General features: G+C 71.0%; 111 protein-coding genes, 1 tRNA gene and 1 pseudogene (2 of these 113 running past the window's edge). 72 read left to right on the forward strand and 41 right to left on the reverse strand.

From position 1 onward, the window contains the following. The 6 genes from clpB to TBIS_RS18930 all read right to left on the reverse strand — a co-directional run. Positions 1-2,223, reverse strand: the 5' portion of a protein-coding gene (clpB, locus tag TBIS_RS01230; protein ID WP_013130508.1) for an ATP-dependent chaperone ClpB. It extends 363 nt beyond the left edge of the window; only the first 2,223 of its 2,586 coding nucleotides appear in the window; the start codon lies at positions 2,221-2,223; the stop codon falls past the left edge of the window. 27 nt (positions 2,224-2,250) lie between these two features. Then, entirely contained in the window at positions 2,251-2,598 is a 348-nt protein-coding gene (locus TBIS_RS01235; protein WP_013130509.1) for a heat shock protein transcriptional repressor HspR, read from the reverse strand. Between the two features lie 4 nt (positions 2,599-2,602). Next, positions 2,603-3,754, reverse strand: a complete 1,152-nt coding sequence (gene dnaJ / locus TBIS_RS01240) for a molecular chaperone DnaJ (protein ID WP_013130510.1) — start codon at positions 3,752-3,754, stop codon at positions 2,603-2,605. A gap of 78 nt (positions 3,755-3,832) precedes the next feature. Next, positions 3,833-4,555, reverse strand: coding sequence for a nucleotide exchange factor GrpE (gene grpE, locus TBIS_RS01245; RefSeq protein WP_013130511.1), 723 nt, complete (start codon positions 4,553-4,555; stop codon positions 3,833-3,835). After that, entirely contained in the window at positions 4,552-6,417 is a 1,866-nt protein-coding gene (dnaK, locus tag TBIS_RS01250; RefSeq protein WP_013130512.1) for a molecular chaperone DnaK, read from the reverse strand. The genes grpE and dnaK overlap by 4 nt, the downstream gene beginning before the upstream one ends. Positions 6,418-6,817: 400 nt before the next feature. Then, positions 6,818-7,270, reverse strand: coding sequence for a hypothetical protein (locus TBIS_RS18930; protein WP_013130513.1), 453 nt, complete (start codon positions 7,268-7,270; stop codon positions 6,818-6,820). A 454-nt stretch (positions 7,271-7,724) separates the two neighbouring features. Here TBIS_RS18930 and proC point away from each other — a divergent pair, with 454 nt between their 5' ends. From proC to TBIS_RS01285, 7 genes are all read left to right on the forward strand, one after another. Beyond that, positions 7,725-8,519: a pyrroline-5-carboxylate reductase gene (gene proC / locus TBIS_RS01260; protein WP_013130514.1), complete on the forward strand. Its 795-nt coding sequence runs from the start codon at positions 7,725-7,727 to the stop codon at positions 8,517-8,519. 374 nt (positions 8,520-8,893) lie between these two features. After that, positions 8,894-10,057, forward strand: a complete 1,164-nt coding sequence (locus tag TBIS_RS01265; RefSeq protein WP_013130515.1) for an acetoin utilization protein AcuC — start codon at positions 8,894-8,896, stop codon at positions 10,055-10,057. Positions 10,058-10,530: 473 nt separating this feature from the next. Beyond that, positions 10,531-10,734, forward strand: coding sequence for a helix-turn-helix domain-containing protein (locus TBIS_RS01270; RefSeq protein ID WP_013130516.1), 204 nt, complete (start codon positions 10,531-10,533; stop codon positions 10,732-10,734). A gap of 167 nt (positions 10,735-10,901) precedes the next feature. Next, the gene (locus TBIS_RS18435; protein WP_083785191.1) at positions 10,902-11,003 is read left to right on the forward strand and encodes a 30S ribosomal protein bS22; all 102 of its coding nucleotides are present in this window, start codon (positions 10,902-10,904) and stop codon (positions 11,001-11,003) included. A gap of 63 nt (positions 11,004-11,066) precedes the next feature. Next, a complete protein-coding gene (locus TBIS_RS01275; protein WP_013130517.1) occupies positions 11,067-12,080 on the forward strand; it encodes an NAD-dependent epimerase/dehydratase family protein in 1,014 nt (337 codons plus the stop codon). Positions 12,081-12,085: 5 nt separating this feature from the next. Next, positions 12,086-13,015, forward strand: coding sequence for a lysophospholipid acyltransferase family protein (locus tag TBIS_RS01280; protein WP_013130518.1), 930 nt, complete (start codon positions 12,086-12,088; stop codon positions 13,013-13,015). 128 nt (positions 13,016-13,143) lie between these two features. Continuing rightward, positions 13,144-14,163 (forward strand): alpha/beta fold hydrolase, encoded by a 1,020-nt coding sequence (locus TBIS_RS01285; RefSeq protein ID WP_241019813.1) that lies wholly within the window; start codon positions 13,144-13,146, stop codon positions 14,161-14,163. A gap of 15 nt (positions 14,164-14,178) precedes the next feature. On the opposite strand, the gene TBIS_RS01290 is transcribed toward TBIS_RS01285, so the two are convergent. From TBIS_RS01290 to TBIS_RS01300, 3 genes are all read right to left on the reverse strand, one after another. After that, positions 14,179-15,039 (reverse strand): HAD family hydrolase, encoded by an 861-nt coding sequence (locus tag TBIS_RS01290; protein ID WP_013130520.1) that lies wholly within the window; start codon positions 15,037-15,039, stop codon positions 14,179-14,181. A gap of 54 nt (positions 15,040-15,093) precedes the next feature. After that, positions 15,094-15,816, reverse strand: a complete 723-nt coding sequence (locus TBIS_RS18000) for a DUF5667 domain-containing protein (protein ID WP_013130521.1) — start codon at positions 15,814-15,816, stop codon at positions 15,094-15,096. A 149-nt stretch (positions 15,817-15,965) separates the two neighbouring features. Continuing rightward, entirely contained in the window at positions 15,966-16,628 is a 663-nt protein-coding gene (locus tag TBIS_RS01300; RefSeq protein WP_041431091.1) for a sigma-70 family RNA polymerase sigma factor, read from the reverse strand. 163 nt (positions 16,629-16,791) lie between these two features. Between TBIS_RS01300 and TBIS_RS01305 the strand changes: the two genes are divergently transcribed. Further along, positions 16,792-18,249: a putative quinol monooxygenase gene (locus TBIS_RS01305; RefSeq protein WP_013130522.1), complete on the forward strand. Its 1,458-nt coding sequence runs from the start codon at positions 16,792-16,794 to the stop codon at positions 18,247-18,249. Between the two features lie 452 nt (positions 18,250-18,701). Here TBIS_RS01305 and TBIS_RS01310 read toward each other — a convergent pair whose 3' ends face one another. Next, positions 18,702-18,986, reverse strand: a complete 285-nt coding sequence (locus TBIS_RS01310) for a glutaredoxin family protein (RefSeq protein WP_013130523.1) — start codon at positions 18,984-18,986, stop codon at positions 18,702-18,704. A gap of 175 nt (positions 18,987-19,161) precedes the next feature. Between TBIS_RS01310 and TBIS_RS01315 the strand changes: the two genes are divergently transcribed. From TBIS_RS01315 to ccsA, 13 genes are all read left to right on the forward strand, one after another. Further along, on the forward strand, positions 19,162-19,890 hold the full coding sequence (locus TBIS_RS01315; RefSeq protein ID WP_013130524.1) for a redox-sensing transcriptional repressor Rex: 729 nt from the start codon (positions 19,162-19,164) through the stop codon (positions 19,888-19,890). Then, positions 19,887-21,194: a glutamyl-tRNA reductase gene (locus tag TBIS_RS01320; RefSeq protein WP_013130525.1), complete on the forward strand. Its 1,308-nt coding sequence runs from the start codon at positions 19,887-19,889 to the stop codon at positions 21,192-21,194. Before TBIS_RS01315 ends, TBIS_RS01320 begins: the two co-directional genes overlap by 4 nt. Beyond that, entirely contained in the window at positions 21,191-22,102 is a 912-nt protein-coding gene (hemC, locus tag TBIS_RS01325) for a hydroxymethylbilane synthase (RefSeq protein WP_013130526.1), read from the forward strand. Before TBIS_RS01320 ends, hemC begins: the two co-directional genes overlap by 4 nt. Then, a complete protein-coding gene (locus TBIS_RS01330) occupies positions 22,099-23,679 on the forward strand; it encodes a bifunctional uroporphyrinogen-III C-methyltransferase/uroporphyrinogen-III synthase (protein ID WP_013130527.1) in 1,581 nt (526 codons plus the stop codon). Before hemC ends, TBIS_RS01330 begins: the two co-directional genes overlap by 4 nt. A gap of 112 nt (positions 23,680-23,791) precedes the next feature. Then, a complete protein-coding gene (gene hemB, locus TBIS_RS01335) occupies positions 23,792-24,778 on the forward strand; it encodes a porphobilinogen synthase (RefSeq protein ID WP_013130528.1) in 987 nt (328 codons plus the stop codon). A 149-nt stretch (positions 24,779-24,927) separates the two neighbouring features. After that, positions 24,928-25,572, forward strand: coding sequence for a bifunctional DNA primase/polymerase (locus tag TBIS_RS01340; RefSeq protein ID WP_013130529.1), 645 nt, complete (start codon positions 24,928-24,930; stop codon positions 25,570-25,572). Between the two features lie 91 nt (positions 25,573-25,663). Continuing rightward, a complete protein-coding gene (gene hemL, locus TBIS_RS01345) occupies positions 25,664-26,962 on the forward strand; it encodes a glutamate-1-semialdehyde 2,1-aminomutase (protein ID WP_013130530.1) in 1,299 nt (432 codons plus the stop codon). A gap of 343 nt (positions 26,963-27,305) precedes the next feature. Beyond that, positions 27,306-28,208, forward strand: coding sequence for a LysR family transcriptional regulator (locus tag TBIS_RS01350; protein WP_013130531.1), 903 nt, complete (start codon positions 27,306-27,308; stop codon positions 28,206-28,208). Positions 28,209-28,221: 13 nt separating this feature from the next. Continuing rightward, a complete protein-coding gene (locus TBIS_RS01355; protein WP_050760391.1) occupies positions 28,222-28,878 on the forward strand; it encodes a histidine phosphatase family protein in 657 nt (218 codons plus the stop codon). A gap of 294 nt (positions 28,879-29,172) precedes the next feature. Beyond that, a complete protein-coding gene (locus TBIS_RS01360) occupies positions 29,173-29,739 on the forward strand; it encodes a TlpA family protein disulfide reductase (protein ID WP_013130533.1) in 567 nt (188 codons plus the stop codon). Further along, on the forward strand, positions 29,732-30,463 hold the full coding sequence (locus tag TBIS_RS01365; protein WP_013130534.1) for a cytochrome c biogenesis CcdA family protein: 732 nt from the start codon (positions 29,732-29,734) through the stop codon (positions 30,461-30,463). The genes TBIS_RS01360 and TBIS_RS01365 overlap by 8 nt, the downstream gene beginning before the upstream one ends. Then, positions 30,463-32,079, forward strand: coding sequence for a cytochrome c biogenesis protein ResB (gene resB / locus TBIS_RS01370; RefSeq protein WP_013130535.1), 1,617 nt, complete (start codon positions 30,463-30,465; stop codon positions 32,077-32,079). The genes TBIS_RS01365 and resB overlap by 1 nt, the downstream gene beginning before the upstream one ends. Beyond that, positions 32,076-33,047: a cytochrome c biogenesis protein CcsA gene (ccsA, locus tag TBIS_RS01375; RefSeq protein WP_013130536.1), complete on the forward strand. Its 972-nt coding sequence runs from the start codon at positions 32,076-32,078 to the stop codon at positions 33,045-33,047. The genes resB and ccsA overlap by 4 nt, the downstream gene beginning before the upstream one ends. Positions 33,048-33,633: 586 nt before the next feature. Here ccsA and TBIS_RS01380 read toward each other — a convergent pair. Next, positions 33,634-33,942: a PLDc N-terminal domain-containing protein gene (locus TBIS_RS01380; protein WP_041431095.1), complete on the reverse strand. Its 309-nt coding sequence runs from the start codon at positions 33,940-33,942 to the stop codon at positions 33,634-33,636. A 188-nt stretch (positions 33,943-34,130) separates the two neighbouring features. Here TBIS_RS01380 and TBIS_RS01385 point away from each other — a divergent pair, with 188 nt between their 5' ends. After that, entirely contained in the window at positions 34,131-35,021 is an 891-nt protein-coding gene (locus tag TBIS_RS01385) for a hypothetical protein (RefSeq protein WP_083785192.1), read from the forward strand. A 9-nt stretch (positions 35,022-35,030) separates the two neighbouring features. Beyond that, a complete protein-coding gene (locus tag TBIS_RS01390; RefSeq protein ID WP_013130539.1) occupies positions 35,031-35,267 on the forward strand; it encodes a hypothetical protein in 237 nt (78 codons plus the stop codon). 227 nt (positions 35,268-35,494) lie between these two features. Here the strand turns inward: TBIS_RS01390 and TBIS_RS18440 are convergent, their stop codons facing one another. After that, on the reverse strand, positions 35,495-35,716 hold the full coding sequence (locus TBIS_RS18440) for a BldC family transcriptional regulator (protein WP_013130540.1): 222 nt from the start codon (positions 35,714-35,716) through the stop codon (positions 35,495-35,497). A 259-nt stretch (positions 35,717-35,975) separates the two neighbouring features. Here TBIS_RS18440 and TBIS_RS01400 point away from each other — a divergent pair, with 259 nt between their 5' ends. The 19 genes from TBIS_RS01400 to TBIS_RS01490 all read left to right on the forward strand — a co-directional run bounded on the left by TBIS_RS01400 (position 35,976) and on the right by TBIS_RS01490 (position 56,994). Beyond that, on the forward strand, positions 35,976-36,182 hold the full coding sequence (locus tag TBIS_RS01400; protein WP_013130541.1) for a DUF4229 domain-containing protein: 207 nt from the start codon (positions 35,976-35,978) through the stop codon (positions 36,180-36,182). 398 nt (positions 36,183-36,580) lie between these two features. Then, positions 36,581-37,336 carry a demethylmenaquinone methyltransferase gene (locus TBIS_RS01405; RefSeq protein WP_013130542.1) on the forward strand — a complete coding sequence of 252 codons (756 nt, stop codon included), beginning with the start codon at positions 36,581-36,583 and terminating at the stop codon, positions 37,334-37,336. A gap of 115 nt (positions 37,337-37,451) precedes the next feature. After that, complete coding sequence (locus TBIS_RS01410; RefSeq protein WP_013130543.1) at positions 37,452-38,726, forward strand: geranylgeranyl reductase family protein; 1,275 nt, start codon at positions 37,452-37,454, stop codon at positions 38,724-38,726. Positions 38,727-38,826: 100 nt separating this feature from the next. Further along, complete coding sequence (locus TBIS_RS01415; protein WP_013130545.1) at positions 38,827-39,189, forward strand: NADH-quinone oxidoreductase subunit A; 363 nt, start codon at positions 38,827-38,829, stop codon at positions 39,187-39,189. 3 nt (positions 39,190-39,192) lie between these two features. After that, entirely contained in the window at positions 39,193-39,744 is a 552-nt protein-coding gene (locus TBIS_RS01420; protein ID WP_013130546.1) for a NuoB/complex I 20 kDa subunit family protein, read from the forward strand. Further along, on the forward strand, positions 39,741-40,430 hold the full coding sequence (locus TBIS_RS01425) for an NADH-quinone oxidoreductase subunit C (RefSeq protein WP_013130547.1): 690 nt from the start codon (positions 39,741-39,743) through the stop codon (positions 40,428-40,430). Before TBIS_RS01420 ends, TBIS_RS01425 begins: the two co-directional genes overlap by 4 nt. A 5-nt stretch (positions 40,431-40,435) precedes the next feature. After that, positions 40,436-41,743 (forward strand): NADH-quinone oxidoreductase subunit D, encoded by a 1,308-nt coding sequence (locus TBIS_RS01430; protein WP_050760605.1) that lies wholly within the window; start codon positions 40,436-40,438, stop codon positions 41,741-41,743. Further along, positions 41,740-42,435: an NADH-quinone oxidoreductase subunit NuoE gene (nuoE, locus tag TBIS_RS01435; protein ID WP_013130549.1), complete on the forward strand. Its 696-nt coding sequence runs from the start codon at positions 41,740-41,742 to the stop codon at positions 42,433-42,435. The genes TBIS_RS01430 and nuoE overlap by 4 nt, the downstream gene beginning before the upstream one ends. Next, complete coding sequence (nuoF, locus tag TBIS_RS01440; protein ID WP_013130550.1) at positions 42,432-43,718, forward strand: NADH-quinone oxidoreductase subunit NuoF; 1,287 nt, start codon at positions 42,432-42,434, stop codon at positions 43,716-43,718. The genes nuoE and nuoF overlap by 4 nt, the downstream gene beginning before the upstream one ends. Further along, positions 43,715-46,120: an NADH-quinone oxidoreductase subunit G gene (locus tag TBIS_RS01445; protein WP_013130551.1), complete on the forward strand. Its 2,406-nt coding sequence runs from the start codon at positions 43,715-43,717 to the stop codon at positions 46,118-46,120. The genes nuoF and TBIS_RS01445 overlap by 4 nt, the downstream gene beginning before the upstream one ends. Continuing rightward, a complete protein-coding gene (gene nuoH, locus TBIS_RS01450) occupies positions 46,117-47,475 on the forward strand; it encodes an NADH-quinone oxidoreductase subunit NuoH (RefSeq protein ID WP_013130552.1) in 1,359 nt (452 codons plus the stop codon). Before TBIS_RS01445 ends, nuoH (TBIS_RS01450) begins: the two co-directional genes overlap by 4 nt. Beyond that, positions 47,462-47,977 carry an NADH-quinone oxidoreductase subunit NuoI gene (nuoI, locus tag TBIS_RS01455; protein ID WP_013130553.1) on the forward strand — a complete coding sequence of 172 codons (516 nt, stop codon included), beginning with the start codon at positions 47,462-47,464 and terminating at the stop codon, positions 47,975-47,977. Before nuoH (TBIS_RS01450) ends, nuoI begins: the two co-directional genes overlap by 14 nt. Beyond that, entirely contained in the window at positions 47,970-48,860 is an 891-nt protein-coding gene (locus tag TBIS_RS01460) for an NADH-quinone oxidoreductase subunit J (RefSeq protein ID WP_013130554.1), read from the forward strand. Before nuoI ends, TBIS_RS01460 begins: the two co-directional genes overlap by 8 nt. Beyond that, positions 48,857-49,153 carry an NADH-quinone oxidoreductase subunit NuoK gene (gene nuoK, locus TBIS_RS01465; protein ID WP_013130555.1) on the forward strand — a complete coding sequence of 99 codons (297 nt, stop codon included), beginning with the start codon at positions 48,857-48,859 and terminating at the stop codon, positions 49,151-49,153. The genes TBIS_RS01460 and nuoK (TBIS_RS01465) overlap by 4 nt, the downstream gene beginning before the upstream one ends. Before the next feature lie 96 nt (positions 49,154-49,249). After that, positions 49,250-51,091 carry an NADH-quinone oxidoreductase subunit L gene (gene nuoL / locus TBIS_RS01470; protein ID WP_041431850.1) on the forward strand — a complete coding sequence of 614 codons (1,842 nt, stop codon included), beginning with the start codon at positions 49,250-49,252 and terminating at the stop codon, positions 51,089-51,091. Continuing rightward, positions 51,091-52,599, forward strand: coding sequence for an NADH-quinone oxidoreductase subunit M (locus tag TBIS_RS01475; RefSeq protein ID WP_013130557.1), 1,509 nt, complete (start codon positions 51,091-51,093; stop codon positions 52,597-52,599). Before nuoL ends, TBIS_RS01475 begins: the two co-directional genes overlap by 1 nt. Next, the gene (nuoN, locus tag TBIS_RS01480) at positions 52,596-54,146 is read left to right on the forward strand and encodes an NADH-quinone oxidoreductase subunit NuoN (protein WP_013130558.1); all 1,551 of its coding nucleotides are present in this window, start codon (positions 52,596-52,598) and stop codon (positions 54,144-54,146) included. Before TBIS_RS01475 ends, nuoN begins: the two co-directional genes overlap by 4 nt. A gap of 12 nt (positions 54,147-54,158) precedes the next feature. Continuing rightward, positions 54,159-55,154, forward strand: coding sequence for a polyprenyl synthetase family protein (locus tag TBIS_RS01485; protein WP_013130559.1), 996 nt, complete (start codon positions 54,159-54,161; stop codon positions 55,152-55,154). Positions 55,155-55,287: 133 nt separating this feature from the next. After that, the gene (locus TBIS_RS01490) at positions 55,288-56,994 is read left to right on the forward strand and encodes a tachylectin-related carbohydrate-binding protein (protein WP_050760395.1); all 1,707 of its coding nucleotides are present in this window, start codon (positions 55,288-55,290) and stop codon (positions 56,992-56,994) included. A gap of 339 nt (positions 56,995-57,333) precedes the next feature. Here TBIS_RS01490 and rarD read toward each other — a convergent pair whose 3' ends face one another. After that, entirely contained in the window at positions 57,334-58,239 is a 906-nt protein-coding gene (rarD, locus tag TBIS_RS01495; protein ID WP_013130561.1) for an EamA family transporter RarD, read from the reverse strand. Between the two features lie 134 nt (positions 58,240-58,373). On the opposite strand from rarD, the gene msrA reads away from it, so the two are divergent. After that, positions 58,374-59,036 (forward strand): peptide-methionine (S)-S-oxide reductase MsrA, encoded by a 663-nt coding sequence (gene msrA, locus TBIS_RS01500; protein ID WP_013130562.1) that lies wholly within the window; start codon positions 58,374-58,376, stop codon positions 59,034-59,036. Positions 59,037-59,184: 148 nt separating this feature from the next. On the opposite strand, the gene TBIS_RS01505 is transcribed toward msrA, so the two are convergent. Together TBIS_RS01505 and TBIS_RS01510 are read right to left on the reverse strand one after the other, a co-directional pair. Next, positions 59,185-59,733: a PIN domain-containing protein gene (locus tag TBIS_RS01505; RefSeq protein WP_013130563.1), complete on the reverse strand. Its 549-nt coding sequence runs from the start codon at positions 59,731-59,733 to the stop codon at positions 59,185-59,187. Next, complete coding sequence (locus TBIS_RS01510) at positions 59,730-60,824, reverse strand: helix-turn-helix domain-containing protein (protein ID WP_041431851.1); 1,095 nt, start codon at positions 60,822-60,824, stop codon at positions 59,730-59,732. The genes TBIS_RS01505 and TBIS_RS01510 overlap by 4 nt, the downstream gene beginning before the upstream one ends. 472 nt (positions 60,825-61,296) lie before the next feature. On the opposite strand from TBIS_RS01510, the gene TBIS_RS19665 reads away from it, so the two are divergent. Together TBIS_RS19665 and TBIS_RS01520 are read left to right on the forward strand one after the other, a co-directional pair. Next, positions 61,297-61,797: a hypothetical protein gene (locus TBIS_RS19665; protein WP_013130565.1), complete on the forward strand. Its 501-nt coding sequence runs from the start codon at positions 61,297-61,299 to the stop codon at positions 61,795-61,797. A 56-nt stretch (positions 61,798-61,853) separates the two neighbouring features. Further along, positions 61,854-62,249, forward strand: a complete 396-nt coding sequence (locus TBIS_RS01520) for a hypothetical protein (protein WP_013130566.1) — start codon at positions 61,854-61,856, stop codon at positions 62,247-62,249. 30 nt (positions 62,250-62,279) lie between these two features. Here the strand turns inward: TBIS_RS01520 and TBIS_RS01525 are convergent, their stop codons facing one another. Beyond that, entirely contained in the window at positions 62,280-62,633 is a 354-nt protein-coding gene (locus TBIS_RS01525) for a DUF742 domain-containing protein (RefSeq protein WP_013130567.1), read from the reverse strand. Beyond that, on the reverse strand, positions 62,630-64,723 hold the full coding sequence (locus TBIS_RS01530; RefSeq protein ID WP_013130568.1) for a sensor histidine kinase: 2,094 nt from the start codon (positions 64,721-64,723) through the stop codon (positions 62,630-62,632). The genes TBIS_RS01525 and TBIS_RS01530 overlap by 4 nt, the downstream gene beginning before the upstream one ends. 138 nt (positions 64,724-64,861) lie before the next feature. Between TBIS_RS01530 and TBIS_RS01535 the strand changes: the two genes are divergently transcribed. Beyond that, complete coding sequence (locus tag TBIS_RS01535; RefSeq protein ID WP_013130569.1) at positions 64,862-65,911, forward strand: EamA family transporter; 1,050 nt, start codon at positions 64,862-64,864, stop codon at positions 65,909-65,911. Positions 65,912-66,078: 167 nt separating this feature from the next. On the opposite strand, the gene TBIS_RS01540 is transcribed toward TBIS_RS01535, so the two are convergent. Genes TBIS_RS01540 through TBIS_RS01560 form a run of 5 tightly spaced genes read right to left on the reverse strand, consistent with a single transcriptional unit; the run spans position 66,079 to position 71,148 of the window. Then, positions 66,079-66,729 (reverse strand): ABC transporter ATP-binding protein, encoded by a 651-nt coding sequence (locus tag TBIS_RS01540; RefSeq protein ID WP_013130570.1) that lies wholly within the window; start codon positions 66,727-66,729, stop codon positions 66,079-66,081. Further along, on the reverse strand, positions 66,722-67,702 hold the full coding sequence (locus TBIS_RS01545) for an ABC transporter ATP-binding protein (RefSeq protein WP_013130571.1): 981 nt from the start codon (positions 67,700-67,702) through the stop codon (positions 66,722-66,724). The genes TBIS_RS01540 and TBIS_RS01545 overlap by 8 nt, the downstream gene beginning before the upstream one ends. Before the next feature lie 34 nt (positions 67,703-67,736). Beyond that, positions 67,737-68,633: an ABC transporter permease gene (locus tag TBIS_RS01550; protein WP_013130572.1), complete on the reverse strand. Its 897-nt coding sequence runs from the start codon at positions 68,631-68,633 to the stop codon at positions 67,737-67,739. Then, entirely contained in the window at positions 68,633-69,622 is a 990-nt protein-coding gene (locus TBIS_RS01555) for an ABC transporter permease (protein WP_013130573.1), read from the reverse strand. Before TBIS_RS01555 ends, TBIS_RS01550 begins: the two co-directional genes overlap by 1 nt. Continuing rightward, the gene (locus tag TBIS_RS01560) at positions 69,619-71,148 is read right to left on the reverse strand and encodes an ABC transporter substrate-binding protein (RefSeq protein WP_013130574.1); all 1,530 of its coding nucleotides are present in this window, start codon (positions 71,146-71,148) and stop codon (positions 69,619-69,621) included. The genes TBIS_RS01555 and TBIS_RS01560 overlap by 4 nt, the downstream gene beginning before the upstream one ends. Positions 71,149-71,392: 244 nt before the next feature. Here TBIS_RS01560 and TBIS_RS01565 point away from each other — a divergent pair, with 244 nt between their 5' ends. Together TBIS_RS01565 and TBIS_RS01570 are read left to right on the forward strand one after the other, a co-directional pair. After that, the gene (locus TBIS_RS01565; protein ID WP_013130575.1) at positions 71,393-72,001 is read left to right on the forward strand and encodes a GntR family transcriptional regulator; all 609 of its coding nucleotides are present in this window, start codon (positions 71,393-71,395) and stop codon (positions 71,999-72,001) included. Between the two features lie 44 nt (positions 72,002-72,045). Next, positions 72,046-72,414 (forward strand): hypothetical protein, encoded by a 369-nt coding sequence (locus tag TBIS_RS01570; protein WP_041431857.1) that lies wholly within the window; start codon positions 72,046-72,048, stop codon positions 72,412-72,414. A gap of 351 nt (positions 72,415-72,765) precedes the next feature. Here TBIS_RS01570 and TBIS_RS01575 read toward each other — a convergent pair whose 3' ends face one another. From TBIS_RS01575 to TBIS_RS20185, 3 genes are all read right to left on the reverse strand, one after another. Next, positions 72,766-73,827: a 2-oxoacid:ferredoxin oxidoreductase subunit beta gene (locus TBIS_RS01575; RefSeq protein ID WP_013130577.1), complete on the reverse strand. Its 1,062-nt coding sequence runs from the start codon at positions 73,825-73,827 to the stop codon at positions 72,766-72,768. Next, positions 73,817-75,661: a 2-oxoacid:acceptor oxidoreductase subunit alpha gene (locus TBIS_RS01580; protein ID WP_013130578.1), complete on the reverse strand. Its 1,845-nt coding sequence runs from the start codon at positions 75,659-75,661 to the stop codon at positions 73,817-73,819. The genes TBIS_RS01575 and TBIS_RS01580 overlap by 11 nt, the downstream gene beginning before the upstream one ends. Positions 75,662-75,848: 187 nt before the next feature. Further along, positions 75,849-75,926 carry a putative leader peptide gene (locus tag TBIS_RS20185; protein WP_353388553.1) on the reverse strand — a complete coding sequence of 26 codons (78 nt, stop codon included), beginning with the start codon at positions 75,924-75,926 and terminating at the stop codon, positions 75,849-75,851. Positions 75,927-76,046: 120 nt separating this feature from the next. Here TBIS_RS20185 and TBIS_RS01585 point away from each other — a divergent pair, with 120 nt between their 5' ends. The 4 genes from TBIS_RS01585 to nuoH (TBIS_RS01600) are packed head-to-tail and all read left to right on the forward strand — an operon-like array spanning position 76,047 to position 78,569. Next, entirely contained in the window at positions 76,047-76,418 is a 372-nt protein-coding gene (locus TBIS_RS01585; protein WP_013130579.1) for an NADH-quinone oxidoreductase subunit A, read from the forward strand. A 51-nt stretch (positions 76,419-76,469) separates the two neighbouring features. Continuing rightward, positions 76,470-76,982, forward strand: coding sequence for an NADH-quinone oxidoreductase subunit B (locus tag TBIS_RS01590; RefSeq protein WP_013130580.1), 513 nt, complete (start codon positions 76,470-76,472; stop codon positions 76,980-76,982). Next, positions 76,979-77,623 carry an NADH-quinone oxidoreductase subunit C gene (locus tag TBIS_RS01595; RefSeq protein ID WP_013130581.1) on the forward strand — a complete coding sequence of 215 codons (645 nt, stop codon included), beginning with the start codon at positions 76,979-76,981 and terminating at the stop codon, positions 77,621-77,623. Before TBIS_RS01590 ends, TBIS_RS01595 begins: the two co-directional genes overlap by 4 nt. Continuing rightward, complete coding sequence (gene nuoH, locus TBIS_RS01600; protein ID WP_013130582.1) at positions 77,616-78,569, forward strand: NADH-quinone oxidoreductase subunit NuoH; 954 nt, start codon at positions 77,616-77,618, stop codon at positions 78,567-78,569. Before TBIS_RS01595 ends, nuoH (TBIS_RS01600) begins: the two co-directional genes overlap by 8 nt. 315 nt (positions 78,570-78,884) lie before the next feature. Here the strand turns inward: nuoH (TBIS_RS01600) and TBIS_RS18935 are convergent, their stop codons facing one another. Continuing rightward, positions 78,885-79,649, reverse strand: coding sequence for a ComEA family DNA-binding protein (locus TBIS_RS18935; protein ID WP_083785193.1), 765 nt, complete (start codon positions 79,647-79,649; stop codon positions 78,885-78,887). A 223-nt stretch (positions 79,650-79,872) separates the two neighbouring features. Between TBIS_RS18935 and TBIS_RS01610 the strand changes: the two genes are divergently transcribed. The 7 genes from TBIS_RS01610 to htpX all read left to right on the forward strand — a co-directional run bounded on the left by TBIS_RS01610 (position 79,873) and on the right by htpX (position 87,490). Beyond that, positions 79,873-80,574, forward strand: a complete 702-nt coding sequence (locus TBIS_RS01610; RefSeq protein ID WP_204251912.1) for a NuoI/complex I 23 kDa subunit family protein — start codon at positions 79,873-79,875, stop codon at positions 80,572-80,574. Then, positions 80,571-81,101: an NADH-quinone oxidoreductase subunit J family protein gene (locus tag TBIS_RS01615; protein ID WP_013130585.1), complete on the forward strand. Its 531-nt coding sequence runs from the start codon at positions 80,571-80,573 to the stop codon at positions 81,099-81,101. The genes TBIS_RS01610 and TBIS_RS01615 overlap by 4 nt, the downstream gene beginning before the upstream one ends. Positions 81,102-81,187: 86 nt before the next feature. Beyond that, on the forward strand, positions 81,188-81,529 hold the full coding sequence (gene nuoK / locus TBIS_RS01620) for an NADH-quinone oxidoreductase subunit NuoK (RefSeq protein ID WP_013130586.1): 342 nt from the start codon (positions 81,188-81,190) through the stop codon (positions 81,527-81,529). After that, positions 81,526-83,406 (forward strand): NADH-quinone oxidoreductase subunit 5 family protein, encoded by a 1,881-nt coding sequence (locus TBIS_RS01625; RefSeq protein ID WP_013130587.1) that lies wholly within the window; start codon positions 81,526-81,528, stop codon positions 83,404-83,406. The genes nuoK (TBIS_RS01620) and TBIS_RS01625 overlap by 4 nt, the downstream gene beginning before the upstream one ends. After that, positions 83,403-85,010: a complex I subunit 4 family protein gene (locus tag TBIS_RS01630; RefSeq protein WP_013130588.1), complete on the forward strand. Its 1,608-nt coding sequence runs from the start codon at positions 83,403-83,405 to the stop codon at positions 85,008-85,010. The genes TBIS_RS01625 and TBIS_RS01630 overlap by 4 nt, the downstream gene beginning before the upstream one ends. Beyond that, positions 85,007-86,572: an NADH-quinone oxidoreductase subunit N gene (locus TBIS_RS01635; protein WP_013130589.1), complete on the forward strand. Its 1,566-nt coding sequence runs from the start codon at positions 85,007-85,009 to the stop codon at positions 86,570-86,572. Before TBIS_RS01630 ends, TBIS_RS01635 begins: the two co-directional genes overlap by 4 nt. 69 nt (positions 86,573-86,641) lie before the next feature. Then, a complete protein-coding gene (gene htpX, locus TBIS_RS01640) occupies positions 86,642-87,490 on the forward strand; it encodes a zinc metalloprotease HtpX (protein ID WP_013130590.1) in 849 nt (282 codons plus the stop codon). 343 nt (positions 87,491-87,833) lie between these two features. Here htpX and TBIS_RS01645 read toward each other — a convergent pair whose 3' ends face one another. The 6 genes from TBIS_RS01645 to TBIS_RS01670 all read right to left on the reverse strand — a co-directional run bounded on the left by TBIS_RS01645 (position 87,834) and on the right by TBIS_RS01670 (position 94,535). After that, on the reverse strand, positions 87,834-88,574 hold the full coding sequence (locus tag TBIS_RS01645) for an amino acid ABC transporter ATP-binding protein (protein WP_013130591.1): 741 nt from the start codon (positions 88,572-88,574) through the stop codon (positions 87,834-87,836). After that, on the reverse strand, positions 88,571-89,404 hold the full coding sequence (locus TBIS_RS01650) for an amino acid ABC transporter permease (RefSeq protein WP_013130592.1): 834 nt from the start codon (positions 89,402-89,404) through the stop codon (positions 88,571-88,573). The genes TBIS_RS01645 and TBIS_RS01650 overlap by 4 nt, the downstream gene beginning before the upstream one ends. After that, the gene (locus tag TBIS_RS01655; protein ID WP_013130593.1) at positions 89,401-90,249 is read right to left on the reverse strand and encodes an ABC transporter substrate-binding protein; all 849 of its coding nucleotides are present in this window, start codon (positions 90,247-90,249) and stop codon (positions 89,401-89,403) included. The genes TBIS_RS01650 and TBIS_RS01655 overlap by 4 nt, the downstream gene beginning before the upstream one ends. Positions 90,250-90,610: 361 nt before the next feature. Beyond that, positions 90,611-91,132 (reverse strand): MarR family winged helix-turn-helix transcriptional regulator, encoded by a 522-nt coding sequence (locus tag TBIS_RS01660; RefSeq protein WP_013130594.1) that lies wholly within the window; start codon positions 91,130-91,132, stop codon positions 90,611-90,613. Positions 91,133-91,344: 212 nt separating this feature from the next. After that, a complete protein-coding gene (locus TBIS_RS01665) occupies positions 91,345-93,060 on the reverse strand; it encodes an MDR family MFS transporter (RefSeq protein ID WP_013130595.1) in 1,716 nt (571 codons plus the stop codon). Positions 93,061-94,043: 983 nt separating this feature from the next. Beyond that, complete coding sequence (locus TBIS_RS01670) at positions 94,044-94,535, reverse strand: YajQ family cyclic di-GMP-binding protein (protein WP_013130596.1); 492 nt, start codon at positions 94,533-94,535, stop codon at positions 94,044-94,046. A 412-nt stretch (positions 94,536-94,947) separates the two neighbouring features. Here TBIS_RS01670 and TBIS_RS01675 point away from each other — a divergent pair. Further along, positions 94,948-95,032, forward strand: a tRNA-Tyr gene (locus TBIS_RS01675). Between the two features lie 931 nt (positions 95,033-95,963). Continuing rightward, positions 95,964-96,296, forward strand: a complete 333-nt coding sequence (cutA, locus tag TBIS_RS01680; protein WP_013130597.1) for a divalent-cation tolerance protein CutA — start codon at positions 95,964-95,966, stop codon at positions 96,294-96,296. On the opposite strand, the gene TBIS_RS01685 is transcribed toward cutA, so the two are convergent. Further along, on the reverse strand, positions 96,262-97,830 hold the full coding sequence (locus TBIS_RS01685; RefSeq protein ID WP_341849544.1) for an NsdA family TPR-like regulatory protein: 1,569 nt from the start codon (positions 97,828-97,830) through the stop codon (positions 96,262-96,264). The genes cutA and TBIS_RS01685 overlap by 35 nt on opposite strands. Before the next feature lie 224 nt (positions 97,831-98,054). Between TBIS_RS01685 and TBIS_RS01690 the strand changes: the two genes are divergently transcribed. Together TBIS_RS01690 and TBIS_RS01695 are read left to right on the forward strand one after the other, a co-directional pair. Continuing rightward, a complete protein-coding gene (locus TBIS_RS01690) occupies positions 98,055-98,396 on the forward strand; it encodes a hypothetical protein (protein WP_148231431.1) in 342 nt (113 codons plus the stop codon). Next, entirely contained in the window at positions 98,393-98,686 is a 294-nt protein-coding gene (locus TBIS_RS01695) for a hypothetical protein (protein ID WP_013130600.1), read from the forward strand. The genes TBIS_RS01690 and TBIS_RS01695 overlap by 4 nt, the downstream gene beginning before the upstream one ends. 173 nt (positions 98,687-98,859) lie before the next feature. On the opposite strand, the pseudogene TBIS_RS01700 reads toward TBIS_RS01695, so the two are convergent. The 3 genes and pseudogenes from TBIS_RS01700 to TBIS_RS01710 all read right to left on the reverse strand — a co-directional run. Next, positions 98,860-99,093, reverse strand: a pseudogene (locus TBIS_RS01700) (GntR family transcriptional regulator); the annotation flags it as partial. A gap of 91 nt (positions 99,094-99,184) precedes the next feature. Continuing rightward, complete coding sequence (locus tag TBIS_RS01705) at positions 99,185-99,529, reverse strand: hypothetical protein (RefSeq protein ID WP_013130602.1); 345 nt, start codon at positions 99,527-99,529, stop codon at positions 99,185-99,187. Beyond that, entirely contained in the window at positions 99,526-99,933 is a 408-nt protein-coding gene (locus TBIS_RS01710) for a hypothetical protein (protein ID WP_241019819.1), read from the reverse strand. Before TBIS_RS01710 ends, TBIS_RS01705 begins: the two co-directional genes overlap by 4 nt. 85 nt (positions 99,934-100,018) lie before the next feature. Between TBIS_RS01710 and TBIS_RS01715 the strand changes: the two genes are divergently transcribed. Further along, positions 100,019-101,275, forward strand: a complete 1,257-nt coding sequence (locus TBIS_RS01715; RefSeq protein WP_013130604.1) for a helix-turn-helix domain-containing protein — start codon at positions 100,019-100,021, stop codon at positions 101,273-101,275. Here TBIS_RS01715 and TBIS_RS01720 read toward each other — a convergent pair. Further along, complete coding sequence (locus TBIS_RS01720; protein ID WP_013130605.1) at positions 101,256-101,816, reverse strand: NUDIX hydrolase; 561 nt, start codon at positions 101,814-101,816, stop codon at positions 101,256-101,258. The genes TBIS_RS01715 and TBIS_RS01720 overlap by 20 nt on opposite strands. A gap of 217 nt (positions 101,817-102,033) precedes the next feature. Between TBIS_RS01720 and TBIS_RS19475 the strand changes: the two genes are divergently transcribed. The 5 genes from TBIS_RS19475 (at position 102,034) to TBIS_RS18005 (ending at position 107,034) form a co-directional block, all read left to right on the forward strand. Then, on the forward strand, positions 102,034-103,107 hold the full coding sequence (locus tag TBIS_RS19475; RefSeq protein ID WP_206771189.1) for a restriction endonuclease: 1,074 nt from the start codon (positions 102,034-102,036) through the stop codon (positions 103,105-103,107). Continuing rightward, positions 103,010-103,381, forward strand: coding sequence for a DEAD/DEAH box helicase family protein (locus TBIS_RS19995; RefSeq protein WP_280938086.1), 372 nt, complete (start codon positions 103,010-103,012; stop codon positions 103,379-103,381). The genes TBIS_RS19475 and TBIS_RS19995 overlap by 98 nt, the downstream gene beginning before the upstream one ends. Then, entirely contained in the window at positions 103,273-103,938 is a 666-nt protein-coding gene (locus tag TBIS_RS19480) for a helicase-related protein (protein WP_206771190.1), read from the forward strand. The genes TBIS_RS19995 and TBIS_RS19480 overlap by 109 nt, the downstream gene beginning before the upstream one ends. A gap of 97 nt (positions 103,939-104,035) precedes the next feature. Then, complete coding sequence (locus TBIS_RS19485) at positions 104,036-104,755, forward strand: hypothetical protein (RefSeq protein ID WP_206771191.1); 720 nt, start codon at positions 104,036-104,038, stop codon at positions 104,753-104,755. Between the two features lie 1,016 nt (positions 104,756-105,771). Further along, complete coding sequence (locus TBIS_RS18005; protein WP_050760399.1) at positions 105,772-107,034, forward strand: serine hydrolase domain-containing protein; 1,263 nt, start codon at positions 105,772-105,774, stop codon at positions 107,032-107,034. Between the two features lie 130 nt (positions 107,035-107,164). Here the strand turns inward: TBIS_RS18005 and TBIS_RS01735 are convergent, their stop codons facing one another. Next, the gene (locus TBIS_RS01735; protein WP_013130607.1) at positions 107,165-107,698 is read right to left on the reverse strand and encodes a GNAT family N-acetyltransferase; all 534 of its coding nucleotides are present in this window, start codon (positions 107,696-107,698) and stop codon (positions 107,165-107,167) included. A gap of 41 nt (positions 107,699-107,739) precedes the next feature. Further along, positions 107,740-108,123, reverse strand: coding sequence for an ArsR/SmtB family transcription factor (locus TBIS_RS01740; RefSeq protein WP_013130608.1), 384 nt, complete (start codon positions 108,121-108,123; stop codon positions 107,740-107,742). Positions 108,124-108,241: 118 nt separating this feature from the next. On the opposite strand from TBIS_RS01740, the gene TBIS_RS01745 reads away from it, so the two are divergent. Continuing rightward, positions 108,242-108,679: an ArsI/CadI family heavy metal resistance metalloenzyme gene (locus TBIS_RS01745; RefSeq protein WP_013130609.1), complete on the forward strand. Its 438-nt coding sequence runs from the start codon at positions 108,242-108,244 to the stop codon at positions 108,677-108,679. A gap of 162 nt (positions 108,680-108,841) precedes the next feature. Here TBIS_RS01745 and TBIS_RS01750 read toward each other — a convergent pair whose 3' ends face one another. Together TBIS_RS01750 and TBIS_RS20000 are read right to left on the reverse strand one after the other, a co-directional pair. Further along, a complete protein-coding gene (locus TBIS_RS01750) occupies positions 108,842-109,477 on the reverse strand; it encodes a cadmium resistance transporter (protein ID WP_013130610.1) in 636 nt (211 codons plus the stop codon). A 159-nt stretch (positions 109,478-109,636) separates the two neighbouring features. Further along, on the reverse strand, positions 109,637-109,768 hold the full coding sequence (locus tag TBIS_RS20000) for a hypothetical protein (protein WP_013130611.1): 132 nt from the start codon (positions 109,766-109,768) through the stop codon (positions 109,637-109,639). Between the two features lie 228 nt (positions 109,769-109,996). On the opposite strand from TBIS_RS20000, the gene TBIS_RS01755 reads away from it, so the two are divergent. Both TBIS_RS01755 and TBIS_RS01760 read left to right on the forward strand, forming a co-directional pair. After that, a complete protein-coding gene (locus TBIS_RS01755) occupies positions 109,997-110,833 on the forward strand; it encodes a PP2C family serine/threonine-protein phosphatase (RefSeq protein ID WP_013130612.1) in 837 nt (278 codons plus the stop codon). A gap of 374 nt (positions 110,834-111,207) precedes the next feature. Next, positions 111,208-112,860 carry the 5' portion of a glycosyl hydrolase 115 family protein gene (locus TBIS_RS01760; protein ID WP_206771192.1) on the forward strand. The gene runs 1,413 nt beyond the window's last position, so 1,653 of the gene's 3,066 nt are visible here — the first part of the coding sequence; it begins with the start codon at positions 111,208-111,210; the stop codon falls past the right edge of the window.

A 112,860-nucleotide genomic window follows, 5' to 3' on the forward strand; every position in this document is an offset into this window, starting at 1 on the left:
CACGGCCTCGTGCTTGGCCGCCTGATCCAGCTGCGGATCGACGAGGTACTGCGAGCCGAGGTTCGAGGTCAGGATCAGGATCGTGTTCCGGAAGTCGACCGTGCGGCCCTGACCGTCGGTGAGCCGGCCGTCGTCGAGGACCTGGAGCAGGATGTCGAAGACCTCCGGGTGGGCCTTCTCGATCTCGTCGAGCAGCACCACCGTGTACGGCCGGCGGCGGACGGCCTCGGTGAGCTGACCGCCCTCCTCGTACCCGACGTAGCCGGGCGGCGCACCGACCAGCCGGGCCACGGTGTGCTTCTCGCTGTACTCGCTCATGTCGATGCGCGTCATGGCGCGCTCGTCGTCGAAGAGGAACTCCGCGAGCGCCTTGGCCAGCTCGGTCTTGCCGACGCCGGTCGGGCCGAGGAACATGAACGAACCGGTCGGCCGATCGGGGTCGGAGATGCCGGCCCGGGCCCGCCGTACCGCGTCCGAGACGGCCTGGACGGCCCGGTGCTGGCCGATCAGGCGCTTGCCCAGCTCGTCCTCCATCCGGAGCAGCTTGGCGCTCTCGCCCTCCAGCAGCCGGCCGGCCGGGATGCCGGTCCACGCCGAGACCACCTCGGCGATCTCGTCCGGGCCGACCTCCTCCTTCACCATCGGCGCGGTCTCCGCCGCCTCGGCGATCTTGGAGGCCTCGCTGAGCTCCTTCTCCAGCCGCGGGATCTCGCCGTACATGAGGCGGGAGGCGGTCTCGAAGTCGCCGTCGCGCTGGGCGCGCTCGGCCGCGCTCCTGGCCTCGTCGAGCTGCTTCTTCAGCTCGCCGACCTTGTTCAGCCCGGCCTTCTCCCGCTCCCACCGGCTGATCAGCGCGTTGAGCTCCTCCTGCTTGTTGGCGAGCTCCTCGCGGAGCTTCTCGAGCCGCTCCCGGCTCGCCGCGTCGGTCTCCTTGGCGAGCGCGAGCTCCTCCATCTTGAGCCGGTCCACGCTCCGCTGGAGCTGGTCGATCTCCACCGGCCGGGAGTCGATCTCCATGCGCAGCCGGGACATCGCCTCGTCGACGAGGTCGATCGCCTTGTCGGGCAGGAACCGCGCCGTGATGTACCGGTCGGAGAGCGTGGCCGCGGCCACGAGGGCGCTGTCGGAGATCTGGACCTGGTGGTGCGCCTCGTAGCGGCCCTTGAGCCCGCGCAGGATCGCGATGGTGTCCTCGACGGACGGCTCGCCGACGTAGATCTGCTGGAACCTGCGCTCCAGGGCCGGGTCCTTCTCGATGCGCTCCCGGTACTCGTCGAGCGTGGTGGCGCCGATCATCCGCAGCTCACCGCGGGCGAGCATGGGCTTGAGCATGTTGCCGGCGTCCATCGCGCCCTCGGCCGCGCCGGCGCCGACCACCGTGTGCAGCTCGTCGATGAACGTGATGATCTGGCCGTCGCTCGCCTTGATCTCGTTGAGCACGGCCTTGAGCCGCTCCTCGAACTCGCCGCGGTACTTGGCGCCGGCGACCATCGCGCCGAGGTCGAGCGCGACCAGGCGCTTGTTCTTCAGGGTCTCCGGCACGTCCCCGGCGACGATCCGCTGGGCGAGGCCCTCGACCACGGCCGTCTTGCCGACGCCCGGCTCCCCGATCAGCACCGGGTTGTTCTTGGTGCGGCGGGAGAGCACCTGGATCACCCGGCGGATCTCGGCGTCCCGCCCGATGACCGGGTCGAGCTTGCCGGCCCGCGCCCGCTCGGTGAGGTCGACGCCGTACTTCTCCAGCGCCTGGTAGGTGTCCTCCGGGGTCTCGCTGGTGACCCGGGCGTGCCCGCGCACCTTCTCGAACGCCTCGAGCAGCGCGTCGGCCGTGGCGCCCTCCTGCCGGAGGAGCTCGGCCACCTGGCCGCCGTCCGAGGCGAGCCCGACCATGAGGTGCTCGGTCGAGACGTACTCGTCCTCGAGCCGCTTGGCCCGCTCGGCCGCGGTGTTGAGCACGGAGATGAGCTGGCGGGAGGTCGACGGAGCGCTCACCGTGGCCCCGCGCGCCTTGGGCAGCCGGCCGAGGAGCTCCTCGTTGCGGGCGCGCAGCCGCCTCCAGTCCGCGCCCACCGCCTCCAGCAGCGGCACCGCGATGCCACCCGTCTGGGCGAGCAGCGCCGCCAGCAGGTGGGCGGGCATCACCTCGGGGTTACCGTCGGCGGTGGCCCGCCGCACGGCCGCGGAGAGTGCCTCTTGGCTTTTCTGGGTGAGCTTGTATTCCATAGGGTCCGGTTCGCCTCGTTCCCGATGTCAGGCTGGTGGCAGTTCGTAGCGGACCAATGCCCGCAGCATGGCGACTTCACCCCGGAGCCGGTTGATCTCCTCACGCAGGCGCATGTTCTCCGTCTCGAGCTCGAGGATGCGCTTGATCCCGGCGAGATTGATCCCGTGCTCCTGCGAGAGCCGCTGGACCTCGCGGAGCAGCAGGATGTCCCGAGCGGAGTACAGGCGTCCGCGGCCTGCCGAGCGCCCGGGGCTGACCAGGCCCAGCCGGTCGTACTGGCGCAGGGTCTGCGGGTGCAGCCCCGCGAGCTGGGCGGCTACCGAAATGACGTAGACGGGAGTGTCATCAGTCAGCTCAAAGGGGTTCGCATCCATCGGCTCACTCGCTTCGGGCCTGCTTGATCAGCTCCTCACGGGGGTCGGGCCCCTCGGTGGCGATCCGGAACTCCTCGAGGGCCGCGCGGGCCTTGTCGTTGAGCCGCTGCGGCACCACCACCTGGATCGTGACGAGGAGGTCGCCCCTCGTGCCGTCTTTCCTCGGGACCCCACGGCCCCGGACCCGGAAGGTGCGCCCGTTCGGCGTGCACTCCGGAATGCGCAGCGTGACCGGCATGCCCTTGAGCGTCGGTACCTTGATCTCGGCGCCGAGGGCCGCCTCGGCGAACGTGACCGGTACGGTGACCGTCAGGTTCTCCCCGCTGCGGCCGAACACCGGGTGCTGTTTCACGTGAACCAGCACATACAGGTCGCCGGCGGGCCCACCGTGCTCGCCGGGCGCGCCCTTGCCCTTGATCCGGATGCGCTGGCCGTCCGCGACCCCCGCCGGGATGCGGGCGTGGATGGTGCGGGTGCTCCTGCCCCGCCCGCTGCCCTGGCAGACCACGCACGGGTCGTCGACGATGAGGCCACGCCCACGGCAGTGGCGGCACGGCTCCGAGAACGCGAAGCTGCCGAGGTTGCGGCTCGCCGTCCCGGTGCCCTCGCACATCGGGCAGACCCGCGGGGTGGTGCCCGACTTCGCTCCGGTGCCGCTGCAGGCGCTGCACGCCGACGAGCTGGTCAACCGCAGGGGGATGGTGGTCCCCTCGACCGCCTCGCTGAAGGAGAGCGTGACCTCGGTCTCGATGTCCTGGCCCCGCCGGGGCCGGGTCGTGGTGCGGGTCGAGCGGCCGAAGAGGCCGCCGAACAGGTCGCCGATGCGGTCACCGGCGACCGTCCCGGAGAACAGGTCACCGAAGTCGAAGGTGAAGCCACCGCGCTGGCCGCCCGCCCCGGCGAAACCGCCGAGCCCCGAGCCGAACAGGGAACGGGCCTCGTCGTACTCCTTCCGGCGCTTGGGGTCGGAGAGCACGTCGTAGGCCTCGGAGATCTCCTTGAACCTCTCCTCGGCCTCCTTGTTGCCCTTGTTGGCGTCGGGGTGGTACTTCCGGGCGAGCTTGCGGTACGCCTTCTTGATCTCCTCGGCCGACGCGGATTCGGGCACACCAAGGACGGCGTAGTAGTCCTTCTCCAGGTAGTCCTTGGTGCTCATCTATCGCTTCCTTCACACGACAGGGGAGGGTGGGGTGTCTCCCCCGATCTTCCCGGATCGGGGGAGACACCCCGGTGGTCAGTTCTGCTCACCCGAGGGCGCGCCGGGCTCCGTGTCCGCGGGTGAGGCCGCCGCGTCGCCGGGCTCCGCCGCGTCCGGCCGCCCGGCCTCGCCGCCCTCCGGAGCTCCGGATGGCGCCTCGGGGGCCGGCTCCGGCGGGGGCTCGGCCACCGCGACCCGGGCGGGGCGCAGGATCCGCTCGCCGTACCGGTATCCGAGCTGCAGGATCTCGACGCACGTGGGCTCGGTCACGTCCGGCGAGTAGCTGTGGGCCAGCGCCTCGTGCACGGTCGGGTCGAAGGGCTCGCCCTTCTTCCCGTACGCGCTCAGGCCCAGCTTGGTGAGGGTGGACTCCAGCAGCTCGGCCACCTTGGCGAAGCCGCCGACGAGCTCGCCGTGCTCACGCGCCCTGCCGATGTCGTCGAGCACGGGCAGGAGCTCGTAGAGCACGCCGCCGACGGCCTGCTCCCGGACCAGCGCCTTGTCCCGCTCGACTCGCTTGCGGTAGTTGCTGAACTCCGCCTGGACGCGCTGGAGGTCCGCTGTCCGCTCCGCGAGAAGATCCGCGATCTGCGCATCGGCCGGAGCCGACGCAGCCTGCGCGCCGCCGCCGGGCTGCTCGTCCTTCTTCTCCTGCCCCTGCTCCGCGGCGGTCTTCCGGGCCTGCCCGGTCTCCGGATCGATCTTCCGCTTATCGCGGATGACCGGCCCCTGCTCGGAGCCGTTCTCGCTCGAGGTCACTTGCTGCCGCCCTCCCGGTCCTCGTCCACGATCTCAGCCTCGACCACGTCCTCGTCCTTGTTCTGGGAGCCCGAGGTCTGGCCGCCCGAGGCCGCCGCGGTCTGCTCACCGGCGGACTGGGCGTTGGCGTAGATCGCCGAGCCCATCTTCTGGCTGACGGTGGCGAGCTTCTCGGCCGCGTTGCGGATGGCGGTGACGTCGCTGCCCTCCAGGGCCTTCTTCAGGTCGGAGAGCGCGGCGTTCACCTCGTTCTTGACGTCGGCCGGGACCTTGTCCTCGTTCTCCCGGAGGAACTTCTCGGTCTGGTAGGCGAGGGCGTCGGCGTTGTTGCGCGTCTCGGCCTCTTCACGCCGCTTGCGGTCCTCCTCGGCGTACTGCTCGGCCTCGCGCATCATCCGCTCGATCTCCTCCTTCGGCAGGGCGGAGCCGCCGGTGATGGTCATCGACTGCTCCTTGCCGGTGCCGAGGTCCTTGGCCGAGACGTTGACGATGCCGTTGGCGTCGATGTCGAAGGTGACCTCGATCTGCGGGATGCCGCGCGGCGCCGGCGGGATGCCGGTCAGCTCGAAGGTCGCGAGTTTCTTGTTGTAGGCCGCGATCTCGCGCTCGCCCTGGTAGACCTGGATCTGCACCGACGGCTGGTTGTCCTCGGCCGTGGTGAAGATCTCCGAGCGCTTGGTCGGGATCGTGGTGTTCCGCTCGATGATCTTGGTGAAGATGCCGCCCTTGGTCTCGATGCCGAGGCTGAGCGGCGTGACGTCGAGCAGCAGGACGTCCTTGACCTCGCCCTTGAGCACACCGGCCTGAAGCGCGGCGCCGACCGCCACGACCTCGTCCGGGTTGACGCCCTTGTTCGGCTCCTTCCCGGTCAGCTCACGGACCAGGTCGCTCACCGCGGGCATCCGGGTCGAGCCGCCGACCAGCACCACGTGGTCGATGTCGGAGACCTTGATCCCGGCGTCCTTGATCACCTGGAAGAACGGGCCCTTGCAGCGCTCGAGCAGGTCGGCGGTGAGCCGCTGGAACTCGGCGCGGGTGAGCTTCTCCTCCAGGTGCAGCGGCCCCTCGGCGGAGGCGGTGATGTAGGGCAGGTTGATCGTGGTCTCCGTCTGCCCGGACAGTTCGATCTTGGCCTTCTCGGCCGCCTCGCGGAGCCGCTGGAGGGCCATCTTGTCCTTGGACAGGTCGATGCCGTGCGCGTTCTTGAACCGGCGCACCAGCTCGTCGACGATCCGCTGGTCCCAGTCGTCGCCACCGAGGTGGTTGTCACCGCTGGTGGCCTTCACCTCGACGAAGCCGTGGCCGTCCTCCTGGCCGACGTCGAGCAGCGACACGTCGAAGGTGCCACCGCCGAGGTCGAAGACGAGGATCGTCTGGTCCTTCTCCTTGTCGAGGCCGTACGCGAGGGCCGCGGAGGTGGGCTCGTTGATGATCCGGAGCACGTTGAGCCCGGCGATCTGCCCGGCCTCCTTCGTGGCCTGCCGCTGCGCGTCGTTGAAGTAGGCGGGCACGGTGATCACCGCGTCGGTGATCTTCTCGCCCAGGTACGCCTCCGCGTCCTGCTTGAGCTTCTGCAGGATGAAGGCGCTGATCTGCTGCGGCGTGAACTTCTTGCCGTCGATGTCGATCTTCCAGTCGGTGCCCATGTGGCGCTTGACCGACCGGATGGTGCGCTCGACGTTGGTCACCGCCTGGCGCTTGGCGACCTCGCCGACGAGGATCTCTCCGTTCTTGGCGAAGGCGACCACCGACGGGGTGGTCCGGGAGCCCTGCGCGTTCGCGATGACCGTGGGCTCACCGCCCTCGAGAACCGCGACGACGGAGTTGGTCGTTCCCAGGTCGATACCTACCGCACGTCCCATGAGTCTGTCCCTGTGAAGAAAGTTGAGTCCAGCCGACTCAATATTGGCGGGCTTGAGTCTGCCATGTCAAACCAACTTGAGCCTACTCGACTCAACCCTGCCGGGCGCGCATACATTCCCGGCGATCTCGCGGATGCGCGGCCCGGCCGTGGGCTGAGGCGTCCCGGTCCTCGGGCGGGGATGCGACCGCGCCGGGGCCGTACGGGCTCCGGCGGCCGGAGCGGAGCGGCCGGCCGGCGGCCGGTGCGGGCGACCGGCCGGCAGTGATGAGAGGCGACGGCCGGCGACGGTGCGGGCGAACGGCCGGAATTGCTGACCGGCGGCAGGCCGGCGCCGGTGAAAGGCACTCGGCCGCCGTGGGGCCCGGACGGACGGGGAGCGAACGCGACGGGCGCGGGGATCACTCGCGCGCCCCGTCGGCCACCTGCCGACCGCCGAGCGGGGCGCGCAGCCTCACCTCGGTCGACTTCCGTACGGCGAGCATGATGCAGGCCGCGTCGGGTGAGCGCCGGTCGGCGCCCTCGTAGAGGGTGATGGTCACCTTGTCCCGGGACTCGGCCACCTCCACCCGGTCGAGCACATGGCACGGCTCCACGCCCGACCACCACACGACCGTGAGCGTCCGGCCGTCGGGGGACGCGGTCACCTCGGTCCAGGGGACCTTGCGGGGCGCGACCGTGTTCCCGGCCGGGGTGACCGGGGACGGGCTCGGCTCCGGAGGCGGGCTCGCCAGGGGCGAGAGGGTGTGGACCACCACGGAGTCCGGCGGCGCCGGCGAGGCCGCCGACGACCGCGCCGACGGGTCCGGCGAGCCCTGCCCGCACGCGGCCGCCAAGGAGAGCAGAGGGATCATCCAGAGCCTTCGCATACCTGTGTGACGGCTCCGGCGCCCGGGCGGTTCAGCGCGGCCCGCACTGGCTCCACGGCGGGGTGCACCCGTGCTCCGTGACGGGCGCCGTGCTCCGCGGCGGGTGCACCCGTGCTTCACGGCGGTGCGTCTTCGCTCCACGGCGCTTCGTGCTCCGCGGCGGGTGCGCGCCGCGCGGCCGCGGCGGGTCACAGTGATCCCTGCCCGCCGGGCCGGCCGGTGGCCGGCCGCGGCGAGCGGCGTTGCCGCCCGCACCGCGCCCGTGCACCCGGATCCGAAGGTGCCCGGCATGGCGGCCTCGTGTGGCCCCTCGCGCGCCCGCGGTATGGGCCCCGCGCCGCCGTACGGACGGAGTCCGATGATCGTGACCGGCCACCGGCCCGGGATCGGTAAGCTGCGGAGAGATCCCCGGAAGGACGCCCAGCGGCGAGGTAGAGCGATGATCGCGATTCTCGGGACCGGCAAGATGGGCGAGGCCCTGCTCTCCGGGCTGCTGCGCGCCGGTCGGTCGCCCGATGAGATCGTGGCGACCGCGCGCCGGCCGGAGCGGGCCGAGGCGCTGCGGAAGCGGTACGGCGTGCGGATGCTCGGCAACGCCGAGGCCGCCAGGGAGGCGGAGACCATCATCCTGGCGGTCAAGCCGCAGGACATGGACCGCCTGCTCTCCGAGATCGCCTCCTGCGACCTCGCCGACAAGCTCGTCATCTCCGTGGCCGCCGGCATCACCACGGCGTTCATCCAGGCCCGGCTGGGCGAGGTGCCCGTGGTCCGGGTCATGTCGAACACGCCGGTCCTCGTCGACGAGGCCATGAGCGTGATCTCGCCCGGCGCGCACGCCACCGAGGAGCACCTCAAGCGCACCGAGGAGCTGCTCAGCCCGGTCGGCAAGGTGGTGCGGATCCCCGAATCGCTGCAGGACGCGGCCACCGCCCTCTCCGGAAGCGGCCCGGCGTACTTCTTCTACCTGGTCGAGGCCATGGTCGACGCGGGCATCCTGCTCGGCATGCCGCGCGCCGCCGCCCTCGAGATGGTCACCCAGGCGATGGTCGGCGCGGCGATCATGCTGCGGGACTCCGGGGAGCACCCGGTCAGCCTGCGCGAGGCGGTGACCTCGCCCGGCGGCACGACGATCGCGGCCATCGCCGAGCTGGAGCGCCACCGGGTGCGGGCCGCGTTCCTCGACGCCATCGAGGCGGCCTGCAACCGCAGCCGGGAGCTCGCCTCCGGCCGCTGACCTCGGCTCACGTCCGCTCGGGCGCGCCGGGCCACCGCCCGAGCCCGCTTCCGTGCCGCGACCACCGGGCATCCGGCGGGCCGCCCACCGCCGGCGCGGGCCCCGGATGCGTGCCCGTTCACCTGCCGGTCACCCGGGCTCCGCTCGGGCGCCCGCCCGCGTGTCCCGTGACGTTCGCGCGGATCCCGTCCGCCCCTGCGCCGGTCCCGCGCGTACGGCTCTGGCCGACCTCGTGCGCAAGGCACCCCGGAGCGCCCGCCCGCGCCGGCCGTACGGCATCGGCCGGGGCGCCGGCCCGGTGGGGGAAGGCCGGCGCTTACGCGGGGATGACGGGCGGATGAATAGCCGCGGACACCGTGCGGTACGTTCGCGGCATGAGCAAGGCGGTGCGGATCGTCTGGGACGATGCCCTGACGTCCTACGACTTCGGCCCCGGGCACCCCATGGCCCCCGTGCGCGTCGCGCTGACCATGGGACTCGCCCGTGAACTGGGGCTCCTGTCCGGTGTCGACGTGGCCGGCTGCCGGCCCGCCACCGACGAGGAGCTGCTCATGGTGCACAGCCGTGACTACGTCGCCGCGGTCAAGGAGGCCTCCGCGACCGGGCGGCCGGCTCTCGCGCACGGCATCGGCACCGAGGACAACCCCGCTTTCCTCGGCGTCCACGAGGCGTCGGCGCTGATCGCGGGGGCCTCGCTCGCCGCGGCGCGGGCCGTGTGGTCGGGCGAGGCCGAGCACGCGATCAACGTGGCGGGCGGGCTGCACCACGCGATGCCGGGCATGGCGAGCGGCTTCTGCATCTACAACGACGTGGCCCTCGCGATCCAATGGCTGCTCGACCAGGGGGCCTCCCGGGTCGCCTACGTGGACGTGGACGTGCACCACGGGGACGGCGTGCAGGCGATGTTCTACGACGACCCCCGCGTGCTCACCATCAGCCTGCACGAGAGCCCGCGCACGCTCTTCCCCGGGACCGGCTACCCGCATGAGACCGGGGCGGACGGCACCGCGGTGAACGTGGCGCTGCCGATCGGCTGCGGCGACACGGGCTGGCTCCGCGCCTTCCACGCGATCGTCCCGCCCCTGCTGCGGGAGTTCCGCCCCGATGTCCTGGTGAGCCAGCACGGCTGCGACACCCACGCCCTCGATCCGCTCGCCCACCTCATGCTGAGCCTGGACGGCCAGCGGCGGACCTACGCCGCGCTGCACGAGCTCGCCCACGAGACCGCCGGCGGCCGGTGGATCGCGACCGGAGGCGGCGGGTACGAGGTCGTCCGGGTGGTCCCGCGCGCGTGGACCCACCTCATCGCCGAGGTGGCCGGCGCCTCGCTCGATCCGCTCACGCCGACCCCGGACACCTGGCGGGTCATGGTGAAGGAGCTGACCGGGGAGGTCCCGCCGCTGAACATGACCGACGGGCGGCACCCCGTGTGGCGGGACTTCGCGGACGGCTACGACCCCGCCGACCCGGTCGACCGGGCCATCATGGCCACCCGGAAGGCGGTGTTCCCGTACTACGCCCTCGATCCCATGCCCTGAGCCGCCATCGGCCCGGCGTTCCCGGATCGCGGCGCCCGGCCGCCGCACCGGCGCCGCCGGCGGCCTCGGCCCGCGCTTCGTCGCTCCTTGGTGTCCCTGTGCGCATTTCGCCGCCCGGGCGGGCGCCCCGGGCCCGGCGGCGGAGGCCGGCCGTACCCCGCGATCGCTTCGGTCCGGTCCGGAATCCGGGATTTGATCGTGTTTGCGTTGCCTGGGGCGGGAGATTGCCGAATATTTCGCGGGTCTCTGGGGACGCTGGTTAGGGAGATGTCGGTTCGCTCCGTTGAGGGAGGCGGGGTCTGATGGCCGTGGCGGCCAGGGAATTCTTTCGTTTCCCGGACAAGGTGAGCTGATCCTTGATGGAATGAGGGGTTTGCCTACTCGAAGTCCCGACTTACGCTGACGGGAGTAGACGTGCGTGAGCGATGGCACCAGTGGGGATAACCCTGAAACACGTGCGGAAGAGGCGTCCGATGGGTGCAGGCGAAAGACCTCTCAGCGAGGTGAAGTTCCTGACGGTGGCGGAGGTCGCCGCCGTCATGCGGGTGTCCAAGATGACGGTGTACCGGCTGGTGCACTCCGGTGAGCTGCCGGCCATCCGGGTCGGCCGGTCCTTCCGGGTTCCCGAGCAGGCGGTCCACGACTACTTGCGGGACGCGTTCATCGAGGCCGGATGACGTGCCCGCCGTGGCGGGCGGCCATCGTCCCGCGGGCCGATGGCCGGCGCGCCGCGCCGTGCGGACCCCCGGGTGAGCGATCTACCGTCGATCGCCGGTAGGCTGTTGGATCGGCGTGCGCTGTGCCGCCGTCTCCCGACATCCACCTCTGTTCACATGGGGGTCCTGTGGGCTCTGTCATCAAGAAGCGCCGCAAGCGCATGGCGAAGAAGAAGCACCGCAAGCTCCTCAGGAAGACTCGTATCCAGCGGCGTAACCGGGGGAAGTAGCCGGGACGGAGCGCGCGCCGGTCCCGGAGTGCCGTGCCGCACGCGCACCCCAGCGAGGTGACGATGGGCAGGACCGTGCTCGTCACCGGGGTCTCTCGCCACATCGGCGCTCGGGTGGCGAGCGCCCTCGCGGCCGATCCGGATGTGCACCGCGTGATCGGTGTGGACACGGCGCCGCCCGTCTCGAGTACCGCGCCGCCGCTCGGCCGTGTCGAGTTCGTCCGCCTCGACCTGCGCGGCCTGGACCTCGCGCAGCTCATCGCGGACAGCGACATCGACACCGTGGTGCACCTCGGCCTGCTGAGCGATCCGGCGGGCAGCCGCCCCGCGATGCGGGAGTACAACATCATCGGCACCATGCAGGTGCTCGCCGCCTGCCAGCGGTCCCGGACGGTGCGCCGGGTGGTCGTGCGTTCCACCACCGCGGTGTACGGCTCCTCGCCCGCCTCCCCGGCGGTGTGCACGGAGACCACCGAACCGGCGGACTCGCCCCATCACGGGTACGAGAGGGACGCGATCGAGGTCGAGGGCTATGCGCGGGGCTTCGCCCGGCGGCGGCCCGACGTGGCGACCACGATCCTGCGCTTCGCGCCCATGCTGGGGCCGAGGGTGGAGACGCCGCTCACCCGCTACTTCTCGCTGCCGGTGCTGCCCACCGTGCTCGGGTTCGACCCGCGGCTGCAGTTCGTCCACGAGGACGACGTGGTCGACGTGCTGTGCCGGATGGCCCGGGAGGAGCTGCGCGGCGTGTTCAACGTCGCGGGTGACGGCGTGCTGCTGCTCTCGCAGTGCGCCCGCCGGGCCGGGAAGCCGGTGCTGCCGCTGCCGTCGGCCGCGTTCCACCTGCTCGGCACGGCCGTGCGGTCCACCGGGCTGATCGACTTCTCTCCCGAGCAGATCGCCCTGCTCAGCCACGGCCGCGTGGCCGACACCACCGCGCTCGCCGCCGCCACCGGCTGGCGGCCCAAGTACGGCACCGCCGCCGCCTTCGACGACTTCATCCGGGCCCGCGGGCTCGGTAGCGACCTGCCGGCGCGGGTATTCGACCTCGCGGCCGATCTGATCCGGGGGCGGTGATCGGGATGGGGAGCGCGGAGCCGTCAGGCCCGCCCGGCACGGGCGGGGCCGGTCCGTGGCCGCCCGGGGAGGAGCGGCTCGCCGAGCTGCTCGGCTTCCTCCGGCGCAGGCTCACCGGGGAGTACGAGGTCGACGAGTTCGGCTTCGACCCCGAGTTCTCCGACTCGGTGCTCCTGCCACTGCTGCGCCCGCTCTACCGGCACTGGTTCCGGGTCGAGGTGCTGGGGGCCGAGCACGTCCCCGCGGACTCGGGCGCCCTGGTGGTGGCGAACCACGCCGGCGGCATGCTCCCCCTGGACGCGCTGATGCTGCAGGTCGCCCTGCACGACGAGGCCGGGCGGCACGTCCGGCTGCTCGGCGCCGACCTCGTCTACCGGCTTCCGCTCCTCAACCACCTGGCCCGCAAGGGCGGGCACACCCTCGCCTGCCCCGAGGACGCCGCCCGGCTGCTCGCCAAGGGGGAGCTCGTCGGGGTCTTCCCCGAGGGGTACAAGGGCATCGGCAAGCCGTTCTCCGAGCGCTACCGGCTGCAGCGGTTCGGCCGGGGCGGTTTCATCGTCACGGCGATCCGCGCCCAGGTGCCGATCATCCCCTGCGCGATCGTCGGGGCGGAGGAGATCTATCCGAAGCTAGGGGAGATCCCGGTGCTCGACCGGCTGCTCGGCCTGCCGTACGTGCCCGTCACCCCGTTCTTCCCCTGGTTCGGCCTGCTCGGGCTGGTCCCGCTCCCGTCGAAGTGGGCGATCGAGTTCGGTGAGCCGATCCGCACGGACGAGTACGACGTGGCCGACGCCGAGGACCAGTTCCTCGTCCTCGACCTGACCGACCGGGTACGCGAGACGATCCAGCATCGGCTCGAGGCGCTGCGCGCCCACCGGGGGCCGGCCTTCCGGTTCGGGCCGTTCGCCGTTGAGTTCGGCCGGTTCGGGTGCTGACCGGTCGACTTCCGGTGCTGACCGGTCCGGGACTTATTGGTCACCGAGTCTAAGAATGTGACCGACCCGTCGGTATGGTGTGCTCCGGAGAGGAGTGCATCATGGGCAAAGGGCGCAGAGCGGTACTAATGGGACTGACGGTCGGTGCCGCGGCGGGCACGCTGCGCCGGCGCGCCGCCGCCCGCCGGGCGCGGGAGCGGGAGCGGTTCTTCCGGACCACCGGCCGCAAGGTCACCGTGACCACCGATGACGGCGCGCGCATCGCCGCCGAGGTCGACGACCACCCTGCCCCCCGGGCGGCCGTGGTCTTCACGCACGGCTGGCTGATGAGCCGGCACTGCTGGCGGTACCAGCGGGACGCCCTCGCCGGCCGGGCCCTCCTGGTCAGCTACGACCATCGCGGGCACGGCGAGTCGTCGGCCGCGCCCCTCGACGCCTACACGATCGACCGGCTGGGCGACGATCTCGCCGCCGTCATCGAGGCCACGGTGCCGAGCGACCTCCCGGTGATCCTGGCCGGGCACTCCATGGGCGGGATGACCATCATGGCGCTCGCCCAGCGGCACCCCGGGCTGATCGCCTCCCGGGTCGCCGGGGTCGCCCTGCTCAGCACGTCCGCCGGGTGGAGGTCCGGCGGGCTCACCTACGGGCTGCCCGGGCCGGTGGGCCGGTTCGCCGCCCGCGCCACCCCCCGGATATTCGACGCCCTGCTCGCCCGGGCCGAGGAGATCGACCGCCGGCCTCGGCTGAAGGAGCTCGCCATGCTGCCGGTCACCCGGCTCACCGCGTTCGGCAAGAAGCCCCACCGCGCCGACGTGCGGTTCGTGAACGCCATGGCGACGGCGACCGCGACCGAGCCGATGGTGGCGTTCTTCCACCAGATCCAGGTGCACGACCGGCTGAGCGCGCTCCAGGCGCTCCAGGACGTGGAGACGCTCATCATCGTCGGGGAACGGGACCGGCTCACCCCGCCGTCCGACAGCAGGCGGATCGCCAAGGCCCTGCCCGGAGCGCGGCTGATCATCACCCCGGACGCCGGGCACATGATCGGGATCGAGCGGCCGGGCCTCGTCAACCAGGAACTGCTCGGGCTGCTCCAGCGCGCGACCGAGCGCGGCGCCGCCGGCCGCCTCGGCATCGCCTCCTGAGGGCGCCCGGCCGGGTCAGGCGGCCCGGTAGTGCCGGCGGAGCGCGATCCCGGCGGCGATCCCTCCGGCGATCGCGCCCGCCGTCGCGGCGATCGGCAGGCCGATCAACGTGATCTTGCGGCCGGTGCGGAAGTCGCTGATCTCCCAGCCGTGCTCGGCGGCGTGCTCGCGGAGCTCGCTGTCCGGGTTGATCGCGTGCGGGTGCCCGACCAGCGAGAGCATCGGCAGATCGTTCGCGGAGTCGCTGTACGCCCAGCACCGGGAGAGATCGAGCCCTTCGCGGCGGGCGAGCTCGCGGATGGCGTCGGCCTTGGCCGGGCCGTGGAGCAGGTCGCCGACGAGCCTGCCCGTGTAGACGCCGTTCTCGGTCTCGGCCACCGTGCCGAGGGCGCCGGTCAGGCCGAGGCGCTGCGCGATCACCCGGGCGAGCTCGACCGGCGTGGCCGTGACCAGCCACACCCGCCGGCCGGCGGCCAGGTGCATCCGCGCCAGGGCGAGGCTCTGCGGCCAGATGCGGTCCGCCATCTCCTCGTCGTAGATCTCCTCGCCGAGGCGCACCACGTCCTCGACCTTGAGCCCGGCGACGAACGCCAGCGCCATCTCCTTGGCCTTGGCGATGTGGTCGGCGTTCTCGCTCCCCCTGATCCGGAACCAGGCGTGGCCGATCGCGAACTTCGCCAGGTCCCGCGTGGTGAACAGACCGCGTGCGGCGAGGCCACGGGCGAAGTGGTAGATCGACGCGCCGCGCATCATCGTGTTGTCGACGTCGAAGAACGCGGCGGAGGTCGGATCCGGAGTGGCCACCGCCTCCGTGGTCTCGGCAGCCACCTCACCGGCGACTTCTGGGGAATTGCGCCGCAGCAGTAGCCGCCTCATGGCACCTCAGCTTATCCCGTGGAATGGTGCCGGGCGGTTATCCGGAGATGACATTCAAGGTCCAGAAGACGTGAACGTTTCGATGTAAATCAGATACTTACGCGCTCTCGCCTGGTTTTCCCGATCAAGCTTGGGCAGCAGCGGCTCCACCACATTGCGCTGTTCCCGGGCGAACCGCCGCACCTCGGTGCTCGCCGCGCTGCCCTTCCGGGCGACATGGGTGAGCGCCGCCCGGGTGGTCACCTCCATGTCGTCGAGCGTCTCCCCGATGAGCCGCTGGCTGTCGCGGGCCGGCGTGCGGCGCACCAGCGAGGCGGTCTCCGCGGCGCGCCGCCGGGCCACCGTCATCTCCCGCTGCGCCCGCTCGTCGTCGTCGTGGGCGAAGCTCAGCACGGTGCACTCGGCCATCCGCTTCAGCGGGTAGAGCGGCTCACCCGGGACCGAGTGGTACGTCCGCACCCCGGTGCTGAACATGAGGACGAGCAGCGCGCTGAAGACGAGCGAGGGGAGCATCCGCACGAGGACCGGCCGGCGGCGCACCGGGGGAGCGCCGGCCGGCGCCGGGGCGGCGGGCCGGGACGCCCGGGCGGCCGCCTGCTCGGCGAACCGGCGCATGAGCTCGTCGCGGAGGGCGGCGCGGAACTCCGGCCGAGGACCTTCACCGAACCACGGGCCGAGCTCGGCGATGCGCGCGGTGATCTGGCCGCTCCTGCGGCTCGCCCATCGGCCACGTCGCCGGCGCGAGAATCGCCACCAGCCCATGAACCTCCCGCCCATCGCGTGTCCGTGAAGAGGGCGCTCGACGATCCGCGTCCGGCACGGCCGGGGAACGTCGGCACCTCCCCAAACGACCCGCTGGGAATGAGGTTACGGCAGTGCGCCGGATGGTGCCCGGTGACCGCCGGGCAGGAGGGCATGATCAGATGTCAGTGCACATTGAGATCTTTGGGCAACGCCCGGGCTAGTGCCCGAATTGCTCGGAATTGCAATGCCTTGATGGCATTGCTCTTCTTGCCCATGATCTTGGCGGTCTCGGCGAGCGACATGCCGTAAACGAAGCGCAGGATCACGCACTCCTGCTGCTCGGCGCGGAGCTTCTTCACGGCCTGGATCACGTGCTCGTTGACGATGTTCGCCACGACCGCGTTCTCCGGGATCTGGGTGCTGTCCAGCGGCCGGTCGAGCACATCGGCCGTGGTCACCTCGAGACGGTTGCGCCCGGACTTGAAGTGGTCGGTGACGAGGTTGCGGGCGATCGTCACCAGCCAGGCCCCGAAGTCACGGCCCTGCCACGCGTACTCGGTGATGCCGCGCAGTGCCCGGAGGAAGGTCTCGCTGGTCAGATCCTCGGCCAGGGCGTGGCTCCCCACCCGGAAGTAGATGTAGCGGTAGACCAGGTCCACGTACCGGTCGTACAGCTGGCCGAACGCCTCGCTGTCGCCGGTCTTGGCGCGCAGCACCAGCGTCCGCAGCTGCTCGCCGTCGATATGATCATGTTCTTCCCGTGTGGACAGGCCCGCTGTTCGCGTGGACTGCGCCGCATGGGCGGCCGGTGGGGACGGCCTGGCCAACGGCCACGTGTTCGGCATCCGGTATCCCTGGGGGAAGTGGCGTCGGCGTGCCCGGAACACTTTAGAAACCATCCGGGCATAACACAATCCGTTTCGCATCGGGAAAGTCACCGGGCGTCTCCAGAGCCGCCCGGTCCCCAGCTACCGATCGCGCCGCGATGTCCGGCAGCATTGTGCCACCATGGACATCCTCGTCGCTCTCCTCGCGTTCGCCGGCGCACTGCTCGCCGGGATCACGACCGGTGTCCTCGTAGGTCGCCTCCGCGACGAGCCCAACGGCTGGCTGATCGCGTGGAGCGTCGCCACCGGAGCACTGGCTCTGTCGCTCGCGGCCATCGCCGTCGGCCACCTGACCGGGTTCGGCGCGCTGACCTTCCGCGCCTACCAGATCACCGGTTCCCTGCTCGCCCCGCTCTGGCTCGCCGCCGGGACGATCCAGCTCCTCGCCGAGCGCGCGGCGACCCGGTTCGGCGTATGGCTGGTCGGAACGGCGATCACGGTCGTCGGTGTGGTGATCACCATGGTCGACCCGATCTCCGAGTCGTTCAGCAAGCGGCTCCCCGTCGGGTCGGTGCACTGGGACATCTGGCCGGAATGGCTGCTGCGCGGGGTCCACGGCCTCGTCATCCTGACCATGCTCATCGCCCTCATCGTCGCCGTGCTGCGCTGGCGGGACGGGGACGACTACGACGCGGACAACATGAACGCGAGCGCGGTGGTCGCCCCCGCGGGCATGGCGATCGCCGGGGCGATGGAGCTCGCGCTGCCGGGGATCGTGGTCGTGGCGCTCATGGCCGGCACCGCCGGGGGTGTCTGGTACGTCGTGGCCCGCCCGCTCGCGCCGTACGAGGACGAGGAGGACGAGGACTACCTCGACGACGAGTGGGAGGACCCCCGCGAGGGCGGCCGTGCGGCGCCCGCGCCCGAGCCGGCCCGCCACCCGGCCGCCGCGGCCCCGCCGCGCCGCTCCGGGCTGGGCGACCTCGTCGCCGAGTACCGGGCCGGGGAGCAGGGCGAGGCCGCCCACCATGCCGGGCCGGGGCGGCCGGAACCGGCGGGCGACGACTTCTCCGGCCCCGCCACCGGCCAGATCATGATCGGCGACCAGATGTCGCGCTACGCCGGGATGCAGCCCCCGCCGCCGGCGCCGGTCGAGGAGGACGAGAGCATGCCGGCCACCGGCGTCGTCCTCTCCGGCGGCGAGCTGCCGATCTCCGAGGAGCTCGCCGCGGCCCTCGGGGTCGGGTTCAGCGGCGCCTCCCGGGAGGCCGGCCGGGCCGAGCAGCGGCAGAGCGGCTCGGTCAAGCCGTCGCCGGGCATCTACGGCCTGCTCACCGTCTTCACCCTCATGGACGGCTCCGGGGAGGCGTTCGACAAGCTCGCCGAGGAGACCGTCGAGGCGGTGCGGCAGCACGAGCCGGACACGCTGCTCTTCGTCTGCCACTCGGTGAAGTCCGCGCCGCTCCAGCGCATCATCTACGAGCTCTACCGGGACGAGGTCGGCTACGCCGAGCACCAGCGCCAGCCGCACATCGAGCGGTTCGTGACCGAGCGCCAGCCGCTCGTGCTGGCGGCGAACACCATCGAGCTCAAGGTCAACGCGGCGAAGGTGGTGCCGCTCCCCACCCGGTTCCGGTGAGCCCGCGCGCCCGCGGCCGAGGCCGGGCGGGTCCCCCGGGCCGGCGCGGGCTCCGGCGGCGCCCGGTGCCGGGGCCGATCCGGCCGGGACGCCGCTTCGCACCGGTGTCGCCGTACGCCGGGGTCGCGCGGCCGAGCCGCCGATCCCCGGCACGGGCCTCCGGCACCTTGCAGAGGCTCCGGCACCTGGCATGGGTCCCCGGCGCCCGGCACGGGTCTTCCGCACGCCGTGTCGCCGGTCCCGGACGGTCCCGCCACGGTCCGGTGGTCCGGGCGGTGCCGGAGAGCCGCCGGGGCAGCGGCGGTACCGGAGGTCAATGGACCCGAGGGGCCCCGCGATCCGGTGCTCCGGGCGGGGCGGCGCGGTGAGCGGCGCGCGCGAGCGGTGCCGAGGGCGATGGCCAGCGGGGCCCGCCGTGGCCGGATGAGGTCCGGGGCGGCGCCGGAGGGCGGTCAGGCCCCGGAGCCCGCGGACCCGTCGGCGGCGAGGAGCTCGGTGAGCGCGGCGCGCAGCCGCGCCTCGTCGATGCGCCAGTAGCCGTGCTGGACGCCGTCGAGGAAGACGACCGGGATCATCTCCCAGTACTCGGCCTGCTCCTCGGGGGAGAGGGTGATGTCCCGCTCCTCCCAGGGAACGCCGAACTCGGCGGCGACCTTGGCGACGACCGCGCGGGCGTCGTCGCACAGGTGGCACCCGGGCTTGCCGAGGAGCGTGATGCGATGATCGCTTGGCGCCATGAAAACCAGACTATTCCCTGGTGACCTGGGGGTTGGGCGGGCCCCGTGGTGCGGCGCACCATGGGGGTACCCCCCTGTGGGGACCGGTTCACAATGGCACTAATCTGATGAGGACGTAGCAATCACCCGGCCGGGAGCGCGCCCGGCCGTCCGTACTTTCGGGGAGCACCGCCACGTGATCCGCCGTACGCACCACGCACGTGACCGCGGCATTCCGGACGCGACCGTGGCGAGGCTGCCGCTCTACCTGCGCGCCCTCAACGCCCTGGCAGAGCGGGGCACGCTCACGGTCAGCTCCGAGGAGCTGGCGGCCGCCGCCGGGGTCAACTCGGCCAAGGTGCGCAAGGACCTCTCCCACCTCGGGTCGTACGGCACGCGGGGGGTGGGCTACGACGTCCAGTACCTGATCTATCAGATCTCCCGGGAGCTGGGGCTGACCCAGGACTGGGCCGTGGCGATCGTCGGTGTCGGTAACCTCGGGCGGGCCCTGGCCAACTACGGCGGGTTCGTCTCCCGGGGGTTCCGCATCGCCGCGCTGTTCGACGCGGACCCGGCGGTGGTGGGGGAGCGGATCGCGGGCCTGGTGGTCGAGCACGTCGACGCGCTGGAGTCGGTGATCAAGGATCGGGGGATCTCGATCGTGGTGATCGCCACTCCGGCGAGCGCGGCCCAGGACGTCTGCGACCGGGTCATCGCGGCGGGAGTGACCAGCATCCTCAACTTCGCCCCCGTGGTCCTCGCCGTGCCCCCGGAGGTCAACGTCCGAAAAGTCGATCTTTCGATTGAATTGCAGATCCTCGCGTTTCACGAGCAGCGGAAGGCTAATGGAGGGCCCATCATGGCCGATCAATGGCCGGACGAGGTCGGTCATGTTCGTGAGCGATCGATGGGAGCGGGCTCATGAGCATCCTCGTTGTCGGGCTCAGCCATCGCACCACGCCCGTCTCGCTCCTGGAGCGGGCGACGGTCAGCGGTGACGCACTGGTCAAGCTGCTCCACGACGTCCACCGGGACGAGGACGTGGCCGAGGTCCTCGTCGTCTCCACTTGCAACCGGGTCGAGGTCTACGCGCACGTCGCCCGGTTCCACGGCGGGGTGACCGCCATCACCGACGTGCTCGGCAGGCACTCCGGCCTCCCCCACGAGGTGCTCGCCCGCCACCTGTACGTGCACTACCAGGAGCGCGCCGTCCAGCACCTGTTCACGGTCGCCTGCGGCCTCGACTCGATGGTCATCGGCGAGCAGCAGATCCTGGGCCAGATCCGGTCGGCGCTCCGGCTGGCGCAGGAGGAGGGCACGGCGGGCACCGCGCTCAACGAGCTCACCCAGCACGCGCTCCGGGTGGGCAAGCGGGCGCGGACCGAGACCGCCATCGACCGGGCGGGCGCCTCCCTGGTCGGCGTGGGCCTCTCCCTCGCCGAGCAGGCGATCGGCCAGCTCCCCGGCAAGCAGGCCCTCGTGGTCGGCGCGGGTTCGATGAGCTCGCTCGCCACCGCCACCCTCGCCCGCGCCGGCGTCACCGGCATCGTCGTCGCCAACCGCACCCTGGAGCGGGCGGTACGGCTCGCCGAGTCGGTCGGCGGGCGGGCCGTCCCGCTCACGGGCGTGGCCGGGGAGATCGGCCGGGCCGACCTGGTGGTCTCCTGCGTCGGCGCCGGCACCTACTCGATCACCGAGGAGATGGTCGAGGCGGCGATGCGCGACCGCCGGTCGCCGCTGTTCGTGCTCGACCTCGCCATGCCGCGCGACGTGGACCCCGCCATCCGGCGGTTGCCCGGGGTGACGCTGGTCGACCTGGAGTCGATGCAGCAGGACGGCCTCGGCAGCGAGATCGACGGCGGCCGGGCCAAGGCGATCTGGGAGGTCAAGCAGATCATCGCCGAGGAGGTCGACGCCTACCTCGACTCCCAGCGGGCCTCGGTGGTGACGCCGACCGTGGTCGCCCTCCGGAGCAAGGCCGCCGAGGTGGTCGAGGCGGAGCTCGCCCGGCTCTGGTCCCGCATCCCCGACGCGGACACGCGCACGCGCGACGAGATCACCAACACCGTGCGGCGGGTGGTGGACAAGCTGCTCCACGCGCCGACCGTTCGGGTGAAGCAGCTCGCCACCTCTCCCGGCGGCGCCCAGTACGCGCACGCGCTGCGCGAGCTCTTCGACCTCGATCCCCAGTGCCCCGACGCGGTCACCGGGCTGGAGGTGGAGCGATGAGCGCCCCGCTGCGGCTCGGGACCCGCAAGAGCCTGATGGCGACGAGCCAGTCGCGGCGCGTCGCCGAGCGGCTCGCACAGGCCACCGGGCGCCGGTCCGAGCTCGTGGGGATCACCACGTTCGGCGACGTCTCCCGGGCCCACCTCACCCAGCTCGGCGGCACCGGCGTCTTCGTCAGCGAGCTGCGCAACGCGCTCATCGCCGGCGAGGTCGACTTCGCGGTCCACTCGCTCAAGGACCTGCCGACCAAGGGCGACGACCGGATCGTGATCGCCGCCATCCCGCCGCGCGACGACCCCCGGGACGCGTTCGTCGGCCGGGTGCCGTTCAGCGAGCTGCCGCCGGGCGCGCGGGTCGGGACCGGGTCCCCGCGGCGCATCGCGCAGCTCCGGATGCTCCGGCCGGACCTGGAATATGTCCCGATTCGCGGCAATGCCGACACTCGTCTGGGGAAGGTAACCTCAGGAGAGCTCGATGGAATCGTCCTGGCCGCCGCCGGGCTGGGCCGGATCGGCCGCGAGGAGGCGATCGCCCAGGTGTTCGAGGTGGAGCAGGTGCTGCCCGCCCCGGGACAGGGCGCGCTCGCCGTGGAATGCCGCGCCGACCGCGCCGACCTCATCGAGCTGCTGAGCGCGATCGACGACCGGGCGACGCGGGACGCGGTGACCGCGGAGCGCTCGGTGCTCGCCGCACTCGAGGCCGGATGCGCGGCACCGGTGGGCGCCCACGCCTCCGGTGACGGGAACGTTCTCAGCTTGACCGCGGCCGTCGTCTCCGTCGACGGCCGGCGATCGGTGCGCAAGTCAGTCTCCGGACCCGCGTCGGCGGCCATGGAGCTCGGCCGTGATCTCGCGGCCGCCATGCTCGCCGAGGGGGCCGGCACGTTGATGAGGGAGCAGGTCCAGTGAGCTCCGCGAACCACAGTCTGGAGGCCCAGTCCGGGTTCGTCGCCTTCGTGGGAGCCGGGCCCGGTGACGAGAACCTGCTCACGCTACGCGGCGCCGACCTGCTGCGGCGGGCCGACGTGGTCATCGCCGACCGGACGCTCCACGGCGCGATGCTGCGCCACTGCCGGGACGGCGCGAAGATCGTCGATGTGGGCGAGGACGGGTCGCCCGCGGTCGACGCGATCGAGGAGGCGAAGGCCGGGCGGACCGTGGTACGGCTCTGCCCCGGCGACCCGTCGTTCTTCTCGTCCGTGGCCGACGAGATCTCCGCGTGCGCCGACGCCGAGGTCGAGTTCGAGATCGTGCCCGGTGTCCCGCCCGCCACGGCGGTGCCGACGTACGCGGGCATCCCGCCGGCCTCCGGGGTGGCCGAGTTCCGGGTGGTGGACGCCACCAAGGTCGAGGACTGGACGCCCCACGCCTCCTGCGAGGGCACCTTAGTGATCTACCACGGGCTCGCCGAGGCGCCCGCGATCGCGAAGGCGCTGATCAGCGGGGGCAAGCCGGACTCGACCCCGGTCGCGGTGGTGCGCGAGGGCACGGTGACCGCGCAGCACACCGTGGTCTCCACGCTCGGCCGGCTCGGCCCCGACCTGAAGCGCGCGGACGTCTCCGAGCCGGCGATGATCGTCGTCGGGGACGCGGTGGGCATGCGCGACCGCATGTCCTGGTTCGAGACCAAGCCGCTCTTCGGCTGGCGGGTGCTCGTCCCCCGCACCAAGGAACAGGCCAAGGAGCTCACCGAGCAGCTCCGGGCGTACGGCGCGGTCCCGGAGGAGGTGCCGACGATCTCGGTCGAGCCGCCGCGCACCCCGCAGCAGATGGACCGGGCGATCAAGGGCCTGATCAACGGCCGTTACGAGTGGGTCGTCTTCACCAGCGTCAACGCGGTGAAGGCCCTGCGGGAGAAGTTCGAGGAGTACGGCCTCGACGCCCGCGCGTTCGCCGGCCTGAAGATCGCCGCCGTGGGCGACGCGACCGCGCGCTCCCTCATGGACTTCGGCATCCGGCCCGACCTGGTGCCGACCGGTGAGCAGTCGTCCGAGGGCCTGCTCGCGGAGTGGCCGCCGTACGACTCGCTGCTCGACCCGATCAACCGGGTGCTGCTGCCGCGGGCCGACATCGCGACCGACACGCTCATCGCCGGCCTGACCGAGCTCGGCTGGGAGTGCGACGACGTCACCGCGTACCGGACCGTGCGCGCCGCGCCCCCGCCCGCGCCCATCCGGGAGGCGATCAAGAGCGGCGGGTTCGACGCGGTGCTGTTCACCTCGTCGTCCACGGTGCGCAACCTCATCGGCATCGCCGGCAAGCCGCACAACGTCACGGTGATCGCCGTGATCGGCCCGCAGACCGCGAAGACCGCCCAGGAGTTCGGCCTCCGGGTCGACGTGATGGCCGAGAAGCCGTCGGTCTCCCTGCTCGCCGCGGCCCTGGCGGAGTACGGGGCCAAGATGCGGCAGGCGCAGCTCGCCGCCGGGGAGACGCCCCGCCGCCCGTCCCAGATGCGCAGGGGCGCCCGGCGCCGGGCGAAGTGACCGGGTGCCGCCCGCGCCGGGCGGGAACCGCGCGCCGCCCGCGCCCCGCCGGGATGAGCGGGCCGCCCCGGCGCGTTCACCCGAGCACGAGATCGTGATGAGTGGAGAGAGCATGAGCGCTCAGTTCCCGGTGGCCCGGCCGCGCCGGCTCCGCCGCACGCCGGCCCTGCGCCGGCTGGTGGCGGGGACCCGGCTGCACCCGGCCGACCTGATCCTCCCCCTCTTCGTCAAGGAGGGCATCGCCGAGCCGCAGCCGGTCGGCTCGATGCCGGGGGTCGTGCAGCACACCCGCGACTCGCTGCGCAAGGCCGTGACCGAGGCGGCCGAGGCCGGGGTCGGCGGGGTCATCCTCTTCGGCATCCCGGCGCACAAGGACGCCCGCGGTTCCGCGGCCGACGACCCGGAGGGCATCGTCCAGGTCGCGGTGCGGGACGTCGTGGCCGAGGTGGGCGACGCCCTCGTGGTGATGACCGACACCTGCCTCGACGAGTACACCGACCACGGGCACTGCGGCATCCTCACCGAGACCGGCGAGGTGGACAACGACGCCACGCTGGAGCGCTACGCCTCCGCCGCGGTCTCCCAGGCGGCCGCGGGCTCCCAGGTGATCGCGCCGAGCGGCATGATGGACGGGCAGGTCAAGGCGATCCGGGAGGCGCTCGACGCCAACGGCTTCGCCCACGTGCCGATCCTCGCCTACTCGGCCAAGTACGCCTCCGGTTTCTACGGCCCGTTCCGGGAGGCGGCCGAGTGCGCGCCGAGGTTCGGGGACCGCTCCGCCTACCAGCAGGACCCGGCCGGGCCGATCGACGAGGCGCTGCGCGAGGTCCGGCTCGACCTGGCCGAGGGCGCGGACGCCGTGATGGTCAAGCCGGCCCTGCCGTACCTCGATGTGATCCGCCGGGTGCGCGACGCGGTCGACGTGCCGGTCGCCGCGTACCAGGTGAGCGGCGAGTACGCGATGATCGAGGCCGCGGCGGCGAACGGCTGGCTCGACCGGGAGCGGATCATCATGGAGTCGCTGATCTCGATCCGCCGGGCCGGGGCCGACCTCATCCTGACCTACTGGGCGGCTGAAGTCGCGCGCCTACTATCCTGACGCTCACCCGGGAGTTCGCGCCGCCGCGGACGCGCACCGGGGCAGTGTCGGGAGCGTTTCGCCATCCTCTGCGGGGCGGCGAGAGCCGCAGCGTGCTCCCGTCGACCGCTGGGATGCGCCGAGAAGCTGCGTGCGTGGAGGAGCGCCGAATGGTGGGGGTACCCTTGGCCCGCCGGGTGAAACGGCGAGGGCATCGAAGGCCGCAGAAGATCACGGCCGTATTGGAGTACGCGCAGCTCGGGTGGGCCGCCTGTCCCGGGGCCCATCCCCGCGGTGAAGGGGGCAGGGCCTGTTCGTGTGACCGGATCGGCTGTCCCGACCCGGGAGCGCACCCGCTGTCGCCGGCCTGGCGGCTGCAGGCCACGACCGATCCGGCGCTGCTGACCCGGTGGTGGCAGCAGAACCCCGACGCGAACATCATCCTCCCCACGGGGAGGGTGTTCGACGTATTCGACGTACCGGCCTCCATGGGGTTGCCCGCGCTCGCCGCCATGGACGCCGCCCACGTGCACGGCCCGGTCGCTGAGAACGGCGACCGGGTGCTTTTTTTCGTCGCGACCCGCGGCGCGCCCGAGGACGAGGACGAGTGGTGGTCCTGCCACCTCGACGCCGACCCCGAGACCATCGAGAGCACGCCGGGGCTGCGCTGGCACTGCCGCGACAGTTACGTGCTCGCCCCGCCGTCCACCCGCGTCGACGGGGACCAGGTGCGCTGGATCCGGCCCCCCGACGGACGCCCCCTCCCCGACCCGCTGCGGGTCCTCGACCTGCTCGCCGACTTCTGCGACTCATGACCCTCGCCCGGTGACCGATGACCGGCGCCCGGTGACGCTCCGCGTGATCCCCGGTACGGCCCCCGCCCGGCCGGGCCCGTAATCTGGGGACGTGACTCGTACGCAGACCTCCGAGGCCCTGTTCGACCGCGCCAAGAAGATCGTCCCCGGCGGGGTGAACTCGCCGGTGCGGGCGTTCGGCGCCGTGGGCGGCACGCCGCGCTTCATGGCCTCCGGCGAAGGGCCCTACCTCGTCGACGTGGACGGCAACCGCTACGTGGACCTCGTGTGCTCGTGGGGTCCGCTGATCCTCGGGCACCGGCACGCGGCCGTGGTCCAGGCGGTGGAGGAGGCCCTCTCCCGCGGGCTCTCCTACGGCACGGCGACCGAGGGCGAGGTGCTGCTCGCCGAGGAGATCGTCTCCCGGATGCCGCCGGTCGAGAAGATCCGCCTGGTGAGCTCCGGCACCGAGGCCACGATGTCGGCGGTACGGCTCGCCAGGGGGTTCACCGGCCGGTCCAAGGTCATCAAGTTCGCCGGCTGCTACCACGGGCACGTGGACGCGCTGCTCGCCTCCGCCGGGTCGGGCGTCGCCACCTTCGGCCTCCCCGACTCGCCCGGCGTCACCGGGGCGGCCGCGGCCGACACCATCGTGCTGCCGTACAACTCGGTGGAGGCGGTCGAGGAGGCGTTCCGGAAGTTCGAGATCGCCTGCGTCATCACCGAGGCGTGCCCGGCCAACATGGGGGTGGTCCCGCCGGCCGAGGGGTTCAACCGGCGGCTGCGCGAGCTGTGCTCCGAGCACGGCGCCCTGCTCATCATCGACGAGGTGCTCACCGGCTTCCGGGTGACCGCCCAGGGCTGGTACGGCGTGGACCCGGTCGACGCCGACCTCATGACCTTCGGCAAGGTCATGGGCGGCGGGCTCCCCGCGGCCGCGTTCGGCGGCCGGGCCGACGTGATGGCCCACCTCGCCCCCGAGGGGCCGGTGTACCAGGCGGGCACGCTCTCGGGGAACCCGCTCGCCGTCGCCGCGGGCCTCGCCACGCTGCGCGCCTGCGACCAGGCGGTCTACGACCGCCTCGACCGGGTCGCCGAGACGATCGGCCGGGCCGCCTCCGAGGCGCTCTCCGCCGCCGGGGTGCCGCACCGGCTGCAGCGGGCCGGCAACCTCTTCTCGATCTTCTTCACCGACCGGCCGGTGGTCGACTACGAGTCGGCGCGCGCCCAGGACACCGCCGCGTACCGGGCGTTCTTCCACAGCATGCTCGACCAGGGCGTCTACCTGCCGCCCTCGGCGTTCGAGGCGTGGTTCGTGTCGGCCGCCCACGACGACGAGGCGGTGAACCGGGTGCTGGAGGCGCTCCCGGCCGCCGCCCGGGCCGCCGCGCAGGCCGCGCGGCAGGGCTGAGACCGAGCCCGGCCCGGATCCGGGTCCGCCGCCCGGCCGGCGGGAGGACGGAGGCCGGGCCCATCCCGGACCTGAGGGTTCCGTGCGCCGACGGCTCGCGGCCTGAGCCAGGACCCGGCCGGATCCGGGTCCGCCGGCGGGCCGCCGGGAGGACGGAGGCCGGGCCTGGACCTGAGCGTTCCGTGTGCCGGCGGCTCGCGGGCCGAGCCGGGGCCCGGCCCGGATTCGAGCGTTCGTGCCGCCGGCCCGAGGCGGGCCGGAGCCGTGGCATGCCCGGTCCGGGTGCTCCGTCCCGTGCCGCCCCGGCCGGGCCGTCGCCCGGGCGGGGCTCTAGCGTGTCCATATGCTGGATCTCAACCGGCTCCGGGCCCTGCACGCCGTCGCGGTCCACGGGTCGGTCGGGGCGGCGGCCGAGGCGCTCATGGTGACGCCCTCCGCGATCTCCCAGCAGCTCGCCAAGCTCGAGCGGGAGACCGGAACCGTGCTCCTCGAGCGGGACGGGCGCGGGGTGCGGCTCACCGACGCCGCCGGCCTCCTCGTCGAGCACGCCGAGCGCATCCTCGCCATGGTGGAGGCCGCGGAGGCCGAGTTCGCGGCGCTGCGCGGCAAGGTCGTCGGCACGCTCACCCTGGCGGCCTTCCCCACCGCGGCGCGGGGGATCCTGCCCCGCGCCCTGTCGATCCTCAAGCGGAACCACCCCGGCCTCGGCGTGCTGATCTACGAACGCGAGCCGGAGCGGCAGCTCCGCGAGGTGGCGCGCGGCGAGATCGACGTCGCCGTGGTCCAGGACTGGCTCACCCGGCCGATGCCGCTGCCGCACGGGCTGTCCCGGGCGGTGCTCCTCGACGACGTCGCCGACCTGGTGGTCCCGTCCGGGCACCCGCTCGCCGGCCGGCGGGCGGTGAGCCTCCACGACCTGCCGGAGGGGGACTGGATCAGCTCAGGGCCCGGCACGGTCTGCCACGACTTCCTGCTCTTCCTCCTCCGCTCCGTGGAGCGGGAGCCGCGGATCGTCTGCATGGCCGGCGAGTACCCGACCCAGCTCGCGCTCGTCGCCGCGGGCCACGGCTGCGCGCTCATCCCCCGGCTCGGCCGGGTGGCGCTGCCCGAGGGCGTCCGGGTGGTCCCCGTCGAGCCGCCCCCGACCCGCCGCGTCTACGCGGTCTGGCGCACCCGCGGCGGCCGCCGGCCCGCGATCCGGGCCGCGGTGGAGGCGCTACGCGGTGCCTGTGCCGAGGACGGGTAGGCTGTCGGGGACCATGTCAGAGCTCACCATCGTTCACCTGCTGCGCCACGGGGAGGTCCACAACCCCACAGGGGTGCTGTACGGCCGGCTGCCCGGCTTCCACCTCTCCGAGCTCGGCCGGCGCATGGCCGAGGTGGTCGCCGAGACCCTCGCCACCAGGGACATCGTGGAGATCCGCAGCTCTCCGATGGAACGGGCGGTGGAGACGGCCACGCCCACCGCGGAGCGGCTGGGGCTGAAGATTCAGATCGACGACCGGCTCACTGAGGCGTTCAACGTCTTCGAGGGGGTCCGGGTCGGCAACGGCACCGCGCTGCTGCGCGACATCCGCCGCTACCGCTACTTCCTCAACCCGTTCCGGCCCTCCTGGGGCGAGCCGTACGTCGAGGTCGTGGCCCGGATGAAGGCGGCCATCGACGAGGCGCGGGAGCGAGCGCGGGGTCATGAGGCGCTGCTCGTCAGCCACCAGCTCCCCATCTGGGTCACCCGGCTGGCGGCCGAGGGCCGGCGGCTCTGGCACGACCCCCGGCGGCGGCAGTGCGCGCTCGCCAGCCTCACCAGCTTCACCTTCGAGGGGAACCGCCTGATCAGCGTCGGCTACAGCGAGCCCGCCGGGGCGTTGCTGAAGGAGTCCGCGGCCGGGGAGGCCGGCCCCTCCGCGGGGGCGTGACGGCGCGGCCGCCCCTCCGGTGGCGCCGCCGAGGCCGGGAGCGCCCCGCCGCCATGCCCCCGCACGGAGGCCGCGAGGGCCCGACCGCCACCCCACATCGGGGCAGGCGTCCCACCGCCACCTCTCACAGCGGGGCAAGCGCCCCCACCGCCGTGCCCCGCGGCCGTGACCGCCGAAGGCCGCCGCGCCGGGCCGCCGCCGCGTCCCCGGCCGGCGCACCCGTGCGCGGAGCACACAGGCGGGATCGGTAGGCTTACAGCTCTACAGGGCGTCGTACAAGGAGATCGTCGTGCCGTGTCCGTCAAGCGCCTGACCGCGATCGTCGCTCTGGCCGCGGCCGCCCTCGCCGGATGCGCGGGAAGCGAGGCGGCCCAGCCCGGCATCGGCGAGACCCGGTTCGTGCCGGGTGACGGCCGGGTGCAGGTCTTCGACCCGGGGGAGCGGCCCAAGGCGCCGCAGATCTCGGGCCGGACCCTCGACGGTGAGACGGTCACCCTCACCCCGGGCACCGTCTACGTGCTGAACTTCTGGGCGTCCTGGTGCGCCCCGTGCCGGGCCGAGGCGCCCGTGCTCAAGGACGTGGCGGCGATCACCAAGTCCAAGGGCGTGCGGTTCATCGGGGTCAACTTCAAGGACCAGGAGGCGTCGGCCAAGGCCTACGACCGCGCCGTCGAGCCCGGGTACCCGAGCATCTTCGACAACGAGGGCAAGCTGCTCCTCGCCTTCCAGGGCACGGTCCCCCCGGCCGCCATCCCGTCCACGCTGATCATCGATGCGCAGGGCCGCATCGCCGCCCGCGCCCTCGGCGCCGTGAAGTACCAGGACCTCCTCGACGCGGTCACCAAGGTGAGCGATGAGTGACCTCGGCACGACCGTGGCGACCGGCTCGCTGCTCCTGGCGGTGCCCATCGCCGTCCTCGCCGGCGTGGTCTCCTTCATCTCCCCCTGCGTGCTGCCGCTCGTCCCCGGCTACCTGTCGTACGTCACGGGCATGAGCGGCGACCCCAGGCGCGGGCGGATGGTGCTCGGCAGCGCGCTGTTCGTGCTCGGGTTCGCCGCGGTGTTCGTGACCGGCGGGGCGTTCTTCGGCGGCGTCGGCGCCCTGCTCCTGGAGCACTCCGCCGTGATCACCCGGGTGCTCGGCGGGGTCACGGTGCTCCTCGGGCTCGCCTTCCTCGGGGCGATCCCCGGGCTCCAGCGCGACCTGCGCATCCACCGGCTGCCGTCGGCCGGCCTCGCCGGCGCGCCGCTGCTCGGCGTGGTCTTCGGGCTCGGGTGGACGCCGTGCATCGGCCCGACGCTCGCCGTGGTCCTCACGCTCTCGGTCGACCAGGGCAGCGCCGGTCGCGGGGCGCTGCTCGCCTTCGCCTATGCGCTCGGCCTCGGCCTGCCGTTCGTGCTCGCCGGGCTCGCCTACCGCAGGGCGCTGTACGCGATCAAGGCACTGCGCCGCCACACCGTCCTCATCACCCGGATCGGAGGCGCCATGCTCGTCACCGTCGGCCTGCTGCTCGTCACCGGGTGGTGGGGAGGCCTCGTCGCCCAGCTGCAGGGGTGGGTGGCCGGATTCGAACCGGTGATCTGATGACGGAGCCACAGGAGACCGGGACCGCCACCGCGGTCGAGAGCGAACCGGAAGCGCCCCACCGGCCCGCCGGGCTCGGGCTGATCGGCTGGCTGCGCTGGGGCTGGCGGGTGCTCACCTCGATGCGCACCGCCCTGATCCTGCTCTTCCTGCTCGCGCTCGCCGCGGTTCCGGGATCGATCTACCCCCAGCGCGGCATCGACCCGGACCAGGTGGCGCAGTACTTCAGCAGCCGGCCGCAAGAGGCCGAGTGGCTGGACCGGCTCTGGCTGTTCGACGTCTACAGCTCGCCCTGGTTCGCCGCGATCTACCTGCTGCTGTTCATCTCGCTGCTCGGCTGCATCGTCCCCCGGCTCGCCCGCCACGCCGGGGAGCTCCGCCGCAGGCCTCCCGCCGCCCCGCGCAACCTGCTCCGCCTGCCGTACGGGGAGGAGTTCGAGGGCGACCTCACCGTGGCCGAGGCGGCGGCGCTGCTGCGGAAGCGGCGGTTCCGGGTGACCACCGGTCCGGACTGGGTCGCCGCCGAGAAGGGCTACCTGCGCGAGACCGGGAACATCCTCTTCCACTTCTCCCTCGTCGTCCTGCTCTTCGCGTTCGCCGGGGGCGCGCTGTACGGCTACCGCGGCAACGTGGTGGTGGTCGAGGGCGAGAGCTTCGCCAACACCGTGGCCGCCTACGACCGGTTCATGCCCGGGTCCCGGGTGACCGCGGAGTCGCTCCACCCGTTCTCGTTCACGCTCAAGGACTTCCAGGTGACCTTCATCGCGGCCGGGGAGCGGACCGGGCAGGCGCTCGACTACCAGGCCGCGCTCACCGTCCGGGACGCGCCGGACGCCCCGGCCCGCGAGGCCGTGCTCAAGGTGAACCAGCCGCTCGAGGTGGGCGGCACGCAGACCTACCTGATCAGCCACGGGTACGCCCCGACCTTCAAGGTGACCGACGGCAAGGGGCAGGTCGCCTGGGAGGGGCCGGTGCCGTGCCTGATCAGCGACCGGGCCACCTACGCCTCCGAGTGCGTGATCAAGGTTCCGGACGCCCGGCCGGAGCAGCTGGGCTTCCTGATCCGCTTCCTCCCCACCGGGGTGCAGGCGGGCGACGCCTGGGTGTCCGCCTTCCCCGGCACGGTCAACCCGGTCGCCCAGGTCTTCCCGTTCGCCGGCGACCTCGGCCTGGACTCGGGCGTGCCGCAGTCGGTGTTCCAGCTCGACACCACGAAGATGCGGCCCCTGGGCAAGATGACCGCGCAGCCGAAGCCGCTCAGCGTCGGCGAGACCCTCGAGCTCGCGGACGGCGCGGGCACGATCCAGTTCACCGGGGTGAAGGAGTGGATCAGCCTCCAGGTCAGCCGCGACCCCGGCCGGCTGCCGGCGCTGCTCGCCGCCACCGCCGCGGTGCTCGGGCTGGTGCTCTCCCTCACCGTCCGCCGCCGCCGGATCTGGGTCCGGGTGAACGACCGCCGGATCACGGTGGGAGGATTGGAGCGCACCGATGGCGGTGCCGCGGCGTTCGCCAAGGAGTTCACCGAGATCGTCACCGCGCTGCGCGCCGACCGCGTCGGCCCGACACCCCCATCACCCACGGCGCCTCCGCCCGCCGAGCATGAGGAGGAGCGATGACGCCCCTGGTCAACGAAGAGCTCGCCACGTTGAGCGACCAGCTCACCCTGGTGGCGGTCCTGCTCTACCTCGTGGCCATGATCTGCTTCGCCCTGGACCTCGCCTTCGGCCGGATCCACCCGGCCTCAGCGGTCAAGGCGCGCGAACCCGTGGCGGTGGGCGCCGGCGGCGGGGGGCCGTCATCCGGTGAGCCGGGGGAGGCCGCCGCCGCGGGCGGCGCGGCGACGGCCGAGGGCGCGCCGTGGGCGGCGAAGGCCGGCCTCGCCGGGATCGCGCTCACCTGGATCGGCTGGGCCGCCCACCTCGCGGCGATCGTGACCCGCGGCCTCGCCGTCGACCGGTGGCCGTGGGGCAACATGTACGAGTTCGTGGTGGGGCTCTGCCTGGCGGCCGTCACCGCCTTCCTCGTGCTGCTGTTCCGCCACCGGATCCGGTTCCTCGGCGCCTTCGTCACCCTCGCCGCCGCCCTGGGGCTCGGCTTCGCCGTGCTCTTCCTGCACGTCCAGGCGGGGCCGCTCATGCCGGCCCTCCAGTCCTACTGGCTCGCCATCCACGTGTCCGCCGCGATCGTGGCGAGCGGGCTGTTCACGGTCGCCGGGGTGAGCGCGATCCTCTACCTGGTCCGCAAGGACCGCCCCTCGGTGCTGCCCACCCGGGAGGCCCTGGACACGGTCGTGCACCGCGCGATCGTGATCGGCTTCCCCATCTGGACCTTCGCCGTGATCGCCGGGGCGCTGTGGGCGGACCGGGCCTGGGGCCGCTACTGGGGCTGGGACCCCAAGGAGGTCTGGTCCTTCATCACCTGGGTCGTGTACGCCGCCTACCTCCACGCGCGGGCGACCGCGGGCTGGAAGGGCAAGGCCGCCATCATCATCTCCTTGGTCGCCTTCGCCTGCCTGCTGTTCAACCTGATCGGCGTGAACATCTTCTTCCCCGGTCTCCACTCCTACAGCGACATCCCGCGCTGACCGGGGGCCACGGTTCCCCGGGGTCGGTCAGGCGGGGCGGGCGGCCGACATCCCGCGCTGACCGGGGGCCACGGCATCCCGTGCTGACCTGGGGCGCGGCATCCCGTGGTGACCGGGTGCTCCGGCGTCGCGCGCCTGGTGCATGATGCCGCGGCGGCACCGCGGCGTCCTGCGCCGGCCGGGTGCGCCTTCCGCATCGACCGGGCGGGGCTCCCTACCGGGTGTGGCATCTCACCCCGACCGGCCCGCTCGGCCGCGTGGCGTGCGGCCGCCGCCACCGGGCCGGGTTCCGCGCCCGCCGGACGCGCGCGCCGTACGGGGACCGCCGGATCGTGCGCGCCGTACCAGGCCACCGGTCGTGCGGGCCGTGCCGGCGCGGGGTCGTGGGCCGTACCGGGGCCGATCGTGCGGGCCGTAGCGGGATGCCGGATCGCGGGGCGCGGTCGAGGTCCCGCCGGGCGCCGGGCACGGAGCACCCCGTGGCCGGGGCCGGAACGGCGCGGCCGGAGCGGAGAAACGGCGGCCGGAGGTGCGAAGCGGCCGGAAGCGGCACCGCCCGCCGGCGCCCCGGCGGCGGGCGGTGAGGTCACTCCTCGCCGCGGAGCCGGCGGTCGAGCGAGCGGAGGAACTCGGGGTCGTCGTCGGGGCCGATCGGCCGCCCAGGCTGCGGCTGCTCCCGCCATCCAGCGCCGGCGGCCGGGTCATGCCAGGCGGGGGCCTGGGGGCGCCCGAACAGCAGCCACAGCAGGCCGCCCAGGCCGGGGAGGAGGGCCACGATGATGACCCACGCCGCCTTCGGCAGGTTCCGCACCTCGTGCCACGGCGTCGTGATGACGTGGAACAGGCAGAAGAGCCAGAAGGCGAGCAGCACCAGACCGGAAATCACGGAGGGCATGCCCACAAGGTAAGCCATGCGGAGGGGTGCTGCCGCCGGAGGCCATCGACTTCTGTCCGCGGCGCCGGGCCACGCCCCGGTGAGTCCTCGGTGTCCTGCGCGCTCGATCCGGCTGACGGCGCCGGTCAGGCGTCGTACGGTGGTCCGGTACAGGCTGCGGGAGAACTCAGCGTCATGAGTGGGGTGTGATGGCTGAGCGTGGGGAAAGGGGCCGGCACCGCCGGGTGTCCCGGTGGTGGCGGTGGGGACCGTACGCGTCGCGGCGGAGGCTGGAGGCGACCGAGCGGTCACCCGAGCGTTCTCCCGAGCGGATCGCCGAACGCCGGCCGGAGCGCCGCCCGGAGCGTTCGGTGGAGCGGGTCCACGCGGCGACCGCGCCGGTGGTGCACGACCGGCCGAGCTACACCTGGCGGGACTTCGAGCTCGACGACCGGCCGATGCGGGCCGAGCCGCACCCGCCGGACGCACCGGACCTCCGGGACGGCCGGCGGCACTGCGGCCCGCTGGAGCGCATCCTCCACCGGCAGTGGGACGCCGCCGAGGGGCCGCCCTCGATCGACGCGGTGCACGCCGTCGACAGCCTCGCCCGGCTGCCCGACTTGATCAAGGTCAAGCTCGCCGACGGCCTGGCGGGGATCTACATCGGCGCGGGCGGGGTGCCCGACCTGGACGACATGGGCTACCTGCGCGGGGCGCCGCTGCCCTCCGGCCAGGGGACCTGGGACATCTGCGCCGGCGCCTACGGCGACAGGAAGATCGTCGTCGGGGACCGGCCCTCGCCGACCCCCGACGTGATGCTGCACGAGGTCGGCCACGCCCTGGACGACGTGGACGCGACGCCGCCCTGGGAGTGGGTGTCGGACTCGCCGGAGTTCGCCGCCCTCTACGCGGAGTGCGTGCCGTTGCTCGCCTCGTCGTTCCACCGGCAGCCGGGCGGGCTCGGCCGGAAGGAGTTCTTCGCCGACGCCTTCGCCGCGATCGCCTCCCGGCAGCGCCCCGCCCTCGTGGACATGCTCAGCGGCCACACCAGGGCCGCGCTCAACGTCATGCTGTTCTTCAACCGGCGCTATGGGATCTAGGTGGTTCGGATGTTCGTGATCCGGCTCGGTGACGGGAGGCTCCGCGTCCCCCGATCACTCACGAGCGCCGACGGGCGCTTGATCGGCAATGCCTATGTCGAGATCGCGCCCGGCGAGCCCGATTACGAGCGCTACCTCAGCGAAGCGATCACCGAGGAGGAGGCCGCCGAGCGGCGCCGCCGGTGGCGGGAGGACAACGACGAGCTCGAGCGGGTCTTCCAGGCGTTCAAGGCGGAGCAGGAGTGACCGCCCGGCGCGGAGCGGGAGCGGCCGCCCGGCGCGGGGCGGGCGTGACGGCCTGGCACAGGGTGGGGACCGCCGGGCGCGGAGCGGGCGTGCCGGCTCCGCGGGCCGAGGTCACACCGGGACAAGGCAGGACGTTCCGGGTGACCTCGACGACGCGGGCAGAGGAAATCGGGTGACCCTGCGCCCGGGGTGATGCGCAGAGTCACCTGTCCTTGCATGCCGTACGTTCACACGCGCGGTGAGTCGCCGTTCTGGCGTTCGGCCGACATGACGTCCTCACCGCGTAGGAGGGCGTGCACCTCCGACTCGCGGAATCGCCGGTGCCCTCCGGGGGTACGGATGCTGCTGATTCGGCCTGCGGCGGCCCAGCGTGTCACCGTTTTCGGGTCGACCCGGAAGAGGGCGGCAACCTCTCCGGGGGTCAGCAGTCGCTCGCTGCTACTCTCCACAATCTCTCCCCCTCGCGTCCCGCGTCCTGCAGCGGGCGGACAGGTAACCAGTCTGCCGAGCGAAGCCTGATTTATCCGTGGTTTCCGGCGAAGATCACGGGTTGTTACCGGCTCAGTGCCCGATTGTTATATGATAGAGCCTCTTTGGTACTCTCATGGAGGTTTCTTTACAAATCCACCTTGTTGTGAACACTAGCAGTACCAGCGCTCGATGCGAAGAGAGATGGGCGTCACGACAGGATGACGTAACCTCAAGGGTGTGCACCCGCTAGTCGTTTACACGCTTTCCAGGTTCGGGCTCTTCCTCGTCACCCTAGGGGTCCTCTATCTCGTCGGCATGCGCGGCTTCTGGCTGCTCATCCTGGCTTTCCTGGTGAGTGGATTGGCCAGTTACGTTCTGCTGTCGAGACAGCGCGACGCAGTGAGCGAGCGTATCGTCCGCAAACGCGAGCGCAGGGACGGCTAGGCCAGACGGGGCGTGTCAACGTGGGCATCGTACTCACGTCCAGTGGCCGCTGTGGCGCTTCTCACCAAATGGTTTCCAATACTTAGCAGTAACGTCTTTACCCGGTTTCCGCTTTGCCGGGCGCGTTCCGGCGGCTCGCCCGAGCCGGGCGCAGACCGGCCCGGACCGGCCCTTACACCATTTCGCCGCAGGTCAACGGGGTTAGGCGGGGGGATTCCGGCGCATTGCACGCCCGCCCGGAGACGCCAGGCGTGAGAGCGGGGCAGCGGGCCACGGCCCAGGCGTCCGCGCATCGCTCGATCCCCACCTTCTAAGAGACGGTGTAATCGCGTAACTACATTACGCACACGGCCCCGGCATGGTGAGGTCTCGCCGGCGCCGCCGCTTAGGCTTGCCGCATGACGCGCGCATCGCTGGACAAGCAGCCCCGCGAGGTCGCCGCGATGTTCGATCGCACGGCCAAGCGGTACGACCTGGTCAACACCGTGCTCTCCCTCGGGCAGGACCGGACGTGGCGGAGGGCCACCGCGGCCGCCATCGACGCCGGGCCCGGGGAGCTCGTGCTCGATCTCGCGGCCGGCACCGGCACCTCGACCGACGCCTTCACCATGTACGGCGCCCGCGCCATCGCGTGCGACTTCTCCCTCGGGATGCTGCGCACCGGCGTGGCCCGGCGGGGCGGTTCCGGCCTGTACGGCGGGGGCGTCCGCGGGGTCACGTTCATCGCCGGCGACGCCCTGCGCCTGCCGTTCAAGTCTGAAACTTTCGACGCGGTGACGATCTCCTTCGGGCTGCGGAACGTGGCCGACCCCGCGCAGGCGCTGCGGGAGATGCTCCGGGTGACCAAGCCCGGCGGACGCCTCGTCATCTGCGAGTTCTCCCGGCCGCCCGCCCGCTGGTTCGACCTCGTCTACTCCCAGTACCTGATGCGGCTGCTGCCGCTGGTCGCCCGTCTCCTCAGCTCCAACCCGGACTCGTACGAGTACCTCGCCGAGTCGATCCGGGCCTGGCCGGACCAGGCGGCCCTCGCGAAGCTCATCCACGAGGCCGGTTGGGAGAAGGTCGCCTGGCGGAACCTCACGTTCGGGATCGTCGCCCTCCACCGCGCGTTCAAGCCGGGGCCCGGCGCGGCCCGGCCCGGGGACGCCGTTTGACACCGGGCGGTGGGGATGGGATTAGACTTTGCGCGGACGTTTGTGAAGGTATTCACAAAGGCACGAAGGTCCCGTACCTCTTAAGGATCTTCTCTTCCCAGCAGGACAGGTCCCCGTGAGCGAGCAGACCCGGGCGGAGCGGAGCACGGCCGACGCCGACGTGATCGTCGTCGGCGCGGGCCCGGCCGGCTCGACCGCGGCCTTCTACCTGGCCAAGGCCGGGCTCGACGTGCTGCTGCTGGAGAAGACCCGGTTCCCCAGGGAGAAGGTGTGCGGGGACGGGCTCACTCCCCGGTCGGTCAAAGAGCTCGTCGCGATGGGCGTGGACATCGACGCGCCCGGCTGGATCCGGAACCGGGGCCTGCGGGTCTACGGTGCGGGCCTCCGGTTCGAGCTCGACTGGCCGCAGCTCACCAGCTACCCGGACTTCGGCCTGGTGCGCACCCGGGCCGACTTCGATGAGATCCTCGCCAGGCACGCCGAGCGCGCCGGCGCCCGCCTGCTCGAGGAGACCAACGTCACCGGGCCGGTGCTCGACGAGCGCAGCGGCCGCATCACCGGGGTGACCGCCAAGGGCGCCGACGGCGCGCCGCAGACCTTCCGCGCCCCGCTGGTGATCGCCGCGGACGGCAACTCCAGCCGCCTGTCCATCGCCATGGGGCTGCACAAGCGGGCCGACCGGCCGATGGGCGTGGCGGTGCGCACGTACTTCCGCAGCCCGCGCCACGACGACGACTACCTGGAGACCTGGCTGGAGCTGTGGGACGGGGACCGGCTCCTGCCCGGGTACGGCTGGATCTTCGGCGTGGGCGACGGCACCTGCAATGTGGGGGTCGGCCTGCTCAACACCAGCGCCGCCTTCAAGAACGTCGACTACCGCGACCTGCTCCGGCGCTGGGTCAAGGGCATGCCGGCCGAGTGGGGCTTCACCGAGGAGAACATGACCGCCCCGATCAGGGGCGCCGCGCTGCCGATGGCCTTCAACCGGCAGCCCGCCTACCGCCGGGGCCTGCTCCTCGTCGGCGACGCGGCCGGAGCGGTCAATCCGTTCAACGGGGAGGGCATCGCCTACGCCATGGCGACCGGCCGGATCGCGGCCGAGACCATCGTCCAGGCGCTCGCCCGCCCCACCCCGGCTCAGCGAGAGCGCGTTTTACTCTCCTACCCGCGTATTCTCAAGGAGGAGTACGGCGGCTACTTCACCCTCGGCCGGCTGTTCCTGGAGGCGATCGGCAGGCCGGGCGTGATGAAGTTCGCCACGCGGCACGGGCTGCCACGCCCGACCCTGATGAGGTTCGCCCTCAAGCTGCTGGCTAATCTGACAGACCGGCGGGGTGACGTCTCCGACCGCATCATCAACGCGCTGTCAAAGGTGGCTCCGTCCGCATGACCGAAGCAAATTGCAACCCTTACGCGACCGTGAAGGCGGCCGCTGAGCCCGGCGCTATTGTGAACGTTCGTTTCCATCGAGTGTGCGAGGACATGTAGCGATGGAGCTCTACGTGCCGATCCTGGCGCTCGCGATCCTGGCGGCGGGGTTCGCCCTGCTGTCCGTGAGCGTCATCGCCCCCTTGACCGGGCCGAAGCGCTGGAACCGGGCGAAGCTGGACTCCTACGAGTGCGGCATCGATCCGACTCCGCAGCCGGTCGGTGGCGGCCGCTTCCCACTGAAGTTCATGGTCACCGCGATGTTGTTCATCGTGTTCGACATCGAGATCATCTTCCTCTATCCGTGGGCGGTCGCCTTCGACAAGCTGGGCGTGTTCGGTCTGGTCGAGATGGTGCTGTTCATCGTCACCGTTCTCGCGGCGTACACCTACGTCTGGCGCCGGCGCGGCCTCGATTGGGACTGAGCCATGGGTCTTGAAGAGAAGCTCCCGAGCGGTTTCCTCCTGACCACCGTGGAGAAGGCGGTCGGGTGGGCACGGAAGAACTCCGTCTGGCCGGCGACGTTCGGCCTCGCCTGCTGCGCGATCGAGCTGATGGCGACCGGCGGCCCCAAGCATGACCTCGCCAGGTTCGGGATGGAGCGCGCGTCGGCCACGCCGCGCCAGGCCGACCTGATGATCGTGGCGGGCCGGGTCTCGCAGAAGATGGCCCCGGTGGTCCGCCGGATCTACGACCAGATGGCGGAGCCCAAGTGGGTGATCGCCATGGGCGTCTGCGCCTCCAGCGGCGGCATGTTCAACAACTACGCCGTGGTGCAGGGCGTGGACCACATCGTCCCCGTCGACGTCTACCTCCCGGGCTGCCCGCCGCGGCCGGAGATGCTCATCGACGCCATCGTCAAGCTGCACGACAAGATCCAGAACATGAAGTTCGGCGCGCACCGCGCCGCCCAGCTCGAGGAACTCGAACGCCGGGCACTGCGCACGCTGCCGCTGATCGAGCAGGGGGCGGGCAAGTGAGCAGCAAGAACCTTCCCGAGGTACCGGACGGCGCGAACGCCGACATGGCGAACTGGCCGGTCGTGCGGACCGGCATGTTCGGTGTTAAGGGCAGTGGCGACACCTCCGGCTACGGCCGCCTCGTGGTACGGCGCCCGCCCAAGTCCTCCACGCCGCGGCCGTACGGCTCGTACTTCGACGAGGTGGCGGACGCGCTCGAGGCGCTCTGCGGGGACGCCATCGAGCGGGTGGTCGTGGACCGGGGTGAGATCACCTTCCACGTGCGGCGCGAGCGGCTGGTCGAGGTGATGCGCCACCTCCGCGACGACCCGCGGCTCCGGTTCGAGCTCTCGCTCGGGGTGAGCGGCGTGCACTACCCCGACGACGCCGGTGCCGAGCTCCACGCCGTCTACCACCTCTGCTCCATCACCCACAACCGGCGCATCCGGGTCGAGGTCTCCTGCCCCGACTCCGATCCCCATATTCCCTCCACGGTTTCGGTCTACCCCACGCACAACTGGCATGAGCGGGAGACCTACGACTTCTTCGGGATCATCTTCGACGGCCACCCCGCGCTGACCCGGATCGAGATGCCCGACGACTGGGAGGGCCATCCCCAGCGCAAGGACTACCCCCTTGGCGGGATCCCGGTCGAGTACCGCGGAGCCACCACGCCCCCGCCGGACCAGAGGAGGTCGTACTCGTGAGCACCATGGAGGCCGAAGGCCGGGTCGTCGACGTCGCCGGCCAGGACTGGGACGAGGTGGTCCGGACCGTCGGCGAGTCGGGCGAGGAGCGCCTCGTCGTGAACATGGGTCCGCAGCACCCCTCCACCCACGGGGTGCTCCGGCTCGTGCTCACGCTCGACGGTGAGACGGTGACCGAGGTGCGGCCCGTCATCGGGTACCTGCACACCGGCATCGAGAAGAACATGGAGTACCGGACGTGGACCCAGGGGGTCACGTTCGTCACCCGGATGGACTACCTCTCCCCGATCTTCAACGAGACGGCCTACTGCATGGCGGTCGAGAAGCTGCTGGGGATCACCGACCGCATCCCCGAGCGGGCGAAGACCCTCCGGGTGCTGATGATGGAGCTCAACCGGATCTCCTCGCACCTGGTGGCCGTCGCGACGTACGGCATGGAGCTCGGGGCCACGTCCATCATGATCTACGGCTTCCGTGAGCGAGAGATGGTGCTCGACCTGTTCGAGTACATCACCGGGCTCCGGATGAACATGGCCTACGTCCGCCCGGGCGGGGTGAGCGTGGACCTGCCGGCCGGCGCCGTCGACAAGATCGGCGAGTTCCTCAAGGTCATGCCGGGCCGGATCAAGGACATGCGCAAGCTCCTCGACGAGAACCCGGTCTACACCCGGCGGACCAAGGACGTGGCCTACCTCGACCTCACCGGGTGCATGGCGCTCGGGGTCACTGGCCCGGTGCTGCGGGCGGCCGGCCTGCCGTGGGATCTGCGCAAGACCCAGCCGTACCTCGGCTACGAGACCTACGAGTTCGACGTGCCCACGGCGAACACCTGCGACGTCTACGGCCGGTACCTCGTCCGCATGGCCGAGATGGAGGAGTCCCTCAAGATCATCGAGCAGGCGCTCGACCGGCTCACCGGCCCGCTCAAGGGCGAGCCCGTGATGATCGAGGACAAGAAGATCGGCTGGCCGTCCAGGCTCGCGCTCGGCCCCGACGGCCTCGGCAACTCGCCCGACCACATCGCCCACATCATGGGCACCTCCATGGAGGCCCTGATCCACCACTTCAAGCTCGTGACCGAGGGCTTCCGCGTGCCGGCCGGGCAGGCGTACGCCGCGGTGGAGTCGCCGCGGGGCGAGCTCGGCGCGCACGTGGTGAGCGACGGCGGCACCCGCCCCTACCGGGTGCACTTCCGCGACCCCTCGTTCACCAACCTGCAGGCGCTCCCCGCGATGTGCGAGGGCGGCATGGTCGCCGACGTCATCTCGGCGATCGCTTCGATCGACCCGGTCATGGGAGGTGTCGACCGGTGACGTACGCACCGGAGGTCCGCGAGCGCCTCGAACGCGAGGCCAAGGAGATCATCGCGCGCTACCCGAAGCCGCGGTCGGCGCTGCTGCCCTTGCTCCACCTCGTCCAGTCGGAGGACGGCTACATCTCCGACGACGGGGCCGAGTTCTGCGCCGAGCAGCTCGGCCTGACCAAGGCGGAGGTCCTCGGCGTCGCGACCTTCTACACGATGTACAAGCGCGAGCCGGCCGGGGAGTACAACGTCGGCGTCTGCATCAACACGCTCTGCGCGGTCATGGGCGGCGACCAGATCTGGGAGACGCTCACCGAGCACCTCGGGATCGGCCACAACGAGACCACGCCCGACGGGAAGATCACGCTGGAGCGGCTGGAGTGCAACGCCGCCTGCGACTACGCCCCCGTGGTCGTGGTGAACTGGGAGTTCTTCGACAACCAGACCCCGGAGTCGGCCAAGCGGCTCGTCGACGACCTCCGCGCGGGCAAGGGGGCGACCCCGACCCGCGGCCCCAAGCGCCTGTGCACGTTCAAGGAGGCGTCCCGGATCCTCGCCGGCTTCCCCGACGGCCGGGCCGGTGAGGGACCGTCCGCGGGCGAGGCGTCACTGCGCGGCCTGCGGCTCGCGAAGGCGAACGGCTGGGAGGCGCCGCGGCCGGGCGCCGAGGCCAACGAGCAGAAGCGGGGGAGCGAGGAATGACACAGCTCACGCCCGTTCTCACCCGGAACTGGGACCGACCGGACTCGTTCACGCTCGCCGGGTACGGCGACTACTCGGCCGCCCGGAAGGCCCTCAGCATGGACCCGGACACCATCATCCAGATGGTCAAGGACTCGGGCCTGCGCGGGCGCGGCGGGGCCGGCTTCCCCACCGGCATGAAGTGGGGCTTCATCCCGCAGAACGACGGCAAGCCCCACTACCTGGTGGTGAACGCGGACGAGTCCGAGCCCGGGACCTGCAAGGACATCCCGCTGATGATGGCGAACCCGCACGCGCTCATCGAGGGCGCCATCATCACCTCGTACGCGATCCGGGCCAACCACGCGTTCATCTACGTCCGCGGTGAGGTCCTCCACGTGATCCGCCGGCTCCAGGCCGCGGTCCGGGAGGCGTACGAGGCGGGCTACCTCGGCCGGAACATCTTCGGCTCGGGGTACGACCTGGAGCTCGTGGTCCACTGCGGCGCCGGCGCGTACATCTGCGGTGAGGAGACCGCGCTGCTCGACTCGCTCGAGGGCCGCCGCGGCCAGCCGCGGCTCAAGCCCCCGTTCCCCGCGGTCGCCGGCCTCTACGCCTGCCCCACCGTGATCAACAACGTGGAGTCGGTGGCGACCGTGCCCAGCATCGTCGCGAACGGCCCCGAGTGGTTCGCGAGCATGGGCACGGAGAAGTCCAAGGGCTTCGGCATCTTCTCGCTCTCCGGCCACGTGGCGCGTCCGGGGCAGTACGAGGCGCCGCTCGGCATCACCCTGCGCGAGCTGCTCGAGATGGCCGGCGGAATCCGGGCCGGTCACCGGCTCAAGTTCTGGACCCCCGGCGGATCGTCGACGCCGATCTTCACCGAGGAGCACCTCGACGTCCCGCTCGACTTCGAGTCGGTCGCGGCGAACGGCTCGATGCTCGGCACCCGCGCCATCCAGATCTTCGACGAGACCACCTGCGTGGTCCGTGCCGTGCTGCGCTGGACCGAGTTCTACGCGCACGAGTCCTGCGGCAAGTGCACGCCCTGCCGCGAGGGCACGTACTGGCTCAAGCAGGTGCTCTACCGGCTCGAGAAGGGCCAGGGCACCGAGGAGGACCTGGCCACCATCACCGACATCGCCGACAACATCCTCGGGCGCTCGTTCTGCGCGCTCGGTGACGGCGCGACGAGCTCCATCCACTCGTCGGTGAAGCTCTTCAGGGACGAATACCTCAAGCACTTCGAGATCGGCGGCTGCCCGTTCGATCCCGCTGCTTCCACGGTGTGGGGGGTCAAGTGACCATAGAGACGACGTCGGCGGGACAGATCGAGCGCCCGGTGGACATGGTGACGCTCACCATCGACGGCTTCCGGGTCTCGGTGCCGAAGGGAACGCTCATCATCCGGGCGGCCGAGCTGCTCGGGATCGAGATCCCGCGGTTCTGCGACCACCCGCTGCTCGATCCCGCCGCCAACTGCCGGCAGTGCCTGGTGGAGATCACCGACGCGGGGAACGGCCGCGGCTTCCCCAAGCCCCAGCCGTCCTGCGCGATCGAGGTCGCCGAGGGCATGGTGGTGAAGACCGCGCTCACCTCGCCCGTCGCGGAGAAGGCGCAGCGCGGGGTCATGGAGATGCTCCTCCTCAACCACCCGCTCGACTGCCCGGTCTGCGACAAGGGCGGTGAGTGCCCGCTGCAGAACCAGGCGATGTCGCACGGCCAGGGCGAGAGCCGGTTCCAGGAGAAGAAGCGGACCTTCCCCAAGCCGGTCGCCCTCTCCACCCAGGTGCTGCTCGACCGCGAGCGCTGCATCCAGTGCGCGCGCTGCCTCCGCTTCTCCGAGCAGATCGCCGGTGACCCGCTCATCACGTTCTTCGAGCGCGGGGCCAAGGAGCAGGTGGCCGCCGCCGACGGCGAGCCGTTCCACTCCTACTTCTCCGGCAACACGATCCAGATCTGCCCGGTCGGCGCGCTGACCGGCGCCGCGTACCGGTTCCGCGCCCGCCCGTTCGACCTGGTGTCCACGCCGAGCGCGTGCGAGCACTGCGCCTCCGGGTGCGCGCTGCGCACGGACCACCGCCGCGGCAAGGTCCTGCGCCGCCTCGCCGCCGACGACCCCCAGGTGAACGAGGAGTGGAACTGCGACAAGGGCCGCTGGGCGTTCACCTACGCCACCCAGCCGGACCGGCTCACCACGCCGCTCGTCCGGGACGAGGACGGCAAACTGGTGCCGGCGTCCTGGCCTGAGGCGCTGGCGGCCGCGGCCGAGGGTCTCGCCCGCGCCCGGGGCCGGGCCGGCGTCCTGGTCGGCGGCCGGCTCACCCTCGAGGACGCCTACGCGTACAGCAAGTTCGCCCGGGTCGCGCTCGGCACCAACGACATCGACTTCCGGGCCCGGCCGCACTCGGAGGAGGAGGCCCGCTTCCTCGCCTACGCGGTGGCCGGCAAGGGCATCGAGGTCTCCTACGCCGACCTCGAGCGGGCCCCGGTCGTGCTCCTCGTCGGCTTCGAGCCGGAGGAGGAGTCGCCGATCGTCTTCCTCCGCCTCCGCAAGGCGGTCCGGAAGAAGGGCCTGAAGGTCTACTCGATCGCCCCGTTCACCACGCCGGGCCTCGCCAAGCTCAACGCCACGCTCATCCGCACCGTCCCGGGCGCCGAGGCCGAGGCGCTCGGCGAGCTGATCGGCGGCGACCTGATCCCGGCCGAGGGCATCATCCTCGTGGGCGAGCGGCTCGCCACCGTCCCCGGCGCGTTCTCCGCCCTGGTCCGGCTCGTCCAGGCCACCGGGGCGCGGGTCGCCTGGGTGCCGCGGCGGGCGGGCGAGCGGGGCGCGCTCGAGGCGGGCGCGCTGCCGAACCTGCTGCCGATCGGCCGGCCGGTCGACGACGAGACCGCCCGGAGCGAGGTGGCCCGGGTGTGGAACGTCGGGTCGCTCCCGTCGCTCCCCGGCCGGGACACCACCGGCATCATCGACGCCGCGCTGAACGAGGAGATCGACGCGCTGCTCGTCGCCGGGGTCGACCCCTACGACCTGCCCGACCCGTCCCGGGCGCTCGCCGCGCTGGAGAACACCCCGTTCGTGGTGAGCCTGGAGATCCGGGCGAGCGCCGTCACCGACCGCGCCGACGTGGTGCTGCCCGTCGCCGTGGTGGCGGAGAAGTCCGGTAGTTTCGTCAACTGGGAGGGCAGGGGACGCCAGTTCGAGGCGGCGCTGCAGGTCCCCGGCGTGCTCAGCGACCTGCGGGTGATCAACGCGATCGCCGACCACATGGACGTCCACCTCGGCCTCCCGGACCCGGCAGCCGCCCGGCGCGAGCTCGCCGCCATCGGCACCTGGAAGGGCTCCCGGGCCACGCCGCCCACCCTGACGGGACGGCCGGGCAAGGAGCCCCAGGCGGGCGAGGCGGTGCTCGCGACCTGGCACCTCCTGCTCGACGACGGCAGGCTCCAGGACGGCGAGCCGTACCTCGCCGGGACGGCACGCCCCGCGACGGCGCTGATCTCCGCGGCCACCGCCGCCGAGATCGGCGTGTCCGAGGGCGACAAGATCAGTATCGGGGACGGCGGCGTGGTCATGCCGGTGCGGATCGCGGATCTTCCCGACCGCGTGGTGTGGGTGCCGTCGAACTCGAACGGCATCTCCGTCACCCGTGACCTTGGCGCCGTGGCGGGCGACGTCGTGAAGATCGGGAGCGTCTCGTGAACAACGCCGGACCCACGCTGAGCGACTTCGGCAACGATCCGCTGTGGCTCAGCTTCCTCAAGGCCGTCTGCATCTTCGTCCTGCTGCTGCTGGGCGTGCTGTTCGGCGTCTGGGGCGAGCGGAAGATCATCGCCCGGATGCAGCACCGGTACGGCCCCAACCGGGCGGGGAAGTTCGGCATCCTGCAGTCGCTGGCCGACGGCATCAAGCTGGCCCTCAAGGAGGACCTCGTCCCGCGCAAGGTGGACAAGGTCGTCTACATCCTCGCCCCGGCGCTGATCGCCATCCCCGCGTTCCTCGCGTTCTCGGTGATCCCGTTCGGGCCCACCGTGTCGATCTTCGGGGTCGAGACGCCGCTGCAGCTCACCGACCTCCCGGTCGGCGTGCTCCTGGTGCTCGCCATGGCCTCGATCGGCGTCTACGGCATCGTGCTCGCGGGGTGGAGCTCGCGCTCGCCGTACGCGATCCTGGGCGGGCTGCGGTCGAGCGCCCAGGTGGTCTCCTACGAGATCGCCATGGCGCTCTCCTTCGTCGCGGTCTTCCTCCAGGCCGGGACGCTGTCCACCTCGGAGATCGTCGCGGCGCAGGCGCACGCCGGGTCGGTCACGCTCTTCGGGGTCGAGATCCCCACGCCGTCCTGGTACGTGGTCTCGCTCTTCCCGTCGTTCGCGATCTACGTGATCACGATGTTCGGGGAGACGAACCGGCTGCCGTTCGACCTGCCCGAGGGCGAGGGTGAGCTGGTCGGTGGGTTCCACACCGAGTACTCCTCCTCGCTCAAGTGGGGCATGTTCATGATCGGCGAGTACGTGAACATGTTCACGGTCTCGGCGATCGCGGTCACGCTGTTCTTCGGCGGCTGGCACGCCCCGTGGCCGATCTCGATCTGGGACGCCGCGAACACCGGCTGGTGGCCGATGCTCTGGTTCCTCGGCAAGGTCGCGCTGGCGTTCTGGTTCTTCGTCTGGGTCCGCGCCTCGCTCCCGCGGGTCCGGTACGACCAGCTCATGGCCTTCGGGTGGAAGGTCCTCATCCCGGTCAACCTGGCGTGGATCCTCATCGCCGCGACCATGAAGGCCATGCGGATCTCGGAGGGCGACCGGACCGTCATCTACGTGCTCGGCGCGGTGATCATCATCGGCGCCTTCGCGATCTGGCTGCGGTTCGACACGGTGAACCAGCGGCGCGCCGAGGCCAAGGCCGCGCAGATCGAGGAGGAGTTCAAGCAGCTCCGCGAGGAGCCGGCCGCGGGCGGATTCCCGGTGCCGCCGCTGGACCTGCCGCACTACCGGGGAGTCGTGCCGGCGGCCCGGCACAGCACCGACGCCAAGGAGGTGACCAGTGGGAGCAACTGATTGGCTGAACCCCGTCAAGGGGTTCGGCGTCACCTTCCACCACATGTTCAAGAAGCCGGTGACCGTCCAGTACCCGGAGGAGAAGCGGCCGACCGCGCCGCGCTTCCACGGGCGGCACCAGCTGAACCGGTGGCCGGACGGCCTGGAGAAGTGCGTCGGCTGTGAGCTGTGCGCCTGGGCCTGCCCCGCGGACGCCATCTACGTCGAGGGCGCGGACAACACCGAGACCGAGCGGTACTCGCCCGGCGAGCGGTACGGCCGCGTCTACCAGATCAACTACCTCCGGTGCATCATGTGCGGCCTGTGCATCGAGGCGTGCCCGACGCGCGCGCTCACGATGACCAACGAGTACGAGCTGGCCGACACGAGCCGCGAGGCGATGATCTACACCAAGGACATGCTCCTCGCCCCGCTCGGGCCGGGCATGGAGGCGCCGCCGCACCCGATGCGCCTCGGCGAAACCGAAGAGGACTACTACCGGTTGGGTCGTGGCAATGGGTGAGTCCATCACGTTCTGGGTGCTCGCGGTCGTCTCCGTACTCGCCGCGTTCGGGCTCGTGCTCAGCCGGAAGGCCGTCTACTCGGCCCTCATGCTGGGCGTGGTCATGCTCTCGCTGGCGGTGCTGTACGCGGTGCAGGACGCGCCGTTCCTCGCGGCCGTCCAGATCATCGTGTACACCGGCGCCGTGATGATGCTGTTCCTGTTCGTGCTCATGCTCATCGGCGTGGACACGTCCGACTCGCTGGTCGAGACGATCAAGGGACAGCGCTTCTGGGCGATCGTGGCCGGGCTGGGCTTCGTCGCGCTGCTCGGGCTCGCGGTCGGCAACGTCGCGGTGAGCGCGGCGACCGGGCTGGGCGAGGAAGGCAAGGCGAGCAACGTGCTCTCGCTCGCCGAGCTGATCTTCACGCGGCACGTGTTCGCGTTCGAGGTCACCTCGGCGCTGCTGATCACCGCCGCGCTCGGGGCGATGGTGCTCGCCCACCGGGAGCGCCGCACCCCCAAGCCCACGCAGAAGGACCTGTCCCGCCGGCGGTTCCTCGAGTACGGCAGGACCGGCAAGGACCCGGCGCCCCTGCCGGGCCCGGGCACCTACGCCCGGCACAACGCCGTGGACCTGCCGGCGCTGCTCCCCGACGGCACGGTCTCCCCGCTCTCCGTCAACCGGTACATCGCCCGGTACGAGGCCAACGAGGGCGACCTCGACCCGGAGCTCGCCCGGCTCCGCGAGCAGGGGCGGCTCCTCGAGGGCCGTGCGGCGGCCGTGGACGGTGAGGAGCCCCGTGATGAGCGCGCCGAGGGCGGCGAGCCCGCCGAGGACGTGCTGAGCGCGCAGGCGGCCGGCCGTGGTGACGGACCGCGGAGCGAGGAGGAGGGCAAGTGACCACGCACTACCTTGTGCTCTCCGCGCTGCTGTTCACGATCGGCGCGGTCGGCGTGCTCCTGAGGCGCAACGCCATTGTGGTGTTCATGTGCATTGAGCTCATGCTCAATGCCTGCAACCTGGCGTTCGTCACCTTCGCCAGGCAGCACGGTAACCTTGACGGCCAGCTCATCGCGTTCTTCGTGATGGTGGTGGCCGCCGCCGAGGTGGTCGTCGGCCTGGCCATCATCGTGACGATCTTCCGAACCCGCAGGTCCGCGTCTGTCGATGACGCCAACCTGATGAAGCACTAAGAGGTGGCCGTGGAACCCGCTGTGTTTCAGCGCGATCTGACGGAGATCGCGTCGATCATCCAGCACGATGGCGGAGCGATCGGGGCCTCCTGGCTGATGATCGCCCTGCCCTTGGTGGGAGCGGCGCTCCTCCTGGTGGGCGGGCGCAGGACCGACAAGTTCGGTCACCTGCTCGGCACCGTGATGGCGCTCGCGTCGTTCGCGGTGTCCGTGCTGGCCTTCATCGAGCTGCTGGGGTTCGCGCCGCAGGAGCGGCGCCGGGCGGTCCCGCTCTTCGAGTTCATCCCCGGCATCGCCGACGTGGGCCTGCTGATCGACCCGCTGTCGATCTCGTTCTGCCTGCTGATCACCGGCGTCGGCTCGCTGATCCACATCTACTCGATCGGCTACATGGCCCACGACCCGGACCGGCGGCGGTTCTTCGCCTACCTCAACCTGTTCGTCGCCGCGATGCTCCTCCTCGTGCTGGCGGACAACTACCTGCTCCTGTTCGTCGGCTGGGAGGGCGTCGGTCTCGCCTCGTACCTGCTGATCGGCTTCTGGCAGTACAAGCCCTCGGCGGCGACGGCGGCGAAGAAGGCGTTCATCATCAACCGGGTCGGTGACTTCGGGCTGCTGATCGGCCTGTTCACGATCTTCGCGACCTTCCACTCGCTCGCGTTCGGCGAGGTGTTCTCCGCCGCCTCCCGCGCGTCGGAGGTCACGCTCACCGCGATCGGCCTGCTCCTCCTCGTGGGCGCCTGCGGCAAGTCCGCCCAGCTCCCGCTGCAGGCCTGGTTGCTCGACGCGATGGAGGGTCCCACCCCGGTCTCCGCCCTCATCCACGCGGCGACCATGGTGACCGCGGGTGTCTACCTGATCGTCCGGTCCGGCCCGATCTACGAGGGCGCGCCGACCGCGCAGCTCCTGGTGACGATCGTCGGTGTCGCCACCCTGCTCGCCGGTGCGATCATCGGTACCGCGAAGGACGACATCAAGAAGGCGCTCGCCGGCTCCACCATGTCGCAGATCGGCTACATGGTGCTCGCCGCCGGCATCGGCCCCGCCGGGTACGCCTTCGCGATCGCGCACCTGATCACCCACGGCTTCTTCAAGGCCGACCTCTTCCTCGGCGCCGGGTCGATCATGCACGCGATGAACGACGAGGTCGACATGCGCAAGTACGGCGCGCTGCGGAAGGTCATGCCGATCACCTTCGCGACCTTCCTCATCGGCTACCTCGCGATCATCGGCTTCCCGCTGCTGTCCGGTTACTTCACCAAGGACGGCATCATCGAGACCGCGATGGAGCACAGCGCGGTGCTCGGCTGGCTCGCGGTGCTCGGCGCCGGTATCACCGGCTTCTACATGTCGCGCGTGGTGTTCATGACCTTCTTCGGCACCAAGCGGTGGGACGCCAACGCCCACCCGCACGAGTCGCCGAAGGTCATGACCCTGCCGCTGATCGTGCTCTCCATCGGCTCGATCGGCCTCGGCGCCTACCTGATCCTGGGCAACCGGTTCATGCTCTTCCTGGCGCCGGCGGTCGGCGCCCCCGAGGAGCTGCCCGGCTTCCACCCGTTCAGCGTCCCCGGCCTCGCCACGCTCGGGCTCGTCGCGCTCGGCGCGGCGTACGCCTGGCTCAAGTACGGCGCGGCGGAGGTGCCCACCGTGGCGCCCCGCGGCTCGTTCCTGGTCAGGTTCGCCCGGCGTGACCTGTACGGCGACGCGCTGAACGAGGCGCTGTTCATGCGGCCCGGCCAGTGGCTCACCCGGATCGCGGTCTTCTTCGACAACCGGGGGGTCGACGGCCTGGTCAACGGGCTCGCCGCGCTGATCGGCGGGACCTCCGGGCGGCTGCGCAGGGTCCAGACGGGCTTCGCCCGCTCGTACGCGCTGTCGATGTTCATCGGCGCCACCGTCCTGGTCGGTGCCTGGTTCGTCGTAGGGAACCTGTGATGCACTGGCTCTCAACCCTGATGGGCGTGTCCGTGCTCGGCGCCCTGGGAGTGCCCCTCTTCCGCAACGACAAGCTCGCCAAGCAGTTCACGCTGGTGATATCGCTTGTCGTGCTCGCGCTGGCACTGGCGATGGCGCGCGAGTTCGACCCGAACGGCGATCGGTTCCAGTTCACCGAGACCTATGCCTGGATCCCGTCGTTCGGCATCCACTTCTCCGTGGGCGTCGATGGCATCGCCCTGGTGCTGATCCTGCTGTCGGCCGTCCTGGTGCCGGTCGTCGTCCTCGCGTCGTGGAACGAGGCCGAGGGAGGGAAGCGCTCGGTCCGCACGTACTTCTCGCTGATCCTCCTCCTCGAGGCGATGATGATCGGCGTCTTCGCGGCGACCGACGTCTTCCTCTTCTACGTGTTCTTCGAGGCCATGCTGATCCCGATGTACTTCATGATCGGGTCGTATGGCGGGGCGCAGCGGTCGTACGCCGCGGTCAAGTTCCTGCTCTACTCGCTCTTCGGCGGGCTGCTGATGCTCGTCGCGGTGATCGCGCTCTACGTGATCGCCGGGAAGAACACGTTCCTGTTCGGGGACCTCGTCGGCACGGTCCAGGACGCCACCACCCAGAAGTGGCTGTTCCTCGGCTTCTTCATCGCCTTCGCGATCAAGGCGCCGCTCTGGCCGTTCCACACCTGGCTGCCCGACGCCGCCGCCCAGGCCCCGGCGGGCTCCGCCGTGCTGCTCGTCGGCGTGCTCGACAAGGTCGGCACGTTCGGGATGCTGCGGTACTGCCTCGAGCTGTTCCCCGACGCGTCCAAGTACTTCACGCCGCTGGTGATCACGCTGTGCGTGATCGGCGTGGTGTACGGCGCGATCGTCGCCATCGGCCAGACCGACATGAAGCGGCTGATCGCCTACACGTCGGTCTCGCACTTCGGCTTCATCGCGCTCGGCGTGTTCGCGATGACCAGCAACGCGAGCGCGGGGGCCACGCTCTACATGGTCAACCACGGCTTCTCCACCGGGGCGCTCTTCCTGATCGCCGGCTTCCTGATCAGCCGCCGCGGCTCGCAGTTCATCGCCGACTACGGCGGGGTGCAGAAGGTGGCCCCGGTGCTCGCCGGGACGTTCCTGATCGCCGGGCTGTCCAGCCTCTCGCTCCCGGGCCTCAGCCCGTTCGTGAGCGAGTTCATGGTGCTCCTCGGCAGCTACGAGCGGTTCCTGTGGCCCACCGTGATCGCGACCACCGGTGTCATCCTCGCCGCGATCTACATCCTGTGGATGTACCAGCGGATGATGAACGGCCCGACGGCCGAGCCGGTGAAGCGCATGCCCGACCTCAACGCGCGGGAGAAGTGGGCGATCGCGCCGCTGATCCTGCTGCTGGTCGTGTTCGGCTTCTACCCGAAGCCGCTGCTTGACGTCATCAACCCCGCGGTGAAGAGCACGCTCGCCAGCGTCTCGGTCACCGACCCGGCCCCTGCCGTACCCGTTGCCGCCGAGGAGGGCCAGTGATCTTCCAAGCGCCGAACATCGAGTACGGGCTGCTCGCGCCGATCCTCATCGTCTTCGGCGCGGCGGTCGCCGGGGTGCTCGTCGAGGCCTTCGCCCCGCGCTACCTCCGCTCGGCGATCCACCTGCCGCTCGCCCTCGTCTCGCTCCTCGGGGCGTTCGCGCTGACCATCTGGCAGGTCGCCGCCAACGGGATCCCCACCAAGGCGGCGGCCGAGGGGGCGCTCGCCGTCGACGGCCCGGCACTGTTCATCTGGGGCACCATCCTGGTGCTCGCCATCGTCAGCGTGCTCCTCATCAACGACGAAGGCCACTTCGTCGCCTCCGCGGTCGCCGTCCCCGGCACCGCCGAGGAGGAGCAGTCGCTCCAGGACGGTGCCGCGCACACCGAGGTGTTCCCGCTCGCGCTCTTCGCGGTCGGCGGCATGATGCTCTTCCCGGTCGCGAACGACCTGCTGGTCGCGTTCGTGGCCCTGGAGGTCATGTCGCTCCCGCTCTACCTGCTGTGCGGGCTGGCGCGCCGCCGCCGGCTGCTCTCGCAGGAGGCCGCGGTCAAGTACTTCCTGCTCGGCGCGTTCTCCTCGGCGTTCTTCCTGTACGGCGTGGCGCTGGTGTACGGCTTCGCCGGCTCGGTCGACCTCGCCGCGATCAGCCGGGCGCTGGGCGAGGTGGACGGCCGGGACCCGCTGCTCTTCCTCGGCATGGCCCTGCTCGGCGTGGGCCTGCTGTTCAAGATCGGTGCCGCGCCGTTCCAGGCCTGGAAGCCGGACGTGTACCAGGGCTCGCCGACCCCGATCACCGCGCTGATGGCGTCGGGCACCCTGGTCGCCGCCTTCGGCGCGCTGCTGCGGGTGTTCTGGGTCGGCCTCGGCGGCATGGACTGGAGCTGGCGCCCGGTCATGTGGGCGGTGGCGATCCTCACCATGCTGGTGGGCGCGGTCCTCGCCGTGACGCAGACCGACATCAAGCGGATGCTCGCCTACTCGTCGATCGCGCACGCCGGGTTCCTGCTCATCGGCGTGGTCGCGACCGGCGGCACCCAGGCGGAGAACGCCGCCGTGGTGTCGGCGATCCTCTTCTACCTCGTGGCGTACGGCTTCAGCACCGTCGGCGCGTTCGCCGTGGTGACCATGGTCCGCGACCCCGGAGGCGAGGCCTGGCACCTGTCCCGGTGGGCCGGCCTGGGCAAGCGCTCCCCGCTGCTCGCCGGGGTGTTCGCCTTCTTCCTCCTCGCCTTCGCCGGGATCCCGCTGACCAGCGGCTTCCTCGGGAAGTACGCGGTCTTCTCGGCGGCCGTCGCCAACGACGCCGTCCCGCTGGTGATCGTCGGCGTGATCGCCTCGGCCATCGCCGCGTTCTTCTACGTCCGGGTGATCGTGCTGATGTTCTTCAGCGACCCGGCGGCGGATGCTCCTGCGGTCGTGCTGCCCTCTGTGGGCACGGCGGCTGTGGTGGCGACGGCGGCATTGGCTACCGTAGTGCTGGGTGTGTACCCGGAGCCGGTGCTCGACCTGGCGCACTCGGCTGCCAAGTCCCTGTTCGTCCGTTAAGGAGCTTCCCTCATGGCCGCGCCGCCCCTTGTGGAGATTCCGCGTGTCGACGAGCGGCTGGCCGAGGATCTGGCGACCGGGCTCGCCGAGGTGGAGCGGATGCTCCGGGCGTCGGTCGAGAGCGAAGACGCCTTCATCACCGAGGCGGCCCGGCATGTCATGGAGGCGGGTGGCAAGCGGTTCCGGGCGATGCTCGTGCTGCTTGCCGCCCAGTTCGGCGATCCCAAGGCCCCGGCCGTGGTCCCGGGAGCCGTCGTCATCGAGCTCACCCACCTGGCGACGCTCTATCACGACGACGTGATGGACCAGGCGCCGATGCGCCGGGGCCTCCCCTCGGCGAACGCCAGGTTCGGTGACACCGTGGCGATCCTCACCGGCGACTACCTGTTCGCCCAGGCATCGGAGATCCTCGCCGACCTCGGCGCCGAGGCGATCCGCGTACAGGCCCGCACGTTCTCCCGCCTGGTGCGCGGGCAGATCCGCGAGACGATCGGGCCGCCGGAGGGCATGGACCCGATCACGCACTACCTCCAGGTGCTCGCCGACAAGACCGGGTCGCTCATCGCCACGTCCGGCCGGTTCGGTGCCATGCTGTCCGGCGCCCCGCGGGAGGTGGAGGATCGGCTCGCCGGCGCCTGCGAGGCGATCGGCGTCGCCTGGCAGCTCGGCGACGACATCATCGACGTGGTCTCGGACGGGTCGGTCTCGGGCAAGACGCCGGGCACCGACCTGCGCGAGGGTGTCCGCACCCTGCCCGTGCTGTACGCGCTCGCCAGCACGGACCCGGCCGACGAGCGGCTGCGCATGCTGCTCTCCGGTCCGGTGGCCGAGCAGGACATCGAGGAGGCGCTCACGCTGCTGCGCGCCCACCCTGCGATGGACATGGCGCGCAAGGAGCTGGTGAAGTGGGCGGACCAGGCGAAGGGCGCCCTGTCCGGCCTGCCGGACATCCCGGCCCGCACGGCGCTGATCCGGCTCTGCGACTGGGTGGTCGAGCGCACGGCCTGAGCCGCCGGTGTGGCCGTTGTCACGCTTCCGGCCGCGACCGCCACGTACAAGATCGGCGTAAGGTAACTTCTCGATTCTTTGTCCGAAATCGAGAGAAGTCTTTGCGCTGATGACGGCTTTTTCGCTACGTGTTGTGGCGGCCGGGAGCGCGGCCGTGCTCGGCGCCGCGGTGCTGACCGTGGCGTCGGCGACGCCCGCCCAGGCCGCTGTAGCCCTGACCTGCCCGGCCACGGTCCCGGTGTACGCGATCGACGGCGACGGCCGCCTGAAGTGGTACGGCCACCGCGACGCCGGCGGCGGCTCCTGGTCCTGGGCGTCCGGGAGCGGGGCCCAGATCGGGCACGGCTGGCACGGGTTCAAGCGGGTGTTCTCCGGCGGCAACGGGGTGATCTACGCCGTCGACGGGTCGGGGTACCTGAAGTGGTACCGGCACACCGGGGCCTCCACCGGCGCCAACACCTGGGCCTCCGGCTCGGGCAAGGTGATCGGCCACGGGTGGGGCGGTTTCGTCGACGTCGTCGCCGACGGCACCGGTGTCATCTACGCGCTCGACGCCGACGGCAACCTCCGCTGGTACCGGCACCTGTCGCCCACCACCGGCGGCACCGGGTGGGCCTCCGGCAGCGGCACGGTCATCCGTACCGGATGGAAGGCGATCACCAAGCTGATCCCCGGCCGCGACGGGGTGATCTTCGGCATCAACACCAAGGGCCTGGTGCGCTGGTACAAGCACCTCAACCCGAGTGGCGGCGGGAGCACCTTCGGCACCGGGACCGGCCTGGTGACCGGCGAGGAGTGGGACCGCTACCGCACCCCGTCCGGCGCGGGCGCGGGCGTGTTCTACGCGGTCGACTCCGGCGGCCGGCTCTGGTGGGAGCGGCACGCCGACCCGCAGGCCGGCGCGCCCGTCTGGTACGAGCGCCGGCAGATCGGCTCGGGCTGGGGCTCGTTCACCAGCGTCTTCGCCGACGTCGCCTCGTGCGCGCCGGCCTCCTCCACCGGGTACGCCACGGGCTCCGGCGGCCGGACCCTCTACTACGTCAACGGGCGGGTCGCCGCCGTGCTCACCCCCGGAGCGCGCACGGCCGTGCTGTACGGCACCACCGTGCGGAAGTTCTCCGAGAGCACCACCACGGCCACCGTGTCCACCCGGGCCTGGGTGCGCCTGCTGCCCGGTCCCTGGTCGACCTCGGCCTCCTGGGCGTCGTCGTGGCTCTCCGCCAACGTGGGCAGCACGAGCGAGGACATCCTCGAGATCGCCTCGCAGTACATCACCGGTGCGCCGGACCGGTACAAGAACGGCCTGCGGTACGCGGGCGACGCCCACTACGGCCCGGTCGGCGAGGAGGGCCGCATCGAGGGGTCGGACTTCAACGACTACCTCGGCATCCCGTGGAAGTACGGCGACCGGGTGGACGAGCCCGAGCCCGACCAGAAGGATTCGCTCGACTGCTCCGGGTTCGTCCGGATGGTCTATGGCTACCGCAGCGGGTACCCGATGGAGATCGGCACCCCGACCGGTACGGCGCTGCCGCGCCGCGCGGTCCAGATGCACGCCTCGGCGCCCGGGGTCATGGTGGTCGACGGGGGCACCGCCAAGCCCACCTCCTACGCCGCGCTCCAGCCCGGTGACCTGCTGTTCTGGGACGCCAGCACCGACGACGGGACCGCCATCGACCACGTCGGGATCTACCTCGGCGTCGACTCCAACGGCAAGCACCGGTTCGTCTCCAGCCGCAAGACCGTGGACGGCCCGACCCTCGGGGACGTGGGCGGTCACTCGCTGCTCGACAACGGCACGCTCTACGACCGCTCCTGGCGGGCCGCCAAGCGCCTCTGAGCCCCAGGGGACGCCTGGCGTGGTGACCACGCGCCGGCGCCTGACCGCGCCGGCCTGATCTGCCACGGCCACCCGGGGTCCGCCCGGGTGGCCGTTTCCCCATCGCGCCGTGCCGTACCGGCGCGGACAGGCCGTCCGGCCGCGGCGGCGGAGCGCCCGTGCGGGGCCACCTGGACGTGGCCGGCCGGGCCGTACGGCCGAGCGGATGACCGATGGGGAGTCCGAGGCTGCGAGCGAGCAGCGGTCCGCCACCCGGCCGGTGAGCGGGCCGGAGGGTCGGGGCCGAGGACCACTGAAGGCCGGCACGGAGGCCGGAACGTCCGGCCACCGGGGCGAGGGTCAGACCGTGGCCGGCTCGGCCTCGCGGGCGAGGCGCGCGTTCCGTGCCGCGCGGAGGGTGTCCCAGGTGAACACGGCGAGCGCCAGCCAGACGATGCAGAACCCCGCCCATCGGCTCGGCGGCATGGTCTCGTGGGCGATCAGCACCCCGCACAGGAACTGCAGGATCGGGGCGATGTACTGCAGCAGCCCGACGAGGCTGAGCGGGATCGACAGCGCGGCGATGGTGAAGAAGATCAGCGGCAGCGCGGTGACCACCCCGGCCCCGGCGACCAGCAGCGCGTGCCCGAGGCCGTACCGGCCGAACGTGCCCTCGCCGCTCGCGTGGAGCGTGCCCAGGTAGACCACGGCCGGGAGGAGCATGACCAGCGTCTCCACGGCGAGGCTTTCGGTGCCCTCCACCCGGGCCTTCTTCTTGACCACGCCGTAGATGCCGAAGGTGAAGGCGAGCACCAGGGCGATCCACGGCGGCCGGCCGTAGCCGTAGGTGAGGACCGCCACGGCGAGCGTGCCGAGGCCCACGGCCACCCACTGCCCGGTCCGCAGCCGCTCGCCGAAGATCATGATGCCGAAGAGCACGTTCACCAGGGGGTTGATGAAGTAGCCGAGCGAGGCATCGACCACGTGGCCGGAGTTCACCGCGTAGATGTAGACGCCCCAGTTGACGGAGACCACGATCGCGGCGATGGCGAGGAGGAGCACCTGGCGGCCGGTGAGCTCGCGGATCCATGACCAGCGCCGGCGAACGGCGAGCAGGGCGGCCACCACCACGAGCGACCACACCATGCGGTGGGCGAGGATCTCCACCGCTCCCGACGGCTCGAGCAGCGGCCAGTAGAGGGGGGTCAGGCCCCAGATCGCGTACGCGGCCACCCCGTAGGCGACACCTCGGCGAAGTTCAGGCATGAAACCAATCTTTGCTCCTTACAGTTCCTTTGGGCAATTAAGTATTGCTTCGAAATCCTTTAGATGATCTAAATTGAGGAACACGGGGGCCGGAGCCCTGGTTGGCAGGGGCATACGCACTGGGAGGTGCCGACATGCACTGGCTTCTCGGCAAGCACAAGACGACCATGGTGGCCCCGGCCGAAGCGCTCCCCGGCCGCGCCGAGCCCATGCCGGTGGCCGACCGGCACGCGGTCCTCGGCACACCGCTCGCCCCGCCGTACCCGGAGGGCACCGAGATCGCGGAGTTCGCGCTCGGGTGCTTCTGGGGCGCCGAGCGGAGGTTCTGGCAGACGCCCGGCGTGGTCACCACCGCGGTGGGGTACGCCGGCGGCTACACCCCGAACCCCACCTACGAGGAGGTCTGCACCGGGCTGACCGGCCACGCCGAGACGGTCCGCGTGGTGTTCGACCCCAAGGTGATCTCGTACGAGCGGCTGCTCAAGGTGTTCTGGGAGTCCCACGACCCCACGCAGGGGATGCGCCAGGGAAATGACGTCGGCACCCAGTACCGTTCGGTCATCTTCACCCACGGGCCCGAGCAGGAGCGGCTCGCCGTGGCGTCGCGCGACGCCTACCAGAAGGTGCTGACCGAGCACGGGTACGGCCGGATCACCACCGAGATCGTCCCGGCCGGGGAGTTCTACTTCGCCGAGGACTACCACCAGCAGTACCTGCACAAGGTCCCGGACGGCTACTGCGGCTTCGGCGGCACCGGGGTCGGCTGCCCGGTCGGTCTGACCTCCGGGGAAGCCTGAGCCCGTCGGAACCCGATCCGGCGGCCGCCGCCTGCCCTAGGGTGAGAGCCGGCATCCTGATGACCTCACAGGCCCGGTGCGCGCGGAGCGGCCATCGCTGACCTTCACGAGCCGTGGCGCGGGCCGATCCACGGTGTCTGGCGTCACGCTAGAGCAGCCTGCGCTCTTCGGCCCATCGAGGAAGCTCACCACCGGTGCAGGGGAGGCGCATTCCGGTCTCCCGTAGGGCGTCCACCAGAGTGCAGATCTGAGGAAGGGTCATCTTGCCCCGTTGATGAAGCCGGGTCAGCAGCCACACTGTTCCGTGTATTTCGAGCCCGTGCTTGCTGCCCACCCTGGTGGCGTCGCGATCGTCGGTGATGGCGACGAGCTCGTGTACCTCGGCCGCGGCGAAGACGCTGGCCTCACCCAAGTCGTGTTCCCCAGAGCCCAGAAGCTGGACCCACCGCTCGAAGGCGAGCAGTTCCTCGAGCGTGTCCTGGGGCAGGATGGCCAGCCACTCCAGGTCGGAGATCGATGTGATCGACGGATATTCGGCGCAGTACTTGTCGACCTCGGCCGCCACGATCCGCGTGGTCGAGAGCGAGGACAGGCAGGTGCCCAGCACGTCGAGCCGGTCGGCTTTGGCGAAGTGGATGAGCACCATTGCGTCGGCCACGAGCGGGGGTAACGGCTCGATCGTCTCCGCCACGCTCACGGGGCCTCGTCCTCGTCGACCGGTGGCAGATCCTCCTCGCTCCGCAGCTGGCCGTGCATCAGCTCGAAAGCCCGCCGACGGGTGATCTGGCCGGTCCGATAGGCCGTCATCACGGCGTGCGCGAAACCGGGTGGGACCCGGATGTCCTCCAGGTCCGGCTGCGGGGTCCATCCCAGGGAGTCACGGAACTCCGCATAGGTGGGCAGCGAGGAGCGAAGCCTCTTCTCTTCCTGCGAGGTGATGACACCGGCCTTCCGCGCCTGGCGGAGAGCCATGCTCCACGAGGTCCGGTACTCGGCGGCGAGCCGTACGAGAACGGAGCGGGTCGATGCCTTCGCCACGTCGGCCGCCGCGCGGATGGCCGCCACCGGGAGGAGCAGCTCGCCGGCGAAGGCGTCGATCATCGCCTCACGTTCCGTCCGCGATGCGGCGACTCCGATGTCCGTCGAATACGCGTCGCCCAGGACCATGTGGCCGAGCTCGTGCGCGGCCGTGCTGCGCCGCCGGCCGGGATCACCGTTGAGGCTCACCACGGCGGCCGCCATGTCGCCGTCCACCGCCGATGCCCCATCGCCGGGGAGCTCGGTGACCAAGACGTACTGGCCACACCGCTCGGAGAGCTCGGCCATGGATTGGACGGGGGCGGTTCCCAGCCCGAGTTCGCCCCGTACCCATCGAGCCGCCTCGGCCGCGGCCTCGGGGCCGTCGGCCTTACCGGGGTACTGCATGATCGGCTGGGGCTGAAGCGTGCCGAGGTCCATGAGCAACCGGATGTCACGGATCCACGCGGCGAGTGCGTTATCGAGGCGATAGTACGGCTGCGAGGCGTCCGTCGCCGTGTCCTCGGCCAAAGGCGTGCGATGCGACAGGACCTCCGGTGCCGGATGGAGGAAATGTCCGATCGGCACGTCCAGTGCCTGAGCTAGACGAGCGAGCTCCAACGCGTCCAGGCGCCTCGAACCGGCCTCGATCTTGGTGATCATGGTCCTGTCGAGATCGACCTTCTGGGCGAGCTGTAGCTGCGACAGCCCCTTCGCCAGCCGTGCCTGGCGGACCCGCTCACCGATCTCCTGCCAGTCGAGGGAGCTCATGGTGCGATAATCGCACATGCTCACGGAGGCCGGTCAGGGGATATTCGGAATCCGGACGCCGCCTTTGCGCTGTCAGGATGAACACCCGGTTCTGTGCTGCGTTTACGTGTCCCCGTGAACACCGGTGGTACGGCGCCGTGGACCGACCGGTCCTGCGGCTCAGACTTCCGGGGTCTTGATCCGGGAAGCGCGGCCTGCGACGGCACCTGGTCGTGCCGGTGCCTTCTTCCATCAGGCCTCAGTCCGTCAGGGGCGGCCGGCACCCACGGCCCTGCCGCCACGGTGAGGCGATCCCACCTCGCATCGGCGCGATCCGATCCAACCGGCGCCGTCCGCCCGCCGTAACGGCGCCGATCGGCCGGCCGTACCGCCACCGATCCCCGTCGCGATCGGCCGTACGGACGCCGCTCGAGCACCCGGCGGTCGCAACGCCGATCCTGGTGGGTATGCCCATTCCAGGGGAGGGACGTCCATGAGAAGGTTCTGGGCTGCGTCCGCGGTACTGACCGTGATCTGCGCGGCGGTCGGTACGGCGGGGCTGGCCGCGCTGGCGACGGGAAGGGGCGGGCCGGAGCCGGTGCAGGCCCCGATAGCGGCGGAGCGGCAGGCCGTCCGGCTGCCCGCGGGCGGGGTTCCGGAGCCGTCCCAGGGCCAGGTCGCGCTGCAGGAGGAGGCGCGTTCGCTCCCCGAGGGGGTGGCACCGCAGGAGGTGAGCCGCCGGCAGTACCGGATCATGCTCCGGCAGTGCCGGTACGCGAACACCAAGGCGCTCCAGGAGGAGTGCCTGGCCGAGGTCCAGCAGCGCTACACGGTGGGTGCGTTCAATCCCTCCCTCGACTGCCGCACCTACTCGAGCATCACCGTCTGCGGTGAGCTGAAGCTCACCCCGGAGGAGCGGCAATGCGTGCGGGAGGCGGTGCGGCAGGGGATGTCCTACCGCCGCGCCGAGGTCGAGTGCTACGCCTTCCGGTGACCGCCGATCTTTGCGAAACGTCAGCGAAATCCCGGTAAATGATCTAATCTGCCGGGGTGGACCCCAAGAGCCGGGGCGCGGCCGACCTCCTCAGGGCGCTGATGGGCGCCGCCGCGCGGTTCAGCGAGACCGGCGGCTCGCTCACCAGGGAGTACTTCCCCCACGTCGGCTGTGAGCCGATCAGTGATCTCGCCGGTCCGGCCGTGCGCCTGGGCATGCGGGTGACGCTCCCGGGCCACGAACTCGTGGCCGAGCTCGCCGTGCGGGTCACGGACGCGGGGTTCACCATCGGCGGTGAGCTCATGCTCGACGACGCCGAGCCCTTCCTCACGCTGCCCCCGATCGAGACGGCGGACGTCGACAAGTGCGCGGCCCTGCTCCACCGCTATGCGGAGGAGCTGACGGTCCCCGCCCGCCTGGAGGTCGGCCGGCTCCTGGAGCACGGGTGCTGACCGCTCGGCACAGCGCCGTCACAGTGCTCGTCACAGCGCCTTGAACGCCTGGATCACCTCGCGGAGGATGCGCTCGTCGGGCAGCCGCGCCACGGTCGCCTGGGGCCGGACGCTGATCAGGCCCTTGTCCCGCAGGTCGCTGAGGAGGATCCGCAGGACGTTGAGCGAGAGGCCGAGCTCGGAGGCGAGGTCCGCCACGGTGGAGGGGGTCCGGCAGATGCGGAGGATCCGCAGGTGCTCGGGGGCGAGCCCGGCGGTCCGCTCGTGGGCCGAGGGGGCGGTCCGGATGACCGACAGGAGGTCGAACTCGGGGCCGGACGGGCGGGTCCGCCCCCGGGTCAGCATGTAGGGGCGCAGCAGCGGGCCGTTGTCCTGCTCCGTCACGATCCCTCCCCTCTGGGGTCTGACCCCGGCCGCATGGCGGAGTACAGGTCACCGCGCGGCTGGCGGAGCTGCGGGGCGAGGTTCGCCTGACGGATCCGCCTCGGCAGGGTGCTCTTCGGGGCGCCGTCCGGGCGGGCGATGGCGAGCGCCGGCGCCGAGGGCTCCTGCGGCTGGAGCGGGGTGAGCTCCAGGTCCTCCGCGGCGTGCTCGACCACGAGCTCCTGGGGCAGGAGCACGATCGCGCTGGTCCCGCCGTACGGCGAGGCCCGGAGCGCGACCTTGATGCCGTGGCGCTTGGCGAGCAGGCCGACGACGAAGAGGCCGAGCCGGTCGCTGTCCGCGAGGTCGATCTCGGGCGGGTCGGCGAGCCGCTGGTTGAATCGCTCCATGTCCTCCGGCGTCATGCCGAGGCCGCGATCCTCGATCTCCAGCGAGTACCCGCGGGCCACCGCCTCACCCCGGACCAGGACCTTCGACTGGGGCGGGGAGAAGGCCGTGGCGTTCTCGATCAGCTCGGCGAGCAGGTGGATCACGTTGGTCGCGGCCCGGCCGACGAGGGCGTGGGTGTGCGGCACCTGCACGTCGACCCGCTGGTAGTCCTCCACCTGCTCGGTGGCGGCGCGGACCACGTCGTGGAGGTTGACCGGGTTGCGCCAGCCGCGCGCCGGCGCGGCGCCGGAGAGGATGATCAGGCCTTCGGCGTGGCGGCGCATGCGGGCGGCGAGGTGGTCGATGCCGAAGACCTTCTCGAGCAGGTCCGGGTCGGTGATCTCCTTCTCCAGGGTGTCGAGCAGGGCGAACTGCCGGGTGAGCAGCGACTGGTTCCGCCGGGCGAGGTTGAGGAAGACCTTGTTGACGCCCTTGCGGAGCTTGGCCTGCTCGACGGCGGCCTCGATGGCGGTGCGCTGGACCGAGCCGAACGCCCGGCTGAGGCTCGCCACCTCGGTGGTCCCGTGGTCCGTGCCGAGGGGCCGGGTCTCCGCGGCCACGTCGACGTCCTCGCCGCGGCGCAGGCGGGCGAGCACGCTGGGCAGGCGCCGTTCGGCGAGCTCGACGACGGCGCGTTCCAGCCCGGTGAGCTCCCCGGAGAGTTTCCGGGCGAACCGCAGGGAGATGAACACGGCGGCGATCGCGGTGCCGGCGCCGAGCGCGCCCGCGACGCCGATGCGCAGGAGCACGCCCCGGGCGAGCGGGGCGGCCCGGTCCGCGATGTCCCGGCTGGTGGCGGCGTTGAGCTCGGTGAGCCGGTGGACGAGCTGCTCGGCCGCGGCCGGCCAGTTGAGGGCGCCCACCGGCAGCGTGCGGCCGACCTCGCCCCGCCGGGTGAGCTGCTCTTCGACCGCGAGGAACGTCTTGTGGACGGGGGAGTCGTTGAACGCGGTGTACCGCTTGATCAGCTCGGCGTCGAGCTGGCCGGTGCCGAGCTGGTAGAGCAGCCGCCGGCGGCTCACCATCGAGGCGAAGGCGTCCCGGTCCTCGACCGTGTACCGCCCGGACGCCACCACGCCCGACAGCAGCGCCGCCTCCTGGGCCGCCACCTCGTGGCTGCGGGCGATCAGGATGATCGCCTTGGTCTGCCCGATGAGCTCGAGGTCCTGGGAGATCATCAGGTGGTCGTACGCCTGGAAGGCCGTCTCCAGGACCGCGCTGTACTCGTCGATCGCGTCGAGCCGGGAGAGCCTCCGCTCGTCGACCCTGGTGCGGAGGTCGTCCAGCCGTTCGACCTGTGCGATCAGCGCCTGGATCCGCTGCCGCATCGCCGGTGGGGTCTCATCCGCGGCCTGTGCCGACTCCCGGGCGAGGGTCCGGGCCGCCTCGTCGGTGAGCCGGCGCTGCCTTTCAAGATCCGTTTGTAGCGAGTAGGCCGAGCCGAGGGCCTGGACGGAGAGCGACCGTTCGCGCTGCAGCTGGACGATGACGCCTCGGGTCGGCACCACGACGTGGTTGTAGACCGCGTCGATCTGCAGCAGTTTGAACCCCTCTTCGGCGATCAGCGTCGCGGTGAACGCCCAGATCGCCCCCAGGGCGGTGAACGGCACGAGCAGGATCGCGAAAAGCTTGAAGCGGATGGAACGTCTCCGTACAGCCATCTAAGACCCGCACCGTCAGTTATGCGCGTTAATTGTGCGGAAACATTAGCAATGCGCCTGAAAAAACCCAAGAGCTTAGCGTTACCAGTTTGCCGACATTTCTTGACCTAGTTGCTAGGTTGTCAGACAATCGTCGGCATGCGATCCGGACCGCTCGCCATCTTCGCCGCGGCCGCCCTGTGGGGTACGGCCGGCACCGCCGGAGCCCTCACCGACGCCGGCTCCGTCCCGCTCGCCGCCGCCCGGCTCGTGCTCGGCGGGGCCGTGCTCGCCGCGCTCGCGGCCCGGTCCCTGGCGGCGGCCGACCCGCGGCATCATGGCCGCGGTGCGGGTGAACCGGCGGACCAGGACGGCCACCTGCTCGGTCATGCCCGGGAAGCCGAGAAATACCGGCGGGGCGGGCCCGCCCCCGCTCCGGCCCGGTCCGGCATCGGCGCGGCCCTGGCGAGCGGCCTCGGCCTGGTACGCGGCAGGCCGGCCCTCCTCCTCGCCGCGGTCGCCGTCGCCGCCTACCAGCTCTGCTTCTTCGCCGCGGTCGCCCGCACCGGCGTGGCCATCGGCACCGTGGTCGCGATCGGCAGCGGACCCGTCTTCACCGGGCTGCTCTCCTGGCTGCTCGATCGCCGGCCGCCGACCCTCCGCTGGGCCCTCGCCACCACGACCGCCGTCGCCGGCTGCGCCGTACTGGTCACCGGGGGCGAGGCGAGCGGCGCCGAGCCCGGGGGGATCGCGCTCGCCCTGGTCGGCGGGTTGCTGTACGCGTTCTACGCGGTGATGGCCTCCCGGGCGATCCAGACCGGCCTGGAGTCCGGGGTGGTGATGGGCCTGCTCTTCGGCGGGGCCGCCGTGCTCATGCTCCCCGTCCTGGTGGTCACCGCCCCCGGTTCGCTCACCGAGCCCCGCGCGCTGCTCGTGGCGGTCTACCTGGGGTGTGCGACCACCGCGCTCTCCTATCTCCTGTACGGCAAGGGCCTGCGGACCACCCCGGTGGCGACCGCCGCCACCCTCGCCTTGGCCGAGCCCGCGGTGGCCGCGTTGCTCGGCCTCGCCGTGCTCGGCGAACGGCTCTCCGGCCCGGCCTGGGCGGGCCTCGGCCTGCTCGCCGTCGGCCTGATCATCGTCGCCCTGCCCGAGCGGGCGCGGACCGCCCCGGAGCCGGCCGCTCAGCGGACCGCATCCGGCGCCTGAGCCGCGGAGCGTTCCTGCTCCGCGGCGTGATCCCGGCGCCGGTCCGGCCACCGGCCGCGTGAGCACCCGGGCGACCGACGCCACGGCCCGGCGGCCGGCCGGGCGCCCGGCACGGTGCGCCACCCTCACCGCCCGCGACCGGGCCGCGCCGGCCGCAGCGGCCCGGGTCACGCGCTCGGCGGCCAGGTGTGCACCCGTTCCGGGCCCTGGCACCAGCGGGTGAGCAGCTCGCGGTCGTGGCTGATGGCGAGCACGCCCGCGCCGGTGGCCCCCCGGTAGGCCTCGATCCTGGCGACGAGGTGGGCCTGCGTGGAGACGTCGAGCATCGTGGTCATCTCGTCACAGATGAGGTAACGAGGGCGCAGGGTCAGGGCCCGGGCCACGCAGGCGCGCTGCAGCTGCCCGTCGGACACCTCGTGCGGGCGCCGGTCGAGCAGGTCGGGGGTGAGCCCCATCTCCTCGGCGAGCTCGGCGGCGCGGCCGATCGGGCGGCCGGTGGCGCGCAGCGGCTCCGCGATGATCTCGGCCAGGGTGAGGCGGGGATCGACGGCGAGGCGGGGCTGCTGGAAGATGAGCGCGACCGAGGTGCGCAGCTCGCGCGGTGCCCGGTGCCGCCACCGGTGCACCGGCGTGCCGTCGATGGCGACCCGCCCGGACGCCGGGCGCTGGAGCAGGGCGAGCACGCGGGCGAGGGTGGACTTGCCGCACCCGCTCGGCCCCATGAGCCCCACGGTCGTCCCCGGCGGGACGGCGATGCCGGCCCCGTCGAGGACCCGGCGGCGGTCGTAGATCACGGTGATGTCGCGGGCCTCAAGCATGGCGCTCCAGCGGGTGGTGACAGGCGACGGGCGTGTCCGGGGTGATCTGCGGTCGCACCGCGCAGGCGTCGTCGGCGCGGGCGCAGCGCGGGCGGAAGGCGCAGCCGCCGGCGAGCCGGGTGAGCTCGGGCGGCTGGCCGGGGATCGGGGTGAAGGCCCGGGTGGGCAGGGCGTCGAGCAGCCCGGCGGCGTAGGGGTGGCGCGGGGCCCGGAAGAAGTCCGCGGCGGGCGCGATCTCGACGATGCGGCCCGCGTACATCACCGCGACATCGTCGGCGACCTGCTCGGCGGCGCGCAGATCGTGGGTGATGAGCAGTACGGCATGGCCGTCGTCGCACAGCCGCCGCAGCTCGGCCATGGTCGCGTCCACGAGCGGCCGGTCGAGGCCGGTGGTGGGCTCGTCGGCGATGACGAGCCACGGGTCCCCGGCCAGGGCGATGGCGTTGGCGACCCGCTGGGCCATGCCGCCGGAGAGCTGGTGCGGGTACCGGTCGAGCTCGTGCGGGCGGAGCCCGGCCCGTTCGGCGAGCTCGTCGGCGGTGTACCGGCCGCCGAGCTCCCGCAGGGCCTCGGTGAGCTGGGCGCGGGCGGTGCGCACCGGGGTGAGGTGCGCGGCGGGGCTCTGCGGGATGAGCCCGATCCGGCGCCCGCGCACCTCCCGGGCGAGCACCCGCTCGGGCGCGGCGATCAGGTCGAGGGGCGGCCGTCCCGGCTGCTCCAGCCAGGCCGACCCGGTGACGGTCGCGTTGCCGGGCAGCAGCCCGAGCAGGGTGTGCGCCATCACCGACTTGCCGCAGCCGGACTCGCCGATCAGCGCGAGGCACCGCCCCTGTTCGACCTCGAACGCGGCCTCGGTGACCGCGTGCACGGTGGCGCCGGGGAGGTGGAACCGCACGGTGAGGCCCGCCACGCGCAGCCGTGCCGCCTGCGCGGTCACCGCGTGGCCGAGGGCCGCCGCTGCGCCGGTGGTCACTGTCGCTCCCTTCGTCGTGGGCCGGGGTCGGCCGTCAGAGGTTCAGCTCGGATCGCCAGCGCGGGCTGGTGCGATCACGCCAGTACTGGGCGAGCACGGCGACCGCGAGCGTGGGGATCAGGATGAACAGGCCGGGGAAGACGCTCGGCCACCACGCACCGGTGAGCAGCGACCGCTGCCCGTCGTTGATCATGTTGCCGAGCGAGGCGAGGTGCGGCGGCAGGCCGAGGCCGAGGAAGCTGAGCGCGGTCTCATGCCAGATCGCGTGCGGCACCATGAGCACCGCGGCGAGGCCGAGGTGCGGGATGAGCGCGGGCACGAAGTGCCGGCGGATGATGCGCATCCGGCTCGAGCCGCCGTTGATCGCCGCGTCGATGTACGGCCGGCCGCGGAGGCTCAGCACCTCCGAGCGGACGATCCGGGCGGCGGTGGTCCAGTGGGTGACCCCCACCGAGATGATCACCGCCCAGACGCTCGGCGCGAACAGCGCCACGATGAAGATGCCGAGCAGCAGGTGCGGCAGCGAGTTGACCCCGTCGACGACCCGCATGAGCAGCCGGTCCACGATGCCGCCCGCGGCGCCCGCGATCACGCCGACCAGGCCGCCGATCACCACGGAGACCGCGGCGGCGACGAGGCCGACCAGCAGTGAGACGCGCAGGCCGTACACCGAGCGCAGCAGCACGTCGCGGCCCATCTCGTCGGTGCCGAACGGGTGCGCGGGCGAGGGCGGCAGCAGAGCCGATCCGAGGTCGACCAGCCGCTCGTCGACCCGTGCCACGAGCGGCACCACGATCACCGCGAGGCCGAGCAGCGCGAGCGTCGCGGCGGCGATCCGCACCGAGCGGCGGCCGGACCGGCCTGCGGCGGCGCTCGTGTGAATCAGGTCCGGGGCGGCCGTCTCCATCGGCGTGGTGGTCTCCGGTCGCATCAGCTCACCCCCAGCACCCGGACCCGCGGGTCCGCGATCACGTAGGCGGCGTCGGCGATGAGGTTGCCGGCGACGACCGCGACCGTGGCGAGCAGGGTGAGCGCGGCGAGCAGCGGGAAGTCGACCGCGAGCGCGGCCCGCACCGCCGTGCCGGCCACCCCGGGCCAGGAGAACACGCTCTCCACCAGGATCGCCCCGGTCACGAGTTCGGGGATGCGCGCCCCGAACAGGGTGAGGAACGGCAGCAGCGCCGAGCGCAGCGCGTGCCGGACGAGCACGGTGCGCTCGCGCAGCCCGCGGGCGCGGGCGCCGATGACGAAGTCCTCCCGGAGCGTCGCGATCACTGACTCCCGGACGAAGAGCACGAGCCACGACGACTGGGAGACCGCGAGCACCCCGACGGGGAGGATCATGTGGCGCGCCACCTCACCCGGGCTCACGACCGCCGAGCCGGCGTCGGTGAGCCCGCCCGCGGGCAGCCATCCGAGCGTGACCGAGAAGATCCAGATGGCGATGAGCCCGATCCAGAAGACCGGTGCGGCCTCGTTGGCGTAGGCGACGCCGGTGATGAGGCGGTCCACCCAGGTTCCGCGCCGGTAGGCGGCGATCGTACCGAGCACGAGCCCCATGGCGAGCATGAGCACGACCGCCGCGCCGGCGACGAGCATGGTCCAGCCGAGCCGTTCCCCGATCACTTCGGCGACCGGCCGGTGGAAGGACCGCGACTCGCCCAGGTCTCCGGTGAGCAGGCCGCCGAGCCAGGTGAGGTACTGCTCGGCGAGCGGGCGGTCGAGCCCCCAGTTGGCGCGGATCTGATCCTGGATCTCCTGGCTCGTCACCAGCGCCCGCTCGCCCAGGTACTGCCGTACCGGGTCGAACGGGGACGCCTTGGCGAGCGCGAACATCCCGGCCGTCACCACGAGCAGCAGGGGGACGAGGAAGGCGAGCCGCCAGGCCACGAGCCGGGCGAGGGCGCCGGCGACGCTCATGCCGCCCGCTTCCACTCGTGGATGTTGCGGAAGAGCCCGCCGGTGGCGTGCTCGTGCGCCTCCACGCTCGGCTCGATGCCGGTCCACTCCCCGCGGATCACGTAGACGTGCTGGAGGTAGACGAGGTACGTCCACGCCTCCTGGTCGCGGATCCGCCGCTGGAACTCGCCGTAGATCCGCTTGCGCTCACCCTCGTCCGCCGTGGCCCGCCCCTTCTCCAGCAGCTCGTCCACCCGCGGGTCGCTGAAGTGGCCGGGGTTGAAGAAGCCCTGCCCGGAGAAGGAGGAGTGGAACAGCTCGTAGTTGACGTAGTCGGGGTCGTACGGGCTGCCGTAGCCCATGATCAGCGCGTCCTTCGCCATGCGGGGCTCGATGGCGTCCCAGTCGAGGCCGGCCACCTGCACGTCGATGCCGATGCGCTTGGCGTCCGAGGCGACGGCGAGGGCGAGCTCCTTGCGCAGGGAGTCGTTCGCCGGGTACATGAGCGTGAACCGGGCGGGGGTGCCGTCCTTGACCCGGATGCCGTCCGGGCCGGGCTTCCAGCCCGCCTCCTCCAGGATGCGCACGGCCCGCTCCCGGTCGGCGGTCGGGGAGCCGGTGACGGCGGGGTCGTGCCACTTGGTGCCAGGGGCGATCGGCCCGAACGCGGGGTCACCCGCGCCGGCGAGGATGGTGGTCACCATCGCCGCGCGGTCCACCGCCGCGCTGATCGCCTTGCGGATCGCCGGATCGCCGGTGACCGGCTGCTTCATCGGGAACATCACGGCCCGGTAGTCCGCGCTCGGCACCCGGTGGACGGTGATCCCGTCCTGGCCGTCGAAGCGGGCGGCCGCCTTGGGCGGGAGCTCGGTCGCGTCGAGCTCGCCCGCGGCCATGCGGGTGGCCCGGGCGTTGTCGTCGGGCACGAAGGCGAGCACGAGCCGCTTGATCGACGGGGCGCCGCCCCAGTAGTCCTCGTTCGCCTCCAGCACGATCTTGTCGCCGGGCGTCCAGGAGACGAACCGGTACGGCCCGGTGCCGACCGGTTTGGTGTTGAACGGTGCCTTGTCCAGGTCCTGCCCCTCCAGCAGGCGCTTGGGCACGATGCCGAGCGTGGCGCGCTGGAGGATCGGCGCGTAGGGGTGCTTGAGGTGGAAGATCACGGTCTGCGGGTCCGGCGCCTCCACCCTCTCGATCGCGGCGTAGTCGCCGCGGATGGTGGAGTTGTTCGCCGGGTCCAGCACGGCGTTGTAGGTGAAGGCGACGTCCTCGCTGGTGAGCGGCGTGCCGTCGTGGAAGGTCACGCCCTCGCGCAGGCGGAAGGTCACGGTCGTGCCGTCCACCTCGGGGATCTCCCGGGCGAGCGCGGGCCGCAGGGTGAGATCCGCGGCCCGGGTGACCAGCCCGTCGAACAGCAGTGACCCGCCGTCGGGCGCGTACCCGAGCACGGGGTTGAGCGTGTCGAACTCCGATCGGAGCCCGAGGACGAACGTGTCGCGGTCGCCGTCCGCCGGGGCGCCGGCCGGGGCCGAGCAGGCCGCCAGCATTCCGACCAAAGTCGCAATCAGGACAAAGATGCGCTTCACACGGCCGACGGTAAATGAAGATCTGTATTAGTTGCAAGCTCTTTGCAATAACACTCCTGCGGCGAAACATCGCCGCCCGCCCGGAACACGGCCGGCCGGGCCGCGACCGGGCGGTGCCGCCGGCCGGCGACCGCAGGGGCACCGCGGAAGCCGTCCGGCGCGGAGCGCACCACGGCCCGGCGTGTCTAAGCTCGGCGAGGTGACGATGTTCAAGCCGGTCTCCACGGTCGAGGCGCTCGCCGCCGCCCTGCGCGAACGGGTGCTCTCCGGGGACATCAGCCCGGGAACGCCGCTCACGGAGCAGGAACTGTCCACCCGGTACGGCGTGGCCCGCCCCACGGTGCGGGAGGCGCTCGCCGTGCTCGTCCACGAGGGCCTGCTCCGGCGGGAGCGCAACCGCAGCGCGTACGTCCCCGAGATCACGCCGGAGGACTTCGCCGACCTGATGTACGTCCGCCTGCCGCTCGAGGAGCTGATGGCGCGGGCCCTGGTGGGGCGGCGGGTGGCGGAGGCCGAGGCGGCGCTCGACCGGATGGACGCGCTGCGGCCGGACGCGCCGTGGGCGGCCGTGGTCGCCGAGCACATGGCCCTGCACCAGGCCCTGATCGATGCGGTCGGCAGCCCACGGCTGGCCCGGCTGTACGGCTCGCTCGCCGCCGAGACCCGGCTCGCGCTCGTCCGGCTCCGCCACGCCTACCCGGACCGGCGTGAGCTCGTTGCCGAGCACCGCGCACTGCTGCAGGTCATCGCGGACGGGCCGGAGGAGGCCGCGTTACGGGCGGTCCGGGACCACCTCACATGGCGGGAATCCTGAACGCTTCTTGCACCAGGTGGCCGGAACTCGACAGAATCGCGCCCATGCACGGCGACCCAGTGCCGGACACTTACGTGTACGTCACCGAGGAGGGCGTTGCCCGGCATTACGCCGATGGCAGCGTCGAGGCCCTCGCGTGGGACGACGTCGTCGAGGTCAGGGTCGGCCCTTCCCGCTCATCCGGTGACGAGGGTGACGTCGTCATCGTGTTACTCGACCGCGCCGGGGAGGAGTGCGTGGTCCCGCAGTCCGCGGTGGACGCGAGCTTCGTGGCGCGGCTGCGCTACCTGCCCGACTTCGACATGGAGCGGCTGAGCAAGGCCGTCGAGCGCGCCGGGAACGGGTACGACGGCTACCAGGTGGTCTGGCGCAGCCCGCATCCGCCGTCGATGGTGGACCTGGATTACGACTGACCGCGGGAACAGGCGCGTGCCCAGGCCGTGATCGATTCTCCCGCGCGGACAGGCGCATCAGGTCATCGGCCCTGGTGACAGGCGCGCGTCAGGGTAGGACTTCCGCCTCGCCGCCGGGTGGGCGGAGCCGTCAATTGCCCGATCCGTCGCCGATATCCGGGCGAGCGTCGGCGGCCGGCATCGGGGCGGATCGCCCTCGCGTCCCTCGATGCCCTCAGGCGCCCCATCCGTCGCAGATATCCGGGTGAGCGCCCGGCGGCCGGCGTCAGGGAACCCGCTCCGGCATCCGACGCCCGGGGTGCCCCTGGATGCGCCCGGAGGGACCGCCGGGCGGACCCTCCGGGCGGAGGCTCAGGAGATCTCCCAGGTGTCCCCGGAGTGGAGCAGGGCCATCAGGTCACCCGTGCCCTTGGCGGTGACGGCCTGGTCGATCTGATCGGCCATGAGCTGCTCGTACGAGGGCCGGTCGACCGAGCGGAAGATCCCGATCGGCACGTGGGCGAAGGCCGGCTCGTCCAGCCGGGACAACGCGAACGCCAGCGAGGGGTCGGGGTTGTGCGCGTCGTGGACGAGGATCTCATGGTCGGCGACCTGGTCCCGCGGCACCACCTCGACCCCGCCGGTGGAGGTGAGGCGGACCGCCTTCTCCTGGCCCTGCGGGCCGAAGACGATCGGCTTGCCGTGCTCCAGGCGGATGGTGATCTCCTCGCGCAGCCCGGGGGTCTTCAGCGGGTCGAACGCGCCGTCGTTGAAGATCGGGCAGTTCTGGTAGATCTCCACCAGCGCCGCCCCCCGGTGCTCGGCCGCGGCGCGCAGCACCTGCTGCAGGTGCTTGCGATCGGAGTCGATCGTCCGCGCGACGAACGTCGCCTCCGCCCCCAGCGCGAGGCTGATGGGGTTGAACGGCCGGTCCAGCGACCCGTACGGGGTGGACTTGGTGATCTTGCCCTGTTCGGAGGTGGGGGAGTACTGCCCCTTGGTCAGCCCGTAGATCCGGTTGTTGAACAGCAGGATCGTCAGGTTGATGTTGCGGCGCAGGGCGTGGATGAGGTGGTTGCCGCCGATGGACAGCGCGTCCCCGTCGCCGGTGACCACCCACACGCTCAGATCCGGCCGGGAGGCGGCCAGCCCGGTGGCGATGGCCGGCGCCCGCCCGTGGATGGAGTGCATCCCGTAGGTGTTCATGTAGTACGGGAAGCGGGACGAGCAGCCGATGCCGGAGACGAACACGATGTTCTCCCGGCGGATGCCGAGCTCCGGCAGGAAGCTCTGCACCGCGGCGAGGATCGCGTAATCCCCGCACCCGGGGCACCAGCGCACCTCTTGGTCGGACTTGAAGTCCTTCAAGCTGAGCTTGCCGTCGGCCCGGGGGATGAGGGCCAGGCCCTTGCCGTTGGGGCTTTCAGTCACCATCGATCACGTCCTGGATCACACCGGCCAGCTCCTCGGCCTTGAACGGAAGCCCGCGCACCCGGTTGTAACCGATCACATCGACCAGGTAGCGGGCGCGCAGCACCATGGCGAGCTGCCCGAGGTTGATCTCCGGCAGCAGCACCTTCTCATACGACCGCAGCACCTGCCCGGTGTTGGCGGGCAGGGGGTTGAGGTGCCGCAGGTGCGCCTGGGCGACCTTCCGTCCGGTGGCGCGGACCCGGCGGACCGCCGCCGAGATCGCCCCGTACGTGGACCCCCACCCGAGCACCAGCACCTTGGCCGACCCGTCGGGGTCGTCCACCTGCAGATCCGGGACCTTGATGCCGTCGATCTTGGCGCGGCGCAGGCGCACCATCGCGTCGTGGTTGTCCGGGTCGTAGGAGATCTCCCCCGTGCGGTCGGACTTCTCCAGCCCGCCGACCCGGTGCTCCAGCCCCGGGGTGCCGGGGATCGCCCACGGCCGGGCCAGCGTCTCCGGATCCCGGGCGAAGGGGAGGAACCGCCCGCCGTCCCCGTTGGGCTCGGTGGCGAACGGCACCGAGATGTCCGGCAGCTCCTCGCGGGTGGGGATCCGCCACGGCTCGGACCCGTTGGCCAGGTAGGCGTCGGAGAGCAGCATCACCGGGGTGCGGTACGCCAGGGCGATCCGGGCCGCCTCGATCGCCATGGCGAAGCACTCCGACGGGGTCGCGGGAGCAACCACCGGCACCGGGGACTCCCCGTTCCGCCCGTAGAGCGCCATGAGCAGGTCGGTCTGCTCGGTCTTGGTCGGCATCCCCGTGGACGGGCCCGCCCGCTGCACGTCCACGATCACCAGCGGCAGCTCCACCGCCACGGCGAGCCCGATGGTCTCCGACTTCAGCACCATGCCGGGGCCGGAGGTGGTGGTCACCCCCAGCGCACCGCCGAACGAGGCGCCCAGGGCGGCACCCACGCCGGCGATCTCGTCCTCGGCCTGGAAGGTGCGCACCCGGAAGTTCTTGTGCCGGGACAGCTCGTGCAGGATGTCGGAGGCCGGGGTGATCGGGTACGACCCCAGGAACAGCGGCAGCCCCGAGAGCTCCGAGGCGGCGATCAGCCCCCAGGCGAGCGCCTGGTTCCCGGAGATGTTCCGGTACACCCCAGGGGCGAGCTTGGCCGGCTTGACCTCGTAGGAGACCGAGAACGACTCGGTGGTCTCCCCGTAGTTCCACCCCGCGTTGAACGCCGCGATGTTCGCCTTGGCGATCTCCGGCCGGTTGGCGAACTTCTGCTCCAGGAAGCGGATCGTCCCCTCGGTCGGCCGGTTGTACAGCCACGACAGCAGGCCGAGGGCGAACATGTTCTTGGCCCGCTCCGCGTCCTTCTTCGAGATGTCGAAGCCCTCGAGCGCCCGCAGGGTCAGCGACGTCAAGGGCACCTTGTGCACCCGCCAGGAGCTCAGCGAGTCGTCCTCCAGCGGGTTGGCGGTGTAGCCGACCTTCTGCAGGTTCCGCGGGGTGAACTCGTCGGTGTTGACGATGATCTCCGCCCCCGGCGGCAGATCGGCCAGGTTCGCCTTCAACGCCGCCGGGTTCATCGCCACCAGCACGTTCGGCGCGTCCCCGGGGGTGAGGATGTCGTGGTCGGCGAAGTGGAGCTGGAAACTGGAGACCCCGGGCAGCGTCCCGGCCGGCGCCCTGATCTCCGCGGGGAAGTTCGGCAGCGTCGAAAGATCGTTCCCGAACCGGGCGGTCTCCGAGGTGAAGCGGTCACCCGTCAGCTGCATGCCATCGCCGGAATCCCCGGCGAAACGGATGATCACGCGATCGAGTTGCTGCACCCGCTTGGCCACAGCTGCTCAAACCTCCCCGACGCGCCCGGGCCTCTCGGCGTGCGAAATGCTTCGTATGCTCATGCTAAGTCCACGGGGCATGTGTTTAGACGGGCGAAATAGTTACCTGGGCGAGATCTGATCTACGCCTCTCCGGCGCGGTGCGGCCGGTCCGGCCGGCCGTACGGGAACGGCACCGGCGACCGGCTCAGGCTCGTGACCGGTGCGGGCGACACAGCGCCGTCGCGACCCGGCAAAGGTCGACGTGCAAGCGGGCGGCGAGCATCTTGCGGATCACGAGCGTCAACTATATGCGGCGGGCGTCCCGTGGCCACGGCCGGGCCCTCGGCGCGCCCCGGTTCCCCGGGCTATGCTCGGGTGACCGGCCCACGGGCAGGAGGATGAAATGAACGGGTACTTCGGCTCGTACGCGGTGGTGCTCGTCCTCCTCGGCATCGGGGTGGCGATCGTCGCGGGGGCGATGACCGTCAACCGCCTGCTCCGCCCCAGCAGGCCGACCCCGGAGAAGCTCACCACCTACGAGTGCGGCGTCGACCCGGTCGGCGAGGGCTGGGCCCAGTCGCAGATCCGGTACTACGTCTACGCGTATCTCTATGTGGTGTTCGCGGTCGACGCGGTGTTCCTCTTCCCCTGGGCGACGGTGTTCTCCGCCCCCGGGTACGGCCTGACCACGCTGGTGGAGATGTTCGTCTTCCTGGGGTTCATCGCCCTCGGCATCCTCTACGCCTGGCGGAAGCGGGTTCTCACCTGGACGTGACCCGGTCCGCCCGGGCCCGGCCAGGGACGATGAGGGAGGAGAATGGACCGTATGGCGGTGAGGGACCTCCCGACGATCGGGCCGGCGGCCAGGCTGGCACCCAGGCCGATGAAGTTCGTCCTGAACTGGGGCAGGCGGTACTCGCTCTGGGTGTTCAACTTCGGGCTGGCCTGCTGCGCGATCGAGTTCATCGCGACCTCGATGAGCCGCCATGACTTCATCCGATTCGGGGTGATCCCGTTCGCCAACGGGCCACGGCAGGCCGACCTCATGATCGTCTCGGGCACGGTGACCGACAAGATGGCCCCGGCCGTGAAACGGCTCTACGAGCAGATGCCCGACCCCAAGTACGTCATCTCGTTCGGCGCCTGCTCGAACTGCGGCGGGCCGTACTGGGACTCCTACTCCGTGACCAAGGGGGTCGACCAGATCATCCCGGTCGACGTGTACGTGCCCGGCTGCCCGCCCCGGCCCGAGGCGCTGCTCCACGGCATCCTCAAGCTCCAGGAGAAGATCGCGGGCGAGTCGCTCGCCGACCGGTACGGCCCGGGTGAGGACGCATGACCGCGGACATCGGCGCGGCCATCCGGGAGCGGTTCGGCTCCCGGGCCGAGATCTCCGACGCGTTCGGCCAGGTCGTGGCCGACGTCGCCCCCGAGGACTGGGTCGAGGCGCTGGCCTTCGCCCGCTCATGCGGGTTCGAGTTCTTCGACTGGCTGACCGGGGTGGACGACCCGCCCGAGGCGATCCAGGTCGTCGCGCACGTGGTCAACCTCACCGGGGTGCGCCACCTGCTGGTGCGGACCCGGGTGCCGCGCGACGACCCGCGCCTGCCGAGCGTCACCGGTGTCTTCCGCGGCGCGGACTGGCACGAGCGGGAGACGTATGAGATGTTCGGGGTGGTCTTCGAGGGCCACCCGGACCTGCGCCCGCTGCTGCTGCCGGACGGGTTCGAGGGTCACCCGCTCCGCAAGGACTTCGTGCTCGCCGCGCGGGTGGCGAAGGCGTGGCCCGGGGCGAAGGAGCCGGGCGAGTCCGGTCACGAGCCGCCGAGCCGCCGCCGGATGCTGCCCCCCGGCGTGCCGGCGGACTGGGCGAAGCCCGCGCCCGAGCCCCGCGAGCCGGCTGCCGAGCGCCCTGGCGGGCCGGCGGCCGGGCGGTCCGGGGCCGGCGACCCGGGAGCGCAGGGGGAGGGCGATGGCTGATCTGCTCGACATCGCGGTACGGCTCGCCGTCATCGTCGCGGCCTTCCTGCTGCTACCGCTGGTCGTCGGGCAGATGGAGCACAAGGCCATGGCCCACATGCAGTCCCGCCTCGGGCCGATGTACGCGGGCGGGTTCCACGGGTGGGCGCAGCTCATCGCGGACGGGATCAAGTTCATCCAGAAGGAGGACGTCATCCCGGCCGCGGCCGACCGCCGGGTGTTCGCCCTCGCCCCGGCGGTGACGCTCGTGCCGTACCTGGTGGTGATGGTGGTGATCCCGATCGGCCCGGGGCTGATCGGGGTGGACCTCGACGCCGGCCTGTTCTTCGTGCTCGCGGTGATGGGCGTCGGCGTGCTCGGGTCGATCATGGCCGGGTGGGCGTCGGGGAACAAGTTCAGCCTGCTCGGCGGCATCCGGTCGGCGGCCCAGCTCATGTCCTACGAGCTGCCCCTGGTGCTCGCCGCCTCCAGCGTGGCCATGGCGGCCGGCACCCTGTCGCTCCCCGGGATCGTCGAGCGGTGGGAGTGGTGGTGGCTGCCCTGGCAGGCGATCGGCGCGGTGGTGTTCTTCATCGCCGGGCTCGCCGAGCTGCGCCGCCCGCCGTTCGACATGCCGATCGCCGAGTCCGAGCTCGTCATGGGCCCGATGACCGAGTACACCGGGCTGCGGTTCGCGCTGTTCATGCTGGCGGAGTACGCCGGGATCGTGGTGCTCTCCGCGCTCACCACCGTGCTCTTCCTCGGCGGCTGGCACGGCCCGCTGCTGCCCGGCCCGGTGTGGACCCTGATCAAGGTGTTCGCCCTCGCCTTCGTGGTGATCTGGGTGCGGGTGAGCTTCCCCCGGCTCCGGGAGGACCAGCTCCAGCGGTTCGCCTGGACCTGCCTGGTGCCGCTCGCCCTCCTGCAGCTCGCGCTCACCGGCGTGGTGAAGATCGCGCTCGGCTGAGCCGTACCACCGCCTCCGGTGCCCTGTCCTCGGCGGCAGGCCCTCGGGGGCGCGGGGCCGCCGTGCTCGCCATGCCGTGGCCCGCGCCGTGCGCTTGCGTGACCCACGCCCCCGGCCCGCCCCGTGCGCTTGCGCGACCCATGGCCCGGGTTCGCGCCACGGCGGTCGCGCCCCACGGCGGAACCCCCATGCCTCCTCGGCCGGCGCCGTACGCCCCGCGAGACCTCGCGGAGCGCCCGCGGGCACACCCGGCCGCGGCCCGGCCGCCCGGTGGGATGCGCCGGCCGCCGGCCCGCCCGGCCGGCGGCCGGACCGCTAGAGGTACACGGTGTACTCGGCGAGCTCCGGCACCACGTGGGGGGAGAGGTTCACCGCCACCGCGACGTCCTCGGCGGAGACGAACCGGCCGAGCCGTTCGCGGACCCGGACCACCTCCTCGGCGAGGTGCGGGGTCATCCCCGGCAGGGTCGCGATCACCGAGGCCGGAGCGTGGTTGACGTCCACGACGCCGCCGTCGTCGTACTCGCGCGGCAGGTCCGGCCGGCCGATCCGCAGCTCGCGGGCGAGCGACGGGTCCCGCTCGGCGAGCTCGCGCGCCTTCTCGCGCAGCATGCGGCGGAACATCGCCTTGGCGACGGCCTCCTCGTTCGCCCGCTCCCCGGTGTTCGGCCGCGGGCCGAACAGCCTCCGCCGGAGCGCGAACGCGTGCACGGTCCCGCCGAGCCAGGTGGCGAGCCACCCGGTGACCGCGAGCGCGTCCGCCCAGAACGGGATCGCGGGGTAGTGCCCGGCCACCGTGATCCAGATGACCAGGCCGGCGCCGTACCCGGCGGTGGCGGCGGCCAGGGCGCGGCTCCGCAGCCGCGCCGCGGCGTAGGCCAGCATGAACGGCGTCGCCACCCCGCAGGTGAACAGGGGGATGAGGGTCCACACGATGCGCAGCACGGTGTCGCGCGCCCGCCGCTGCGGGGGCGCTGCGTACGGCACGGCCGGGTGCGGCCCGGGCGGCCACGGTGGCGGCGGCGGGTACGGCTCCCGCCCGTGCGGGTGGTACGAGGGCGGTCCCTGATATCCGTGCATGCCCCTGACGATACGAACCAACGGCGTGGCCTGCCGCGGACGGACCGATGGCCCGGCCGCGCCCGGCCGGCCGAGGGCGTGACCGGTGCTGCGGATGAGCACCGATGTGTCCCAGGTGAGCTCCCCGTGAGCCCGTGGGGCAGCGGCAGGCGTGCCCCGGTCCCCCGCACCGGGCCGGGCGGCGCGACGGCACGCATTCACGTGCCGCGGGTTGTGCGCCATGATGGTACGCGTGGCGCACATTCCCGGAGAAGGGCTGGCCAAGGGCCTCGGCGTGACCCTGCGGCACATGCTGCGCAAGTCGGACACGCAGCAGTACCCCGAGGTGAAGCCCGATCTCCCGCCTCGCAGCCGGGGCGTGATCGCCCTGGTCGAGGAGAACTGCACCGTGTGCATGCTGTGCGCCCGGGAGTGCCCCGACTGGTGCATCTACATCGACTCGCACAAGGAGACGCTCCCGGCTCCCGAGGGCGGCCGGCCGCGGGTCCGCAACGTGCTCGACCGGTTCGCGATCGACTTCTCGCTCTGCATGTACTGCGGCATCTGCGTCGAGGTCTGCCCGTTCGACGCGCTCTTCTGGTCGCCCGAGTTCGAGTACGCCGAGTACGACATCCGGGACCTGCTGCACGAGAAGGACCGGCTCCGGGAGTGGGCGGCCACCGTGCCCCCGCCGCCGCCCCTCGAGGCGGGCGCCGAGCCGCCGAAGGAGCTCGCCGCCTCCCGCGCTCCGCGTCCCGCCGCACGCCCCGCGCCCGCGGCGCGCCCGGAGCGGCGGGGTGAGCCGGGCGCCGCACCCGGCGGGGCCCGCGCGGCCGAGGCCGGCACGCCGCCGCGCCGCAAACCGCCGATGACCATGCGGGACATCCGGGCCATCCGGCCCCCTGGGTCGCTGCCGAAACGGGAAGGTCCGAAGGAGGAGCCGTGACCCCGGGACTGTGGCCACCGTCCGGGCCGGAGATCGTCTTCCTGCTGCTCGGCCTCGTGGCCCTCGGTTCGGGGGTGCTCGTCGTCACCACCAAGCGGCTCGTCCACGCCGCGCTCTGGCTCGTCGTCTGCTTCGGCGCGCTCGCCGGCTGCTACCTCGTGCTCACCGCCGAGTTCGTCGCCTGGGTCCAGGTGCTCATCTACGTCGGCGCCGTGGTGGTGCTGCTGCTCTTCGGCATCATGCTGACCCGCGCGCCGACCGGCCGGTCCGAGGAGCTCGACTCCGGCAACCGGTGGGCGGCCGCGCTCGTCGCCCTCGCCACGGCCGGCGTGCTCGTCACCGTGGTGATCTCCGGGTTCCGCGACGCGTACGCCCCGCTGGAGCCCGGCCGGGGGTCCGCGGGCGAGATCGGGGCCGGGATCTTCCGCACCTGGGTGCTGCCGTTCGAGGTCCTCTCCCTGCTCCTGCTCGCGGCCCTGATCGGCGCGATCGTGATCTCCCGTACCGACATCACGGGGCGGAGGTGACGGTGCGGGCGAGGATCGGCGCGGCGTGTCCCTTACCGCCCCGACCGGGCGGGTGGCCACCCCCACGGGAGGCGGAGGGCTGAGCGATGCACGTCGTCTACCCCGTCGTCCTCTCCGCACTGCTGTTCTCGATCGGGGTGTACGGCGTGCTCGCCCGGCGCAACGCGATCCTCGTCATGTTGTCGATCGAGCTCATGCTCAACGCGGTCAACCTCAACCTGGTCGCGTTCGACATCTGGGCGGGGGACCGGCTGCACTCCGGGCAGGCCCTCGCGCTCTTCGTCATCGTGATCGCCGCGGCCGAGGTCGGCCTGGGGCTGGCGATCGTGCTCGCGGTCTTCCGCACCCGGAAGACGATCGACGTGGACCGGCTGCGCGCGCTCTCCGAGCGGGAGCGGGCCGACGATGACGCGGAGGCCCGGACGTGACCGCCGTGCTCGCCCTCATCCCGGGCCTGCCGTTCGCCGCCGCCGTCGCCGGCCTGCTCGGCTCGCGGTGGCCGCGGGGCCGTGCCGGGCGCCCCGACCCGGCCGCCCGGCGGCGGGCGGCGTGGTTCGCGATCGCGCCCCTCACCGGCTCGGCCGTGCTCACCCTCTGGCTCGCCGGGGCGCTCTCCCGCGGCACCCGTACGTCCGAGGGCTTCTGGGCGGCGCTCCTCCCCGGCCGGGTCGCGGGCGCGTACCCGGTGATCGACACGGGATCGCTCCCGATCACGCTGTCGCTCCAGGCCGACGGGCTCTCCGTGCTCACCGGCGGGCTCGTGGTGGTGATCGCGCTCGCCGTGCAGGTCTACTCGGTGGGGTACATGCGGGACGATCCCCGCTACCCGTCGTACACCGCGTTCATCAGCCTGTTCACCAGCGCGATGCTGCTGGTGGTCTACGCGGGCGACCTCATCCTGCTCTACGTGGGCTGGGAGGTCATGGGGCTCTGCTCCTACCTGCTGATCGGCCACTGGTGGGAGGACCGCGCCAACTCCCGCGCCGCGATCAAGGCGTTCCTGGTCACCCGGCTCGGCGACGTCGGCTTCCTCTTCGGGATCTTCACGCTCGGCACGGCGGCCGGGAGCTTCCGGATCGACGACGTGCTCCGCGCCGGCATCCCGGAGGGCACGCTGATCCTCGGGACGCTGCTCCTGCTCGCCGGGGTCGCCGGCAAGAGCGCCCAGGTGCCGCTGCAGACCTGGCTGCCCGACGCCATGGCCGGCCCGACCCCGATCAGCGCGCTCATCCACGCCGCCACCATGGTCGCGGCCGGCATCTTCGTCATCGCCCGGCTGTACCCGCTCTTCCTCGGCGCCGGGCCCACCCTCGACGCGCTCGCGGTGATCGCCGCGCTCGGCATGCTCGGCGCCGCGCTCGCCGCCCTCGCCCAGGACGACCTGAAGCGGGTGCTCGCCTACTCCACGATCAGCCAGCTCGCCGTGATGGCCGCCGCGCTCGCCGCCGGGTCGGACCAGGCGGCGATCTTCCACCTGCTCACCCACGGCGGGTTCAAGGCGCTGCTCTTCCTCTGCGCCGGGGTGGTGATCCACCACGCCGGGTCGAACCTGCTCGGCCGGATGGGCGGGCTGCGCACCGCGCTGCCCATCACCTTCGTGACCATGACGATCGGGTTCGCCGCGCTCGCCGGGCTCCCCCCGGCGAGCGGGTTCTTCAGCAAGGACGCGGTGCTCACCGCGATCGCGGACGGACGGGGCGCGCTCCGGCCGGTGCTCTTCGCGTCGGCCCTGCTCACCGCCGGGGTGACGGGCGCCTACGCCACCCGCGCCTGGCTGCGCGCGTTCTTCGGGCCCGCCCGCGCCGAACCGGGCGCGGGCCATCCGCCGGAGAGCGGCGGGGAGGCGCCCGGGTCCATGCTCTGGCCGCTCGTCGCGCTCGCCGTGCCGTCCCTGCTGTTCGGGTTCGCCCTGCCGGCGTTCGGCGGCGCGGTCCACGGGGAGACGGCGGCCCTCGGCCAGGCGGCCGCCCTGCTCGGCATCGGGGCCGTCTGGTGGGCGTGGCGGCGCGACCCGGAACAGGACCCGGCGCGGCTGCTCGGCCCGCTCCGGGGGGTGTGTGAGCGCGGGTTCCACGTGGACGCGGTATACGCCGCGCTGGTCACCCGGCCGGTCCTCCGGCTCGCCGGCGGGGTCGGGCGGGCCGACGTGCGGGTGATCGACCGGGCGGTGCGCGGCGCCGGCGGGACGGTCACCGCCGTCTCCCGGCTGGTACGGCTCGCCCAGACCGGCAACGCCCAGCTCTACCTCACCGGGCTGCTCGCCGGAGCGCTCCTGATCGCCGTGGCGGCGGTGATGTCCGGGTGAACTGGCTGCTCATCCTCCTGCCCGCCCTGCCGCTCGCCGGAGCGGCCGCGCTCGCCACCCCGGCGTTCCGCGGGCGGACCGGCATCGGCTGGGGCACCGGGGTCTCCGGGCTGGTGCTCGCCGGCGCGGTGGCCGTGGCCGCGGCCTTCGACCACCGGGACGCCGGCCGGGTGCAGTTCGAGGTCGACCTGCCGTGGGTCCCCGCCCTGGGCGTGCGGTTCCACCTCGGGGTGGACGGGATCTCGCTCCCGCTGGTCGTGCTCACCGCCCTGCTGACCTTCCTGTGCTTCGTCCATCTGGCGCGGCACCGGCCGGAGGCCGGGCGGCCGCGGGCGCTGGCGTTCGCGCTGCTCGTCCTCGAGGTCGGGATGATGGGCACCTTCCTCGCCCTCGACCTGCTGCTCTTCTTCGTGTTCTTCGAGGTCGTGCTGGTGCCGATGTACTTCGTGATCGCCATCTGGGGCGGTGACGGCCGCCGGGCGGCCGCGGTCAAGTTCATCCTCTACACGCTGCTCGGCTCGGCGCTGCTGCTCATCGGCCTGCTCGTCGTCGCGCTCCAGGCCGGCACCCTCGACATGACCGCCCTCGCCGAGCGCCGCGGGGCGGGGATCCCGCGCGCGGCGCAGGTCGTCGCGTTCCTCGCGATCGGCCTCGGCCTCGCGGTGAAGACGCCGATGTGGCCGCTGCACACCTGGCTGCCCGACGCCCACACCGAGGCGCCGACCGTCGGCTCGGTGCTGCTCGCCGGTGTGCTGCTCAAGATGGGCTCGTACGGCTTCGCGCGGATCGCCATCCCCGCCCTGCCCGAGGGCGCGGCCGCGTGGGCACCGTGGCTCGGCGCGTTCGCGGCGATCGGCATCGTCTACGGCGCGCTCGCCTGCCTCGCCCAGCGCGACCTCAAGCGCCTGATCGCCTTCTCCTCGGTGGGGCACATGGGCTTCGTGCTGCTCGGGCTGGCCACGCTCACCCCGGTCGGGATGAACGCCGCGCTCTTCGGCAACATCGCGCACGGCCTCATCACCGGGCTGCTGTTCTTCCTCGCCGGCGCGGTGAAGGAGCGGTACGGGACCTCGGACATCGCCCGGATCGGCGGCGGCCTGCTCGGCCGCCTGCCGTACCTGGGGTCGCTGCTCACGTTCGCCGGCATCGCGTCGCTCGGCCTGCCCGGGCTCGCCGGGTTCTGGGGGGAGATGCTCGCGCTGCTCGGGGCGTTCCGGCCGGCCGACGCGCTCCCCCGGCCGCTGTTCCTGGTGTTCATGGTGGCCGGTGGGGTGGGCGCGGTGCTCACCGCCGCCTACTTCCTCCGCATGCTCTCGTTCGTCACCCACGGCCGGGCGATCGAGACCGTCCCGGTCGGCCCGCAGCTCGCCGCGGTCGAGGAGCGGGCCGGCGCCGCGCCGCCGGGTGAGCCGCCCGGCGCGGCGGCCGGGCCAGCCGGCGGCCGGGCTTTCCGGCGGGGCCGGCCGGCCGACGTCACCGGGCACGAGCTCGCCGCCTGGACCCCGCTCGTGGTGCTCATCGTGCTCCTCGGGCTGGTGCCCGCGATCCTGCTCTCCGTCACCACGCCGGCGGTGCTGGCGGCCCTCACGGGGGTGGTGCCGTGATCCTCACGCTCGCGGTGCCGCCTTTCGCCTCCGGGCCCGGCGGGGTGATCCAGTCCATCGACTTCGCGGCGATCGCGGTCCCGCTCATCCTCGCCTGCGCCGCCGGCCTGGTGCTGCTGCTCGACGCCTTCCTCCCCGACCGCCCGGGGAGCGGGCGGGCCGTCGGGCTCGTCGCCCTCGGCGGGGTGCTCGCCGCGCTCGCCGCCACCGCGGTGCAGGGCGCCCAAGGGGTGGAGCGGCGGACGTTCTGCGTGCCCGCCTCGCTCGCCGCGGACGGCGCGCCGCCGCCGTGCTCGTTCGTGGCCGACCGGTTCACGCTGGTCTTCGCCGCCGTGGTGCTCGCCGCCGGCGTCGTGGTGGTGCTGCTCTCCATGGCGGAGCTCGCCACCGGGCGCGTCCCCGTGGGCGAGTGGTACTTCCTGCTGCTCGCCACGCTCACCGGCGCGGTGCTGCTCCCCGCCTCCCGTGACCTGATCACGCTGGTGGTCGCCCTCGAGGTGGTCTCGCTCCCGGTCTTCGCCCTCACCGCCCTGCGCCGGTACGACGGCCGGGCGACCGAGGCGGCGCTCAAGCTGTTCCTCTTCTCCGTGGTCGCCACCGCGGTCACCCTGTTCGGCGCCTCCCTGTTGTACGGCGTGACCGGGTCGGTCTTCCTCGACCGGATCGCCCTCGCCCAGGCCGGGCCGGGCTCCCCGGTCACCACGGTCGCGATCATGCTGATGCTGGCCGGTTTCGCGTTCAAGGCCGCGGCCGTGCCGTTCCACTCGTGGGCCGGGGACGTCTACCGGGGTGCGCCGATCCCGGTGGCCGCGCTGCTGTCGGTCGTCTCCAAGGCGGCGGGCTTCGCCGGGCTCATCCTCCTCCTCACCACCGCGCTGGGCGGCCGGGCGGCGACCTGGGCGCCGGTGATCGCGGTCGTCGCCGCCCTCACCATGACCGTGGGGAACGTGCTCGCGCTTCGGCAGCGCGACGCGATCCGGCTGCTCGCCTGGTCCTCGGTCGCCCAGTCGGGGTACATCCTCGCCCCGCTCGCCGCCGTCCCCGGGCCGGGCGGCGCCACCGCGCCGGGCGAGCCCGCCTCCGCCGGATCGCCGGTGATCGGCCCGGCCGCCGGCGCGTCCATCGCGTACCTGATCTTCTACGCGGCGATGAACCTCATCGCGTTCGCCGTGGTCATGACCGTCGCCCGGCGGGAGGACGGGGCGGAGCTCGACGGCTACCGCGGCCTGGTCCGCCGGAGCCCCGTGCTCGGGCTCGGCCTCGCGTTCTCGCTGATCAGCCTCGCCGGCCTCCCGCCCGGGCTCGCCGGGCTCTTCGCCAAGATCGTGGTCTTCCGCGCGGTGCTCGACGGCGGGCTCGGCTGGCTCGCCGTGGTGGTGGCGGTCAACACCGTCATCGGGCTCGCCTACTACCTCGCCTGGACCGCGCGGCTCTTCGCCCCGGCCGCTCCCGAGCCGGGCCGTACCGGGCCGGTCCCCGCGCTGGTGGCGGTGGGCCTCACGGTCGCGGTCACGCTCGCGTTCTCCGTGGTCCCGCAGGCGGTGCTCGCCCTGGCCGGGTGATCTAGGGAACGTTTTCGCAGGCCATTCACGTTACCCGAGTGGAAACTCTCCTACCGTCGAGGAGAAGGTGTGCACCACAACGGTCTGCGCACAGCGGTTCTGCTCGGCGCTCTGTCCGCCCTGCTCCTCGCAGTGGGTGGCTGGATCGGGGGCGGCGCCGGTGTGCGGATCGCTTTCGTCGCCGCGCTCGCGGTGAACGGCTTCGCGTACTTCTTCTCCGACCGCATCGCGCTCTCCGCGATGCGCGCCCGCCCGGTGTCCGAGGTGGAGCAGCCCGTCCTTTACCGGATCGTCCGGTCGCTCTCGACCGAGGCCCGGCGGCCCATGCCGCGGCTGTACCTCTCGCCCACCATGCAGCCGAACGCGTTCGCGACCGGGCGGAACCCGCGGAACGCCGCGGTCTGCGTCACCTACGGGCTGCTCGCGCTGCTCGACGAGCGCGAGCTACGGGCGGTGATCGGGCACGAGCTCGCCCACGTCTACAACCGGGACATCCTGCTCTCGTCGGTCGCCGGCGCCCTCGCCACCATGATCACGTACGTGGCGCAGCTTGGCGTGTTCTTCGGCTCGGACGACGACGAGACCCCCGGGTTCTTCGGCACGCTCCTGGTGATGATCCTGGGCCCGGTGGCCGCGACCATGATCCAGCTCGCGATCTCCCGCTCCCGGGAGTTCGCCGCCGACGACCTGGGCGCCAGGCTCACCGGCGACCCGCTCGCCCTCGCCTCCGCGCTGCGGAAGATCGAGCTGGGGGTGCGGCGGATCCCGCTCCCCGAGAACGGCAGGCTCGCGTCGGCCAGCCACATGATGATCGCCAACCCGTTCCGCGGGGACGGTCTGGGCCGGCTGTTCTCCACCCACCCCCCAACCGCGGAGCGGATCGCCCGCCTGGAGCGGATGGCGGGCTACCGGCGCTGACCGCCGCCGGTTCGGGTGGCCTCGCGTGACCGCCCCGGCTCGGGTCACCGCGCGTGATCGCCGCCGGCCCGTGCGCCGTGACCGGGCGGGTGACGCTCCCGGAGTCCCACCCGGTGCGCCCGGCCGGCGGGCCGCGACGCCCGCCGTACCGCGCCCGGGTCATCGCGTGGCCTCCGGCGGGCGTATCGGGCTCCGGCCAGGCCGGTCGGCCGCTCGCGGTGGGCGTGACGGCCATCCCGCACCCGAGCCCGGCGGCCCGCACTCGAGCCTTGCGGCCCCGCGCACAGGCCGCGGCCCGGGCGGCCGTGCCGGCCGCCCGGGGCAGGCCGTCGCACCCGGCGGCTCAGCCGACCGGGTTCAGGACCCGGCGGAGGAACTCGCGGGTCCGCTCGTGCTTGGGATTGCCGATCACCTGCTCCGGAGGCCCGTCCTCGACGATCACGCCGTGGTCCATGAAGACCACCCGGTCGGCGACCTCCCGGGCGAAGCTCATCTCATGGGTGACCACGAGCATGGTCATCCCGTCCTGGGCGAGCTGCCGCATCACGCTCAGCACCTCGCCGACGAGCTCCGGGTCGAGCGCCGAGGTGGGCTCGTCGAAGAGCATCAGGGACGGGTTCATGGCCAGGGCGCGGGCGATCGCCACCCGCTGCTGCTGACCGCCGGAGAGCTGCGCCGGGTAGGCCTTGGCCTTCTCCAGCAGGCCGACCTTCTTCAGGTTCTCCGTGGCGATCCGCTCGGCCTCGGCACGGCTCCGCTTCAGCACCCGCTCCTGGGCGATGGTGATGTTGCGCATCACCGTCAGGTGCGGGAACAGGTTGAACTGCTGGAAGACCATGCCGATCCGCCGCCGTGCCGCGTCGATGTCCACGTCGGGGTCGGTGAGCTCGATCCCGTCGACGAACACCTGACCGCTGGTCGGCTGCTCGAGCAGGTTGACGCAGCGCAGGAGCGTCGACTTCCCGGAGCCCGACGGGCCGATGATGCAGACCACCTGGCCGCTCTCGACCGAGAAGTCGATGCCCCGGAGGACCTCCAGGTCGCCGAAGGACTTGTGCACGTTCCGGATCTCGACGGTGCTCATCTGCCGCCCCCCTGACGTGCCTCCAGCCGGCGTGCGAGGTAGCCGAGCGGAACCGTGATCAGCAGATAGGTGACGCCGGCCACGAAGATCGGCGTGGGGTTGGCGAACGTGGCCGCCTCATCGTTGCCGAACTTGGCCAGCTCCGCCTGGCTGGCGGTGACCCCGAGGAACAGCACCAGCGAGGAGTCCTTGAACAGCAGGACCAGCTCGTTGGTGAGCGGCGGGATCACGATCCGGACCGCCTGCGGGATGATGATCGACACCATCGCCCGCATGTACGGCATGCCGAGCGAGCGCGCCGCCTCCATCTGCCCCTTGGGCACCGCCTGGAGACCGGCGCGGAACGTCTCCGCCATGTAGGCCGCCGAGACCAGTCCCAGGCCGAGCGCGGCCTGGCCGTACACGTCGCCCGGAAGCCGGAACCCGGGGAACGCGAGCGGCAGATTGATGATCATCAGGAAGATGACCAGCGCGGGCAGCCCGCGGAAGATCTCGATGTAGGTGGCTGCGATCCACCGGTACGGCCCGACGGACGACAGCCGCATCAGCGCCAGCACCAGTCCCAGGACGAAGCCGAAGGCGTACCCGGTGATCGTGTAGATCACCGTGTTCTTCAGCGCCACCGTGAACAGCTCGGGCAGCCCTTCGCGGGCCACGTCCATGTTGAGGAACGACTGGGAGATGGCGGGCCAGTCGGCGATCGCGGCCAGGACGACCACGACGATGACGAGGACCGCGTACTGGATGCCCCGGCTGATCCGCTGCTTCTTACGTGGGCTGAGCCCTCCGCGCGGGCGGAGGGCCTGCTGCTGCTCGGTCACGGAGCTCACGAGTTCGACGGGGGCTCGGTGCCGAACCACTTCTTGTAGATGGTGGCGTACGTGCCGTCGGCCTTCGCCTGGTTGATGACCTCGTTGACGACGTTGAGGAGCTCGGTGTTGCCCTTCTTCAGGCCGATGCCGTACTGCTCACCGGTGTCGAGGCTGCCCACCATCTCGTACTCCGCGCTGATCTCCGGCTTCTTCAGCCAGGTCAGCACCACCGGGAGGTCCTGCACGATCACATCGACGCGACCGGCCTGCAGGCCGTTGAGCTGCTTCTGCGAGTCCGCGAACTCGATCGGCTCGAAGCCCTGGCTCTTGACGTAGTCGAGGCCGGTGGTCGACGCCTGCGCGCCGAGCTTGAGGCCCTTGGCCTTGACGTCGTCGAGCGAGGTGACCCCGCTGCCCTTCTTCGCCATCAGCGCCTGGGAGGCGTCGAAGTAGGGGACGGAGAAGTCGAGGTTCTGCTTGCGCTCCTCGGTGATCGTCATGCCGGCCGCGGCCACGTCGCACTTACCGGCGTTGAGCGCCGCACCGCTCTTGATCGCCGCGAAGTCGATGTCGACGATCTCCTGCTGCACGCCGAGCTTGTTCGCGACCAGGTCGACGATGTCCACGTCGAAGCCGACGATCTTGTCGCCCTGCTGGAACTGGAACGGCTCGTACGGGATGTTCGTGCAGGTCGTGAGCTTGCCGGGGTTGACCAGCTTCACCCCGCCCGCAGCGCTCGCCGCTTCCGACGGCGAGGAAGCGGTGGTGTCCCCACCGCCGCCGCACGCCGCGACCATGAGCGCGGTGATGAGCGCGGTCGCGCCGATACCCGCCACTCGTCGATAGGTGGACCAGGGAGCCACTGTCGGCCTCCTCAGTGCTATGCCGTACCGGTTGGTGAGCGAGTGTACGTGCAGGAGATGACAGGTTGGCTCCCACATGGGGCGAATGTGGTAACAAGCCGACACCGGTCATCGAGGTCGCCGGGCCGGTCGGGCGAGGTCCGGGGCCGCTCGCGCCTGCCGGCCGGCCGGGAGAGATCGCGCCGGGTCAGGCCGGTCGGCCGCGGGGTCCGTGCCCGGTCCGGCCGCGGTCCGCGCCGGGCTCCGGGCGCGAAGTACGCCCCGTGGATCGCCCCGGGAACCGTCGCCGGCCGGGGCTCCGCTCGCCCCTGGTGGTCCGCCGGAGGAGATGCAGACCGGGGTGGGGATCGATTTTCCGCGGCTAACCGGGAGAGATCCGCGCCTGGTCCGGCTCCGCGTGCTCCTGGCCGGGGGCCGGCTCGGCGAGCAGCGCCCGTTCGGTGAGCGCGTTGAACCGCTCGAGCATCCGCGCCAGCAGCCACACGTCCTCCGTCGGCCAGGAGGAGAGCAGCGAGTAGAGCTGCTGCTGGCGGGCGGTCCTCACCCGGTCCAGCAGCTGCCGCCCCTGAGGGGTGAGGACCAGGCGGTGCGCCCGGCGGTCGAGGGGGTCGGGCTCCCGGCCGACCAGCCCCAGCTCCTCCAGGACCTTCACCTGGCGGCTGATCGTCGCCTTGCCCACGCCGAGGCACGCGGCGAGATCGCTCGGCCGGATCGGGGCGTTCCGATCGATGGAGGAGAGCAGCCCATAGGCGCCGGGCTCCAGCTCAGGGTGGACCTTGCTTCTCATCCGCGCGGAGAGCGCCTGCGCCCGGCGGAAGAGGATGCCGAGCTGGTGCTCGACCGCGCAGAACGCCGCGTAGTCGCCGGTGTCGTGCTCCGGCATCTCCTCACCTCCTTCCGCGCCCGCCCGGCGGGCGACGGCGCGCCCGGCCTAAGGCCGTACCGCGGCCTGATCTTCCGCCTCCGGTCTGGGGAAGTCTGGCACATCGGCGGCCCGCCGGCAGGGCCACCGCCGGACGGGGGAGCGCGTCATCGGCCACGGCGCTCCCCCTGGGCGACCCCGCCGGAGGGACCACGGCCGGGCCGGGGAGCGCGTCACCGGCCACGGCGCTCCCCCTGGGTGACCTCGCCGTGGTGCCCGGGCCCGGTGCCGTCCGCCGAGCCGGGCCGGGTGCCGTTCGCGGGACGGGAACCGTCCGCGGGCCGCGCGCCGTCCGCCGGCCCGATGCCGTCCGCCGAGGCGGGCTGGGCGGTGGCCTGGGCGCCGTTCCCCGGGCGGAAGCCGTTCGTCGAGGGCGCGGGCTCCCGCTCCGCCGTGTGGGCGATGGTGGTCCGCAGCGGCACCTCCTTGATCAAGAAGATCGCGAGGAGCGCGACCAGCACCGCGGGCGCGGAGAACAGGAACAGGTCGGCGATGGCGTGGCCGAACGCGCTCTGCACCACCGTGCGGATCGGCGCGGGCAGCGCCGAGAGGTCGGGGATCGAACCGTCCATGGCGGTGGCCCCGGCCTTGACGCCGAGCGCGGCCAGGCCCTCCCGCAGGTAGCCGCCCACCCGGTGGGAGAGCACGGCGCCGAGCACGGAGACCCCCACGGCACCGCCCATCGACCGGAGGAAGGCGACGAGCGAGCTGGCCGCGCCGAGGTCCGCCAGCCGGACCTGGTTCTGCACGGCGAGCACGAGGTTCTGCTGGGTCATGCCCACGCCGACGCCGGTGCAGAACATGAACAGGGCCAGGACCCAGTACGCCGTGTCGTACCGCATCGTGCCCATCAGCCCCATCCCGGCGGCGAGCGTGATCGCGCCGGCGACCAGGAAGCCCTTCCACCGGCCGGTGCGCGTGATGATGCGCCCGGAGATCGTCGAGGAGAGCGCGAGCCCGATGATCATCGGCAGGGTGAGCAGGCCGGCGACGGTCGGCGTCTCACCGCGGGCGAGCTGGAAGTACTGGACGAGGAAGGTCGACGAGCCGAACATCGCGGCGCCGATGAAGAGGCTCGCGAAGGAGGAGAGGCTGATCGTGCGGACCGCGAACAGCCGCAGGGGGAGGATCGGCTCCTTCGCCGTGCGCTCGGCGAGCACGAACAGGGCGCCGAGAACGAGCGACCCGCCGACCATCGCGGCGGTCTGCCAGGACAGCCAGTCGTAGTCGTGGCCGGCGAAGGAGACCCAGATCAGCAGCAGGGAGACCGCCGCGGTGATGAGCAGCGCGCCGAGCCAGTCGACCTTCACGGCGCGCTTGGTGGTCGGGAGGCGCAGGGTCCGCTGCAGGACGAGCATCGCGATGAGCGAGAACGGCACGCCGACGCAGAAGCACCACCGCCAGCCGAGCCACGGGGTGTCCACGATGACGCCGCCGATGAGCGGGCCGCCCACCGTTCCCACCGCGAACACGGCGCCGAGGTAGCCCGAGTACCGGCCGCGCTCCCGCGGCGGGATCATCGCCGCCATGATCACCTGGGAGAGGGCGGTGAGGCCGCCGACGCCGATGCCCTGAACCGCCCGCGCGGTGATCAGCATTCCGACGTTCTGGGTGAGCGCGGCGAACATCGAGCCGCAGATGAAGATGACCAGCGAGAGCTGGATGAGAAGCTTCTTGTTGAAGAGGTCGGCGAGCTTGCCCCAGAGCGGGGTCGAGACCGTCACGGCGAGCAGGGTCGTGGTGATGATCCACGTGTAGACCGTCTCGTCCGCGTGGAGCTCCGCGGCGATGGTCGGCAGCGCGTTCGCCACGATCGTCCCCGACAGGATCGCCACGAACATCGCCACCAGCAGCCCGGACAGGGCCTCCAAGACCTGCCGGTGCGACATCGGGATGTCCGTGTCGCCTGCCGTCCCCCCAGTGCTGACACGTGCCGCGTCCGTCATCAATGCCCTTTCACCGCGTCTCGACCATCGGTCATCGGAGGGCGTGGCAGCCGTCCGGTGAGCGGGCGCAGCCGCCCCACCGTGTGCGCTTGGTGTGAATCCCGGCCGGGCCGTCCCCTGCCGGCCCGGGTCATGGCGGACGCCCGAGCACCGGCGTCCGCGCCGGTTCCGCATCCGTGACATGCCGTGCGGCCGGGGCGTCGGCCGCAGCGGGCCGGGCGCGTCGCGCTCCGTCACCCGGCCGCCGGGCACCGGCGTTCCGACCTCGGGGAGCGGTGCCCACGTGCGGCCGTCAGGTCCGTGACGCCGATCCCGCGGGATCGGCGGGCCCATGCGGCTCGGTCAGCCCCAAGGTCGCGCGTGCGCTCCCTGATCAGCCCCGGCCGAGCCGAGGATCCGGTCGTCGGGCTCGTGACGGCCGGATGCCACGCCTCCCATTAGTTGCCGTAAGCAAGTATACAGAGATCGTTGCTTCGGGCAACTGTTTTAGTGAGTTGTTGGGTATGGGGTGGTTTGTCGCTTGTGCTGTCGAGGCTGGACGATGCCGCCGCCGGCGCGCGTCTAGTGCGGCTGTGGGGCCGGTCGCGATCCTGTGGTACGCGGCCGGGTGGTACGGCGGCAGGGCGGGGCCGTACGGCGGGACATGCGATGTTCTAGGGGCGTTCCGGCCGGGAAGGGCGCGCGGCGGGTGCGGCGCAGGCCCGCGCGGCAGGCCATGGCGGCCGGATGCTCCGTGCCATTGGGTCGGGCGGTCGCGGGCCGTGGCGGCCGGGGTGTGGTGTGGCCGGTATGTCAGGCGTACCGGGGGAGGGGGGACGCGGGCCCGGCCCGGCGCTCGGCGATGGGCGCCGATCACGGTCTCGGCCGAAGGCCGGGCGACGCCGCGTGCGAGAGCCCCGAGCCCTGACCGGCCGTCAGGGCCTCGATCAGCGGTAGTTGGTGAACTGGAGGGCGATGTCGAGGTCCTTGCCCTTCAGCAGGGCGATGACCGCCTGAAGGTCGTCCTTCTTCTTCGAGCTGACCCGCAGCTCGTCGCCCTGGATCTGCGCCTTCACACCCTTGGGGCCCTCGTCCCGGATGATCTTGGAGATCTTCTTCGCGTGCTCCTGGTCGATGCCCTCCTTCAGGCCGACCATGAGCCGGTACTCCTTGCCGGAGAGCTTCGGCTCGCCCGCGTCCAGGATCTTCAGCGACTGGCCGCGCTTGATGAGCTTCTCCTTGAGCACCTCGAGGGCGGCCTTCACCCGCTCCTCGCTGTTCGCCTTGATCTCGATCTCCTTCTTGCCCGACCAGGAGACGCTCGCCCCGGTGCCCCGGAAGTCGAAACGGTGGGCGATCTCCTTGGCCGCCTGGTTCAGGGCGTTGTCGACCTCCTGCCTGTCGATCTTGCTGACGATGTCGAAGCTGTGCTCAGCCATCCGCTCCGTGTCCTCTCCCTAGTCGCCTCAGAGACTAACGGCACTGCGCGTGATCACACGTGCGGGCGCTCGCCACCACCAGATCATGGCCCTGGCGGCGCCGGCCGGCGGGCGGAATGTGGCCATGGTGGCGGCCGGCCGGCGGGCGATCGGCGGACCGGCGCGGCTCACGGAGGTCAGGGACGGGCGCCGAACGACCTGCTCAACGCGGAGATCGCCCACTGCGGCCGTACGGCGGCCGGGACGGGCGGGGTGGTACGGGCCGGAGCGGGACGTCGGCGGCCGGTGGGTCATGGCGTCGGGGCGCCCACGGGGGACGGCCAGGTGGGTTCGCGGCGGAGGCCGGATCCGATGTCACACACACCCGAGAAGTCCGCTATCCTTCTAACCGTCAACGCGTAAGCGATGACACGGCAGGTTGCCCGAGTGGCCAAAGGGAGCGGTCTGTAAAACCGTCGGCTCAGCCTACCCAGGTTCAAATCCTGGACCTGCCACCAGCAGGGGAAGAGGCCTCTGACCAGCAGAAATGCGGGTCAGAGGCCTCTTCGTTTCATGATCCGTGAGTCCCCCTGACTCCCCCCCTGTTCCCCGTGAGATGTGGCACGCGTGTGGCACGGATGTGGCACGCGATCAAGCTCGTCTCTGGGCGCGGACGCGCATGCCGCGCCTCCCTGATCATCCCGTCTGCCTCGACCCACCGCGGAGCGGCAGCGGGCCGGCGACGGAGGCTCAAGCCCGTCTTCGCGTGTACGTCAGCTGGTCGCCGTTCCTCGGTCATTTGATGCCAACGGCCACAGACGGGCTTGAGCCGTAGGAGCCGGTCTGCTGGGCTTGCCTGGGTCGGGGCAGACGGGATGATCAGGTTTCCACCTCAGCCAGTTACGGTCTTGGCCAGTGCGCGGGCGATCATCCCGGAGCCGAGGCCCCCGCCGGAGGCGCATCCTTCTTGCCGGAGCTCGTGGAGGTGATCAGGAGCGTGCAGTGCCACCTTGAGCGCGGCCCGAGCCGCCGCCGTCCGCGACCGGCCCCCAGGCCGCACGCGCGGACGGCGGGCGGGCGAGGTGCCGCGTAGCGGCGGCGCCCCGCGCCGCCGCCTTGATCCCTACAAGAGTAATTCGGCAGAGATTCGGTTCGTGCTCAGAGGACTGAGCGGGGTTGATCCTGTCGTCGGCAAGGAGGACGAAGACAGCGGTCCTGCCGCCTAGCTTGAACGCGTGGAATGCCTCGAAGGCCCAAAATGCCTCGGCTTACTTCGCCATTTGGACTCTACTGGCAAAGCCGGAAAGAGACGGTGAGCCTGAGTGAGTCCTTTAGTCAGGCGGTGCGGAGAGCGCCCCTCAATCACTACCAGGGTGATCACCAGGCGTAGGCGGTCGACGTTATATGTCGATAGAGCGATCATCCTGAATAGATTTTTCCGGAGGGCTGATGGGCAACGAGATCGAAGTTCGCGTCACCACGAGCAAGCGGCAGGAGGCCGACCAGATCGTAACGGCGGTTGTGGCCCGACGCCTGGCGGCATCTGCCCAAGTGGTTGCGCAGGTTTCGTCCACATACTGGTGGGAGGGCGAGGTGCAGCAGGCGGAGGAGTGGTTGCTGCTGATGAAGACGACTGCCGATCGCTTCGATGATCTCGCCGCCTGCGTGCGTGAGTTGCACTCGTATCAGGTGCCGCAGATCGTGGCGGTGCCGATCGTGCGGGGGACGCCGGATTACCTGGAGTGGATCAGGCGGGAGACTGACCCAGGGCGCGGCGAGTAGCACGGAGGTCGCCGAGTAGCTCGCGAGCGGCCTGGTCGGGCCGGGCTGCGAGGGCCTTCTCTATCTTCGCGAGGTGCCGCATGCCCCAGCTCGATTCGGTGCGCTGGGCGGCTTCGAGGGCGCGGCGGGCGTAGGCGACTCCTTCGGTGATGTCGCCAAGCTGGAGCTGTGCCTGTGCGATGTCGGCGTACACGACGGATACGCGCTTTCGATCCTGGTCCGGACCGAGAGCCGCGAGGGCGGCTTGGCTGGCCTCTGTCACGCGCTGCTCATCGCCGAGCCGTACGTAGGTCGAGAGCTGGAAAGCGGCCATTCGTCCAGAATCGAGAAAACGAGTCCATGCCCGCTCTCGGTGAGGCCGGGCTTGATTGTGGGCCTCCTCGGCTCGCTGCAACAGCTCTACGGCTTGGCCATCGCCGAGTGCGGCCAGTTCTTCGGCTTCGCGGGCCAGCAGCCATGCCCGGGTCGCGTCGTCTCCCTCGGCTGGAAGGAACTGTTGTGCTCGCCGGATGTGCTCGACGGCTTCGGGGCCCGTGACCGCGTACGACCGGTAGGCGTAGGTGCATGCCTGGATGATGTGGTGTCCGCTCTCCTTCGCCGCCAAGGCGGCGACGCGCTCGAATGCGGCCGACTGCGTGGGCTGTTTGAGGTCCCAGGCGATCCAGGAGGCAAGGGTTGCGGCTTCGCCGGCGGTTGCCGCGAGGCGGCGCCGATAGCGCTCGGGCGGACCACTTTGGAGCAAGGTGCTCAGCTCATTGATGTGAGTCGTCAGCCCTTGATAGATGGCTCGGGCGGGCAGGACGGATTCCAGGCGATGGAATCCGATGGTCCGCGCTTCGAGCCGTTCAATCGTCTCCTCGTCGAGCATCTGCGGTCCTCTCAGCGCACGGGAAAGGCGTTTCCAGGGGTCCGCCATGGAGGCCGCGGTGTCGACGGTCATTCCAGCCGCGAGGAGCAGCATCGTTCGTCGGTCCATCTGAGAATCCAGCCTTCCCACTACCCACGCCAGCGTCAGAAGATCGACATCCCACAGGTCGTCACTTGGACGCGAGCCGAACAGCACGCCTTCGACGCTAAGGAGTTGTCCCGCTGGGGCCCCATCCCGAGAAGAGATAGCGCGACGGGATAAAACGGCCTCGATGATCTGGCCTCGGCCGGGTGAGCGGGGGGCGAGTCCGAGAGCGAGCCGAGCCGAGTCCGGCATGCGCAGCCCGTCGGCTATCCGCTCGAACACGTCGAGTGCGGTGACCTGGGCGGATCCGCGCATGATCTCGCTGACCTTGCCCTGGCTGAGATTCACCGCAATGCCGATGCGAGTCTGACTCACACCCGCGTATTGTCTGATAAGTCGGAAAACCTGTCCGATATTCCGTTTTTGTAGAGCGTCAAGCATTTCGGGGCGCTCCCAGAGATCGGGCGGTATCGTGACCGGTTCCGCCGCTTCTGCGGGCATAAGTCCTTCCCCTTGCATCGATTGACTGCTTGTATTTCCAAGCTTCCGGACTGGGGGTAACCCGTCAAGGGATATCGGCATGCCCGACTGGAATATCGGCGCGGGATGGGTTGAGCGGCCAGCAATTACGACCCTTGCCCCATGGTTACGGAGACGGAGAGGTGCTGTGCCTGCCGGGGGAAGGGCTGGCGGCTCGTTCGACGGGCGTCGGCGGATGCCGAGTACCGGCTTGACGGCGTGATCCTGAAGCTGTCCACGGTCACGTGTTTCGAGTGCTCGGGCTCAGGCCGTAGGGCGGTGGCGTCGTGAGCGCGGATCGGCTCGTGGCGGGTCGTCGTCCCCAGGCCCTCACCGCTGCTGAGTGTGCCGAGCGACTGCGCCGGGAGCTGGAGCAGTACGGCGTGGCCGCCGACGTTCACGAGGGGTTCGGGCTGGCGCTGGTGTCGGTCTGGGTCGACTTGGTGGTGTGGACCGACGGCCGCTGGTTCCGCTGGCGCTCGGGCCGTACCTCGACCAGCGGGCGGCCGGTCTACGCCTTCGCCCCGGCCTCCGATGTCGTGACCGCCGCGCGCCGGGTGGCTCATCGGTATGGGCAGCTGCGCCAGCAGTACCCTCCTCCGCCGTGGCTGGCAGGTGGTTCCTCGTGAACGTTCTCGACGAGCCGGACCGCCTGCACGGCGCGCACGTTCCGATCCGCCGGGGATCGGTCCGCCAACTGCAGTGGTGGGAGCCGACGCCAGCCGAGCGGGTGCGAGTCCTGGCCTGGACATGCGACTGTCAGGCCAGGTTCTACGAACTGTGTCAGTCCGGCGGGATGGTGTACATCCGTCGTACCGTCCAGAAGGACCCGGAACCGGAGATCTCCGAGACGCACCGGTGGCCGGTGCAGGAAGGCTGGAGGGTCTGGTTCGACCTGCTGACAGGTGAGGTCCGTTAGGCGGCGGTTTGGCTGCCTCGGGTTATGCGCTTCTGTCGGCCGTGGGCCTTCGCATGACGTGCTTGCACTGCTAGCCTGCTTGGCTAGACAAGCATGTTGATTGCGGGGCCCTGATGTCGTTTCAATACACTCCTCCCAAGTACGCCCAAAGGCCGGGCACGGTCGGCAGGGGGCTCCGGGGGGCGGCCTTTGACGAAGGACCCGCGCCCGTGCTCCCGTTCGATCCACCCTTGCATCGCAAGGGTCTGCAACGCCCGCACCACAGTGGTGCGGCCGACGCCGAACTCCCGGACAAGCTGCGTCTCTGAGGGCAGCATGTCGCCGGGTGCGTACTCCCCATCGCGGATACGCTGCTGAATCGCCGCGATCACCCGGGCGTACTTGGGAGGGGCGAAGTCCATGCTCACATCAACCGCCCGATCGGTCTTCCACTTGTTCGCATGAGCACAGTACCGGCAACCGCGCCCAGTGTCAGGACCTCCGCTGAACGTCGAAGGGTCATCTCACCTGACCGGACAGCAACGCCACCCACATCGTGCGCGCTTCCGCCAGCGGCCAAGCGTGACTTTCCCGCACCCGTGGCTTGGCCTGGCGGCCGTCATGACGCCGGATGAACGCCAGCCCGCCGGCCTCGCATAGCTCATACCAGGTCGTCCGGTGCTCATGGCAGGTCCAGGCCACCACCCTCACCCGGGCGAACCGGCGCGATTCATGCCAGGCCAGCTCTTCAGCGCCCTCCCGCCAAGGCAGGTGAACCGCCGGACAGGGCACGCGCGGCACCGCGCTCTTACTGCTCTTGGTGGTCCCGGTTGTCTGGGCGGCCGTCGTGGTCGTGCCGCTCACGGGCCGACCCGCTCGAACCGCACCGACCCGGCCGGGTCAAGAGTGGCGTGGAAGATCACCCGCCGGGACCATTCATCAGGCAGGACACCGAAGTCATAGAACCGGTGGATGATGCGCCCCCACGGCTTGGCAGCCGGGTCCATCCGGCGTAGCGCCGCCCGAAGCGCGTCCATCGAGGTGGCCTGCCAGGCGCTGGTTCCGCACGGCCCGAGCTGGTCAACTCCGTCGACAGGGATGAAGATCTCCCAGTCGAACATCTCCGCGAGTAGTTCGCCGCCCTCGCAGTACAGGCATTCCTCACGCGAGGAGGTGGCCAATCCCAAGGCTGCGGCGACATGCCCGCGCCGGGTCACGATCTTCCAGCCCCGGCCGCTGCATTGTGAGCACTTAACCAGGCGTGTCATGCCGCAAAGAATCGCCACCAGGCAGTTTGCACGCCTATTCCCCGCGGATATACCACCGGGGTATATAGGGTCTCGGTCGACGGCGATGCACGACCACCTCAAGGCAAAACGCCGGAGTGAGGGGATGCACGGGAACGCATTCGAGCCGATTCATATCCCTATTTGGGTTTGGGGCCGGGAAGAAACCCGCCAAATCCTCAAGAAACGTGATATGGCGGGCTTGTTCAACATCGCGCTCAAGTACGCGGGGGCCAGTCAGGTCCGCATCAGTGCCGCGACCGGCATCGCCCAGGGCCGCATCAGCCAGATCATGCGCGGTCAGCGTCAGGTCACCGACCTTGAGGTGCTCGAGCGCATCGCCACCGGACTCGGCTTGCCCGACCATGCCCGCATGCTGCTCGGCCTTGCCCCACTTGATCTTGCTTTCCCTACCGATGACCACGACGAGGAGCACCGACAGCAGGCCGAGGAACTGCGCACCCGGATCGAAGCGGCGGCCACCGTGGATGCCACGACGGTGCAGATTCTGGCCACCGATACCAACAACCTGCGCTTGCTGGATCGCCGGCTCGGCGGCCTGGCCATCGCCGACAAAATGCGCGCCCAAATATCCCAAATAGAACGCGTCCACCGCCACGCGGTACGGCCCGGCATACGCGCACAGCTGGCACATGTTCTGTCGGAAACCGCCGCTCTGGCCGGCTGGCAGGCCCTCGACCGGTGTGCCCTAGCCGACGCGTGGGACTACCACGAGACCGCCATATCCGCCGCCCGTGAAGCCGATGACCCCGCGCTGCTCGCCTACGCTCGCGGACAGCAGGCTTATGTTCTGATCGACCTGGGAAGGCCGGCGGAAGCCGCCGAGCTACTCCACCACGTCCGCCACACCTACGACCGCCGTGTTCCCGGCCATCTGCGTACCTGGCTCGCCGCCGCCGAGGCCGAAGCCGCCGCGATCCTCGGCGATGAGGCGACCACCCGCACAGCGCTCGACCAGGCCGCCACGCTCCTCCCCAAGGAAGACGCCGACCCGAGCTTGCCGTACGTGGCCCTCAACGCTCACCACCTGGCCCGCTGGCGCGGTAACTGCCTGGTTCGCTTCGGCGACCCCGAAACCATCGAAGATCTGCGGTCAGCGCTCGCGGGCATGGACGGCACGTTCAACCGCGCCGAGGCCGGGCTCAGATGCGACCTCGCCCACGCCCTGCTCGCGCGAGGCGAAGCCGAGGCCGCACAACCGCACCTTTACCGTGCCGAACACCTGGCCATGATGATTGGCTCACGCCGTCACGGCCGCCGTATCGCCGAGCTCAAGCGCGCGGTTACCCGCGCGCTCCGTTGAGCCGTTCCCGCGCGTACAACAGCCCCACCAAGCTCCCCGAATTCCAAATGTCGCCGCGGGCGATCATGTCCGGGAGCGCCTTCAACGGGATCCACTCAATGAGATCGGCCTCAACCTCCCCGGTCGGCTCTCCGATCAGCTCAGCCCCTCGCCCGAGGAACACGATGTGCTCAGAGTCAACCATGCCGACCATCGGCTGAAACGTGATTAAATGCTCGATCTCCACGGGCCGATATCCGGTCTCCTCCACCACCTCGCGAACGGCCGTCTCCATCGGGTCCTCACCGACCTCGACCAGCCCGCCCGGCAGCTCCCAGCCCCAGCGATCGAACAGGAACCGATGCCGCCACAGCATCAGCACCCGGTCCCGATCGTCGACCAGCACTGTCATGGCCGCCCGGCCCAGATGCACCGCGTGATGCTCGAACCGCTCCCCACCGGGGATCTCGACATCCACCAGGCCCAGCCGGATCCACCGGTTGTCGTAGATCAGCCGCTCACCATGCACGACCCAGCGCGACCGCTCTTCGTTGGTAGCCACACAGCGAAGCTACCGCCCAACATCGTCGACGTACACGGCAATGAGCACTACCGCGTTCTGTCGGTAACCCTCTACGCCCTACAAGATCCGTTCAGGCTAGGGATCAGCTATACCGTGGCCCACTAGTGCCGAACGTCGTAAAGTGCTGAGCACGCGTGATGCGATCTTCTCGGCGCGCGGGAACGCGTGCCGCCGACTGTGATGGGAACGGGGCGCAGTGGCCACGACCGCGACGGTGCACGACGTCATCAAAGCCATCCGTGACAGCTCGGACGTGAACCGCGACCGCGGAACGCTTTTCGAGAAACTGATGCTTCAGTACCTCAGCACCGACCCGCAATGGACCGAGCAGTTCACCCGAGTATGGATGTGGGCCGACTGGCCAGGGGCCGCTGGGGACAAGCGGGATGTCGGTATCGACCTGGTGGCCCAGGATCGCGAGACCGGCGGCTTCTGCGCTATTCAGTGCAAGTTTTACGAGCCCGACCACGTCGTACGCAAGGAAGACATCGATTCCTTCTTCACCGCCTCGGGCAAGGGCGGCTTCACGCGGCGTCTGATCATTTCGACGACGGACAAGTGGAGTGTTCACGCCGAGGACGCGTTGCGGGATCAGCAGATCCCGGTCACCCGTATCGGCCTGGCCGACATCGCCAACAGCCCGGTGGAGTGGCGCTTGGCCCAGACCATCGAGCAGGTGGAGCCGACGCTGCGGGCGAAGAAGACGCCTCGCAAGCATCAGCGTGAGGCGATCGACGATGTCTTCAAGGGCTTTGCCGAGCACAGTCGCGGCAAGCTGATCATGGCCTGTGGAACGGGTAAGACGTTCACCGCTTTGAAGATCGCTGAACGGTTGCAGGCCGAGCGCGCCCAGGCAGGGCATGGCGAGCGCACCACTGTGTTGTTCCTGGTCCCCTCCATCGCCCTGCTCTCCCAAGCCCTGCGCGAGTGGTCGAATGAGGCCGAGGAGCCGCTGCGTGCCTTCGCCGTCTGCTCGGATGCGAAGGTCGGCAAGCAGCACGCCGTGGGCGATGACAACGACATGGCCGTCCACGACCTGGCGCTTCCCGCCACCACCGACCCGGACCGGTTGCTCGCGCAGATGGCTGGCGTGGAGGCGACCCCCGGGGTTGACCGTTGTGTTCTCCACCTATCAATCCATCGCCACGATCGCGGCGGCGCAGAGGAAAGGGCTGCCCCGGTTCGATCTGATCATTTGCGACGAGGCGCACCGGACCACCGGCGTCACGCTGGCCGGCCAGGACGAGTCGGCGTTCGTCCGGGTCCATGACGATGCCTACATCGGCGGGGACCGGCGCCTGTACATGACGGCCACTCCGCGTGTCTACAGCGAGGACAGCAAGAGCGAGGCTAAGAACGCGGACGCGCTGCTGGCCTCGATGGACGATAGAGCCTGTACGGGCCGGAGTTTCATCGCCTGGGTTTTGGCAAGGCGGTGGAGCAGGGACTACTCACCGACTACAAGGTCCTCATCCTCACCGTGGACGAGGGCGTGGTGGCCAAGACCCTTCAGGCGGGCTTCGCTGGCGGCGGATCGGAGCTGAATCTGGACGACGCGGCGAAGATCATCGGCTGCTGGAACGCACTGGCCAAGCGCACCGGAACCTTCGCGGATGGTTCCGGGTTCGCCCCGGATGAACCGCCTATGAAGCGCGCTGTGGCCTTCGCCCGCTCTATTGCGGACTCAAAGATGATCACGGCGCGTTTCAACGAGGTGGTCGACGCCTACGACGATGGCGACGAGGACGTACTGCGCTGCGAGATCGAGCACGTTGACGGCACGTTCAACGCCCTGGAACGTAACAGGCTGCTGGACTGGCTCAGGCAGGATCCCGGCCCGGGCCGTGCCCGCATCCTGTCCAACGCCCGCTGCCTGTCCGAAGGCGTGGACGTCCCGAGCCTGGACGCCGTGCTCTTCCTCCAACCCCGTAACTCCGTGGTCGATGTCATCCAGGCCGTCGGCCGGGTGATGCGCCTGGCACCGGGTAAGAACTACGGCTACATCATTCTGCCCGTCGCCGTGCCCGCCGGGATGCCGCCGGAGAAGGCCCTGGCCGTTCAAGGTCGTCTGGCAGGTCCTTCAGGCGCTGCGCTCCCATGACGACCGCTTCAACGCGATCATCAACCAGATCGAGCTGAACAAGAAGCGGCCCGACAACAAGATCGGGATCGGCAGCATCGGCCCGCGTGATGAGTCGGTGGTCGGCAAGGACGGCTCCAGCACCGCCGACAGTGCTGGGAAGACCAAGGAGAAGGACGCCCAGGCCGCCCGGCACATCCAACAGGCGCTGTTCTCCATCGACGACTGGCGGGATGCGATCTATGCGCGCATCGTTGAAAAGGTCGGTGAGCGGCACTACTGGGAGGACTGGGCGAAGGACATCGCCCAGATCGCCAACAGGCACGTCACCCGCATCAAGGCCGCGTTGGCCATCCCCGAGAAGAAGGCCGTCTTCGAGGAGTTCCTTGGTGAACTGCGGGCGAATTTAAACCCCGGCATCGACGAGGACGACGCCGTTGACATGCTCGCCCAGCACATCGTCACCAAGCCCGTCTTCGATGCGCTGTTCAAGGACTACGACTTCGCTGCCCACAACCCGGTCTCCAAGGCCATGCAGCGGATGCTCGACATCCTCGACGACCAGGGCTTGGACGCCGAGACCAAGACCCTGGCGGACTTCTACCACTCGGTGCGGGTCCGCGCCGAAGGCATCGACAACCACGAAGGCCGGCAGCGCGTCATCGTCGAGCTGTACGACAAGTTTTTCAGAACCGCCCTGCCCAAGACCGCTGATGCGCTCGGCATCGTCTACACCCCCGTCGAGGTGGTCGACTTCATCATCCGCTCCGCCGAACAGGCCCTCGCCAAGCACCTGGGGCGCTCCCTGACCGATGAAGGCGTCCACATCTGGCGGTGAGCCTGCGACCGCGGCTTGCGCAGTAGTCCGAAGTGAGCGGCTCGTCCGTGTCCAGATCGGCTCTCGGGTGAGTCTGGCTATGAATACGCCCCGATGCGCTGACCTGGCTCCGCTCTGTCTTCGCCTTGCGCTTGCTATACGCCCAGCTCAAGGGGCCCGCCGTCGGCGGAGTGTCCGTGACGGCGTTCACGTGCGGTTCGACGGTGTGCGTGAAAATTTCCGTATTCCCGATTCCTGGTCCCATCGCAAGGATGATGGACAGCCGGGGTTCTGCCGGTATTTCGTTTTCCCCGACCCTTGGTTGCGCTGCGGAAACATTGTTCCGTACTCGTCGGTACCGTCTCCTCAAACCGGTGAGACAGATCGGTGCAGGTCGCTCGGCCCCGTGTCCGGCAGTCGCTCCGGCGACTCGAGCACCCATACGAGACCGGCCCCGCCGCGCAGCGAAGTGAGCCGTGATCGGCCGCGTGTCTAGGTGGCCTGGTACGGCGCGGTCGAGGGTCGGCGCGGATGGAACCGACGAAACGCCGACGACCGTGGATGACTCCCGCCAATCGAGGAGAAATGCATCGGCAGCGGCGTGTGTGCGCGAATCTCTCCGAGCCGGTCGAGGCCAGGCGGCCGTCGTGTGACCGGGCTTACGGCTGAAACCGATGGTTCTCCAACGATTCACGGCGGCTCTACGAATATGAAAAACCGCATCCATTGACGTTTGCGGTGCCGGTGAACGGAAAGCAGCCTCCCGGAAGAATGGCCCGCTGGGCGTTCCTTGGTTCATCGCATCAGGAAATGCCGTGATTCTGGGCAGTGGTACGTTTGCGGGAGAGGAAATGCCTAAATGTCCAAAAATCGTCGGGTTGCTGATGCTCGGCACCGCGCTGTCCAGCGGGACCATGCCTGTGGGCACTCCCGCCGCCGCGTCCACCGGCGGCGCAGCCGTGACCGGACTTGGCTCCGCTCACCGGGCCGCGCGCGCGGGCGGGCACGACGACCCACGTGACGGGCAATGGCAGTCAGTGCGCGCGCGTGAGCGTCAGCAGCAGAACCTGCTCCGCGACGTCACGCTGGCGCTCACGCCGATGCAGCAGAGCGAGACGGACTCGCGGGCCTTGCCGTACAACCGGCAGAAGACGGACGCGATGACCGAGTCTTACAGCGATCAAAGGGGCCTGTCGGATATCACGTCGCGCGCCTCCGGCGATCAGAAGAACTCGCCGGACACGAACCCGCCCGTCACGGCATGGGCGCCATCAGACAATGCCGCCGGTGCGGCGATGCTGGCGTATCTGCGGGATCTGGCCGCGCGAAACAGGTTCACCGGCTCGGCGCTGGTCGTACGGCGCGGGCGGGTGCTGGCGCGCTTCGCCGCGGGCTGGGCAGACGAGGAGAAGCGCATCCCCAACCGGCCGGACACGGTCTACCGGGTGATGTCGATCACCAAGCAGTTCACCTCGATGCTCGTGCTGAAACTGCGCGACCGCGGACTGCTCGAGCTGGATGACCCGATCTGCCCGTATCTCGTTCCGAAGTACCTCAAGACCTGCCCGGCCGCGTGGCGTCCCATCACGATCCGCATGACGCTCACCCACACCTCGGGCATCCCCAACATCGAGACGCTGCCCGGTTACCTCGCCAATGTCACGCGGCCGACCACGGTCCGGAAGCTCATCCGGCAGTTCGTGAACCTGCCGCTGGACTTCAAGCCCGGCACGAGTTGGAAGTACACCAACTCCGGCTACGTCCTGGCAGGCGCGATCATCCAGGCGGTGACGCACAAGCCGTACGGCGTCGTACTGCGCAAGCTGATCACCAAGCCGCTGAAGCTCCGGCACACCGGTTACAGCAGGACATATCCACCCCGCGGGTACGCGAAGGGCTACGTCAAGCCCGGGTCACCTGCCCCGCTGCTCAACGGCTCCGAGCTGTTCTCCGCGACCGGCCTCTACACGACCGTGGACGACATCGTCCGCTGGGACCGGGCGTTCGGCTCGTACACGGTCGCGCCGCCCGCCACGGTCAAGCAGGCGTTCACCCCGCAGGCGAAGTGCCCTCCCAACGGGTGCCTCAACCTGCCGTCGAGCGCGTACGCCTTCGGCTGGCTGGTCGACCGGCTGCAGGGACACCGGCTCCGGTATCACCCGGGTCTCTTCATGGGCTACACGGCGATGAACATGTACCTGCCCGACGACGACATCCAGGTCGTCGTGCTCAGCAACGTGCAGGACACCGATACCGCCGGGATCGCCCGCCACCTCGCCACGCTCGCTCTCGACCTCTGACGCACTGGCCGCCCGCGCCCACGGTCTGGCCCACCCCAGACGAGGCGGTCGGTGTGCGGCCCGCGCATGCGCCGGCCACCGCACCTCCGGAGGCAGGCCTGCCGGACCTGGTCTTGGCTGGAGAGACGGGTCACAGACCGGTGACGGTGCTCCGGCGTTCGAGGAGGATGACATCGCGCCAGCGGCCGTGGTGGCGGCCGATGCGGTGGCGGGTGCCGACCACGCGGAAGCCGGCCTTCTCATGCAGGCGCAGGCTGGCGGTGTTCTCCGGGAAGACGCCCGCCTGGATGGTCCAGATGCCCTCGGCCTCGGTGGACCGGATCAAGGCGTTCAGGAGCGCCAGTCCGATTCCGCGGCCGCCATGGTCGGGGTGGACGTACACGGAGTCCTCGACCACTCCGGCGTAGACGCATCGATCGGAGACCGCGCTGGCGGCGACCCAGCCGACGACCTGCCCGCTGGCGGTGTCGGCGGCGACGTACCGGTGGCGCGGCAGTTTCGCGGCGTCGAACGCCTCCCAGGTCGGTGCCGTGGTCTCGAAGCCGGCGTTCCCTCCGTCGAGACCCGCCTGGTAGATGGCGAGGACCTGCGCCGCGTCGGTCTCCCGCATGGGGCGGATCAGGATCCCGGACGGGGCGCCGGGCTCGTCTGAACTGTCGGACATGTGGGCTCCTGGATGAGGATTGGGATTGCTCGCCTCCATGGTCACGCGGTGCGGGCGGGTGCCGCCGGGCTGAGCAGGGACGCCATGCGGGCCAGCACCTCGGGCTTGATCCAGTAGAACACCCAGGTGCCCCGGCGCTCGGAGTCGATCAGGCCCGCCTGCTTGAGGACCCTCAGGTGATGGCTGATCGTCGGCGGAGTCAGATCGAACGCCGCTGTCAGGTCGCACACGCAGGTCTCGCCGGCCTCATGGCAGGCGATCAGGGACAGCAGGCGCAGCCGTACGGGGTCGGCGAGCGCCTTGAACAGCGGGGCCAGTTCGGCGGCCTCGCTCTCGGACAGCGGCTTGCACGCCAGTGGCGTGCAGCACGCCGTGGTGGGCGTGTCACCGTATGCGTCGGTGGCCGACAATGCTTGATTCGACATGTTTCTAATTTGACATCTGTCTAGACAGGGGCGCAAACTCCGGGTAGCCATTGATTAGAAGTTCATCGAAGCAGGCGGGTGGTTCGGTCCCGTCGCTTCACGGCCAAGGAGGACACCCGTGCCCCGTGTGCAACTCGCGCTGCGCGTCCCCGACCTCGAAGGCTCGATCGAGTTCTACTCGAAGCTGTTCGGCGTCGAGCCCGCCAAGCGGCGGCCCGGATACGTCAACTTCGCCATCGCCGAGCCGCCGCTGAAGCTCGTTCTGATCCAGGGCGAGGAGGGTGAGCCGACGCGGATGGACCACCTCGGCGTCGAGGTCGAGGATGTCGCCCAGGTCACCGCCGCGACCGAGCGGCTGAAGGCGGCCGGCCTGGCCACCCTCGAGGAGAAGGACGTCGCCTGCTGCTACGCCGTCCAGGACAAGGTGTGGGTCCGCGGGCCCGGGAACGAGCCCTGGGAGGTCTACGTGGTCAAGGCCGACGCCGACACCCTGACCAAGCAGGGCGGCTCCGCCTGCTGTGCTGGCGACGCCGGGCAGGAGACGGTGAGCGGGTAGGCCTTGTCGCCAGGCGGGACGACGCATGCCCGGTGATCACCATCGGCTGGTCGCCGGGCGTGCCGCATTCGGCGATGAAGTCAGTGCCGCATTCTGCGGCACCCGGAACCGTGCCCGTGGCGGAGCCATCCGGCCGGTCGAGGTCAGACAGGTCGGCAGGCGTCAGACCGGCTCGAGCAGGTGTCTGACCAAGTCGGCCAGCAGGCTGATCACGCCGGATTCGAGCACGATCACCAGGCCGATGGCGATGAACACCAAGGGCACGAGCCAGCGTCCGTACCGCTCCACGAACTCGATGATCTTCTTGTGCGAGCCGAGCCATGATCCGATCAGGCACCACACGGCGACCAGGACCGCGAAGACCGCGATGGTGATCAGCGACGCGCTCACGCCGATGGTGCGGAACACCGGCGTATAGACCGAGATGTTGTCCGCGCCGTTGGCGACGGTGATGCTCGCCACCGAGAGGAGCCCGGAGGCGACGGCCGGTGGCGATCCGTCGGCGGGATCCTTGGCGCGTACGGCTTCGATCAGGCCTCGCACCCCCATGGCGAGTGGCAGCGAACCGACCAGGCCCACCCATGGGTCGGGGAGGATGGCCAGGCCGAGCGCGGCGATCACGGAGACCACGACCGTCACCGCGATGCCGGTGTACTGGCCGGCGATGATCTGCCAGGGGCGAGGCAGCCCGTGGGCGCGGGCCGACAGGAACAGCACGGTCAGGATGACGATGTCGTCGACGTTCGTGCCCGCGAAGACGGCACCCGCGGTGCCGACCGTGCCGAGGATGCCGTCCACGGGCGATCAGCCTAGACGGGTGCATCCGTCCGCGCGCTGCTCGTTCTGCCGAAGGGTGAGGCGGGCGGCCGACGTGGCTGGACCACCTCGGTGCCGAGGCCGAGGATGTCACCGGTCGCTCGTGGCGGCCGCCGCCGCGCGGCCTCGTTCACCCGCGGGTCAGCCGCCCGCTCCGACGAGACGCTCCCGCGCGTACCGCAGCCCGATCAGGCTGCCCGAGTTCGCGTGCTCGCCGGGCAGCCGCGCCGAGGCGACGCCCTCCAGTACGGCGCCGCCGGACGCCTTCGGCATGGCACCGCCGTGTGGCGTAAGTACCTCGGTATGGCACCACCGCCCCGCGGCGTCCTCGCGCATTGCCATCGCGCCACGTGATCTCCCGGTACGGCCCGGCCAGCGCGTCGGCACCGACCCGCCTGCCGGGCCGCCGCACCGAGGCGATGCTGTACGACCCCGCCGAGCGGGGAATCAACTGCCGGCGGAACCGGCAGATCGGCTCAACCGGCATGAGGGACTCTGATCGTGCGTGTGACCTTCGCCAGTGAACCCGCCACTCCCGCCCACCCCAACGAGGACTTCGTCGGCGCGACCGCGGACGCCGCGGTCTTACTCGACGGCGCCAGCGCCCCCGCCGGGGTCACCTCGGGCTGCTCCCACGGGGTGCGGTGGTACTCCCACACCCTCGGCGCTCTCCTGCTCGCCGAGCTGACGGAGAGCACGGAGCCGTTGCCCGAGATCCTCGCCCGGGGCATCGAGCGCGTGACCTCGCTCCACCAGGACACCTGCGACCTGTCGCGCGGGGACTCCCCGTCGGCCACGGTGGTGATGCTGCGCCGTACCGGGGACCGGGTGGACTGGCTGGTGCTGTGCGACTCGGTCCTCCTGCTCGACACCGGCGCTGCCGAGCCGACGGTGGTCTGCGACGACCGGCTGAACCACCTCCTCAAACCGTCCCGCGACCGGGTGCGCGCGCTCGAACCGGGGACGCCGGAGCACGCCGAGGCGATGCGCGAGCATGTGGCGCTGGTGAACGAGTGCCGCAACCGGGACGGCGGCTTCTGGGTGGCCTCCACCGATCCGCGCGCCGCCGAGGAGGCGCTCACCGGCTCGGTCCCGGCCGAGAAGGTCCGCGCGGTGGCGCTGCTCAGCGACGGCGCGTCCCGCCTGGTCGACCGCTTCCACCTCGCCACCTGGCGCGAGGTGGTCGGCATGGTCGACCGGTACGGCCCGGCCGAGCTGATCCGCCGGGTGCGGCGGGCCGAGCGGTCCGACCCGGATGGGAAGCGCTGGCCGCGTGGCAAGCCGAGCGATGACGCGTCGGCCGTCTACTGCACCCACCTGAACGGCCACCGGCCCTGACCCGCCCGCGCGCGCCAAAGGGCGGCCCGGCCCGGCGCCTCTTTAACATCTCCGAAAGTCAATTTTCGATCGTATACCTAAGTCCCCACCTATTCAGCCGTTCTGCCGGGCCGTCCCCGTAATCGCCGCCGACCGTGCGAAATACCTGCATGTACGGCATCGGGCCAGACCGCCGGCGGTCTCCCGCAACCGGCGACCGAATTGACTCCGCATATTGACCGCCGTCCGGCCCGCTGGATAAGATCCGAGCGAAATCAAAATATTTCCGAAAAAGTAAGAAACTTTCGGAGACCTCCTGAGCCGTGAACCGCCGGCTCGGGACCGCCACGGCCGAGGGTCGCCCCGGTCGGGCTCTCCGCCGCGAGCAGAAGGTGGTGACGGTCACGCACTCCTCCGGCTCCGACCTCCAGCGGATCGGTTCGTACATCGCCGCCGAGCCGGGACCCGGGCGGTTCCCGCTGGTGGCCGGCGGGAAGGCGGCCCCGCTGGTGGTCGCCTCAGCCGACCACCGCGGGGTGCTCCGGGTGGTGAACGACCTCCAGGCGGACATCGAACGGGTCACCGGGGTACGGCCCGCGGTCGTCCACGACCGCGTCCCGGACGCGGACGAGGTGGTGCTGATCGGCACCATCGGCGCAAGCCCGCTGATCGACCGGCTGATTGCCGAGGGCCGGCTCGACGTGACCGGGATCGCCGGCCGGTGGGAGACCTCCCTCGAGCAGGTGATCGAGGACCCGCTGCCCGGGGTGCGCCGCGCCTTCGTGATCGCCGGCAGTGACCAGCGCGGCACGATCTTCGGCGCGTACGACGTGTCCCGGGAGATCGGCGTCTCCCCCTGGTACTGGTGGGCCGACGTGCCCGTCCCGCACCGGGACGAGCTGTACGTGCTGCCGGGCCGGCACACCCAGGGGACCCCGAAGGTCAAGTACCGGGGCTTCTTCATCAACGACGAGAACCCCGCGCTCGGCACCTGGGCGCCCGCCTACTTCGGCCCCGGGTACGCCCCCGGCCACCCGGGCGGCTTCACCAGCAGGTTCTACGCCAAGGTGTACGAGCTCATGCTCCGGCTCAAGGCCAACTACCTGTGGCCGGCCGTCTGGGGCAGGGCGTTCGCCGAGGACGACCCGGACAACCACCGGGTGGCCGCGGAGTACGGCGTGGTGATCGGCACCTCGCACGAGGCGCCGATGATGCGGGGCATCGAGGAGTGGAACCGGCACGCGGTGCCCGCGCAACGAGACGAGGCCGGGTACATCGTCGTCCCCGGCCACGACCCGTACGACGGCACGGGCGAGTGGAGCTTCCGCCGGAACGGCGAGGCGATCAAGCGGTACTGGGCCGACGGCATCCGCCGGATGCGCGAAGAGGGCTTCGAGGGCGTGGTCACCCTCGGGATGCGCGGCAACGGCGACCTCAGCCTGCCCGACGGCGACGGCATCGACCTGATGGAGAGCATCCTCGCCGCGCAGCGGGAGATCCTCGCCCGGGAGAGCGGCCGGGACGTGACCACGATCCCGCAGGTCTTCACCCTCTATAAGGAGGTCCAGCGGTACTGGGACAAGGGCCTGCGCCCGCCGGACGACGTCACGGTCATCTTCTGCGACGACAACTGGGGCAACCTCCGCAAGGTGCCCGACCCGAAGTTCCCCGCGCGCAGCGGCGGCTACGGGCTGTACTACCACTTCGACTACGTCGGCGACGGCCGCAACTACAAGTGGGTCGACACGGTCAACCTCGCCAACACCTGGGAGCAGCTCCACCTCGCCTACCGGTACGGCATCGACCGGCTCTGGGTGGTGAACGTCGGCGACCTCAAGGGCGAGGAGCTGCCGCTGCAGTTCTTCCTCGACTACGCGTGGGACCCGGACCGCTGGCCGCTGGAGCGGCTCGGTGAGTGGCGGCGGCGGTACGCGGCGCAGAACTTCGGGCCGGAGCACGCGGACGAGATCGCCGAGATCCTCGACCGGTACGGCCGGCTGCAGTCCCGCCGCAAGCCGGAGCTGACCAACCGGCGGATCACCGTGGAC

The sequence above is a fragment of the Thermobispora bispora DSM 43833 genome (assembly GCF_000092645.1).
Classification (GTDB): domain Bacteria; phylum Actinomycetota; class Actinomycetes; order Streptosporangiales; family Streptosporangiaceae; genus Thermobispora; species Thermobispora bispora.

Coding starts and splice junctions, on each gene's coding strand:
- dnaK (WP_013130512.1), bottom strand. CDS start 6,417: ATGGGACGTGCGGTAGGTATCGACCTGGGAACGACCAACTCCGTCGTC.
- TBIS_RS01430 (WP_050760605.1), top strand. CDS start 40,436: ATGGAGGCCGAAGGCCGGGTCGTCGACGTCGCCGGCCAGGACTGGGAC.
- nuoL (WP_041431850.1), top strand. CDS start 49,250: ATGATCGCCCTGCCCTTGGTGGGAGCGGCGCTCCTCCTGGTGGGCGGG.
- TBIS_RS01305 (WP_013130522.1), top strand. CDS start 16,792: ATGGACATCCTCGTCGCTCTCCTCGCGTTCGCCGGCGCACTGCTCGCC.
- TBIS_RS01460 (WP_013130554.1), top strand. CDS start 47,970: ATGGGTGAGTCCATCACGTTCTGGGTGCTCGCGGTCGTCTCCGTACTC.
- TBIS_RS01355 (WP_050760391.1), top strand. CDS start 28,222: ATGTCAGAGCTCACCATCGTTCACCTGCTGCGCCACGGGGAGGTCCAC.
- TBIS_RS01415 (WP_013130545.1), top strand. CDS start 38,827: ATGGAGCTCTACGTGCCGATCCTGGCGCTCGCGATCCTGGCGGCGGGG.
- TBIS_RS18000 (WP_013130521.1), bottom strand. CDS start 15,816: ATGGGCGGGAGGTTCATGGGCTGGTGGCGATTCTCGCGCCGGCGACGT.
- TBIS_RS18935 (WP_083785193.1), bottom strand. CDS start 79,649: ATGCACGGATATCAGGGACCGCCCTCGTACCACCCGCACGGGCGGGAG.
- nuoF (WP_013130550.1), top strand. CDS start 42,432: ATGACACAGCTCACGCCCGTTCTCACCCGGAACTGGGACCGACCGGAC.
- TBIS_RS01570 (WP_041431857.1), top strand. CDS start 72,046: ATGCACGGCGACCCAGTGCCGGACACTTACGTGTACGTCACCGAGGAG.
- TBIS_RS18930 (WP_013130513.1), bottom strand. CDS start 7,270: ATGATCCCTCTGCTCTCCTTGGCGGCCGCGTGCGGGCAGGGCTCGCCG.
- TBIS_RS01385 (WP_083785192.1), top strand. CDS start 34,131: ATGGCTGAGCGTGGGGAAAGGGGCCGGCACCGCCGGGTGTCCCGGTGG.
- TBIS_RS01540 (WP_013130570.1), bottom strand. CDS start 66,729: ATGCTTGAGGCCCGCGACATCACCGTGATCTACGACCGCCGCCGGGTC.
- hemB (WP_013130528.1), top strand. CDS start 23,792: ATGAGCGCTCAGTTCCCGGTGGCCCGGCCGCGCCGGCTCCGCCGCACG.
- TBIS_RS01320 (WP_013130525.1), top strand. CDS start 19,887: ATGAGCATCCTCGTTGTCGGGCTCAGCCATCGCACCACGCCCGTCTCG.
- TBIS_RS01365 (WP_013130534.1), top strand. CDS start 29,732: ATGAGTGACCTCGGCACGACCGTGGCGACCGGCTCGCTGCTCCTGGCG.
- TBIS_RS01340 (WP_013130529.1), top strand. CDS start 24,928: ATGGTGGGGGTACCCTTGGCCCGCCGGGTGAAACGGCGAGGGCATCGA.
- dnaJ (WP_013130510.1), bottom strand. CDS start 3,754: ATGAGCACCAAGGACTACCTGGAGAAGGACTACTACGCCGTCCTTGGT.
- TBIS_RS01575 (WP_013130577.1), bottom strand. CDS start 73,827: ATGGTGACTGAAAGCCCCAACGGCAAGGGCCTGGCCCTCATCCCCCGG.
- TBIS_RS01610 (WP_204251912.1), top strand. CDS start 79,873: ATGGTACGCGTGGCGCACATTCCCGGAGAAGGGCTGGCCAAGGGCCTC.
- TBIS_RS01290 (WP_013130520.1), bottom strand. CDS start 15,039: ATGAGGCGGCTACTGCTGCGGCGCAATTCCCCAGAAGTCGCCGGTGAG.
- TBIS_RS01535 (WP_013130569.1), top strand. CDS start 64,862: ATGCGATCCGGACCGCTCGCCATCTTCGCCGCGGCCGCCCTGTGGGGT.
- TBIS_RS01485 (WP_013130559.1), top strand. CDS start 54,159: ATGGCCGCGCCGCCCCTTGTGGAGATTCCGCGTGTCGACGAGCGGCTG.
- TBIS_RS01530 (WP_013130568.1), bottom strand. CDS start 64,723: ATGGCTGTACGGAGACGTTCCATCCGCTTCAAGCTTTTCGCGATCCTG.
- TBIS_RS20185 (WP_353388553.1), bottom strand. CDS start 75,926: ATGCTCGCCGCCCGCTTGCACGTCGACCTTTGCCGGGTCGCGACGGCG.
- TBIS_RS01715 (WP_013130604.1), top strand. CDS start 100,019: ATGCACGACCACCTCAAGGCAAAACGCCGGAGTGAGGGGATGCACGGG.
- TBIS_RS01555 (WP_013130573.1), bottom strand. CDS start 69,622: ATGAGCGTCGCCGGCGCCCTCGCCCGGCTCGTGGCCTGGCGGCTCGCC.
- cutA (WP_013130597.1), top strand. CDS start 95,964: ATGGGCAACGAGATCGAAGTTCGCGTCACCACGAGCAAGCGGCAGGAG.
- hemC (WP_013130526.1), top strand. CDS start 21,191: ATGAGCGCCCCGCTGCGGCTCGGGACCCGCAAGAGCCTGATGGCGACG.
- TBIS_RS01645 (WP_013130591.1), bottom strand. CDS start 88,574: ATGAGCACCGTCGAGATCCGGAACGTGCACAAGTCCTTCGGCGACCTG.
- rarD (WP_013130561.1), bottom strand. CDS start 58,239: ATGCCTGAACTTCGCCGAGGTGTCGCCTACGGGGTGGCCGCGTACGCG.
- TBIS_RS01420 (WP_013130546.1), top strand. CDS start 39,193: ATGGGTCTTGAAGAGAAGCTCCCGAGCGGTTTCCTCCTGACCACCGTG.
- nuoK (WP_013130586.1), top strand. CDS start 81,188: ATGCACGTCGTCTACCCCGTCGTCCTCTCCGCACTGCTGTTCTCGATC.
- TBIS_RS01685 (WP_341849544.1), bottom strand. CDS start 97,830: ATGCCGATATCCCTTGACGGGTTACCCCCAGTCCGGAAGCTTGGAAAT.
- TBIS_RS01740 (WP_013130608.1), bottom strand. CDS start 108,123: ATGTCGAATCAAGCATTGTCGGCCACCGACGCATACGGTGACACGCCC.
- resB (WP_013130535.1), top strand. CDS start 30,463: ATGACGGAGCCACAGGAGACCGGGACCGCCACCGCGGTCGAGAGCGAA.
- TBIS_RS01280 (WP_013130518.1), top strand. CDS start 12,086: ATGGGGAGCGCGGAGCCGTCAGGCCCGCCCGGCACGGGCGGGGCCGGT.
- TBIS_RS01660 (WP_013130594.1), bottom strand. CDS start 91,132: ATGCCGGAGCACGACACCGGCGACTACGCGGCGTTCTGCGCGGTCGAG.
- TBIS_RS01595 (WP_013130581.1), top strand. CDS start 76,979: ATGACCGCGGACATCGGCGCGGCCATCCGGGAGCGGTTCGGCTCCCGG.
- TBIS_RS01390 (WP_013130539.1), top strand. CDS start 35,031: ATGTTCGTGATCCGGCTCGGTGACGGGAGGCTCCGCGTCCCCCGATCA.
- TBIS_RS01310 (WP_013130523.1), bottom strand. CDS start 18,986: ATGGCGCCAAGCGATCATCGCATCACGCTCCTCGGCAAGCCCGGGTGC.
- TBIS_RS01590 (WP_013130580.1), top strand. CDS start 76,470: ATGGCGGTGAGGGACCTCCCGACGATCGGGCCGGCGGCCAGGCTGGCA.
- TBIS_RS01475 (WP_013130557.1), top strand. CDS start 51,091: ATGCACTGGCTCTCAACCCTGATGGGCGTGTCCGTGCTCGGCGCCCTG.
- TBIS_RS19665 (WP_013130565.1), top strand. CDS start 61,297: ATGAGAAGGTTCTGGGCTGCGTCCGCGGTACTGACCGTGATCTGCGCG.
- TBIS_RS01550 (WP_013130572.1), bottom strand. CDS start 68,633: ATGCGACCGGAGACCACCACGCCGATGGAGACGGCCGCCCCGGACCTG.
- TBIS_RS01380 (WP_041431095.1), bottom strand. CDS start 33,942: ATGCCCTCCGTGATTTCCGGTCTGGTGCTGCTCGCCTTCTGGCTCTTC.
- ccsA (WP_013130536.1), top strand. CDS start 32,076: ATGACGCCCCTGGTCAACGAAGAGCTCGCCACGTTGAGCGACCAGCTC.
- TBIS_RS01300 (WP_041431091.1), bottom strand. CDS start 16,628: ATGCCGAACACGTGGCCGTTGGCCAGGCCGTCCCCACCGGCCGCCCAT.
- TBIS_RS01585 (WP_013130579.1), top strand. CDS start 76,047: ATGAACGGGTACTTCGGCTCGTACGCGGTGGTGCTCGTCCTCCTCGGC.
- proC (WP_013130514.1), top strand. CDS start 7,725: ATGATCGCGATTCTCGGGACCGGCAAGATGGGCGAGGCCCTGCTCTCC.
- TBIS_RS01265 (WP_013130515.1), top strand. CDS start 8,894: ATGAGCAAGGCGGTGCGGATCGTCTGGGACGATGCCCTGACGTCCTAC.
- TBIS_RS20000 (WP_013130611.1), bottom strand. CDS start 109,768: ATGCCGAAGGCGTCCGGCGGCGCCGTACTGGAGGGCGTCGCCTCGGCG.
- TBIS_RS01670 (WP_013130596.1), bottom strand. CDS start 94,535: ATGGCTGAGCACAGCTTCGACATCGTCAGCAAGATCGACAGGCAGGAG.
- TBIS_RS01285 (WP_241019813.1), top strand. CDS start 13,144: ATGGGACTGACGGTCGGTGCCGCGGCGGGCACGCTGCGCCGGCGCGCC.
- TBIS_RS01510 (WP_041431851.1), bottom strand. CDS start 60,824: ATGAGCTCCCTCGACTGGCAGGAGATCGGTGAGCGGGTCCGCCAGGCA.
- TBIS_RS01270 (WP_013130516.1), top strand. CDS start 10,531: ATGGGTGCAGGCGAAAGACCTCTCAGCGAGGTGAAGTTCCTGACGGTG.
- TBIS_RS01275 (WP_013130517.1), top strand. CDS start 11,067: ATGGGCAGGACCGTGCTCGTCACCGGGGTCTCTCGCCACATCGGCGCT.
- TBIS_RS01665 (WP_013130595.1), bottom strand. CDS start 93,060: ATGTCGCACCGGCAGGTCTTGGAGGCCCTGTCCGGGCTGCTGGTGGCG.
- TBIS_RS01350 (WP_013130531.1), top strand. CDS start 27,306: ATGCTGGATCTCAACCGGCTCCGGGCCCTGCACGCCGTCGCGGTCCAC.
- msrA (WP_013130562.1), top strand. CDS start 58,374: ATGCACTGGCTTCTCGGCAAGCACAAGACGACCATGGTGGCCCCGGCC.
- TBIS_RS01565 (WP_013130575.1), top strand. CDS start 71,393: ATGTTCAAGCCGGTCTCCACGGTCGAGGCGCTCGCCGCCGCCCTGCGC.
- TBIS_RS01735 (WP_013130607.1), bottom strand. CDS start 107,698: ATGTCCGACAGTTCAGACGAGCCCGGCGCCCCGTCCGGGATCCTGATC.
- TBIS_RS01560 (WP_013130574.1), bottom strand. CDS start 71,148: ATGCTGGCGGCCTGCTCGGCCCCGGCCGGCGCCCCGGCGGACGGCGAC.
- nuoH (WP_013130582.1), top strand. CDS start 77,616: ATGGCTGATCTGCTCGACATCGCGGTACGGCTCGCCGTCATCGTCGCG.
- TBIS_RS01710 (WP_241019819.1), bottom strand. CDS start 99,933: ATGACACGCCTGGTTAAGTGCTCACAATGCAGCGGCCGGGGCTGGAAG.
- TBIS_RS01235 (WP_013130509.1), bottom strand. CDS start 2,598: ATGGATGCGAACCCCTTTGAGCTGACTGATGACACTCCCGTCTACGTC.
- TBIS_RS01405 (WP_013130542.1), top strand. CDS start 36,581: ATGACGCGCGCATCGCTGGACAAGCAGCCCCGCGAGGTCGCCGCGATG.